The 115343-nt window shown below is 35.0% G+C and carries 73 protein-coding genes (1 of these 73 running past the window's edge); 21 read left to right on the top strand and 52 right to left on the bottom strand.

Features of this window, described 5'->3' with window-relative positions:
* Positions 1-2704 carry the 5' portion of a SusC/RagA family TonB-linked outer membrane protein gene (locus ICJ83_RS05420; protein WP_188229360.1) on the bottom strand. 266 nt of this gene lie to the left of the window's left edge, so 2704 of the gene's 2970 nt are visible here — the first part of the coding sequence; the start codon lies at positions 2702-2704; its stop codon lies beyond the left edge, outside the window.
* Positions 2705-3064: 360 nt separating this feature from the next.
* Here ICJ83_RS05420 and ICJ83_RS05415 point away from each other — a divergent pair, with 360 nt between their 5' ends.
* The 8 genes from ICJ83_RS05415 to ICJ83_RS05380 all read left to right on the top strand — a co-directional run bounded on the left by ICJ83_RS05415 (position 3065) and on the right by ICJ83_RS05380 (position 18894).
* Positions 3065-4366, top strand: coding sequence for a glycoside hydrolase family 28 protein (locus tag ICJ83_RS05415; protein ID WP_317173262.1), 1302 nt, complete (start codon positions 3065-3067; stop codon positions 4364-4366).
* Positions 4367-4486: 120 nt separating this feature from the next.
* Entirely contained in the window at positions 4487-5641 is a 1155-nt protein-coding gene (locus tag ICJ83_RS05410; RefSeq protein ID WP_223154607.1) for an oligogalacturonate lyase family protein, read from the top strand.
* A 21-nt stretch (positions 5642-5662) separates the two neighbouring features.
* A complete protein-coding gene (locus ICJ83_RS05405; RefSeq protein ID WP_188229357.1) occupies positions 5663-8395 on the top strand; it encodes a glycosyl hydrolase in 2733 nt (910 codons plus the stop codon).
* Between the two features lie 104 nt (positions 8396-8499).
* Positions 8500-9624: a glycoside hydrolase family 88/105 protein gene (locus tag ICJ83_RS05400; protein WP_188229356.1), complete on the top strand. Its 1125-nt coding sequence runs from the start codon at positions 8500-8502 to the stop codon at positions 9622-9624.
* Between the two features lie 13 nt (positions 9625-9637).
* On the top strand, positions 9638-11236 hold the full coding sequence (locus ICJ83_RS05395) for a family 43 glycosylhydrolase (RefSeq protein ID WP_188229355.1): 1599 nt from the start codon (positions 9638-9640) through the stop codon (positions 11234-11236).
* Between the two features lie 3 nt (positions 11237-11239).
* Positions 11240-14149, top strand: coding sequence for a glycosyl hydrolase 115 family protein (locus tag ICJ83_RS05390; protein ID WP_188229354.1), 2910 nt, complete (start codon positions 11240-11242; stop codon positions 14147-14149).
* Positions 14139-17108 (top strand): glycoside hydrolase family 2 protein, encoded by a 2970-nt coding sequence (locus tag ICJ83_RS05385; RefSeq protein WP_188229353.1) that lies wholly within the window; start codon positions 14139-14141, stop codon positions 17106-17108. The genes ICJ83_RS05390 and ICJ83_RS05385 overlap by 11 nt, the downstream gene beginning before the upstream one ends.
* On the top strand, positions 17089-18894 hold the full coding sequence (locus ICJ83_RS05380; protein ID WP_188229352.1) for a prolyl oligopeptidase family serine peptidase: 1806 nt from the start codon (positions 17089-17091) through the stop codon (positions 18892-18894). Before ICJ83_RS05385 ends, ICJ83_RS05380 begins: the two co-directional genes overlap by 20 nt.
* A gap of 357 nt (positions 18895-19251) precedes the next feature.
* Here ICJ83_RS05380 and ICJ83_RS05375 read toward each other — a convergent pair whose 3' ends face one another.
* The 26 genes from ICJ83_RS05375 to ICJ83_RS05240 form a co-directional block, all read right to left on the bottom strand.
* Positions 19252-23310, bottom strand: coding sequence for an FG-GAP-like repeat-containing protein (locus ICJ83_RS05375; RefSeq protein WP_223154606.1), 4059 nt, complete (start codon positions 23308-23310; stop codon positions 19252-19254).
* Positions 23270-25288: a DUF2264 domain-containing protein gene (locus ICJ83_RS05370; RefSeq protein ID WP_188229350.1), complete on the bottom strand. Its 2019-nt coding sequence runs from the start codon at positions 25286-25288 to the stop codon at positions 23270-23272. The genes ICJ83_RS05375 and ICJ83_RS05370 overlap by 41 nt, the downstream gene beginning before the upstream one ends.
* Positions 25289-25327: 39 nt before the next feature.
* The gene (locus ICJ83_RS05365; protein ID WP_188229349.1) at positions 25328-26338 is read right to left on the bottom strand and encodes a glycoside hydrolase family 43 protein; all 1011 of its coding nucleotides are present in this window, start codon (positions 26336-26338) and stop codon (positions 25328-25330) included.
* Positions 26339-26341: 3 nt separating this feature from the next.
* Positions 26342-28189 carry an NPCBM/NEW2 domain-containing protein gene (locus ICJ83_RS16915; RefSeq protein WP_223154605.1) on the bottom strand — a complete coding sequence of 616 codons (1848 nt, stop codon included), beginning with the start codon at positions 28187-28189 and terminating at the stop codon, positions 26342-26344.
* Positions 28190-28215: 26 nt separating this feature from the next.
* The gene (locus ICJ83_RS05345; RefSeq protein ID WP_188229348.1) at positions 28216-30114 is read right to left on the bottom strand and encodes a family 43 glycosylhydrolase; all 1899 of its coding nucleotides are present in this window, start codon (positions 30112-30114) and stop codon (positions 28216-28218) included.
* Between the two features lie 10 nt (positions 30115-30124).
* A complete protein-coding gene (locus ICJ83_RS05340; RefSeq protein ID WP_223154604.1) occupies positions 30125-31150 on the bottom strand; it encodes a glycoside hydrolase family 43 protein in 1026 nt (341 codons plus the stop codon).
* Between the two features lie 50 nt (positions 31151-31200).
* A complete protein-coding gene (locus ICJ83_RS05335; RefSeq protein WP_188229346.1) occupies positions 31201-33336 on the bottom strand; it encodes a family 43 glycosylhydrolase in 2136 nt (711 codons plus the stop codon).
* 136 nt (positions 33337-33472) lie between these two features.
* Positions 33473-36181, bottom strand: a complete 2709-nt coding sequence (locus tag ICJ83_RS05330; RefSeq protein WP_188229345.1) for a glycosyl hydrolase — start codon at positions 36179-36181, stop codon at positions 33473-33475.
* Positions 36182-36289: 108 nt separating this feature from the next.
* Positions 36290-39559 (bottom strand): BNR-4 repeat-containing protein, encoded by a 3270-nt coding sequence (locus ICJ83_RS05325; protein ID WP_188229344.1) that lies wholly within the window; start codon positions 39557-39559, stop codon positions 36290-36292.
* Between the two features lie 106 nt (positions 39560-39665).
* Positions 39666-40538, bottom strand: a complete 873-nt coding sequence (locus ICJ83_RS05320; RefSeq protein WP_188229343.1) for a T9SS type A sorting domain-containing protein — start codon at positions 40536-40538, stop codon at positions 39666-39668.
* 87 nt (positions 40539-40625) lie between these two features.
* The gene (locus ICJ83_RS05315; RefSeq protein WP_188229342.1) at positions 40626-41870 is read right to left on the bottom strand and encodes a hypothetical protein; all 1245 of its coding nucleotides are present in this window, start codon (positions 41868-41870) and stop codon (positions 40626-40628) included.
* Between the two features lie 602 nt (positions 41871-42472).
* Complete coding sequence (locus tag ICJ83_RS05310) at positions 42473-43198, bottom strand: LamG domain-containing protein (protein ID WP_188229341.1); 726 nt, start codon at positions 43196-43198, stop codon at positions 42473-42475.
* A 62-nt stretch (positions 43199-43260) separates the two neighbouring features.
* The gene (locus tag ICJ83_RS05305; RefSeq protein ID WP_223154603.1) at positions 43261-44478 is read right to left on the bottom strand and encodes a DUF4998 domain-containing protein; all 1218 of its coding nucleotides are present in this window, start codon (positions 44476-44478) and stop codon (positions 43261-43263) included.
* Positions 44479-44508: 30 nt separating this feature from the next.
* Positions 44509-45708, bottom strand: a complete 1200-nt coding sequence (locus tag ICJ83_RS05300; RefSeq protein WP_188229340.1) for a DUF4959 domain-containing protein — start codon at positions 45706-45708, stop codon at positions 44509-44511.
* Between the two features lie 18 nt (positions 45709-45726).
* Positions 45727-47694, bottom strand: coding sequence for a RagB/SusD family nutrient uptake outer membrane protein (locus ICJ83_RS05295; protein WP_188229339.1), 1968 nt, complete (start codon positions 47692-47694; stop codon positions 45727-45729).
* A 24-nt stretch (positions 47695-47718) separates the two neighbouring features.
* Positions 47719-50946 (bottom strand): SusC/RagA family TonB-linked outer membrane protein, encoded by a 3228-nt coding sequence (locus ICJ83_RS05290; protein ID WP_188229338.1) that lies wholly within the window; start codon positions 50944-50946, stop codon positions 47719-47721.
* Between the two features lie 140 nt (positions 50947-51086).
* Positions 51087-54191 (bottom strand): glycoside hydrolase family 2 TIM barrel-domain containing protein, encoded by a 3105-nt coding sequence (locus ICJ83_RS05285; RefSeq protein WP_188229337.1) that lies wholly within the window; start codon positions 54189-54191, stop codon positions 51087-51089.
* Between the two features lie 207 nt (positions 54192-54398).
* The gene (locus ICJ83_RS05280) at positions 54399-55571 is read right to left on the bottom strand and encodes a glycoside hydrolase family protein (protein ID WP_188229336.1); all 1173 of its coding nucleotides are present in this window, start codon (positions 55569-55571) and stop codon (positions 54399-54401) included.
* Positions 55572-55597: 26 nt separating this feature from the next.
* Positions 55598-56920, bottom strand: a complete 1323-nt coding sequence (locus tag ICJ83_RS05275; protein WP_317173261.1) for a BNR repeat-containing protein — start codon at positions 56918-56920, stop codon at positions 55598-55600.
* Between the two features lie 273 nt (positions 56921-57193).
* Positions 57194-61291 (bottom strand): hybrid sensor histidine kinase/response regulator transcription factor, encoded by a 4098-nt coding sequence (locus tag ICJ83_RS05270; RefSeq protein ID WP_188229335.1) that lies wholly within the window; start codon positions 61289-61291, stop codon positions 57194-57196.
* Between the two features lie 63 nt (positions 61292-61354).
* On the bottom strand, positions 61355-62899 hold the full coding sequence (locus ICJ83_RS05265) for a glycoside hydrolase (protein ID WP_188229334.1): 1545 nt from the start codon (positions 62897-62899) through the stop codon (positions 61355-61357).
* A gap of 82 nt (positions 62900-62981) precedes the next feature.
* Positions 62982-64964, bottom strand: a complete 1983-nt coding sequence (locus ICJ83_RS05260; RefSeq protein ID WP_188229333.1) for an alpha-L-arabinofuranosidase C-terminal domain-containing protein — start codon at positions 64962-64964, stop codon at positions 62982-62984.
* Between the two features lie 151 nt (positions 64965-65115).
* On the bottom strand, positions 65116-67467 hold the full coding sequence (locus ICJ83_RS05255; protein WP_188229332.1) for a glycoside hydrolase family 127 protein: 2352 nt from the start codon (positions 67465-67467) through the stop codon (positions 65116-65118).
* A 2-nt stretch (positions 67468-67469) separates the two neighbouring features.
* On the bottom strand, positions 67470-68456 hold the full coding sequence (locus ICJ83_RS05250) for an arabinan endo-1,5-alpha-L-arabinosidase (RefSeq protein ID WP_188229331.1): 987 nt from the start codon (positions 68454-68456) through the stop codon (positions 67470-67472).
* A 9-nt stretch (positions 68457-68465) separates the two neighbouring features.
* Positions 68466-69449: a glycoside hydrolase family 43 protein gene (locus tag ICJ83_RS05245; protein ID WP_188229330.1), complete on the bottom strand. Its 984-nt coding sequence runs from the start codon at positions 69447-69449 to the stop codon at positions 68466-68468.
* A gap of 43 nt (positions 69450-69492) precedes the next feature.
* Positions 69493-71046, bottom strand: coding sequence for an alpha-N-arabinofuranosidase (locus ICJ83_RS05240; protein WP_188229329.1), 1554 nt, complete (start codon positions 71044-71046; stop codon positions 69493-69495).
* 340 nt (positions 71047-71386) lie between these two features.
* Here ICJ83_RS05240 and ICJ83_RS05235 point away from each other — a divergent pair, with 340 nt between their 5' ends.
* The 5 genes from ICJ83_RS05235 to ICJ83_RS05215 all read left to right on the top strand — a co-directional run bounded on the left by ICJ83_RS05235 (position 71387) and on the right by ICJ83_RS05215 (position 76120).
* On the top strand, positions 71387-72571 hold the full coding sequence (locus ICJ83_RS05235) for an exo-alpha-sialidase (protein WP_188229328.1): 1185 nt from the start codon (positions 71387-71389) through the stop codon (positions 72569-72571).
* Positions 72572-73050: 479 nt separating this feature from the next.
* Positions 73051-73824 carry a COG1470 family protein gene (locus tag ICJ83_RS05230; protein ID WP_223154602.1) on the top strand — a complete coding sequence of 258 codons (774 nt, stop codon included), beginning with the start codon at positions 73051-73053 and terminating at the stop codon, positions 73822-73824.
* A gap of 6 nt (positions 73825-73830) precedes the next feature.
* Positions 73831-74787 carry an ABC transporter ATP-binding protein gene (locus ICJ83_RS05225; RefSeq protein WP_188229326.1) on the top strand — a complete coding sequence of 319 codons (957 nt, stop codon included), beginning with the start codon at positions 73831-73833 and terminating at the stop codon, positions 74785-74787.
* Between the two features lie 8 nt (positions 74788-74795).
* Positions 74796-75779, top strand: coding sequence for an ABC transporter permease (locus ICJ83_RS05220; protein ID WP_223154601.1), 984 nt, complete (start codon positions 74796-74798; stop codon positions 75777-75779).
* A gap of 152 nt (positions 75780-75931) precedes the next feature.
* Positions 75932-76120, top strand: a complete 189-nt coding sequence (locus tag ICJ83_RS05215) for a hypothetical protein (RefSeq protein WP_188229325.1) — start codon at positions 75932-75934, stop codon at positions 76118-76120.
* Between the two features lie 280 nt (positions 76121-76400).
* On the opposite strand, the gene ICJ83_RS05210 is transcribed toward ICJ83_RS05215, so the two are convergent.
* The 11 genes from ICJ83_RS05210 to ICJ83_RS05160 all read right to left on the bottom strand — a co-directional run bounded on the left by ICJ83_RS05210 (position 76401) and on the right by ICJ83_RS05160 (position 88642).
* The gene (locus tag ICJ83_RS05210) at positions 76401-77201 is read right to left on the bottom strand and encodes a Rossmann-fold NAD(P)-binding domain-containing protein (RefSeq protein WP_188229324.1); all 801 of its coding nucleotides are present in this window, start codon (positions 77199-77201) and stop codon (positions 76401-76403) included.
* 271 nt (positions 77202-77472) lie between these two features.
* A complete protein-coding gene (locus ICJ83_RS05205; RefSeq protein WP_188229323.1) occupies positions 77473-77646 on the bottom strand; it encodes an adenylosuccinate synthetase in 174 nt (57 codons plus the stop codon).
* Between the two features lie 533 nt (positions 77647-78179).
* Positions 78180-81473 carry a hypothetical protein gene (locus ICJ83_RS05200; RefSeq protein ID WP_188229322.1) on the bottom strand — a complete coding sequence of 1098 codons (3294 nt, stop codon included), beginning with the start codon at positions 81471-81473 and terminating at the stop codon, positions 78180-78182.
* Positions 81474-81844: 371 nt separating this feature from the next.
* Positions 81845-82531, bottom strand: coding sequence for a DUF4138 domain-containing protein (locus ICJ83_RS05195; RefSeq protein WP_317173260.1), 687 nt, complete (start codon positions 82529-82531; stop codon positions 81845-81847).
* Between the two features lie 120 nt (positions 82532-82651).
* Positions 82652-83581: a conjugative transposon protein TraM gene (gene traM / locus ICJ83_RS05190; RefSeq protein WP_188229321.1), complete on the bottom strand. Its 930-nt coding sequence runs from the start codon at positions 83579-83581 to the stop codon at positions 82652-82654.
* Between the two features lie 12 nt (positions 83582-83593).
* The gene (locus tag ICJ83_RS05185) at positions 83594-84205 is read right to left on the bottom strand and encodes a conjugal transfer protein TraK (RefSeq protein WP_188229320.1); all 612 of its coding nucleotides are present in this window, start codon (positions 84203-84205) and stop codon (positions 83594-83596) included.
* An 11-nt stretch (positions 84206-84216) separates the two neighbouring features.
* Positions 84217-85053, bottom strand: a complete 837-nt coding sequence (locus tag ICJ83_RS05180; protein ID WP_188229319.1) for a hypothetical protein — start codon at positions 85051-85053, stop codon at positions 84217-84219.
* A gap of 1 nt (position 85054) precedes the next feature.
* Positions 85055-85636 carry an SPFH domain-containing protein gene (locus tag ICJ83_RS05175; RefSeq protein WP_188229318.1) on the bottom strand — a complete coding sequence of 194 codons (582 nt, stop codon included), beginning with the start codon at positions 85634-85636 and terminating at the stop codon, positions 85055-85057.
* Between the two features lie 30 nt (positions 85637-85666).
* Positions 85667-88072, bottom strand: a complete 2406-nt coding sequence (locus ICJ83_RS05170) for a TraG family conjugative transposon ATPase (protein ID WP_188229317.1) — start codon at positions 88070-88072, stop codon at positions 85667-85669.
* Positions 88065-88343, bottom strand: a complete 279-nt coding sequence (locus tag ICJ83_RS05165; protein WP_188229316.1) for a hypothetical protein — start codon at positions 88341-88343, stop codon at positions 88065-88067. The genes ICJ83_RS05170 and ICJ83_RS05165 overlap by 8 nt, the downstream gene beginning before the upstream one ends.
* A gap of 11 nt (positions 88344-88354) precedes the next feature.
* A complete protein-coding gene (locus ICJ83_RS05160) occupies positions 88355-88642 on the bottom strand; it encodes a hypothetical protein (RefSeq protein ID WP_188229315.1) in 288 nt (95 codons plus the stop codon).
* Between the two features lie 176 nt (positions 88643-88818).
* Between ICJ83_RS05160 and ICJ83_RS05155 the strand changes: the two genes are divergently transcribed.
* On the top strand, positions 88819-89475 hold the full coding sequence (locus ICJ83_RS05155; protein ID WP_188229314.1) for an N-acetylmuramoyl-L-alanine amidase family protein: 657 nt from the start codon (positions 88819-88821) through the stop codon (positions 89473-89475).
* Between the two features lie 95 nt (positions 89476-89570).
* Here ICJ83_RS05155 and ICJ83_RS05150 read toward each other — a convergent pair whose 3' ends face one another.
* The 5 genes from ICJ83_RS05150 to ICJ83_RS05130 form a co-directional block, all read right to left on the bottom strand.
* A complete protein-coding gene (locus tag ICJ83_RS05150) occupies positions 89571-90233 on the bottom strand; it encodes a P-loop NTPase family protein (RefSeq protein WP_188229313.1) in 663 nt (220 codons plus the stop codon).
* Entirely contained in the window at positions 90230-90808 is a 579-nt protein-coding gene (locus ICJ83_RS05145; RefSeq protein WP_188229312.1) for a hypothetical protein, read from the bottom strand. Before ICJ83_RS05145 ends, ICJ83_RS05150 begins: the two co-directional genes overlap by 4 nt.
* A complete protein-coding gene (locus ICJ83_RS05140; protein ID WP_188229311.1) occupies positions 90805-91098 on the bottom strand; it encodes a helix-turn-helix domain-containing protein in 294 nt (97 codons plus the stop codon). Before ICJ83_RS05140 ends, ICJ83_RS05145 begins: the two co-directional genes overlap by 4 nt.
* Positions 91099-91398: 300 nt before the next feature.
* The gene (locus ICJ83_RS05135; RefSeq protein ID WP_188229310.1) at positions 91399-92244 is read right to left on the bottom strand and encodes an RteC domain-containing protein; all 846 of its coding nucleotides are present in this window, start codon (positions 92242-92244) and stop codon (positions 91399-91401) included.
* A 67-nt stretch (positions 92245-92311) separates the two neighbouring features.
* A complete protein-coding gene (locus ICJ83_RS05130; protein WP_188229309.1) occupies positions 92312-94738 on the bottom strand; it encodes an aminotransferase class I/II-fold pyridoxal phosphate-dependent enzyme in 2427 nt (808 codons plus the stop codon).
* 240 nt (positions 94739-94978) lie between these two features.
* Between ICJ83_RS05130 and ICJ83_RS05125 the strand changes: the two genes are divergently transcribed.
* The 4 genes from ICJ83_RS05125 (at position 94979) to ICJ83_RS05115 (ending at position 97167) form a co-directional block, all read left to right on the top strand.
* Positions 94979-95350 (top strand): DUF7793 family protein, encoded by a 372-nt coding sequence (locus tag ICJ83_RS05125; RefSeq protein WP_188229308.1) that lies wholly within the window; start codon positions 94979-94981, stop codon positions 95348-95350.
* 25 nt (positions 95351-95375) lie between these two features.
* Entirely contained in the window at positions 95376-96323 is a 948-nt protein-coding gene (locus tag ICJ83_RS05120; RefSeq protein WP_188229307.1) for a helix-turn-helix transcriptional regulator, read from the top strand.
* Between the two features lie 84 nt (positions 96324-96407).
* Positions 96408-96869, top strand: coding sequence for a MauE/DoxX family redox-associated membrane protein (locus ICJ83_RS17120; protein WP_394354296.1), 462 nt, complete (start codon positions 96408-96410; stop codon positions 96867-96869).
* A 37-nt stretch (positions 96870-96906) separates the two neighbouring features.
* A complete protein-coding gene (locus ICJ83_RS05115) occupies positions 96907-97167 on the top strand; it encodes a DUF6520 family protein (protein WP_223154600.1) in 261 nt (86 codons plus the stop codon).
* Positions 97168-97246: 79 nt separating this feature from the next.
* Here ICJ83_RS05115 and ICJ83_RS05110 read toward each other — a convergent pair whose 3' ends face one another.
* Genes ICJ83_RS05110 through ICJ83_RS05100 form a run of 3 tightly spaced genes read right to left on the bottom strand, consistent with a single transcriptional unit; the run spans position 97247 to position 103069 of the window.
* Complete coding sequence (locus ICJ83_RS05110) at positions 97247-98581, bottom strand: TlpA family protein disulfide reductase (protein ID WP_188229305.1); 1335 nt, start codon at positions 98579-98581, stop codon at positions 97247-97249.
* A 28-nt stretch (positions 98582-98609) separates the two neighbouring features.
* Complete coding sequence (locus ICJ83_RS05105) at positions 98610-100028, bottom strand: RagB/SusD family nutrient uptake outer membrane protein (protein ID WP_188229304.1); 1419 nt, start codon at positions 100026-100028, stop codon at positions 98610-98612.
* Between the two features lie 11 nt (positions 100029-100039).
* Positions 100040-103069, bottom strand: a complete 3030-nt coding sequence (locus tag ICJ83_RS05100; RefSeq protein ID WP_188229303.1) for a SusC/RagA family TonB-linked outer membrane protein — start codon at positions 103067-103069, stop codon at positions 100040-100042.
* 959 nt (positions 103070-104028) lie between these two features.
* On the opposite strand from ICJ83_RS05100, the gene ICJ83_RS05095 reads away from it, so the two are divergent.
* Entirely contained in the window at positions 104029-104373 is a 345-nt protein-coding gene (locus ICJ83_RS05095) for a helix-turn-helix domain-containing protein (protein WP_188229302.1), read from the top strand.
* Between the two features lie 6 nt (positions 104374-104379).
* Here ICJ83_RS05095 and ICJ83_RS05090 read toward each other — a convergent pair whose 3' ends face one another.
* The 4 genes from ICJ83_RS05090 to ICJ83_RS05075 form a co-directional block, all read right to left on the bottom strand.
* Positions 104380-104586 (bottom strand): hypothetical protein, encoded by a 207-nt coding sequence (locus ICJ83_RS05090; RefSeq protein ID WP_188229301.1) that lies wholly within the window; start codon positions 104584-104586, stop codon positions 104380-104382.
* 196 nt (positions 104587-104782) lie between these two features.
* Positions 104783-105541 (bottom strand): SOS response-associated peptidase, encoded by a 759-nt coding sequence (locus tag ICJ83_RS05085; RefSeq protein ID WP_223154599.1) that lies wholly within the window; start codon positions 105539-105541, stop codon positions 104783-104785.
* Positions 105542-105557: 16 nt separating this feature from the next.
* Positions 105558-108515 (bottom strand): DNA polymerase III subunit alpha, encoded by a 2958-nt coding sequence (locus ICJ83_RS05080; protein ID WP_188229300.1) that lies wholly within the window; start codon positions 108513-108515, stop codon positions 105558-105560.
* Positions 108515-109729, bottom strand: coding sequence for a DNA polymerase Y family protein (locus ICJ83_RS05075; RefSeq protein WP_188229299.1), 1215 nt, complete (start codon positions 109727-109729; stop codon positions 108515-108517). Before ICJ83_RS05075 ends, ICJ83_RS05080 begins: the two co-directional genes overlap by 1 nt.
* A gap of 60 nt (positions 109730-109789) precedes the next feature.
* On the opposite strand from ICJ83_RS05075, the gene ICJ83_RS05070 reads away from it, so the two are divergent.
* Together ICJ83_RS05070 and ICJ83_RS05065 are read left to right on the top strand one after the other, a co-directional pair.
* Positions 109790-110557: an XRE family transcriptional regulator gene (locus tag ICJ83_RS05070; protein ID WP_188229298.1), complete on the top strand. Its 768-nt coding sequence runs from the start codon at positions 109790-109792 to the stop codon at positions 110555-110557.
* Entirely contained in the window at positions 110554-111885 is a 1332-nt protein-coding gene (locus tag ICJ83_RS05065; RefSeq protein ID WP_188229297.1) for an exonuclease domain-containing protein, read from the top strand. Before ICJ83_RS05070 ends, ICJ83_RS05065 begins: the two co-directional genes overlap by 4 nt.
* A gap of 51 nt (positions 111886-111936) precedes the next feature.
* Here ICJ83_RS05065 and ICJ83_RS05060 read toward each other — a convergent pair whose 3' ends face one another.
* Positions 111937-114135 carry a DUF4132 domain-containing protein gene (locus ICJ83_RS05060; protein ID WP_188229296.1) on the bottom strand — a complete coding sequence of 733 codons (2199 nt, stop codon included), beginning with the start codon at positions 114133-114135 and terminating at the stop codon, positions 111937-111939.
* 418 nt (positions 114136-114553) lie between these two features.
* Positions 114554-114946 (bottom strand): hypothetical protein, encoded by a 393-nt coding sequence (locus tag ICJ83_RS05055; protein ID WP_188229295.1) that lies wholly within the window; start codon positions 114944-114946, stop codon positions 114554-114556.
* Positions 114947-115343: the final 397 nt, after the last annotated feature.

The raw sequence follows: 115343 nt of genomic DNA, 5'->3' as shown, positions 1-115343 counted from the left end.
TACTAGCTCCAGTAGTTAAGGCCGATTTTAGAACATTAATACCAGGTGCCTGACTTACATATGAAAACTCTGCCGCAGTATTATTGTATATATCATTACCTACTACACCTCGAAAATTTAAGGTTACATCTATTCTTTTATAGTTAAAAGTATTATTAAAGCCGAAGGTCCAATCTGGATTTGCATCGCCAATAACTACTTCGTCTGCTCCATCCTCACCGTCTTCATCTAAATATGTTTCTAAACCATTTTCATCGTACCCTGTAAATTTCCATCCATAAAAAGTGTTTAAAGGTAATCCTGGCTTAATTATTTGTGTGGCTGCATTATTACCAACAACCCCCGAACCACTAGCGGTTCGAATCTCATCTCTTTGAAAGTTATCATTAGATAGACTTATAACTTCATTTTTATTTGTTGAAAAGTTTAAGTTAGCCGTCCATCTGAAATCACCTTTATTTAAAATATCTGCATTTAAGTTAACTTCGAAACCTTTATTTTCTACTTCTCCTACATTTGCCCATTGTGTTGAAACAACCGAAGGAGCTGCCGTTGAGAATTGTAAAAGTAAATCGTTTGTTTTTTTCACATAATAATCGATAGAACCCGAAAATCTTTGATTAAAAAAACCAAAATCTATACCTGTATTTAACTGGCTAGTTTCTTCCCATTTTAAATCTGGATTTGGAAAATTTGTTGGAAGAACACTGGGTATAGCTTGCCCTCCAAACAAATATACTGCAGAACCAGCAATAGAAAGCTGCTCTCGGTAAAGGTTATTAGGTATTTCCTGATTACCAGTTATACCATAACCTACTCTTAGTTTTAAATTACTTATTTTAGAATCCGTCATAAAATCTTCATCTGCTATATTCCAAGCTAAAGCACCAGAAGGAAAAGTACCCCACTTATTATTTGCTCCAAACCTACTAGACCCATCACGTCTTAATGTAAACGTTAACAAATACCTGTCTTTTAATTTATAATTTAAACGTCCGTAATAAGACGATAACCGATTCGCATCTTTAAATGAAGTATTAGATTGTATACTTCCAGATTGAATTAAATTCCATTCGGTAGCATCAGACACAAAATTATTTGCAGAAGTAAATGTATTTTGTGTTACAAATCTTTGATAGGAGTATCCTGCCAATAAAGAAATATGATTGTTTGCATTAAGTTGCTTTTCGAAAGTAAGGTTGGTTTCCGCTAAAATATTGGTGTTTTTATATTTTCCAATCGACGCGAACCCTCCCTGTCCTTCTCCTGCTGGATGCGTTGAAGGTATTTGATTAAACCGACTTACATTTTCATTAGAATGCCCAATGTTTGTTGATAACTTTAAACCATCAATAATTTCAAAAGAGGCGTCTAAATTACCTAGAAACAACGATGTCTCGCTTTGATCTGTAACATCAACCCAAGATACTGGGTTTATTCGTAAAGGTCCAATTTGGTAATAACTACCATCAGCATTGTAAACCGGTAATGTTGGCACCCATCTAATGGCATCTTTTAAAGCATTTCCTCCTTCATCTGCAATATTAGAGTTCACTGCTGCTCTTTGATCATCTATATTTGCATATGTTATATTTACCCCCAGTTTCAGTCTATTATCAATGGCTGAATGATTGGCATTTAATCTCGACGTATATTTCTTTAAGCGAGAATTTAAAATGGTTCCTTCCTGATTATTATATCCTAATGAACCGGTAACATTAGTTGTTTCTGATCCTCCTGCAAATGAAATGTTGTGGTTTTGCGTTATGGCTGTTCTAAATACTTCCTTTTGCCAGTTTGTATTAGCTCCTTGATCTGAAAATGGCAAGTTATTGCTTGTTGCATAATCCCGGTATTCTTCTGCTGATAAAACAGGTAAATACTCTCTAACATTTGAAACACCAAAATATGAATCGTAAGTTAAAAAACTTCCAAATTTACCTTTATTTTTCGTGGTTATTACTATCACACCATTCGCACCTCTTGAGCCATAAATAGCAGTGGCTGAAGCATCTTTCAAGACATCTATACTTTCTATATCTGCCGGGTTAATTAAAGTTAGAGGGTTTATGGCCTCTTCTGATAGAGGTGAAGATCCAGAAGTTGCTACACGAATGCTATTATTAGCACTTCCAAATTGTAATGGTACACCATCAACCACATAAAGCGGATCATTTCCTGCAGAAATAGAACTCGTTCCTCTAATTCTTACAGTAGAAGCAGCACCCGGCTGTCCACTACTTTGTACAATGTTTACACCTGCAATTTTTCCTTGTAATAGTTGTTCTGGTGCAACGGGTAGTGCATCAATAAAACTTTCCGATTTAATCGAAGCAACAGCTCCAGTTACATCCTTCCTTTTTTGTGTTCCGTAACCAATAACAACCACTTCATCTAATTGCGCATTATCTGTTTCTAATGAAATATTGTAAACATCCTTGCTTCCAATAGTAACTTCAGTAGTCTTAAAACCTACATAGGAAACAATTAAAGTTTCACCAAGTGAAACAGAAACACTATAGTTCCCATCAAAATCTGTTGTTGTTCCTCTACTTGCATTTTTAACAAGTACATTAACACCTGGCAGCGGAGTACTAGATTGATCTGTAACAACTCCTGTTACAGTTTTTTCCTGAGCAAAACTCAATGTACACATGTTTAAATACACGAGCAACCCCAATAATAGAGTAAATTTGTTTTTCATAAATTATTTAGTTTAGTTAAATTATTCGCTAAACATCAGATTTACACACACCTAACATCTAGCTGGTAATCAAATAAACTTGTATTTCATGTAAAACGCATCCTGTACATACCTGCTTTGAACAAAGAATAATCTTACATTATAACTAATAGTGTTCCTTTTTCAATTTCATTTTTCAAGTATAATCACATGTTTATTTTTTTCACGTGTGCGACAAAAACAGGATGCTACAGGATACTATTTTTAAACCTAAAAAATATCTTTACTACGCAACTAAACAAACATTTCAAATTAATGTCTAAACATTTTAAGGTCTTATTGCTTTTTGTTTTCGTGATATTTTATTCCTGCAGTAAACAGGTGAGTAAAATAAAATTTTCATCAATAAAAATAGAGGCTCCATTTAACATGCCTGCTATTAAAATTCCTGATTTTACCGCCTGTAAAAAATTCAATATCACGGTTTTTGGTGCTAAAGAAGGAAACATAAATTTAACTACAAAAGCTATTTCCGATGCCATTAATGAAGCTAACAAAAACAATGGAGGTATTGTGGTTATTCCTAAAGGCGAATGGTTAACCAAAGCCATTCATTTAAAAAGTAATGTCAACTTGCATCTAAATAAAGGCGCTATTTTACTATTTTCAGAAGCCCCTAAAGATTACCTACCTGCTGTTCATTCTACATGGGAAGGTATGGAATGTTATAATTATTCGCCTTTAGTTTATGCTTATAATTGCGAGAATATTGCCATTACTGGAGAGGGCCTTATGAAATCAAAAATGGATGTTTGGGAAACCTGGTTTCCTCGTCCAAAACCCCACATGAATAGTTTAAAACGGCTTTACAACCTCGCCTCATATAACAAACCTGTTGAAGAACGACAAATGGTAAATGATACTGCTCATTTTCGTCCGCAGTTTATACAGTTTAATCGCAGTAAACACATTTTATTAGAAGGTATTTCTATTGAAAATAGTCCGTTTTGGACCATTCACCCCTATTTATCAAAAGATGTAGTAATCAGGAATTTAAACGTTTATGCTCACGGACATAATAATGATGGCGTAGACCCTGAAATGAGTGAAAATGTATTAATTGAAAATTGTGTTTTCGATCAAGGTGATGATGCTATTGCCATAAAATCCGGTCGAAATCAAGATGCTTGGCGACTTAACACACCTTCAAAAAATATTGTAATGCGTAATTGCATAATGAAAAACGGGCATCAATTGGTTGCTATTGGGAGTGAACTTTCGGGTGGAATAGAAAATGTTTATGTAGAAAACTGTACTGTTGAAAACAGAGCTAAAATGTATCATTTAGTCTTTATTAAAACCAATGAGCGTCGGGGTGGATATGTAAAGAATATTTTTGTTGAAAATATTAAAGCTGGTAACATTGCCAACGGCGTATTAGGCATAGAAACCGATGTACTTTACCAATGGCGCGATTTAGTACCAACAATTGAACGTAAACTTACACCAATCGAAAACATACACCTTACAAATATCAAAACAACAAAAACACAATATATATCTAATATTGAAGGACAAAAAGAACTTCCTGTTAAAGATATTTTTTTAAAACAAGTAATTGTGGATACTCTAACAAAAGAAAAACATATTCATTCTAATGTTTTAAATTTTAAAGACTATTAAATATAATTTATGAAATGTTCATCCATCATATTAGTAAGTATACTTTTACTTCATTGTTCTTGCAAGACAAATTCTTCGGAGAAAGATTTGGTAGAACAAAGCTTAATTAATATTCCTATAATGAAAACAGGAAAAACCAGTTCTCTAACCAAAATATGGATAGATTCTATAACTGGTCATAAAGTTGAAAAAATTGTCAATAGGTCAGGTTCGAACAGAAGTTTCTATTTTCATAATAACCCTTTTTTAAAATCTGCAGATGGTCAAGACGATTTAATGGTTTTTTCGGGAGATACCCCAACAGGCAATCAATATTTTACAGTTAATCTGGCTACGAAAGAGGTTCAGCAAATCACAAATAAAAAAGGCAATAAACGAGGGGAAATTGTAGGATCTAAAACCAGAAAGATATTCTACATGATAAAAGACAGTGTATTTTCAACTCATATAGACACGCATAAAACAGAATTCATCTACAAATTCAATGATGATGTTATAGGCTCGGTTACCACCTTAAATGCTGATGAAACTCTATTAGCTGGTGCATTAATTACTAAAGAAGAGCAAGAGATTTTTAAAAAGAACCCAAAAAAATCAAGTTATTTCGATAAAATTTATGATGCTAAACTAAAACGTAGCTTAATTACCATCAATATAAAAACAAAAGAATTCTCTAGTATTTACTCTGAAAACGCTTGGCTTAATCATATACAGTTTTCCCCTGATCATACAGATTTACTTATGTATTGTCATGAAGGACCCTGGCATAAAGTAGATCGTATCTGGAATATTAACATAAAAACCAAAGACACTACTTTAATCCATAAAAGAACAGTACATCGTGAAATTGCGGGACATGAATTTTTTAGTCCTGACGGAAAAACCATTTGGTTCGATTTACAAATACCTCGTAGCGTAACTTTTTATTTGGCAGGAAAAAATTTAGATTCTGGTGAAGAAACACGCTACGCATTAAAACGCGACGAGTGGTCCATTCATTATAATATTTCACCCGACCAAAAATCTTTTGCCGGAGATGGTGGCGACCCTGGACAAGTGGCGCGCGCTAAAGACGGTATGTGGCTATATCATTTTACTCCCAAGGGAGATAGTTTGGTTTCTGAAAAGCTTGTTAATATGAAACATCATGATTACGATTTAGAGCCAAACGTACATTTTTCACCTAACGGGAAACAAATTATATTTAGAGCTAACTTTGAGGGAAATTCACAAATTTACGCTGTAGATATCGCCAAAGCATCAAAAATCAATTAATTCGATATTTTAATAATTTCAATGAAAATTCAACATACATATTCGCTTGTTATTGTCATTTGCCTAACGCTTTTTAACTGTAAGCAGCCAAATACAAATCCTTGGCCAGAACAAACCAAAACAACAAAACCATGGACACGCTGGTGGTGGATGGGAAGTGCTGTTGATAAACCTAACATTAAATCGCATTTAATAGCTTTTGAAAAAGCAGGATTAGGTGGTGTAGAAATCACGCCTATTTATGGTGTTAAAGGTGAAGAAGAAAATTTTATAGATTTCCTATCGCCAAAATACATGGATATCTTAGATTATACCATTCGTATCGCCGATAGTTTACAAATAGGTGTCGATATGGTTTTAGGAACAGGCTGGCCTTATGGCGGACCGCAAGTCACTCCCGAGTATGCTGCAACGCAATTACTTATTGAAAAATATCACGTAAAAAAAGGCGCAACGATAAACAAAACCATAGAACCGAAGGATAAAAAACAGCATGGTTTAGCTAAACTATTACATGTTATCGCCTTCGATAATACAGGAAATGCACTAGAAATTACCGATAAACTCGACAACAAAAACCTATTAAACTGGCAAGTTCAAGATTCCGATTACACTATTTATGCTGTATTCAGCGGAAAAACACGCCAGCAGGTTAAACGTGCTGCGCCGGGCGGTAAAGGATATACCTTAGACCACTACTCTACCGAGGCTTTAAACGAGTATGTTGCCCCTTTTAATGAAGCTTTAAAAGGTTTCGATGGAAAAATTCGTGCTATTTTTAACGACAGTTACGAGGTTTACGGTACCACATTTACACCTCAATTCTTTGATGAATTTAAAACGCGTCGTGGTTACGACTTATTACCACATTTACAACAATTGCTAGACACTACCGATAACGAAATTAGCACCCGTATTAAAAGTGATTACAGAGAAACCTTATCGGATTTATTGTTGAATAAATTCGATATTCCGTGGACATACTGGGCAAATTCTAAACAATTTAAAACCAAACTACAAGCGCACGGTTCTCCTGGAAACCTTATTGATTTATACGCTTCTGCCGATATTCCAGAGTGTGAAACATTTGGTTCGATGCCTTACGATATTCCAGGGTTTCGCAGAGAACTTGAAGATATTCGCGAAGGCGATGCCGATCCTGTAATGCTAAAATTTTCGTCGTCGGCAGCACATATTGCCGGGAAACCTTTAACATCCTCAGAAACCTTTACATGGCTTCGCGACCACTTTAAAACAGCTTTATCACAATGTAAACCAGAGGTTGAAGATTTAATGCTTAACGGCATTAACCACGTATTTTTACACGGTTCTACCTACTCCCCTCAAAGAGCGGGTTGGCCAGGATGGAAATTCTATGCTTCAGTTAACTTTAATCCGAATAACACCATTTGGGAAGATGTGCCATCGTTATTTTCATATATTTCCAATTGTCAATCCATGCTTCAATCGGGGCAACCAGATAACGAAACATTACTCTATTGGCCCATTTATGATACCTGGGGTAAAAACTTAAAAAACTCATTATTCTTTCAGTTTAAAATTCACTCTTTAGACGAATGGCTGCACGATACACCATTTTACAACACCTGCAAAACCTTAATGGATAAAGGCATTAACACCGATTTTATTTCAGATAAATTTATTGAAAAAGCTTCTGTTGAAAATGGTTTTATTGTTTTACCTGGCGGAACTTATAAATCGTTAGTGGTTCCAGATTCTGAATTTATGCCGCTTAAAACCTTGAAAAAATTACTTAAATTAAAACAAGCTGGAGGGCATATCATCTTTGAAGGATTACCAGAATCGGTTCCTGGCTTTAACGATTACGAAAGTCAAAATAAAGAATTAGCAGATTTAATTTCAAACAATGAAAACTTATTCGAAACAACATCAGATTTATTCGGCGATTTAAAAGCTGCCAATATAAATTCTGAAACTTTAGTTAAAACCGGTTTAAAATACATTAGAAGAGATGTAAATGGTGAAAAAATATACTATTTGGTAAATCATACATCGAACACGATTGATGGTTTTATTCCTATTACAGCAAAGAACAAAGAAGTGATTATTTTAGATCCGTTAACGCGCAAGGTTGGAAATGCTTTGGTTAAAAAAGAAGAAAATCAGACTTTGGTAAAACTTCAAATTGAACCTGGAAAATCGCTCTTTCTTAAAACCGAAAATAAAAAATCGCAAAAGGATTGGCTGTATTTTAACGCTTCCGCAGAAGCGATACCAATAACAGGAACCTGGACAATCAATTTTCAAAAAGGCGGCCCAAAACTTCCTGATTCTGCAAAAATTAACACTTTAAAATCATGGACTAATTTAAATACTGAAGCCGAAGCGTTTTCGGGGACAGCAACTTATACGATTCAATTTGAAGCTCCTGAAATAGAAGCCGACAATTGGAAACTCAACCTAGGCGATGTTCGTGAAAGTGCGAAGGTTTGGTTAAATGGCACGTATGTTGAAGATGTCTGGTCGGCACCTTTCAATATTCAATTAGGCAAATTGAAAAAAGGGACTAACGAATTAAAAATACAAGTCACCAATTTGCCTGCTAATAGAATACGTGCTAAAGAATTACGAGGCGAAGAATGGAAAATATTTTTCGAAATTAATATGGTGAATAAAGATTATCAAAAATTCGACGCCACACTATGGAACCCGATGCCTTCCGGATTATTAGGTCCTGTAACGTTAACACCACTAAAACAAACAATAAAATAATTCAATTTTAATATGAAATGAGCCATAACAATTAAGTTGGTACCAACCGAAAAGTTTAATGGCGAATTACATCTGACTAATTAAAAACAAATAAAAATAAACTGATGAAAAATAAAATATGGGCTTCCTTTTTCACGCTTTTTATCGCTAGTTTAAGCTTCGCCCAGCAACCATTTAACAGAGCGGAAATTTTACAAAACATGCAACTTGCTAACGGTTATTTTATGGAAAAATGGCCCGATGTTGGTAAAACCATCATCACTAATAAAGAACGTCCCAGTAACATCTGGACTCGTGGTGTGTATTACGAAGGTTTAATGGCTTTATACGACATTTATCCTGAAGAAAGCTATTATAAATACGCCTACGATTGGGCCGAATTTCATAACTGGGGTTTTAGAAACGGGAATGCCAACCGCAATGCCGACGATTATTGTGCGGCGCAAACCTATATTGATTTATACAATTTAGAACCCGATTCTAAAAAACTTAGAAACACAAAAGCTTGCATTAATATGTTGTTGAACACGCCTCAATTAGATGATTGGTCGTGGATTGACGCGATTCAAATGGGCATGCCTGTATTTGCTAAATTGGGCGTTTTAGAAAACGATACGCGCTATTTCGAAAAAATGTATGACATGTATATGTTTACCAGAGATAAACATGGCGATAACGGACTTTTTAATCCTAAAGATGGACTTTGGTGGCGCGATGCCGATTTTGATCCGCCGTACACCGAGCCTAATGGAGAAGATTGTTACTGGAGTCGGGGTAATGGTTGGGTTATTGGCGCATTAGCTAAAGTGTTATCTATCATTCCAGAAGATGCACCACACAGAGAACAATACATTAAAGATTTAAAAGCTATGGCCGAAGCGCTTGTCCCAATTCAGCGAAACGATGGGTTTTGGAATGCAAGTTTGCACGACCCTTCGCATTTTGGCGGCAAAGAAACGTCTGGTACTGCCCTATTTATCTACGGCATGGCTTATGGCGTGAACAACGGCATTTTAGACAAAGACAAATTTCTTCCTGTAATACAAAAAGGTTGGCATGCTATAACTACCGAAGCTTTAAACGATAACGGTTTTTTAGGTTATTTACAATCTACTGGAAAAGAGCCTAAAGACGGTATGCCTCTATCGTACACTAAAGTTCCCGATTTTGAAGATTATGGTTTAGGGTGTTTCCTTTTAGCTGGAGCCGAAATTTATAGAATAGAATAAAATTTCCTGTTAGATGATCTTGAAATTTGAATTTATAAAAAAACACATAAGTTTATCAATATTACTTTTAAACTTAATAGGTTTCGCACAATTCAACAAAATTAAAAATGACCAGTTCTGGAGTTCTATAGATGAAAAGCCAATTTATAGCCAAGGTGGGGGCATTTTTAAATTTCCAAACCCCAACACAGGTGAAGAAACCTACTATTGGTATGGTGTGCATTATAAAGAAGCCGAATTGTATAGAAACAATCCTGACGAAACATATGAAAGAAATAATTTTGTTTCAGTTACCTGCTACAGTTCCAAAGATTTAGTAAACTGGAACTTTGAAAACAATGTATTGGAAAGAAAGGAGATCGAACAAAATGGTCGTACAGGTTGGTTAGGGCGTATGGGCGTGGCTTATGTCCCAGAAAAAAAGCAATATGCCTTATTTATTCAACATAACAATAGTGTACTTATCGCTTTGTCTCATTCGCCTACTGGACAATTTAAAAAACATAATCGTCTTGATATGACTGAAATGATTGGCACGCCAAACACTGGCGACCAAACCATTTTCACCGATTACGATACAGGGAAATCTTATCTGGTATATTCCTACGGAAGAGGTCGTAATAAAATATACATTTCAGAAATTGGTGTAAAAAATGGCAAAGTAGATTTACTCGATTGCAATCAAATTTATAAGGGTAAAGGTCGCGAGGGAAATTGCATGTTTAAATACAACAACAAATATTACGTTTTTGCTTCAAATCTTTACGGCTGGGATTCGTCATATGCCTATTATTTAGTTTCCGATAACATAAAAGGACCTTATTTACCTCATAATGAAATGCTTATTACTCCTGGATGTATGGACGATTTTGCTCATATTACACAAACAGGTTTTTTTATTAATATAAAGGGTAATAAAAAAGAAACGGTTATGTATTGTGGCGATCGCTGGGCTGAATTCGCAGGAAATGGCCTCGGCTACAATCAATGGACACCTTTGTCTTTTGAAGGTGAAACACCAATTTTTAATTCTCTAAATTCTTGGCATCTTAATGAAACAACGGGCGAATGGCAAGTAGCAGAAGACAACAATTATGTAAAAAACCCAAGTTTCGAAGCCGACCGAAGAGCTATTCCTTCACCTGTCAAACCCATTCAGGAACATATTACAGGATGGGTAACTAAAGTCTATCAAGGAAATGTAATACTTGTTGGAGATTCTGATTCCCCACAACTAAATTATTTCAATAGTCAGGAGGATCGCAAATATGTTATTGGTGAAAAAAGTTTGAACATAGAAGATAAAATTCCTTTTAAAAGAAAGATTTATCAAATTATTGAATCTACACCTTATGTAAATTTACCTAATGCACTGTTTAATTTGAAAGCTAAAATAAAGCATAAAGGAAATTTTAATACGCTTAACATATATGCAGAAAGTGCAGGTATAAAAAAAGAACTTGCTGTTAATAGCTCATCCGAAAATTGGACTGAAATAGTCTTAAAAAATATCCCTGTAAAAAATGGTAAAATTGAAATCGGTTTTTATGCCGATGGTGAAGCAAATGCAAGTTGCCAGATAGATGATGTAACTTTAATAAAATCTGAATAATTAATGAATTTTTGTCTCCGAACAATTTTAACAATATGCTTTTGCCTGTTAATTCTAACAAAAGGTTTTTCTATTTCTGATAGAATAAACTCATTAATAACTTTTGAAGTTTATACCGCCAAACATAAGAGTACTATTGTTTACGACAAAGAGGGAACTCCATTAGATTCTATTTCGGCTCATTTATTAGCAGAAGATATTTTTAAAGTTACCAACTACAAACCTGAAATTATTACAAACCTGAAACAGGCAAAAGGAAACGTAATCATTATCGGGAATATTAATTCTAAACTTATAAATGCATTTATTAAGTCTTCTGAAATACCTTCAGATTTTAAAAATCAATGGGAAAGCTATCTATATAAAACCATTGCTAAACCCAGCAAAAGCATAAAAAAGGCATTTATTATTGCAGGAACAACCCCCAGAGGAACCGCTTATGGGGTTTTTAATATTTCAAAAGAAATTGGTGTAAACCCATGGTATTGGTGGGCCGATGTGCCTGTAAAATCTCGTAAAGAATTAATACTTGACCAATCCGATTCTATAAGCAAGGCTCCATCGGTAAAATTCAGGGGCATTTTTTTAAACGACGAAGATTGGGGCTTACAACCTTGGGCGTCTAAAACTTTAGAACCCGAAACGGGCGATATTGGTCCCAAAACATACGCCAAGATTTTCGAATTATTACTAAGACTCAACGCCAACACCATTTGGCCCGCCATGCACCCGAGCACTAAAGCTTTTTTTCATTATCCAGGAAATGCTAAAATGGCCGAAATGTACAATATTGTTATTGGCTCTTCGCATGCCGAACCTATGTTAAGAAATAATGTTGACGAATGGGATAAAAAGACACTCGGCGATTTCAATTATAAAACCAATAAAAATGCTGTTTTCAATTATTGGGAAAATCGTGTTAAAGAAGCTAAAAACATCGATGCCATCTATACCATGGGTATGCGTGGTGTTCACGATAGTGGTATGGAAGGCGTTAAAAGCAAAGATGAGGCTGTCGCTTTGTTAGACGGTATTTTAAAAGACCAAAGACAATTGCTAAAAACCTACATTAACGAAGACCCAACTAAAATACCACAAGCCTTCACAGTTTATAAAGAAGTTTTAGATTTATATAAAAACGGACTCGAAGTTCCTGATGATATTACGTTGGTTTGGACCGACGATAATTACGGCTATATTCGATCTTTAAGTAACCCTGAAGAGCAAAAACGCTCTGGTGGTGGCGGTGTTTATTATCATGCCTCCTATTGGGGGCGTCCGCACGATTATTTGTGGCTAAGCACCACAAGCCCATGTTTAGTTTGGGAAGAAATGATAAAAGCTTATACATTGAATAACAAAACTATCTGGATTTTAAATGTTGGCGATATTAAACCTGCCGAATATAACACGCAACTATTTTTAGATATGGCTTACAATGCTTCAAAATTTGAAACCATTGAAGCCGTAAATAAACATCAAGAGGACTTTTTTACTGATATTTTTGGTGAAAAATACGGAAAAACGATTGCTAACATAAAAGCAAAATATTACCAATTAGCATTCGAACGTAAACCCGAATTTATGGGTTGGAGTCAAACTGAGCCAACAACTCCCATTTATCAAACAGCTTATAATTCGCTTGGATATGGCGATGAAATTTCCAAACGAATTTCAGCGTATAAAACTATTGAAAATAAAACCCAGAAAATAGCTCAAAATTTACCCAAAAATTTAAAAAGCTCTTTTTTTCAATTGGTAGCATACCCTGTTGAAGCCGCCTCGAATATGAACAAAAAGTTTCTGTATCGCGATTTGGCTTTAACCTACGCCAAACAAAACAGAATAAGTGCCAAAAAACATAAAGACTCTTCAAATTTGGCTTATCAAAATATTATCACTTTAACAGAAAAATATAATGCGCTTTCTAACGGAAAATGGCAGGGTATCATGCACATGAAACCTAGAAATTTACCAGTATATCAAAATCCTGAAATTACACTTTCTGAAAATAGTTCAAAAGATATTTTAGGAATTGCTGTTGAAGATACTTTAAGGAATATTCAAGGTATTAGCAAACTGCCAACATTTTATGAAAACGATTTTAAGTCATATTTTATTGATGTATTTCTGAAATCGGAAAATGAAACTTCCTGGAAACTTACAAATCTTCCCAAATGGTTGAATTTTTCAAAAACCAACGGCATTTTAAATCCTAAAAACACTCCTGAAACACGCATTTATGTTTCAATCGATTGGAAATTATGGAATCAGTCTCGTAAACCACTTTCAGAAATCATCACTTTAGAATCAGGTGATTTCAAAGAAGACATTGAAATTCAAATTTCAGAAAACTATTCAAATTTACCTAAAAACAGCATCATCGAAAAAAACGGATTAGCAGTTTGGTATGCCCATAGTTTTAGTAAAAACGAAGAAAAAAATAAAGCATTTTGGCAAATTTTAAACGGTTTAGGGCATTCGCAACACCCATTACAAGCTTCACCTGTAGCTTCTGAATCATTTTCAGAATTTAAAAATACACCTGTTTTAGAATACGATATTTATGCCGAAACTATAAATCCTGAAGCGCATTTAAACATCGTAGCACTCCCAACGCACCCACTAACCACCAGCGGACAAGTGCGTATTGGCGTACAATGGAACGACTCCCCGATAAAAATTATAGATTTTAAAACCGAAGGTAGAAGCAGCACCTGGAAACAAAACGTTTTAAGTAATACAGCAAAAAAACAAATGCAAATAGCTATCGATAAAACAGGGAAACAAACCTTGAAAATCTATATGATTGATGCTGGAGTTGTATTAGATTACTTCATTTTGAATACCAAATCCCAACTGGAACCTTACAGTTTACCTGCTGAAACTAAAATTTATTCCCATGAAAATTAAACTCATATTTTCACTTATATTAGGCTGTTGTTCTTCTTTATTTTCGCAAGAATTTCAAAGAACGAAATATAATTTTAATTCCGATTGGAAATTGAAAACAGGTGATTTCGAGCAGGCTTTTCAAATAAATTATAACGACAAAAACTGGAAACAGGTTACATTACCTTATGCTTACAATCAACGGGAGGCTTTTTTAAAAGATATTGAAGATTTAACCACCGGTATTGTTTGGTACAGAAAACAGTTTAAACTCCCTAAAAACGCAAAAGATAAAAAGGTTTTTATTGAATTTGAAGGCATTCGCCAGGGTGGCACGATTTACGTGAACGGACAAAAGGTGGGTATGCATGAAAATGGTGTAATGGCTTTCGGGTTTGATATTTCAGACTACGTAAAACCTTATCCGAATAATAATGTAATTGCATTACACATCGATAACGATTGGCATTATCGCGAAACGGCAACCAATGCTACTTATCGATGGAATAACATAAATTTTAATGCCAATTACGGTGGCATTCCTAAAAATGTATATCTGCATATTTCAGATAAATTATTTCAAACACTTCCACTCTACTCCAACCTGAAAACCACAGGAGTATATGTGTATGCAAAAGACATCGACATTAAAAATAAATCGGCTAATATTTACGTAGAATCTCAAATTAAAAACGAATTTGAAACCGAAAAACAAGCCGAATTGTATGTTGAAATTTTTAATATTGAAAATGAAAAAGTAGCCCATTTTTCTTCGGAAGTATGCACTATAAAACCCAATGAAACCAAAACTTTAAAAACTCACAACATTCTAAACGATTTAAATTTCTGGAGTTGGGGTTATGGTTATTTATACACGGTAAAAAGTTATTTAAAAATAAACGGAAAACTTAACGATGAAGTGATTACCAAAACCGGATTTAGAAAAACGGCGTTTAAAAACGGAGAAGTTGTTTTAAACGACCGCGTCATTCAAATTAAAGGTTATGCGCAACGCACTAGTAACGAATGGCCTGCCATAGGTATGTCTGTTCCCGCATGGCTAAGCGATTTTAGCAACCGCATGATTGTTGAAGGCAACGGTAATTTAGTGCGCTGGATGCACGTTACCCCTTGGAAACAAGATATAGAATCCTGCGATCGTGTGGGACTTATGCAAGCCATGCCTGCCGGCGACGCCGAAAAAGATTCGCAAGGCGACCATTGGAAACAACGGGTAAACCTCATGCGAGATGCCATAATTTACAATAGAAACAACCCAAGTATTATTTTTTATGAATGTGGTAACGAAGTGATAAGTGAAGCCCATATGCACGAAATGAAAAGTCTGCGTAACACCTTCGATCCTTTTGGAGGTCGCGCCATAGGCTCTCGCGAAATGCTCGATAGCCGAGAAGCCGAATACGGTGGCGAAATGCTATATATAAACAAAAGTGCTGGCAAACCGCTTTGGGCTACCGAATACTCCAGAGACGAAGGCCTACGAAAATACTGGGATGAATATAGTCCGCCATACCATAAAGAAGGCGTCGGCCCTTTATATAGAGGCAAACCCGCCAACGATTATAACCATAACCAAGATGCGCACACCATTGAAAACGTAACCCGCTGGTACGATTATTATCGCGAACGTCCAGGTACAGGGCATCGTATAAGCTCTGGAGGGGTAAATATTGTATTTTCAGATACCAATACACATCATCGTGGTGAATCGAATTATAGAACTAGCGGCGAAGTAGATCCCATGCGTATTCCTAAAGATGGTTATTTCGCTCATCAGGTAATGTGGGATGGTTGGGTAGATATTGAAAACCCTCGAACGCATATTTTAGGGCATTGGAATTATAATGACACCATTACAAAACCAATTTACGTGGTGTCATCAGCCAAAAAAGTAGAACTTTTTATTAAAGGAAAATCTAAAGGATTTGGAAAACGAAGCAAGGCCTTTCTATTTACATTTGATAATATAAAATTTCACAAAGGCAGCATAAAAGCAATAGGTTATAATGCAAATAATAAAATTATTAGTTCAGATGAAAAAGCAACAGCAGGACAACCTCATGCCATTAAACTAACGGCTTTAACAAATCCCTCGGGTTTCAAAGCCAATGCTGCCGATGTGGCTTTAGTTAATGTTGAAGTTGTTGATAAAAACGGGCAACGTAGTCCCATAGATAACAGCTTAATAAACTTTAAAATAACTGGTGATGCTATTTGGTTAGGTGGTATTGCCCAAGGTCCAGATAATTATATTCTTTCAAAAAAGCTTCCTGTTGAAAATGGCGTAAACCGAGTGATGATTCGATCAGGTTTTAAACCCGACAAAATTAAAGTTGAGGCTACTTCTAACGGAATAAAATCTGCAAAAATAACTTTAGAAACCATTTCAGTTGAAACATTTAACGGGCTTTCAGAATTACTTCCTAATGCCTATTTAAAATCCTACTTAGAGCGTGGACCTACCCCCGAAACACCCTCATATACTATTAAAAGACATCCCATATTCATTAGGCATGCCGAAGCCGAATCGAATTCAGAACAAGTGTACTATAGTTATGACGATAATGAACTAACTGAGTGGCGTAACGACGGTAAAATAAGCACAGGAAAAATAACATATACCCTAGCCAAACCTTCCATAGTTAATGCATGTGTGGCCAAGTTTACAGGATGGCGTTCTAAAAGTTATCCAATTCGTATATTAGCCGATAACAAACTTGTTTTCGAAGGTAAAACAGAACAAAGCTTAGGGTATATAACCCTACCATTAAAGCCTGTTTTAGCCAAGCAAATAACTATAGAACTTATAGGAGTAAATACCGAAAACGATGCCTTTAATGAAATAGTTGAAGTAGACCCGAATAAAGAACTGGATTTATATAAAGATAAAGAAGCCGCTAATAGAAAAGGTGACTTACGAATAGTTGAAATTGAATTTTATGAAAAAATTAATGACTAAAATTAATCATTTACTCACGTTACTATTGATTACAGCAACTCTAAATAGCTTTGCTCAGCACGATGAAATTCCACTTTGGGACAACATACCAGGAGCCGTCAAAAATGAAAATTACAATGAAGAGTTCAGATTAGATTCCAAAGGAAATCCGAACGCTATTCGCCAAGTAAAAACTCCAACACTAAAACCTTTTTTAGTTAAAAATAGTAGTGATAATAACCCGGCTGTTGTGGTTTGTCCTGGTGGTGGTTATGCCGTTTTATCGCATATTAAAGAAGGGGATCAAATTGCCGAATGGTTAAACAGTTTAGGAATTTCGGCGTTTGTTTTAAAATATCGGTTGCCAAGTGATGCTATAATGGAAAATAAAACCATTGGGCCACTTCAAGATGCTCAAGAAGCCATTCGCACTTTAAGACGTCATGCCAAAGATTGGCATCTTGATCCTGAAAAAATAGGCATTATAGGGTTTTCTGCTGGTGGACATTTAGCTTCTACAGCCTCTACACATTATAATGACGATGTTTATAATACTGAAAACATAAGTGCCCGTCCAGATTTTTCCATGTTAATCTATCCTGTTATTTCTATGGAAAATGGCATTACGCACAACGGATCTAAAGTAAATCTTTTAGGAAAAAACCCTACGGAGGCATTAATTGAAAAATATTCCAACGAAAAGCAAGTTAATGAAAATACACCGCCTACAATTTTAATTCATTCCACCGACGACCATGCGGTGCCTGTTGAAAATAGCATTAATTACTACATGGCTCTAAAAGCAAATAAGGTACCTGCGGAAATGCATATTTATGAAGATGGTGGTCATGGCTTTGGGCTTGGACGAAGTGGAACGCATACACAATGGCCTGAAGCTTGCGAAAATTGGCTTCGAGCAAACAACATTATTTCTGAAAAACCTATTTATATGTTTTCTTATTTTAAAGGTAACGGTGAAGATGGTTTACACTTGGCTTACAGTATCGATGGATTCAAATGGATTGCTTTAAAAAACGACAAATCTTTTTTAACCCCTGAAGTTGGTAAAGATAAATTAATGCGAGATCCTTGTATTATTAAAGGTGGCGATGGGCGTTACCATATGGTTTGGACGGTTAGCTGGACCGATAAAGGTATAGGATATGCTTCTTCAAAAGATTTAATTCATTGGTCTGAACAACAATTTATTCCTGTTATGGAACACGAAAAAGGTACAAGAAACACATGGGCTCCTGAAATTACCTTTAACGAGAAAACAGGTGAATACATTATTTACTGGGCAAGTACCGTTATTGGTAAATTCCCAGAAACACAAACTAATGAAGATAAAGGGTACAACCACAGAATGTATTATACCAAAACTAAAGACTTTGAAACATTTACACCTACGAAACTGTTTTACGAACCTGGTTTTAACGTTATAGACGCTACTATTCAGAAAGTTAATAAAGATAACTATGTGATGTTTTTAAAAGATGAAACAAAAAAACCAGTCCAAAAAAATCTAAAAGTGGCTTTTAGCAATAATTTAGAAGGGCCTTATTCCGAAGCCAGCGAACCCATTACGGGAAACTATTGGGCTGAAGGACCTACAGCTATTAAAGTAAACGGAAAATGGATGGTGTATTTCGATAAATACACCGACCATAAATATGGTGCAGTTCAGTCATCAGACTTAAAAAGCTGGAAAGATATATCAGATAAAATTGAATTTCCGAAAGGTACAAGACACGGTACTATTTTTACAATCTCTCAAAAAGAATTTGAAAAATTAAAAGAACAATAACCCAAACCACAATGTTATAAGCAGGTATGCGCTGGGTGATGTTAAAGCATTAAGAGTTTACAACGAATTCATTAAATCCTATAGGACTTAATTAAAATTGATAAATATCATCTGAAAAATATAACCGTAGAGTCCAAAACAAGCATTGGAAACATTACCTGAAATGTACCCTGTAGCAACGGTAAACGACTTTGGAAAACTGGTATTACCTATGTAATCACTAGCGAATATAAATAGGGTGATTTTGAATAACTAATGGTATGTATTACTTAAAATTAAACCACTGTAAAAATTAATTGTAAATGTAAATTTTCAATTGTATCGAGTTAGTTGCCCCAATTCAAACAAGGTGTTTTATCATTTATTTATCACCACAATTCGTTTTGATATGCTATTGATTTTTAAAACGTAAACTCCAGTTGATAAGGATTTACTAAACTTCAATTCGGATACTTTAGTGTCTTCATTGTAGCTTTTACTCGGGTTTTGCAAGAACCTACCATTAATATCAAATAACTCGAACACATCGCTTGCCTGTGTTTGCGATACCAATATCCTGTTCGAAGATGTGGTGATTGGGTTTGGGTATACCATTAACTCCCCGTCCGTTGGATTTTCTACTAATGGCTCCTTAATATTAAAATATTGCTTACCATAGCTAAAGGCCTGCTGACCGATTTCTATACCCATTATCCGTCCTGGTATATCATCGACTGGCGGATGAATACCTCCCCAGATTCTGGATAAACTACACTGATCCGAAGCATCTCTGTAAGTTGCCCATTGCAAAGTAACATCTACCGATGGTCCTTCCTCGAAGACCAGAAACTCGTTCTTCTTTGCCAAAAACTCACCCATACCTCCTGGAAAATAAGCATCGCCTGTTAATAAAGTCATCACCTCGGCCGCTGCTCTAGAATAGGTTGAATGTCCCGATACAAACCCTGCAAAAGGAGGCGTTACAAATGTTGGGCGTTGGTAGGGCCACCAAGTCTCTGCAAGAATCCAACCTACGCCCGCTTCATCAATAGCTGGATCATTTATAAAATCATGACCTTTCCAGGCATATAATTTTATCTTCCCTACATGTTCATTGTTTTCTCCTGCCAAAGGGTCGCCTGCCTTTACCAACTCTATTAATCCATCCTGAAGATGGATCCCGTCGGGGTTATAATTTGGCTGAGACGTATCGGTACATTGTCCGATCTCGCACATATAACGAATCGCCGAAATAGGTCGAATATAATCATACCAGCCCTTTACACCCCATGCTGCTATAGCCGCATCGTGCATAGCACCCCCCATGAGAAAGTATGCCTTTACATCCCATTCTAAATCTGATAGCACATTACCTTCTCCTTCAAACTGTTTTACAAACAATTCATGGTCGTTCACGTAGTTCAAAATGGTAAACCAATGACCTGGTGGGGTTTCCGAATCTGGTCCATCGGCCCAAAATTCTGCCAATACTCTTGTGTAATCGCCTCTGGGTACTATTTGCTCCTGATAAGGCAACTGCGTCACTGGGTTTCTTGAGCGGCCAACACTTATATCTCCGCCTTCCAGTTCTTTATAAAAATCTTTATAATCTGAATACTGCTTTGGATAATGATCTGGGCTGATATTTCCTAAAGATTTTGGTGACACATCCCACAGCACACCATCATGGGGATCCAAATGGGAACTCCATTTGGATACTAATGAAAAACACCATTTATAATCTTCGGAAGTACTAAGCGGTGGGGCTCCTGGGTCATAATACACCTGATACTTATGACCATCTCTACTATAGGTGGTTTTTTCTGTTTCTTCTAGTGAAAATGGCTGAACATTGCCCCACTCCGGACTTAAAAATCCGGGGGTTACACCACCTATAACATTACCACTCTGATCGATAAAATTATTAAAGCTTAAAGGTTGCCATCTATCTGGGTTTATGTTTTCAATACCGCTTGGAAACGATAAGCTCAAAGGTTCGTTAACTGGCTCATAATATTTGTTTGCATATAAATTTGTTTCGTTAGAACCGTCCTGAAGTCCGTAGGCTATAATTTCTTTGGCTATATAATTCCCCAAGGCTATTGAACTACCAGTACTATAATCGGTGTCTGTAATCGTCATATCGTATCCCAGACTTGCCATAGTTTCATCTAAAATACTTTGTGATAAACCAGGATTAGGCGCATGGGCAAAACGTTCACTTAATAATCTGTAAGCCGCATAACTAATGCTTTTCTTTCTGGCCTCAATAAGGTTTTCGGTTGTTTGAAAGCCTTCAAAGTCACTAGTAAAACCATGAACTGTATTTCCGAGTAAATAAGGCGATGCGTGATCATCATACACTGCCCAGGCATCGTATAAGGCTACACTGGTATGAAACAGATTTCTGGCATGTACTGTTGGTCGCGCATAATCTTTACGAATTAACGATAATAAGGTCTCATTCCACAGTCGTGCTACGGATTGGTCGTTGAAATTTACTTCTTCATTTAAGAGGGTAACCGAAATTTCTACTGGCTCGCTCACGCAGCGGCTATTTGATACGGTTAAAATTACCTTTCCTGTACTTACTCTACCCCACTTTACAATAATACTGCCGCTGCTTTGTTCTTCTAATATATATCCGCCAATTACCTGCCAGTTCAGATTTAAATTTTCACTTGAAGGATAACTGTAAGACTCTATACTGTTTTTATGGGCTTTAACTGTCCCTGTAATATTATTAGTTTCCAAATAACTACAAAGACCAGTACTTATCGTTGCGTTGGGATTGTAATTACAGGAATTAGGATCGGTGCACCCATAGGCTTTTATACTGGGAGCAATATCTAAAATCTGATACCCTTGCCCTTCCTTAGCCAGTATGGTGTTATCGGCAGCAATGTTGGTGTGGGTCTCTTCAAGACCGGAAGGCCAGTTAATTTTAAGTTCTAAAATCTCTGTATCCGCTCCCAAACCAAAATGAACGGGCTTTAAATGCTGTGATAAAAAACCTTTACCTGTGTAATAGCGGTGTATATATCCACTAGATGTTTTAATACTTAAAGTTGTTCCAATTGCATCGCGATTGGAAGTCGTACCTTCTAATTTAACTTTAAACCAATGCAAATTCTCGGACGATTGATTGACATCGAGAAGTGTGTTTTCATAGAAAAATGAAGCCCCATCATTATTGGTCACAAAAATATCTAAATCGCCATCGTTGTCGTAATCGAAAACGGCTTCGGTAACGCTGATGGCTTCATCTTCAAGTTTTGTTTTGGCGGAACTATTTATAAATGCTTCAGTTCCTGTTTCTAACATATTTTCAAAATAGACATTATGCCAGTCACCAGAATTTGGATAATCAAAACCATTAAGAATAAACAAGTCTTCGTCTCGATCTAAATCAAAGTCTGAAAATGACACATCCCAGGCCCAGCCACCGTTATAAATGTTATAAGTTCTCGCCAAATCTTCATACGTACCATTTGATGTTTTTCGCATGAGTGCATTATCTCCAATAGTAGTTATATATAAATCATATTCGCCATCGTTGTTATAGTCTCCTATAGTAACACCCATATCTCCTCTGGAGGTATCTAAACCATATTGTGCGGCTTGTTCGGTAAAACCGTTACCATTATCATTTATTAAAAGATCATTTGGTCCTGGATTAAAATCGTTAGCAACGTACAAATCTAGCCAACCATCACCGTTAAAATCAAAAGGAATACTTTGATAAGAATGCTTACTGGTTACACCTTGAATAATACTACTTACATCTGTAAACGTTCCATTACCATTATTTTTATAAAGTCTGTTTCCTTCACAATCACTATCCCAATCGGCGATAAATATATCTAAAAATCCGTCTTTATTATAATCGAACCAAGTTGCTCCTGTATTGATGCAATCGTTATATTTTTTAAATCCGGCTTCGGTTGTAACCTCTTTAAATGTACCATTGGTTTCATTATGAAATAATTGCATCTTATTGGTATGTGTCATGAAAATATCAGGGAAACCATCGTTATCATAATCTCCCCAAAAAGCTCCAAACTTATAGCCGGTAAGTGCAATTGATACTTCTCCTGTTTCTCCCGTAGGAAACAGGTTTAACAAACCTGAATTTTGGGTCACATCAGTAAACGTTCCATCGTTATTATTTCGGAACAGCTTACTATACGTTGTTTCATCATTAATGATATCCTGAGCTTTAGCTACAATAAATATGTCTAAATCGCCATCGGCATCGTAATCTGCTAAAGCTGCTCCATTATTATCGCGAACATTTTCGAAACCAACATAATTCTCTACATGCTCAAATGATTGTGCGTAGGTTATGTTTGATAAAGGATATAAAAAACAACAAAGCGCTAAATAAAATTGATAATTAAAATTTAATTGTTTTGTATCCAGAACCTTTAATTTCAATGTTAACATCTCCATTTTCTAAAAGCTTGATATTTTTAATTGGTGTTAGCTGGTTTTTGGTCCAGTTTTCACCGGTTTTTTTCCAAAGCATCAAGGTAATATAAATTTCCGAATTAAGTGTATCTTGAACACTAACCTTTTTTAACACGTTTATCACTTTACTATGCTCACTTTCTGGGTGTAAGCCTTCCGAAGCCAGTACTTCTACATTATCCCACCCCATTATAGGAACCATGGCTAACTGGTACTTCCCATTGTCCATTATTGTAGCTTCAATACTTCCAATTTTCTTTTTAGTGACTTTAATCTCCTGATCTAATTGAGGTAAAGCATAGTGTCCCAACCGAAAAGTAATCGGTTTATCACTGTCATTTCTGTCTACTCTTAAAATACCATTGGCAAGCGGTATATCGGCTAGACTGAATTTTACGTTTTCATCAGTTTCCAATTCGACATCCCGATAGTAAACTCCGTCTTCAAATTTTTTAAAATCATATAATCGGAAAGCCTCCCATTGGCTATTACTGTTTCTAACAACATAATTCATAGCGACTTCACCATTAGGGCCATCGGCCTGCCAAGGAAAAGCGCTATTGTAAGACAATCGATTATAATTTTCGGTAGAACGGAATTTCTGCCAGTCATCTTTAACCTTTTCATGACACCAGGCACGTATTTCTGAAGCCCCGATATTTGGATAATCAGTGATTAGAATTTCTGAAGCTTTCTGAAAATTATTGTAAACTTCATCTTTTTTGAAGGTCTCATCCCAAGCGCCATTATTTTCAGTGGCTGTCCAAAACGGATTATCATCTGGGACTAACAATCCTAAAAAGGCTTTCCCCATCCAATAAACACTTCCGCGACAGCTGTAAACCTGAACCGCTGGTTCAAAGGCACCATAAAATCCAAGGGTTGGCACATTATCTTTCATGAAATCAGGATGCGTAAAAAATTGTTTGATTACGCCAGATGAAATGCGACGCATCCAACCGAAATTTATTTCAGAATCATGTTCCTCAAAACCCATTAGCGGAAAAGGGATAATGGATCCAATACGGTAACTAATGCTACGTCCGTACATAATCATTTCTCCGTTTTCGCTAAACAAATACGGGTAATTATATTTTAAATCTTTAAAGTTTGAAATGAATTTATTAGCTATTTCAGGGTAGTATTGTTTCCCAAAATATTCAGACCAAATCATACCATACATCTGGAACGCCCACATACTGTAATAATCGTACGCTGGACTATCGTTATACCAACCTTGCCCTCGGTAATGGGTTAAAGATTTTTCCAGATATTCTACCAATAAATCTTCATTAACTGTATAACCTTGTTCCTTAAAAAAACTTAAAACAAAAATGTTGAAGAATTTCCAGTTAGAATCTACTGTAGGGCCATCGCCATAGCTTAACATTGTTTTAGCTAACTCATCCTTTTTTTGTTGCGACAAAGGTTCCCATAGCACATCTGGACTGATAAGCATAGACAATGCCAAGGCACCAAATTCTACTAAATTCTGACTTGGCCCACCATTTTTTGGTCGGGGTACAATATAAGATTCGCTTTCGGGATCTGTGAGATTCGCAATTTGATGGCGGTAATACTCTGCAACTTTTATGTTATTTATAGCCAAACCCGGATTATTTCTTAAAAGCGGCGCTGCGACAAACAAAGTTCGGCATAAGCCCTCCAACTTTTCGGTTGGTACGCGGCGTTCATCGTGCGGATAACTTTTGCCTGGTTGCTTTGGAAATTTCATGGGGTCGTCTAAACCTTGTATATAACTAAAGGCACCTTCAAGTAAATATAAAGCGGCATCTTTCCAGTGCTGCTTCGTCATACCTGTATACGGACTTAATTTATAATCAGGATTGTTAATTTTAAAAACATCGGTAGTACCTTGTGAAAACATGCTTAAATGTGTTAATAATACAAGTAGCACTCCAACTGTAATTGACTTCAATTTCATATTCTTTTACAAATAAATTTTTATGGTTATTAATTTATTTTAAGGTTTATAAGGTTTAACAACTTTCAATTTATCACCTATCCAATCCACTTCATAAAAATGCGGAATTCTAATCGTTCTGCCATTCACTTTTTTATGGCTATGGACGGACATTATTGTTATTCCTTCGAAAGTTTTAAATAGCATTCCATGACCGAAATTTGGCGGTGTAATCGGGTCACTCTCATGAATCCAAGGACCAGATAAAGTGCCGCTTTCAGAATAAGCAACACCCTGTGTATAAACATCGTAAATCCAGCTTGTCCAGATCATACCTATGCGATTGGTTTCAGTTTTAAATAAATAGGGACCGTCTGTAACTTTATTAGGTTTGTCATTTCCGTTTTCATCCTTTTCTCTACTCCAAGGTGAATCGCTAGCTTTAAACAACAATTCACTTTCCCCAATAGAACCACTTAAATCGGGTTTTAATTCAATTTTTTCCATAGTACCATTACCATTTTGCAACCATTCATAACAATACACCATGTATGGTTTTCCGTTGGTATCTACCCAAAACGTACCATCTAACGTGGGTTTATCGGCTGGCAAATAGGTTTCATCTTCCATAGGAATATAAGGACCCTCAGCCTTATTAGAAACCAAAATATGACTTGCCCGACGTTCTATAATATTTCCTGCGACGGTATCGATTTTTACATCTCTATTGGTGAAAGTTGCGAAATAATAGTATTTGTTTTTATAATGATGAAGCTCGGCAGCCCAAATCATCGGGTTTGGTCCCATCCACGAATTGGGGTCGGTTTTAGCTACATGATATGGCCCTTCCCATAATTTTAAATCTTTGCTTTTCCAAAGTAAGCCTCCTGTTCCTGTCATGTAATAAGTTTGCGTTTCTTTATCGGTAAGTATAGCGGGATCACTCAAGCGGATTTCATTTAGGGGTACTCTATGCCTAACCTCGCGTTGCGCACAACAGCTAAAAGCCATGACAAAAACAACCGCAATGGTAAAACTTGGTATGTTTAATGTTACTTTTCGGAACTTCATACATTATTTATCTTTTGAAATTCGGTATAATCCTGCGCCGTGAAAATTAATAGTTGGTGAAAATTCAGCTTTTGAAAATGTTCCTAAATCTTTGTGACTCCATAAATCACGAATCGTACATTCACCTGTAAAACCTAAAGCCTCTAAATCTACAGGAATGGCTGTTGGTGCTTCATTTTTTGGTATTGGGTCTTCTGTAGAAATCATAAATTCTACCGTTGAACCCGCTTTATCGTTAGTACCCACAATATCCAATCCGCCAAACGCTGTAAAACGCTTACTGTTTTCTGGTAACTTGTATTTTATAATGGATTGTGAATGGGTGCCGATACCATTATTATAAGCCGTTCCTTTTATATTTAACGCACCACCAGAAATACTTTTATTAATTCCGATTGTGCCCCAACCTGCTGATGCCGATTCCCATGCTACATCGGTAAGGTTTATTATTTTGCCATTTTCTAAATGAATGATTGGGTTTATCCAGTTGGCATGATCCCAGGAAATACCATCACCGCCATCGTTCACAATTAAATATATTTCTTTACTTCCTTCAGGTAATTCAACATTTATTTCTTTTCCGAAACCATCTGTTAAATGGGACACTGTGCCGCTGCGATATACTATATTTTTAGTTGAAACAAAACCATCTCCAGCACTATTGAACAGCGCAACAAACTTATCGTCACTGTCAGGGTCGTCGGCTACCCATGCAATTAAATCCTTTTCATTAAACCATTGCTTATTGTTTATCGACTTACTGTGAACCTCTAAAACTTCTTTATTGGTTAACAAACTGTTGGTGAAATCATTGTTATCTGGCAGGTTTCCACCGAACATTAAAGGTGATTTAAACATGGTCCAAAGCGTCATTAAGGTGTATTGTTCATCCTTGGTAAATTTCGTGTATCGGTTGGTAGCGCGTTCTCCTCTAATAAATTTTCCCAAGGGTAACATATCGGCATCTGGCCAAGCTCCTTGAGATATATAAGGTGCCCATTCGGCACATTTTTCGAATGAATAATTAAGTTGTGCCCAATTATCCCAAAAATCATCAATGGTACGCCACATATTCGCGTTCGCCGTGGCATGCGCGTGGTCTTTGATTGGTGTAGCTCCTGGTGACATACTAAATACAATGGGACGCCCCGTTTGATCGATAGCCTTACGAAGCATTTCAATTTCATCGGTATGATACGGACGAGAAAGATTATCTACTTTAATAAAATCGACACCCCATTCGGCATATAAATCGAGAATGGAATTATAATATTCCTGAGCTCCAGGTTTATCATTTACAATGGTGTAATTGTCTTTTAACCATGTACACTCATATTCGGTTGAATAAATTTGATCTGCAGTAATATCGGTTCCTTTAATAGGCATTTTGTTAAAAACCGCTTCCTTTGGAACGCCTCGCATGATGTGAATTCCGAATTTCAATCCTAAACTATGCACATAATCTGCCAAAGGTTTAAATCCTGCTCCATTCACCGACGACGGAAAACGCTTTGGAGAGGGTATATATCTTCCGAATTCATCAATAATAAAATCTGATTTATCGTAGGCATTATAATGCCCCGTAGTTTGATTATCGATGTACCAACGAATATCGACAACCACATATTCCCAACCAAAATCTCTAAGATGTTTTGCCATATAATCGGCATTGGCTTTAACTTCACTTTCAATCACCGAAGGCCCAAAACAATCCCAACTGTTCCAGCCCTTAGGCGGGGATTTTGCCCAATTTTTAAATTCACCTGGTTTTGATGGTTTCTTTTTTACTTCATCACATCCTACAAAAATTGCTGTTATTACTACGAGTTTTATAATGTGAATTAATTTCATGTATCGTTAGTTAGTTAGTTAGTTAGTTAGTTTTTTATAATACCTGAAGTGGTCATAATAATAGGTTTTATTGTGCCGTCTTCATTGTACTCCAATTTATCGATACATACAGAGCGACTGTAACTTCCGCCATCGGTTTGAATACCGCCATTGTGATAAATAAAATAGGATTTTCCCTTATAGTCTACGATTGCCTGATGGTTGGTATTGCTATTCCCAGCAATTTCATTTAAAATACCTTTATATTCGTAGGGTCCTTCAATAGTATCTGCCATTGCATAAGCTATTTTTTCGGGAAATCCTGTAGCATATGTTAAATAATATTTTCCTTTATATTTATGAATCCAAGGTGCTTCGGTAAACTCAAAGCCTTCAAAATTCATTTGCTTAATTTCACCATCAATTTCAATCATGCTATCCTTTAATTTGGCGTAATAACATTGCCCATTGCCCCAAAATATCCAAGGTTGATTATCGTCATCAATAAAAATAGCAGGATCGATACATGCCCATGAATGTGAAGAGGCAAAACAATCGTTGTTTGTTAAAAGCGGTTTTCCTAAGGCGTCTTTGAAAGGACCTTCCGGTGTATCGGCAACCGCAACACCAATTCCTGTCCAGTTTGTACTTATGTACCAATAGTATTTTCCGTTTCTTTCGGCCACATGGCCAGCATAAGCATCGCCACTTTTTGCCCAGGAAAAATCTGTAATTTTCATTGGCACCGGATATTCGGTCCAATGCTCTAAATCGGTGGTTGAAAATACTAGCCAATCTTTCATTTTATAGCCTTTTTGTCCACCTTCAAAATCGTGACCTGTATACAACCACAAAGTATCATTTAAAACAATTGCAGCAGGATCGGCGGTATATTTATGAGTGAAAATGGGGTTTCCTTCAGTTCTAATTATTTTAGGATATTCTGAAGAATGAAACCATTGATTTTTTAACCTCTCTAATTCGTCCTGCGTAATACCAATTACACTACCATGACGGGGGTGAAAATCTTTTGTAAAAGATTCTGGTTTTTGAGTAAAATTAAATAAATCTTTACTACGCTGAAATTCATAACGACCACTGGAATACAAGTCGTACATCAATATATAATCATCAGAATTATTTAATTTGAAGACTGAAGAACCTTCAACCGTAGTTTTTTTATCGGCATAAAAATCAATATAATCGAAACTTTCCTTCCAAGGCCCTTGAAGGGATTTGCTTGTGGCTTGTTTAATACCGTTTTCGAATTCTTTTCCGTTTTCATCCTTTGTATTTCCTTTATAAAACAGATGATATAGCCCATCTTTATAAACAATATCGCTATCGATTGCTCCATCTTTGGCTGAAAACATTAACCTTGGTTCGGTTTCAAATCCTGTAAAATCTGTATTGGCATAACCCGAATAAAAATCAAGTTTAGAGTCGTCTTTCCGCTTTAGCGTAAAATAAATTAAATACTTTTTAACTTCAGGGTCGAAAATAGTTTGTGGTGCCCAAACCCAATAAGCATCACCAAAAGCTTCGGGATAATCTTTCGATAAATTTATGGTACTATGCGTCCAATCGATTAAATTATCCGACTTAAGCAAAACAATACCGGGGTTTTCTTTCCAGCCATTTGCAGCGGTAGACATATCGGTGGCAACCATGAAGAAATCGTTATTTTCTCCACGTAAAATGTGCGGATCGCGAATACCGCCCGATTGCGAAATGTCGTCGGAATTTAAAATAGGCTGATTATTATTTAATGCTTTCCAATTTATGGCATCTTCACTAATGGCAAACCGCAACTGCTCTTCGCTTTTTCGGTTTTCGGCCGCTCCTTCAAAATAAGCAAACAAATAACCATCGAAATTATGAGTTTGAGCACCTACAGAAAGTACGCAAAACATAAAAAACCATTGTATTTTCAATAATTTCCTCATACAATTATAGTTAAAGATTATAGTTCCATTGCTTTGCCAAACGCAAAGTTTCCTGTTTTGTTAATGGAATTACTGCGCCGTGTTTTGGAGATGTGAAATTGGTGGTTTTCATATCACTTTCGTTAAAATGCCCTATATCCGAAAAGGTTTTAAAATCGGAGGTTTCTACAAATCCGAAATTATGCGGATTGATACTATAAATATCGTACATTAAAATGTACTTATCGCTATCTAAGCGTTTCCATACGTTAGGCGCTTCACAAGATCCAGGCTCTTTATCTATCCAATCTGGGTTATATTGATAACCGCTATTAATTTCATTTGAAAATGCCATTTTTATTCCTATCGGGTTTTCCTGAGCAACATACATCATACAATAGCGACCATCTGGAATTTGGGTAATATCAGCATCTAAAATCTGTACTTTTTCATCGGGATATTCAAATAATAATTCAGGTCTGGTGGCTAGTTTAGTAAATTCTTTATTAGCATAAGCGTAGTATAGTCTGGTTTTACCATGCCCCAAACGCATGGTAAAATACACCATCATCTTTTTTTCTTTAGGGTCGTAAATACTTTGTGGCGCCCAGGCGCAACCTATATTTTCAAAATCTTCAAAACCTTCATCGAACAAAAAATTACTATGTGTCCAATGAATTAAATCATAAGATTTCATAAGCACAAAACCACGATTATTGCCCCAGTCGTAAAGGTCTCCCGGACGTTCCCATTGGGTTGTTCTGTATCCTTTTTGTTTACCGAAGATGTGTAAATCGGTCATTACTAAATAAAAAGCACCGTCAGGACCTCGAGAAATATGTGGATCGCGAATGCCTTTTTGGCTGGCAATTGTATCACCGGATATAATGGCTTCTCCTTGATTTATATCGGTAAAACTTTTGCCATCCGCACTTAAGGCCATATGCAGACTGTGGTCGTTATCTTTAAAATACACCATGAGGTAAGCGCTAAAATCTTCGTCTTTTTTATTTTTCTCTACGGAAGATTTGCAGCTGCAAAAGCTTACTAAAAGCATAAAAAAAATGAAAATATGTTTACCCATGATAGTATTAATATTTACTTCAGTTATGTAACTCCAGATAGTGTTGGTTCTACAGGTTTTATACTTCCATCGTCATTAAACTCTATTTTATCAATACAAACCTCGCGATTAAACCCTGCGGCTCTTCCCATTGTGATGCCTTTCGGTCGATTAAAACGATGATAAATGACATACCATTGGTCAGTATCTGGTACGTTAATCACACTATTGTGCCCTGTTCCATAAATGCCTTTTTCAGGTCTTTTTTCTAAAATTAAATTATTTTCAGGAATATTTAGTGGTCCTAATGGCGAATTGGCGGTTGCGTAACGGACACGATAATTTGGACTTCTAGTATCGTTTTCACTCCATAAAAAATAATAGGTGCCGTTTCTATAAAACACTTCTGTTCCTTCTCTAAAAGTAACTCCAGGATTTAAAAGTTTAAAGCTATTCGGTTTAACGGAAACCATATCATTATTTAGTTCTACGACACCCATATAACCATTACCCCAGTATAGATAACTTTTACCAGAAACAGGATCGGTAAAAATATCGGGGTCTATTTCCTGACCTCTATTAATGCCTTCAGGTTTTTTGCCTATAATTGGTTGTCCTGAATCGACAAAAGGCCCTGTAGGGCTATCGGCCACAGCAACACCTATTTTTTGTGCGGCAGTAAAATAATAGTAGTATTTATATTTTCCATCCACTTTTTTCTCAATAGCACATGGAGCCCAGGCATTACGGTCTGCCCAGCTTACATCTTTTTTTAAATCGAGAATAATACCTTCATCTGTCCAATTCACTAAATCTGGCGACGAAAAGGTTTTAAAATATGTACCCGACCAGCCATTAAACCCATCGCTTGTTGGATAGATATAATACTTTTTATCCTTTTGGGAATAGATGATTTCAGGGTCGGCATAAAACCCGCTTAACACTGGGTTATTATCTTCGTGAACTGCTACTTTGTACGTTTTTTGTTTTCCGACGGTTTCAATGGTATAATTAACAGCTCCATTTGAAAAATCTTGTACTCCAGTAGTTAAAATATTGACCCACGGAATGGTTTCAATATTTAAATCTAAGTTAGAAATATCTGTACCAAGTGACACCGGAATATATATAGTTTCTGATTCATCATTTATATCGATATTATTTTCTCGAACAGCTTTGTTACCAAAATTTAAAAAAACACTTTTATCGAGTGTTCCCCATTTATTTAAAAGGACATTTTTTTCACTTTCCGTGATTCGGATTACTGTTCCGTGACGCGGATGGAAGTTCATAGAAATTGCATCATCAACCACTTTGAAATGCTCTAAGTCACTTGATTTTGTAAACTGATACGTTCCAGACATGTACATATCATACATGAGAATATAATCTTCAGAATTTATTAATTTAAAAATTCCCGAACCTTCAACAGCTTCATCGGTTTGATCGTAAAAGCCATCTTGCTGTACATAGCCTTCTGTTAATTTATCTGATACTGCTTTACGAATGCCACCACCGTGACTTTCATTCTTAAAAAATAAGTTGTATTTACCATCTTTGTAAATGATATCGCCATCGATACAAGCACTGTTTGTTGGACTAAAAAATAACTGCTTAGGTACAGTTGCCAGACCAGTAAAATCTTTGTTAGCATAGGCGTAATAAATAATATCCGGGCCTTTTTCACCAAGCATAGACCAGTAAATCATGTATTGATTCGTTTTATCGTCGTAAATAGTTTGAGGTGCCCATACACGCACCACGTCGCCAAATTCCTTCGGATAGGTTTTTGGAATATTTATTACAGAGGATGTCCAGTTAATTAAATCTTTAGATTTCATGAGTACCATGGCTCTGTTAGAACTCCAGCCATTGGCCGAAACCATATCCGTTACTACCATATAAAAGGTTTTTCCGTCGGCACCTCTTAAAATATGCGGATCACGAACGCCTCCAGTTGAGCTAATAACTTTTGAATCAATAATAGGTTGATTGCCATTAAGCGCATAATAATTGTAGCCATCACTACTTAAAGCATAGCGTATAGCTTCTTCATCTCCGCTATTTCCTGTAAAATATGTGAATAAATACGTGGTATATTTTTCCTCTGCCTCACATGACAGTAGCGTTAGAAATAAAACCGCAAAAAAAAGATTCACAAATAATTTTAATTTTATCATACTATTTTTTAACTCAGAAGTATTATTAACATTATATTTTTAAGCAACAGTTTAAGGTTTTAGTTAAGGTAAAATAATTTGCATATAAATTGTAAAAACAAATAATAGACTAATAAGGCTATTACTTTTTATTCATCTATAATTTTATTATTTTCTTAACACTAAACGATTGATTTTGATTTTTAATTTTAACTACATACATACCAGAAGAAAGATGACTTAAATCAATCTTATTCTCATCTTTTATTAAATTAGTCTTTAAAACAATTTTCCCCGTTAAATCGAAAAGTATTACATTGGTATCATCGTAATTTCCTTTTAAAACAATATTTATAAAATTGTTTGCAGGGTTGGGGTATATACCTATATTATTTTCAACTTGATCCGTACTTAAAGTTCCTCCGTTTATTTTATAAACCACAGTGCTTTTTGCGCCACAAATGCTGGTGTTTGTTGCTGTTACTGTGCATGGGTCGGTTGGGTAAATAACTTGTTCTCTAGATGAACCTGAGATACCACATCCACTCCAACTCCAAGTGCCCCCGAATGGTTGTGGTCCGAACCTTACTTGATCACCTGGATTTACAGTTAGATCTGTATTAGTTGTCCATTCTCCGTTGTTAACCTGAACATAAGGTGTAATTACTGGTTGCTCACAATCGTTATAAAAGTCTTCCCCAAAAGCCATAGTAGATTCAAGATCACGATAAATTATTCCCGCTGGTTTCAAAGATCCGTCGTAATTGGTCATTCTCAAAGATTCATTACAACCATCCCAAACGTAATACCTTTCTACAAAAGGTGCATCTTCCAACATATTAATAAAATCTTGAATAACCTGAGCGTTTTCTTCCTGAGTTGGTTCGTTACCATTATAAGTCCAGTTACATCCGTTATTAAATTCGGTTATCCAAATAGGGCGTCCTGTTCTGTTATGTATGGCTAATAATTGGTCGTAAAGCTGTTGTGCCGTATTATTTGCACGATAAAAATGCCAAGCTACAAAATCTACACGATAACCTAATTCATCACATTGATCCATAAAACTGTATAACCAATTTAGACCACCATCAGTTGGTGCTGGTGAACCCAAGCGTAACCCAGATGCCATCATGTTCGGCCACGCATTAATAGCATCAGCTACCGAGCTAAAACCATCATCGACAGAGTTATCTGGTTCATTATAACCAAGTGCATGTGTACTTCCAAATTTATCCATAAAATTACTGTAAGCATTCCAGTTTGGATTGTGTCTCATTGGTACATACTCCACATCTAATGTCCCGTAATTTGAATTATTATAATCATAACTTGAGCCTGCATTGAACTGATCTGCTCCAGATGCGCTTCCTCTCCAACCTTTTTTTGTTGTCCATCTCCATTGCCGCACTACTACCATAGACACGGTATTGGAAAGTCCCTCGGGCATAACATCTACAATGACATCGTCATCATCTGCTATGTACACTCTACTTGTTCCTGTTCCGTTTTCGTTACTGGCAAATGTTGCCATATATCCACGTTTAAGTATAAATGACTCAATATTATCAGCCATTGCTCCTAATTCTGCGGTTTTGTAATGCTGATTAATTGAAAGGTTCCTTGATGTTCCTCCCTGGGCGGCTCCATCAAACACGGTTAAAGCGTTATAGTTATTAGAATGAGCTATAACCATTGCCCCATTCAAATAATTGGTAATTCTTATATTATTTCCTACAGCTGCGTCCTGCCCATTAACTTTAAAATAGTTTAAATATGAGGTTGCAACCTGAGATGGTTTTAAGTTTTCAAAATAAACCCAAGCATCAGGTGAGGCTAAATCGATAGCACTATTAACTATGGGGTCTGACGACGAAGTTAAAGTAACTTGCCCCTTACCCGTTAACTTCATATTAATATCTGTAAGCGAGGTATAAGTAGCTGTATAATTATCAAAAATTGTTTGTGAGGCCTCGAAAATTGCAGCCTCTACATCATCAATTGCCTTATTCATATCATCTTCCGCTTTCAAAATAGCACTTGTTGTAGCAGCACCATTATCTAGAACTTCTTGCGCATTAGATACAGCTGATTGAAGATCTTGGTATACTGTAGACCCAGCAGGGACTTCTTCAGGATTAGCTAACATACTATTTGCGGTATTAACTAATGCTTGTAATGCATCTTTATTAACAGGCTGACTAATAATTTTCACATAGTCAATAAAAACTCTCGCGTTTGATGTGGAGCCTGACTGATGTGGTTTCATTCCTACTTGTATCTTACCAGTTGTTTGAGATACTATGCGAATTGATAATTGAAGGGTATACCAATATCCTAACGCTTGCACTGAATTGGCGTTAGATAAAACAACATATCCATCATCACCCAACCAACCCGTCAAGTTTTCTGCAATATTATTTTGTCCTAAAAAGGCTGTAGCAAATTCGAAGGTATACAAACCAGGATCTAAAGTAACCTGCTGACTATAAATAAGACTTCCACTCCATCCTGCTGTTAATCCTATTGCTCCCTGCCCTGTTCCAAAAGCTCCATCTGCTCCTGAAGTAGGAGTTGTAACACCATTAAAGGAGCCGTTCCAACCATGTTCGAAAGTAGCTGCTGCACTCCAGGCTTGAGCTGAAGTAAGTGTCCAACCTTCAATGGTACTTGTATTCGCCGGATCTGCCGTTGCAACTGTCCCCGATGTTCCCGTAGTATAATTACAATTTGTATTAAAGTCTGCATTTGTTAAATAAATACTAGTAACATCTGTTTGAGAAAAGGACTCCAAAGCAAAAGCACTAAATAACATTATTAGAAAAAGTTGCATACTTCTTGGCTCTTTATATATAAATAAATTCATACTCTGGAGACATGAATTTATATTTGTTTTATTCATTATGCTTTTCATAATCTTTATATTAAAAAATAGTTATTTATGTTATTATTCGATTGTGTTAATTTCCTAAAATCATTTCTTGACTATACATTTTGTATATACCTGCTCATTATCTGAATAAACTCTGAAAAAATAAAGTCCGTTACTAAAATTAGAAACATCGATACGGTGCGAATCTTTAATTTCTAGCAATTTCTTACCAAGTACATTGAATATTTCTATTTTTTGAATTTGATTTTTATAAGATGTTATATTTAAAATATTGTCAACTGGATTCGGATATAATTTAAACCCGTTTTCTGCATATGACTCGTCCTCAATACCTAAACTACCCGTTTTAACTATTTCAAGAGTATTCCATACCCAGTTTACATCACTCCCTCCCTGGTCTCCAATAATAATTTCTAATTTTCGATTTGTAATGTTAATATCGAACTCGTTGATTATATAATCTCCAGATACACACGAAAAATTATTCACCACATTTTCTCCATTTGCTTGTAAAAACATATTATCATGTGCATATTGATTATCCCCATGAGTTGTTTTAATATGATAAATACCATTATCTAAATACACTCTAAATTCTTTATCTATCGATGACAAAGCAAAATCGCGTTCTGGGTAAGCATCTGAACTCCCACGATCCCGTGTTAATATTCCATTGGTAGTTAACCAACCATATGAAGCATTTAACATACTGGTTTCATCAACTCTTTCAGCTCCAGATAATAATGGCGAAGTAGTGGTACCAAAATCAAAAGTTACCGCATCTGGCATTGTTACTATTGGGTTAACTGTTAATAAACAAGAATCTTGAATAGTGCCTTGATTAATACTGGCAGATATGGTAGCTGTTCCTGGTGAGACAGCGGTTACCAATCCATTGGCGTCAACTGTAACTATATTTTCATTACTTGATGTCCATGAAATGTCTTCTGGATTAACATTTACTGGGAATGTGGTATAATGTAATTGAGCTTCATCAACTTCATAAAGTTCTATATTCTCTTCATTTATATTTAAGCCATTAGCATCTAATTCTTTGGTTTCTATCAACAAACTATTAATAACCCACAAATTATTATTTTCATTAGAACCACTTATTTCTAGCTCTAACGTACCGTTAGTTACATCAACATCAAAAGTATAAGATTTCCACTCCCCTATGCTAGATGATCCGTTATTAATAACTGTTACTCCGTTAGCTTTAACATATTGTCCGCTGAGTGCTTTTGTGTTTGTTCCTTGTACAAGAGTTATAGTATACGTTCCGTTAAATGCATTAACTTTAAATGTATATGGACTCGTTCCTTCAACATAATCTGTTTGAGATTTATTATTTTGCGATTCATCGACTGCCAATAAACCTGTAACATCAACAAAACCATAGTCACCATTATATTGTGAGTTATTAGTAACTTGAATAGCGTCTGTGTCCAATTCTGAGTTATTGGTGCCAAAGTCGAAGTATTTTATATCGTCATTTGGACTTAAATACATGATCGATGTATAATAGTTTTGGTAAGTCACGTATGTGCCCCTCATCCACATAACATCAAAATATCCTGATTTATGATGACGTGGTACAACAGGCCTCACATTAATCATGTTAGACGGTGTATTTTGTGTTATAGCTTCTGAAGTCCATGTTATACCAGCGTCTGGTGTTTGATACTTATAAATTTCAAATACACCATCCACTTGCTTAGATAAATAAACTGTTGACACATCGTTCGGATCTACACTCAACCCACCTGAGTAATTAGGTTCAGGTTCTGTTTGTCCACTTGGAGTTTGAGGAAACCATCGACCACTGTTTACAATATGTCTATTATTCCATTGTGTGCCATCCCATGTCGCATAATAATAATGGTGATTATAATCGTCTGGAAAAGCTGCATATAATATTACAGGGTCTTCATTTTCATCAAGAGCAATATCCCAGGTCCAGCCTTTTCCTTGTGAAGCATCGTAAACAACTTCTGGTTCTCCGGCATCAATATCTAAAGCAGAAGCTGTTCCTGTATAGTCCTTAATAAAAGTCCCATCGGCTTTATAAAATTTATTATCTTTAAAATACACATAGTAGATTTTATTTGCCGCTTCCTGCCTAGGATGCCCAGTTGTAAAAGTGATGTGAATTCCTTCCTGGCTATCTTGGGTGTATTTTACGTAGGGTCTTTTTTGATTAGCATCTCTTTTTATAAGTGTTTGTGGCGCTCCCCATGTTACGCCTCCATCATTTGAAATCGCAATACTCGGGTGCCATGTGCTTCCATCTCGGTAAAACATATATATACTACTACCAATTTGATAGGGGTTAGCATAGGTTACTGATGTTCCGAAAGTTGATTCTGGACCAAATGAGGTTATATCTTCAGGGGCTTCTGATATTAGCACACGCATAGGCCCAAAAAAATGTCCAGAATAACACACCATGATGCGTCCATCATTTCTAATTAAAAAAGTTGGGTTGTTATGATCATCTACCTGAAAATCTTCTTTAATTGTGGTTTCTATAATCTCTCCTGTTTCATGGTTGTAACTTGCTACTTGTATTTTACCGTCGTGAGTAATCCAACCTGAATATGTTTGTTCCTTCTGTCCTTTGTGGTATATAGCTCTGGGGTCCTGAAACCAGCACCAAGTTCCATCTTCAGTTAAAATTTTAGTTCCAGTTTTTAAATAAGGGGGTGAAGGTGTTACAACTGCTGTTTCTTTTAAATCTAAATTAGCCAAACCAATAAGTCCTCCTTGTGTTCCACTTAGACCTGCAATTTGCTCTACCCGAATATAATACTCGCCACTCGAGGGTACTTCAAAATAAATCTCGAAAGGTTTATACAATTCTCTTGTAGATGTATTATAAGTCTTACTAACGATAACATTTCCTCCTATTGGAGCATCTGAAACTGTAAACTCGTAAGTTGGAGCATTTGCATTATTTATCCATTGAAATAAACCTGAAAAGTTATAAGCTTTTCCTTCTTCTAAATTTATTCCACGTCTATCGGTGTTTACACCTTGGTTTAATGGTGTACCTAAAGACATCATTGACCCAATATAACTTCCTTCCCAACGGTATAAAAATTCTCGTCCTGTAAAAGTTGAGCCTCCTTCGACAGATACTGTTGTAACATCTCGATATCTTACACCTAATTGATTAGCCTGTTGCCAGTCTGTACCTCCTGTTGAAGCTGCGAAACCCCATTTATTGGCTTCACTCCCTTCTCCTGTTAACCCATTGGCGTCCCAGTATGAAATTAAATTTTGAGCATTAACATTGCTTATTGTTAATACAATTAAAAAAAGGAATAAAATTAATGCTCGTATTTTCATTTTTATAAAAATTAATTTTAACATTAATAAAAATTAGGTCGAAACAATTACGTCTCGGCCTAATTTTATTTAAATAAATTCATTCAAAATTTTGAAAAACTAAAGTTTATTTCACTAAAAGTTTTACCGATTTTTGTCCTTCAGAGGTTTTTAAGGTCGCAATCCAAAGGCCTGATCTGAAATTAAAATCCATATCATTAGATGTATTTATAGTCTTTATTAAAGAACCATCTATACTGTAAATTTTTATTTCTGTAGCAGTTTTTACATCAGATACAAAAACTCTGTTTCCAATACCTTTAATATTTGAAGAGACTGGTGATGTAGCATTATTTATACTTAAAGTATTCTGTTCAATACTTAGGTTAGCCAACAATATGATACCTCCATTTCCTGTTGTACCACTAGTTCTTCCGTCTATTTGTCTTACTTGAAAAAAGTAGTCTCCACTCACAGTTGGGGTAAAGTTGAGTGTAAAAGGGTGATAAATTTCTCTCACTGGTGCTTCAAAAGATGCTGAGGTTATTGGTGTTCCTGTTGGAGTTTGACCAAACCCAAATTCATAAGTAGGAGCATTTGCATTATTTAACCAAGCATAATATCCGGTAATAGTATAATTCAAATTCCCTGTCATTGGTATGCCTGCTTGTTCAGTTGTTACCCCTTTATTCACAGGCACACCTAATGACATTACTGAATTTGCATTTGCTGTATCACCATCCCATCTGTAAAGAAAATGTCTTCCTCCGTAAGTTCCTCCGCCTTCTATATTATAAGTAATTCCATCTCGATATCTACAGCTGCCTCCATTGGCTTCACCCCATACAGCACCATCTGATCCAAACCCCCATTTGTTGGCTTCTGTACCTGCTCCTGTTAAACCATTTGCATCCCAATCTGGAATCAAGTTTTGAGCTATTACTCCATTAGTGGCAACCATTATAATTGCCGTCAAAATAAAATTTGTAATTTTTTTCATGTTCTTTAAATTTAGTTATTGATTATTTTTATTTCTCTCCTCTTTTATAAAAAGAGTAACGCGTCGGTTTAATTGAATGAATTTATTTTAATTACTTGGTAATCCATCTGTCTTCATACCTTGTATGATAAGGGCATGTATCATATACAACTCATCGGATCCACTATCTTCATGAGCACCATTAATTCCATATGGCCAAAAATGCGTACCATCACCTTTTATTACCGCATTACTATCTCTAGTAAGTAGTTTTAAAATTGTATTTGCACGAGAACCTTGCCATGTTCCTTGCATTAACTCTGCATATTTCCAGTGCGTTCCCACTCCCACAGTATGAGCCATTTCATGCATTGCGGTACCTGCTTTTTGATAACTAACTTTTGCCCCCATATTTATCCAACCATCAAAGTTGGCATCAGCTGTAGGTGTTCCTGGAGAATAATTTACATTAACATGTTTTACAATAGATGTGAAATTATTATAGTAAGTCGTAGCAATATTAAAAGCTTCAGTTATACGATCATAAGCGGCTTGTGTTTCTGCATCTGGGTTAGAGGCTGGATTCCATAAATCCCATGTGAAATTCCCTTTTTTTATAGTGCTCACCGAAACCTGGTCGCTGTAAATAACCCCTTTAGTAGTTTTAGCATATGGTCTAAAAAAATAAGGTGTTTCAGGGTCCAATCCTGTTACTCTTTGCAAGTAATTATTTTGAACTTCACTACTCACAATTTTACTATCTTCATCTATTGTAGCTCCTCCTGAAGTATTATAAACAATCCCTACTTCTTCTATATCTAAATCTCCTGAATCCTCTAAAATAATCTCTAAAAAGATATCATGAGCTCCCGAGACCTTTTCGCCAATTGCCAAAACCGGGTCTTGCACATTTTGAGTTACAAAGCTAATTTGATTACCATACCCTACTCCTTTGCTATTTATAGCATAAGCTCGCGCATAATATGTTTTATTGCTTTCTAGGTCTGTAAGGTTTGTTTTGAACTCTCCAGATCCATTATAAGAATTCGCTTTTGTTTTAAAATCCTTACTGTAAGTAGGGTTTTCGTTAAACCCATAACAAATTCCTCTTTCTGTAATACTTGCACCTCCATCATTTACAATTTTCGCCCAAAACGTGGCACTAATAGCCGTCAAATCTTCTGGCTCATTTGTACTTACCTCTGGTAGTTCTACTACTTCTTCTACTTCTTCCTCTTGAACAACATCATCATCTGATGCACCATTTGAAGAGCAAGAAAAAGCTATTATAAACAGCAACATTATTGATCCTAATGTGAACTTACTTACTGGTTGATTGAAATACTCTTTCATAACTAATTAATTTTTGTTCGTACTTATTTTTTACGCCGTAGTAATTTCTTGTTTTAAGGTGTACTAAATTATACTCAAGTACCAGCTCTCACTGTTATTATCAAGTATACTACTTAACATCCTTAATGTTTTAAAATAAAACCCTAGTTCTTTAGTTCTTTAGTTCTTTAGTTCTTTAGTTCTTTAAATAATTAAAATTTATATCGTTTCCCCCTTTATCGAATGAAATACATTATCGGGACTAAACCTTGTAGAGTCTTTGCTTTATTATTAAACTACTATCAATATTTTAGATTCTATTATTTGACTTTAGCTAGTTAATCTTTTGTTTTTACAACTTATTCTAAGCGTTAACATATTGTGTATCTTATGAAAACTCCTCATTCTTTATTGTCTTCTTCTACTAAAAGAAATATGAGTAAACGCATGTTACCTTTATTAGCGGTATATCAAGTTTTTGCATAATTTATTTAATGCCCTCCCTATTTAGGAGTTGCAGCTACATAAATATTTCTTGCCTTAAATACTGGATTTTCATTGCGTACTTTAGAATCTTTATTGGTCATTCCACTAGCACCTTCCATTTGCATATTAATTATTAGTCAAAATGGATGATTTGTAAAATCTTTAATTTCATCCGACTTTAAAATGTTGTCTATGTACAATTTAACGTGGGTGTTTACTTCATCTACATATTCTAATGTTACTTTGTAATGATGCCAAATTTTTGCTGCATCAATTAATTCTGTTTTTTCGGTCGTCCAAATCGTACTTCTCCAATCTTTTCCTGTAACTGTATTTTGCCAGCAAATGGGGCTCCCTTTAAACTCTAGTATGTCTACCTCCGGAGGCCAAGATGTTGCACCTGTAATCCAAAATGCAGGCCAGCTCCCATGTTCTATCGGAGCCTGAAAATCCCCACTAATCTCCCAGTAAGGTAATATTTCTGTAACCCTTATTTTCTTTTTTAAATGAACTGCTCCCGAATGAAATGCGATCGGTAAATGAGGATCGGCTGAGCTTTTCCCTTCATCTCTTCCTTTATTCCAATAGGCCTTAATTTCAAGAATACCTCCTTTTTTGAGACTAACATTTTCCGTAAACATCCTTGCCGTACCATTATGATCAGTTCCCCAAGGGTAAAACATACTCCAATTGGCTTCGAACACTTTTTTATTATTGAAACTTGTTGAGTCTAAATAAACAATAGGTTTAATAGAATCCTTTACTGTACTATTTTTTAAATCATTATTATTACCAGATTTAGCAAATAACGAAGTATAAATAATTGAGGCACAAAAAACCATTGAATACTTAAAACATGTCATAACCCAAAAAAATTAAACAGTAAAAAAAGAGGGGTAAGCCCCTCATTTTTTACTCTAATAACTTAATTAACCACTATTATTTCCCAAGATCTAATATTACAGTAACGGTTAAACCCTTCTGGTTGTGTAGTAACCTGACCCACAGAGATATTTGTTGGTGCATCTACCGTAAAAGTTATCAAATATTCTAAAGAAGATGTCGATAGTATTCTTTTATAACCTAAAACCTCTGGAGCTGTTTCAACATTAACAAAATCTGGTAATCCATCTCCTTGTGCTATCATAAAGTAAGCACCTCTATCTGCTGTTGCATCGTGGTTTGTATCACGAATAACAACTTTTAATTGATAAGTTGCTGGTTCTGCTGCAACTACCTGATAAATTTTACCATTAATTACTGGAGCCGCTCCCCAACCAGACTCAATATTGAAAATATTTCCATTCCATTCATCCCAGCCACCATAGCCATTATGGTTTTTAACCGCATCATTGGAAATCCAAGGCGCTGCTAATACGCCCCATCTTCCTGACGTTGATTCAGCTTTAAACGGTATTGCGGCGTTACCCAATACAGGAGTAGGGACAGGTTTATATTCAATAGGCGTTGTATAAAATGTGTCTATTGAAGTCTCATCTGGCAAAAATAATGTACTGAAACTGTAAATAGATCCAGCTTTAAAATCTGGAATTTTTTGTGTAAAAGAATCTATTGGAACAAAGATTTTACTTTCTTCATCGGATTGATTCGTGTAAACAATTTCACTACCAATAACCCCTGAACTTAAATCCATATCCCCTAATTTAACCTCTAACTCATTTCCTACCAAAACATTAGAATAAACAGGTCTACTATATAAACTATTTTGATAGCGTTCACCATAAACTGAACCAATACCAGAAACACTTACAGATTCATTACCCAACGCATCATATGTTCTAACATCAAAACTATATATATTCTCTTCAAGGTTGTCTATAATTACTTCTAAGGTATCTACACCATTGGTTCTATTGACTGGTACAGAAACAAAATCCTCTCCATTATTCCAAAAAACACGACACTCTGTTATCTTTGGATCTGACATAAAAAGACCTTCAACTTTAACCCTGTTTTTACCAGAATATACTTTAAGAGAATCTATTTTACCTGTATAAGAAATTTCTCCTCCTTCTAAAAATTCTTTATACCCATCATCCATCTTTGTACAAGCCGATATGGCTATAACAATTGCCAACATAACAAATGCCTGCCAAAAATATTTTTTAATTATATTACTCATAATTATTCTTTTTATTTATTAAACATAGGTCTAATTAGGGTTTCCATAAACTTGGATTTCTCCAATAGCCATAGTACCAATACCTGCCCAGTTTTTAAGTGACTTTATTCTTAAATAACGTACTTTAGGTGCAGCAACATCGAACTCCCAACTAAAACCTGCATTTGCTGTTTGGTAATCTTCATCTGTTTGTTCTCCAAAGGGTAAGCCTGATGGCTTAACAGCATTATAAGATCCTAATTTCACCCATGATTCATCTAAACTTCCATCAGGATTTGGATTAGCAGAACCCCAAATTTCAAATTCCTTTAAATTACCAATGTAATAGTATGTTCTTCCATTGTAATATTCTGGATAATCCCAAATTACAATTCTACTCATTTTAGCTAATACGCCTGTATCAATTGTAACAATATGTTGTCCAGATACGGCTCCTTGTGTTAAAAAAACTCTTGGCCAATCCATTATATTTCCATCCCACATACCACTTGGAACAGCTGTAGTATGCGAAGGTGTGTCTCCCGGTAAAGGGTAATGCTTGTAATTAGCCTTCGGTAACGCTTCTTCAACAAAAGGTGTTACATTAGCAAATAAGGTATCTGTGGTATTTAACCACCTGTCTCTTACGGTAACAGCAAATTCATGCTCTTTAATTGAAAAACCTCTTATCGTCTTGTTTATAGAATCTGTAGAAGTATAAACACTGTTAGGGTGAATTTCCCAGTCTCCTTGCTGATTTTTTTCCATCAATAAAATTGCAAGGTCATGTCTTAAAGGGTTTTTTGCAGTTAAACGAACACCTCCAAAAGCGGCATCTGCAGATAAACTTCGAAATACGTCCCAAATTGGAGACTCTAAAGGATGAATGTTTACCGTTACAGGTTCTGAAGCTATTTCACTTCTGTTATACGCGTATAGCTTAACCTCTTGCTCCTCCTCATTAGCAAATCCTTCAACGGTTAGCGAGTTGTTGTAATAGGAAGATTTCACTTCCATCATCCTTCCGCTATTCAATTTATATTCTGCCTTAACATATAACAAATCTTGATCATCCGGAAGTGTATAAGTTAACTTAGACTCGCCTGGTAGATTTTCTACAAGAACATTGGATACGATGCCTGGCGGAGTCATATTGTTTTCTAAAGGTTCCAATTTATTTTCATCGCAAGCATAAACTACTACAAGTAATACTGCAGAAACCCATTTTATATTATTAATTATGTTTTTCATGATTATTTTCTTTTAAAATTACCATCCTAAATTTTGAACTAAATTCAAATTTCTTAACATTTGACTTTCAGGAATTGGCCAAAAGTAATCTCGAGGCGAAACAAAACTTTGTTGATAAACGGTTCTTATTTGATAATAAGACACATTATCTTCTCCTTTTATATTCCAACCTGTAATTGGTGCATTTAATTCTTGTGCAGCCTTTTTCCATCGTCTTAAATCCCAAAAACGATGTCCTTCAAAAGCTAACTCAATTAATCGTTCTCTATGAATAATTTCGCGTAAACCATTTTTCGTTGTAGGTTTAGTTGGATTTACTGAAAAATTGGCCCATGACTCTACAACACCATCTAAACCTGCTCTTTCCCTTACAAGATCTAAATACTCATAAACTTCTGCTGATGGTCCATCTGCTTCGTTTAAGGCTTCGGCATACATTAAATATAAATCGGCTAAGCGCATTTCGGGCCATGCGTAATCTTGATATGTGGCGCCTCCTGTAGTAAAAGTAACTTGATTCCAATCGACCAACTTTTTAACAAAATATCCCGTAACGTTAGTATGGAAAGCATGGCTTGCCCCTGCTGGATCTCCAAATTTTCCCTGTACATACCAAACATCACCTTCATCTGATTGTGATTCACTGTCATATTTATACCAAATACCACCATCAAAACCTAAGTCGGCATAAAAGCGTGGTTCTCTATCGTAATTAAGTCGAGCAGTTAAATAGCCCTCTTTAATATTAAACCTTTCCTCAGAAGTAGCTTCTCGTAATTCTTTTTCATCAAAAAACTCTAACGAATTATCTTCATTGATAGGAACTCCATTTTTCGTATAGAACATTCTAGCTATTTTTAATGGCGGAGAAATAATCTTTCTAGCATCGTTATGGTTATGACTTGCAATTAACGGTGGCATACACAATCTTTGCAGGTCCCATGTTCTACTATTCGGGTTTGCCCAGATTATTTCTTCATTCCATCTTTCACAAACTGCTTGACGTATACTCATTTGAGTCATTGTAGTTTCAGAAAGCGAAAAAGGTGTTTCTGGAAAAACATAAAGTGATTTCCCATTACTGTGAGCCGATTGTATCGCCTCTAAAGCGGCATCTGCAGCTAATTTCCATTTATTCTCATCGTATTCAGGGTTAAATAAAGCTGTTCCATCCCTATTAACTAGGCTAGCAAAATCTGAATTACCATTGAATAAAGGACTGGCTGCCATTAACAATACTTTTGCTTTTATACTTAAGGCAATAGTTTTTGTTAATCTTCCTGCTTCCGTTGTTACTATAAGTTCATTATCATTTGGTAGTTTTTCTGTAGCACTATCTAATAAATCTACTATATACGCCACACACTCATCTACAGGGTCTCTACTCACATTTATCTCTGATTCGGGAGCATCAATTGGTACATTTTTATCGATGATTGGAATTGGACCATACATTCTTAAAAGATAATAATGGTAATAAGCTTTTAGAAACTCAGCTTCTCCAATCCAACGTTTTCTTTCTGAAGACTCAATATCTGGCACCTTACTTAAATCATTCATATTTTCAATGAAAGTGTTACAATTTCTAAGTACTTCGAATAGATTGTAATTGTCTCCTGGCCCGCCTCCTGTCCAGGTACCTTCCCAAACATTCATGTACGGATTTGATATTCTTTGGTTACCTCTGGCGATTTCAAAGGCATCACTAGTAATTGAAGTTTGATAAGGGATCCACATCTCATCTCCTGATAGCATACCTATATTAAAAATGACATCTCCATCTTTTGGTAAATATGAATACAAAGAGAAAAGATATTTTTCTGCTTCATTTCTTAACTTAAAGGCATTATCTATTGTTGCAACGTTATCTGGAACAACATCTAAATAATCTTCACAAGATTGCATAAACAATAATGCCAAACTAAGCGTACTCAAAGCTAAAGATGCTTTAAGTTTATTGATTATTATTTTGTTATAATATTTCATATTTTTTTAATTTTTGTATCTAAATTATAATTCCAATAATATTCCAAAATTGTAAGTGGTCTGTATTGGATATCCTAAACCATTTCCGCCCATTTCCGGATCCCACATTTTAAATTGACTAAACACCACTGGATTCAATGAATTTGCATAAAATCTCAAGCTATTTATCTTCATTTTATCTAAGAAATTCTGTGGCATATTGAAACCTAATTCTATACTTTTAAGTCTTAAAAATGCGCCATTTCTCATCCACCAAGTAGATGTTCTATTATTGTTATCTACAAAATATTCACTTAACCTAGGCCAGAATGCATAAGAGTTTCGATTATCTTCAGACCAATGATCTTCTGCTACTACTTTTAACAATCCATTTTGTGCCCCGCCATTAATAACGAATGGCGATATATTTTGAGGGTTTATGAAAAATGATGTACGCGCAGCTCCTTGAAAAAACACACTAAAATCAAATTTTTTGTAACCTACACTACCTCCAAAACCATAAATGATTTCTGGCACGGTAGGATACCCCATTGGTACAAGGTCTAACTCTGTAATTACCCCGTCTCCATTTACATCCTTGTACTTTATATCTCCTCCGCCATACTCTCCAAATTGAGTAGGTGAGTTAGCTGCTTCTTGATCATCAATAAACAAGCGCTCTGCTATGTATCCGTAGGTCTGAGCAACAGAATTTCCTACGACACTTCTATAGCTTAATTCTTCAGGATAATTTATTTCATCTTGTCTAATTATCTCGCTTGTAGAGTACGTAAAGTTTCCTCGTAAGTTTGTCCACCATCCGTTATAAAAATCTTTATTATAACTAATAGAGCCATCAAAACCTTTACTTTCGGCTTTTCCAAAGTTAGTTGCAGGAGTGGTAGCTAAACCTAAAGTAGAACCAATTGCTGTTCTGCGCTGATATATATCTGACCTATTCTGTTTAAATACATCTGCAACAATGCTTAGAGAATTATTAAAAAGACTTAAGTCGATACCTAAATTAATTTGCTTAGATTTTTCCCAACTTATTTGTTCATTAGGGTATTGTATTATAGAAATACCTGGACGATAATAATTATTTAACTCTCCAAAACTGGCTCCATAAGTAGGATTATCGAGATTCACTTCTGGTAAATAGAAAAACCTTTCATTTGGAGCACCAATTTGATCATTTCCTACCCATCCGTAACTTGCTCTTAGTTTTAGGTTACTAACCACTGGTTTTAAAGATTCAAAGAATTTTTCATTTGAAATTATATAACCTAGTGCAAACGATGGAAAAAACCCAAAACGATTATTTTTAGCAAAACGTTCAGATCCATTATACCCAAAATTCATCTCTACCAAATACCTATCATCGTAACCATAAGTAAACCTACCTGATAAACCTAAATTCTTGTAAGGCAAAGATAGTTGCAGTGACCCTGCGTTCGCCGTTTCATAATTAGACATAATACCAATTAACATACCTGAAACATCGTGCTTCTCACCAAAAGTGTGATTATAGTTAATTGCCGTTTCTAACCAAGCTCTTGAATTAAGATCTTTTGCTCCTTCACCATAATTTAAATACTCACGTCCTGGTGTACCAATAGACCCCTGAAGACCATTATTGATAAGGGATAAATTAATTTCATTAGTATCAGGGTTTACATTAGCTTGATAATAAAAAGGGTTGTATGATCTATTTATTTCATACGATGAAATCCTCCTAATATATCCCATCGCTCTTAAACTTAACCCTGTTAATAAATCACTTAAATTTTGTCTTAATTGTATTTGCGCTTGAACATTAGCCGCTTTTCTTACGGAATACCCTCTAACCATTTCGGCATAAGGGTTTGTTAATAGTGTAGTACTTCCCTGTCCAGTAACAGCACCACCAAAAAGTGGGTGTTCTACATAAGGTCTTAATTCTTGCGGATATACTGCTGGAAATTTCACAGGATTAGACCAAATTGCTCGATTAAAAATGTTAGTTCCTCCTCCTATAGGGCCGGTATAGTCATCAAATTGAGCGTATAAATTTACCGCCAAATCTGTTGTCTCCGTAAGATTCATATCCACATTACTTCTAAAGGAATAATTCTGTAATTTGATATTATTATTAAAATTATTAATCTTATCAACTTTTAATACTCCATTATCAATGTTATAGGTACTTGCTACATAATATCTTGCCTTTTCACCACCACCACTTAAACTAATGTTGTATGAATTATTTATCGTTACGTCTTGAATTAATTGATCAATCCAATCGTTATTTGGATACAAAATAGGATCATAACCTGCGGCTGTTCTGTCTATTTTAGTTTTTGAATAAGGTAATACAGCTTGCGGATCTCTTGTCAAGGCTGCTTCGTTTGCCAAATTCATATAGGTTATGTTGTCGGCAAACTTAAAGTTTTTAGAGTTTGTAGACACCTTTTGTTCCGTGCGAAATCGAACACTCATTTTACCTACAATACCTCTTTTAGTATTAATTAATACAACGCCATTTGCTCCCCTAGCGCCATAAATTGAAGCTGCAGAAGCATCCTTTAAAACTGAGAATTTATCAATATCATCTGGTTGTAGGCGTGCCATATCGGTTGGGGTAGACTCCACACCATCAATTAATATTAAAGGGTCGCGCTTACCAGTACCAAAATTTCCCAATCCGCGTATAAAAAACTCTGCATTGTCTTGTCCTGGCTCTCCACTTTGCTGAAAAGCAATCATACCTGCCACTCTACCAGCCATCATGGTCGTTAAGTTACTTGTTGGACCTTTTATTTCTTCTGGTTCAATAGTCGTAATTGCACTAACTAAACTTGTCTTTTTCTGAGTACCGAATCCAACAACCACCACTTCGTTTAAGGCTGCTGCATCTTCATTTAACAAAATGTTAAATACAGATTTAGTTCCAATTTCAATTTCTACGGATTCATATCCCAAATAAGATACGACCAAAATTTCTGCACTACTATTAATATCTAATGTAAATTCTCCATCAAAATTTGTAGTTACCCCTGTTGTTGTTCCTTTTATTATAACATTAGCTCCTGGTAAAGGCACCCCCGAAGCATCTTTTACTACTCCTGTAATGGTTCGCTTCTGGGTTTCATTCTTGAAATCTACTATTTTTCCTTCAGTGGCTTGAACTTGATAAGCAGTCGTCAAACACAAAAATAGAGCGACCAGTTTAAGTTTGAAATCAAATTCAGGACAAGAAAAAAAGACTTTCCTCTTTTTAATTAGTTTTATCATATTAATTAATTTTTTGTTTTAAGTTTTTGCTATTCTGTGTTTCTGTTAAAAAACTTGAAATAAGAAAAATGTTGGTTTGGTTTGGTTTGATTTTCATGTCATAATTATATAGATTCTTGTGATTGAGTTATTTATTTTTATCACTTCTTAAACAGTTTTATCTGGTAACTATAGGTGTAATGCTTATCATGTAAACGATATTGTCTGTGAGGGTATGCTCCCCAGCTATTATCTCCCCCAACACCACGCTGTTTTAAATCAATATGTAGATATACCTTATTGTTTTCTACAACAATATCCGTTGGGTGTCTCTGCGATTTATGCAAACCGCCATCTAATGTCTCTGTTGCCATATTTAGGGCGCTAAAACCAAGCGGCTGAAGCCCTTTAATTTCTAAACCTTCATTTACAGAGTTTGTTAATGTTAACCAACGAACGCCGGTTTTATAACCTGCTTCCTGCGGACGTATATATTCCCAAGTAAACTGGTTTTCAACATCACCATTATATAATCCTATAAATGAGGAAGTATTTCGGTCACTATAATTTTCCCATGGCCCTCTTCCGTAGTAGGATAAGTTGTCGTAATTGCCATCAAGTATCATACGCATCCCGAATCTTGGTAATTCTGGCAATTCTTTCCCTTGCATATCGATACTGGCAGTAACAAGTATAGAACCATCATTTTGAATTAAATAATTTACGGTATACGGAATATCGAATTTGCTAATCGTAAATTGAACAGTAACAGGTAAACCATGTTCAGTTTTATCGCCTACTTCTATACTTTCAAACTTTAAATCCTTTTGTGCTAATTTCCAGTCGCCTAAACGCTCGGGCATTTTATTACCATAATCGTTATCTGTTGGTGCGCGCCAGAAATAAGGTTCTGGAAAACCGATAATTGTATTTTCATAAGTATCAGCAAAAGTATATTGAATTAATTTCCCCGATTTTAAATCAAGTCCTCCTTTAATATTTCCACTTGTAAACCATAAAACACTTTTATCTTCTTTAAAATCTAAAATACCTGAAGCAATTTCATTACTTTTAAAATAAGATTGATTTCCTAATTTGAATTGTTCTCTAGCCACTTCATGATTAGCTGGAATTAAAGGCGCATCATTTTTGGTATAAGCGTAAACATCTAGATAATATTCTTTATCTGAATCTAAATCTGGAAGGTTTAAAGTCTCAATTTTTGTTTGATTTGGTTCTGCCAGAGCATTAAAAGTTCCTTCATTTACAACAATACCATTAGCTTTTAACTGCCATTTAAATTTGTATTGATCTAAATTGGTAAAGTTGTATTTATTCACAACTTCTAATTGATTACCATTTAGTTTGAACGCTATATTTTGAAATACTTTTTTAACTTCTTGCAATGCTGGATGCGGTGTTCTGTCCGCAGAAACTAAACCGTTAGCGCAGAAATTTTCATCATGTTGAAGGTTTTCTCCTCCTAAATCTCCTCCATATGCCCAAAACATTCTACCATCGTCTGTTTCGGTTTTTAAACCTTGATCGACCCAATCCCAAATAAATCCACCTTGCATTTTAGGACTAATATTCATTATATCACGATACTCCTGAAAGTTACCGTTACTATTCCCCATGGCATGCGAGTATTCACACATAATAAAAGGTCTTTGCTTTTCGGAATTAGCATAATCTTTCATGTAACCTATACCTGGATACATGGGTGCTACAATATCTGTATTGTCATTTTCGTCTGCTTGTTCAAAGGTTACAAATCGGGTTTTATCGCGCTCTTTAATCCAATCATAAGCCTCATAAAATACAGGCCCATTTCCACATTCATTACCCATAGACCATAAAATGATTGAGGTTGCATTTTTATCTTGCTCTAACATTCGCTTTATGCGATCTAAATGTGCAGGTGCCCACTCAGGTAAATACGCTGGATGTTTTGCTTTATCGAACCACCCTTGTTTTTCAGCACCCATGGCATGGGTTTCTATATTAGCTTCATCTACAATATAAAATCCATACTCATCGGCAAGCTCATATAGATAAGGATCGTGCGGATAATGACTCATTCTAATTGAATTAATATTATTCTGCTTCATTACTTTCATATCCAGTAGCATGGTTTCTCGATTTGGTGTATGGCCCTTTATACCATCATGCTCATGTAGATTCACACCATTTACCATAAGTGGCGCTCCATTTATCATTAACTGAGCATTTTTTATTTCCACTTTTCTAAACCCTATACGTTTTGTAACGATTTGTGTATTCTTTTTATCCTTAAGCGAAATGATGTATCGGTATAAATATGGATTTTCGGCACTCCATTTTTTAACATTAGCAATTGTGGATGAAAACTTAACTGTTTCGGCTCCATTAACTTTTTTGCTTTCGGAATACACTGTATTTCCATCGGCATCAAGCAAACGAACGGAAACTGCTTGCTTTTTAGCTGTTTTGTTTCCAAATTGTCTTAAGTCAATATCAACACTAAAAAGTCCGTTTGTATACGAATCATCTAAATTTGCCTGAGCAAAGAAATCCCATATAGTAGTTTTAGGCATGGCTTGTAAATAAACGTCACGCTCAATACCACTTAAGCGCCAAAAATCCTGATCTTCTAAATAACTACCATCATGCCAACGAAACACTTGAACCGCCAAGAGGTTTACTCCGGTTGTTAAATAATTGGTTATATCGAATTCGGCAGCCGTTTTAGATGCTTTTGTCATGCCAACTTCACTACCATTTAAAAAGATCCTGGCATAACCCGAAATTGATCCAAAATTTAAAATCACTTGTTTATCATTCCAATCGTTAGGCACTGAGAATTTCGTTCTGTAGGTTCCAACAGGATTATAATTCTCATCTATAAACGGTGGATTTTTAGGAAATGGATAATTAACATTGGTATATATGGGTGTATCGAAACCCTCTAGTTCCCAATTTGAAGGTACTGCTATAGCTTTCCAATCAGCATCATTAAAATTTACTTCATAGAATTTTAACGGCCTGTCGGCTGGTTTTTTAACAATGTTAAATTTCCAGTTACCATTTAAACTTTTAAAATATTTAGAATTATTGGAAACGTTTGTTAAGGCTGAAATCTCATTATCATACAAAACAAAAGATGTACGACCTTGCTCCTTATTTCTGTCTAAAATAGTAGGGTTTTCCCATTCTCTTTTATCATTTTGAGCAAGCCCAAAATTAAAAAGCATAAGACATAATGGAACTATAATTAGTTTGTGCATTGTATAATTAGTTTGTCTATTTGTGGTTGGTTTTCTAAAAGGGTGGTTGCGACACTTATTAGTGTATTACAAATTTCTTTATTGTTAAATAAAAAAACAGGGGATAAAGTGACATTTTATAGGGTACTAATTGTCCAAAACTTATTTACCCTTCAATTGAACACCCTGATTAACCAACACATTTACAGTTATTTACCTTTTAAATTATTATATTCTATTGTGTTTATATCGCATCATTGCCTCAACTAAATAATAATCGCCATATGATAACGGTACATCGATCTCTGTTTTTTGAGGCATATGCCCTAAGCCATGTTTTAAAAGAAATCCACCGTTTGAATTATTATTTGCCATATAGACGTCAGACGTTAATGTGTTAAGAATTGTTATTGCCGCATTATTATATTTTTCCGTTAATTCGCCATCTACATAATGCTTTAGTTCTAACAAAGCAGAGGCGATAATAGCACCAGCCGATGAATCTCTTAACGCTTCCGGAATATTTGGAGCATCAAAATCCCAGTAAGGCACCATGTCCTTCGGTAAATTAGGATGATTTAGTATAAAATTGGCAATACCATTAGCTTGCGCCAAATACCTTTTGTCTTTCGTTTCTCTATACATAACTGTGTAACCGTATAATCCCCATGCTTGACCACGTGCCCAAGCAGAATCATCGGAATAACCTTGTGCGGTACGCTTTTGCTTTACAGCTCCCGTATTCTTGTTATAATTTATTACATGGTAAGAACTGAAATCGTGCCTAAAATGATTATCCATGGTAGTATTGGCATGGGTTACTGCTATATTATAATATTTAGGATCGTTACTATATTTAGATGCCCAAAACAGCAACTCTAAATTCATCATATTATCAATGATTACTAAATAATCATCATTTGATGAATCCCAGGATTTTATACAGCCCACCGTATCATTAAACCTTGAAGCAAGAGATTTAGCACTGTTCATTAAAATATTTTTATACGACTCTGATGGGGTTAGGCGTTCGGCATTTCCAAAACTGCAATACATCATAAAACCTAAATCATGGGTAGTCGTGTTAAATTGTTCTCGCTTTAAATCATTCAAAATGCGATCTATTTCCTTTTGAAATTCTGGATTAGTGTTGTTTTCATTTAAATACAGAAGTGTTCCTGGATAAAAACCACTACACCACCATCCTGAGCGACTTGTTTCAAGTTTGTCTTGCTTAGCATGGTATGTTTTCGGATATCTTCCTTCAGGTAAAATAGTCTTTAAATACAGGTATTGTGAGGTCGCGGTATCAAAAATGACATCAATTTTATCATCTAATGGAGTTACCCGATTGCAAGAATGTAAAGTGCATAAAATCATTAATATTAAAGCCTGTTTCATCTTTTAGTAGGTATTTATTGGTTGGTTTAACTTTTTAATAGTTTATTCAAATTTCTCACTTCTAATATTTTTACTTCAGATGCGTCTGAGTCTGCAATACCTTCGCTATCAATTTGAGTAACATTCTGAAGGAATATGTGGAGTTGTTTTTTGGAATGCCACAATGCTAGATCAAAATTAGGTTCCCATTGTCCGACAGAGTCATTAGTTAAATGAATCACTGACCAAGGCCTTTTGTTTTCAATATTTTTGGTATAGGCCATAGATACTTTATTATCTAGCGAAGCATCTCTAAACAAAATCGCTACAAATTCATTACCAATTAAAATATCTGGACGAGATATTGGAATATGCTTAGTTCCTCCTCCTCCTAAAACAAATGATTCGCTTCTAAAACCTGTATTTACATTTTGCCAGATACTATCCTTTAAATAGGCCAATTGGTATTGTGGTACATTATTTTTATTCCAATAGGAAACTATAAATGGATTACCATTTTCATCTGTCGTTATTGAAGTTTGATTTATTAAATTACTGTTTTGCGAAATTTTTAATGCATATTCCGCTGTTGATTTGGTAATAGGTAACTCGTAGATATCGGCATTAGACTTCTCCCAAGTTTTACCACCATCCCTAGAACGCGCATAACATAAATCATGATTCGTTTCTACATTCCAGGTTTCGCGCCATACCCAAGATAAATGAATAATCCCTTTAGCATCAACATGAGCTTGCCAGTAAGCACTACGCTTATTTTCGCCATCAATAAGATTGCTTTGGATTTGTTCCCATGTCTGGTTTGCTAAATTATAGCTATTAATAACAAGGTTTCCACGGCCAGATTCCCCAGAACGGTAGAAGAACATCAGATTCCCATTTGAAAGATTATAAAATTCTGGATATGTCACCTTTTCTTCCTGCTTCCCTGTCATTTCCTGTTCATTCCCCAAAACAAGCCCATACGGCTCTTTGCTCACGGCATACCGCAATTTAGTATTATGATGATCCCAGCTCACATGTAAGAATCCATTACCATCTATTGCTATACTTATGCTATTATGGGCATCCTTGGCAAGACCTCTATAAGGCGTTTTATTAATTAACCATTTTGAAGATTTTAAGCGACGTTTGGCTAAAACTAAATAGCTTTCGGGGTCGTAGAAAGCTGTAAACTGATAGCCATTGTGCGTAGTAATTGCATTTTTTCTAAACTTAACTGTATTTACTGAATTTTTACTCCATCCCTCTCCTACGTATGTTGATGTGACATTTTGTGCTCCTAACTCAAACAAGACGAGGTTAAGGCATACAAGTATAATACCATGAATATGTAACGCAGAGTGTTTCACTACAATTAGTTTGATTTAATTCGTTTGTTTTGGTTTTAATAAACAAGTGTTGTTTTATCACTTGTAAAACCATTTAAGCAAAAATGTTAAAAGCCAACTAATTGTAACGGATAATAAATGACAAAATTAGGGTTACAAAATGTCCAAACCCTTAATAGAATGGTTAGCAACAACAAAACGGCTTCAATTGAAGTATTTTATATTTTTTGCAAATAAAGACCTAAAGATAAGCGACTTGAGGTGAAAGGCTAAATGTTAAATATAATGTTTTGATTACTTTTTACTAAACTCGGAAGGTAATTGCTCAAATTGTTCTTTAAATAATTTCCTAAAGTATTTTACATTACTAAAACCAACTTCGTAAGCTGCTTGTGCAATAGTATAATTACCACTTTGCAAGTATTCTGCCGCTTTATCTAATTTTACCTTTCGAATAAATTGATTAATATTTAAACCTGTAATGGCTTTTAATTTTCTAAATAAAGATGTCCTACTCATACCCATATTTTGAGCCACCTCCCATACATCCAATTTTTCTTTATCTAAATTTTCATGAATTACTTCTGTTAATTTATTTAAAAAATCTTTTTCTTGATTTAGTAGAGAATTACTTTCATCAATTTCAGCTATAACTGCTCTATCTTTATTTAAAAAGTATTGTCGTAATTGTTTCCTTATATCTAATAAGTTTCTAATCCTAGTTTGCAATACCTGACTACTAAAAGGCTTTACTATGTAATCGTCTGCGCCATATTTATAACCTTCTTCTATGCTTTCGGTATTTCCCTTTGCGGTTAAAAGTATTATAGGAATATGCGTTGTTTCTGTAGTTTCTTTTAAAACGTTACAGAGTTCTATACCGTTCATTTTAGGCATCATAATATCAGAAACAATTAAATCGGGAATGTAACGTTTGGCTTTATCGACACCTTCTTCACCATTATTCGCATATATTAAATCATACTTTCCATCTAATAATCCATCTAAATATTTTAAAATATCGGGGTTATCGTCTATCAATAAAACAAGCTCTTTACTTTCGTCTAGATTAAAATTCGTTTTTCTATCAGTCAATTGATTTAATTCTACATCTGTCACCCAGTCACTAATTTCATTAGTTTCTTCCTTATCAGTTGTATTTTGAGTATCTAAAACAGCATTAATAAACAGTGATTTATCACGAGGAATAACTACAGTAAAGGTACTTCCTTTTTTAATTTCACTTTCTATGTATATAGTCCCTGAATGTAACTCTACAAAGCTTTTTGAAAGAGCCAATCCTATACCTAAACCTTGCTTACTTTTTACAGAATTTGATTGATAATACCTTTCGAAAACGTGTACTAATTCTTCTTTACTAATGCCATAACCGGTATCTCTAACTTTTATTTCAAAACTTTCGTTATCGTAAACTAAAGACACATTTATTTCACCGTTATCCTTAGTATATTTGAAAGCATTAGATAATAAATTATTGAAAATAATATGCATTTTTTCCAAGTCGAACCATGCGAACAGGTTTTCATCAGGAAAATCATAACTTAAGGAAATCCCACGCTTTTTTGCAAGGGGATAATAATTATGCACCCATTGCTCCAAACATTCTGTTACATTATGTTCTTCTATTCTTAATTTACTTAATCCAAGATTAGATTTCCTAAATTCAAGTAACTTATTAATAGTTTGAAGTAATTGCTTCGCATTTTTCTGAATTAAGGTTAGACTGTTTTTGTGCTTTATCGATTTCACCTCATTAATCATATCCTCCAAAGGCGCTAAAATTAGGGTAAGTGGTGTTTTCAATTCATGTGAAAAACTTGTAAAGAAACGCATGCGTTCTTCATTAAAATTATACTCTAACTGACGTTCCTTTTTCTCGACAGACAATGAATTTATAAGTTTAACACGTTCAGTGTAATATTTCATAAACCAATAAATGCCTAAAACTAACAATACTAAATAACCAATATATGCCCAAGAGGTTCTCCAAAATGGAGGCAAAATTGATATATTTAATTGTTTTACAGTCTCATCACCCGAACCAAATTTAGCTTTCACATTGAGCGTATATTCGCCATAGGGTAAATTAACAAGGTTGACTTTACCTAATTGGTTGGTACTAATCCGCTGATTATGATAACCAGAGACGTAATATGAATAATTAACCTTTTTAGCAAAAGGGTATTTTAATGCCGCATAATCTAAAGTTAAAAAGGTTTGATCAGGCTTTAGATAAATATGATCTTCAAAATATATGGATTCGTCTAAAATAGCGTCTTTAGCAGTAGAAACTTTAGCTTTTTTATCTAGTACCTGCAACGATTTAAAAACAATAGGGTAAGCTTCTCTCATACTATGCAGGTTATCTGGGTTAAAGATATTCAACCCTTTATCACCTCCAAGATAAATCATACCTGAACCAGAAATTAAACTAGTTCCCGTATTAAAAACACCTTGTTGTACGTTGGTATATGTGTTTAAATTATGTATGTCGTCGGTTAATGCGTTATAATTACTAATTCCTTTGAAAGTACCTAACCAGATATTCTTTTGATTTTCCATAACCATACTACTTACAGTATTGTTACTCAATCCGTTTTTTTCTGTAAATATTATAATATCAAGCGTTGTAGGATCAAGTCGCATTAATCCTTCATTTTGTGACCCTGCCAAAATATCACCACTTGGTAAAGGCAAAACACACAAAAAAAGATTGGTTTTAATTCCCTTTACATTGTTGGAATTATAAAACGATGAAATGTTTTTTTCTGGATTGTATTTTAAAATACCGTCACCAAAAGTAGCCATCCATAAATTGCCTTTTAAGTCTTCCTTAATGCCTCTAATATCAATTTTACCCAATAGGTCAATATATGAAAATGTATCTTCTGCTTCATTGTAACGGTAAAGTCCACCACGATTGGTTCCTACCCAAATTTGATTTTTCCTATCCTCATAAACAACACGAACATCGCTACCTCTATTTATGCTTTCTGTTAAATAATGTTTACAAATTCCAGTTTCAGTATTCATTTTATTCAAACCACCCTGATAAGTTCCAATCCAGAGTCGATGCTTTGAATCTTCAAGCAAGGCCAAAATAAAATTGTTGCTTAGCGAACTAACATCATTTGGATTATGCTTATAGTTTTTAAATGATTTTGTGTTTGGGTCAAACACGTCTAGACCTGCCCCGTCTGTACCAATATAAATCTTTCTATTGGTACTTTCGGCCAATGCGCCTATCCTATCGTGACTTAATCCGCTCCCTGTTATTCGTTTCCTCAGAAGTTTTATGGGCTCACCACGCGGGTTAACATAATTTAAACCAGTACTTGTTCCAATCCACATGTTTCCTTCCTTATCCTTCTTCAAGGCGGAAACAGTACGGTTGTATATACTTGAGCCATCATCAGCTTTTAAATACCATTTTACATGGAAATTTTTATCGTTTTTTATAAAATCTTTTGTGTTAATAATGTTCAGCCCTCCATTTCGAGTTCCAATCCACAAATGCCCTAAATTATCCTCTTCTAAGGCCAAAATATCATCATCGCTTAAACCTTTTCCTTTTACAAAAGATTTTTCTAGATGTAATGTATCATGACTGTTAGTAATAACCTGTAAGCCATTGCTCGAACCTATCCAAAGATTTCCTTCTTTATCAGCATGAAGTGCCTTCACGAACAAATTTCTTCCTCTATTGTCCCCCTTCAAGTTTACCCTAGTTACCGTATTGGTTTTCAAATTAATTTTATTGAGTCCGTTACCAGCTGTTCCGACCCATAGTAATGTATCGGATTGACGCAATAAGCTATTGATATAATTTGACGACAACGAAGCTGGGTCGTTGGGTTTATGGCTAAACACTTTTGAATTATTATACTTATCTAATATTTGAACACCTCCATTTAAAATAGATAAGATCATCTCATTATTAGCCCCAAATTCAAAATTTGAAACATTTCTGTTTAACAATCCATTTTCTTCATTTAAAATCTCGAATGTGTCCTTTTTTTCATCATAAATAATAAGCCCTTCTGGAGTTGCAATAAGAAGCTGATGATTGTTAATTGCTTTAACCTGATTAATATAATCATCACTTAACAAAGCATTTCCATCCTTGTCCTCTTTTTTAAAACTGGTAAATTCAGTGCCGTCATAACGATTTAGACCATCTGGAGTACCTATCCAGATAAATCCTAAAGAGTCCTGCTCAATACTATGTATAATATTATTTGATAACCCAACTTCTACATCGAGCAAATAAAAATTAAGCTCATGCTCAATAGAATTAAATTCTACTGCAGAATTTTGAGCAATTCCAGAGCTGAAAAACAATAAAATAATATATGGAACAAATACTCTCATTAATTTTTTTAGATGAATTAGTATAACTACTAAATTAGAATTAAAGATACTAAAAGCAAATTTTTAGTCAACCTGATTTTCAAATACACAAGTCAATAACGAACGTTTTGGAAGTAGAACATTCGCTTCTTTACAGGTTTGAAAACGTTTTTTTAAATTTACAAAAGCTTCTCCTGTTGTTTCGTAACATGCTTCTAATTTATAACTTTTGGGCACTCCAGAAACCATTATTTTTTTATCGGTTTCATCTATATTAACCATAACAAGAACAATTTCGTCTTTTGAAGCATATGCCGAAACCAAAACATTAGTTTCAACCTTTTTATTAACGTCTATTCGTCTCATTCTTGGTTTAATAAAGCGCGAATAATGCCCTAAAACCCAAAGCATTTTTGAATCGGAAAACTGACCACCTTCCTTGTTTTTATCAATATAAATTAAACCATCTTTATAATTATAGGGGCTTATAGCCAGCCACCAATGCCATGCCGAAGCATTCGAATAAACCAAATCGGCGTGAATTACTTTTGCAACGTACAGAGCCGCATCGATACCTAAATCCCGACCAGCTCCGCGAATCTCTTTATTATCTTCCAGCACACAATATTCGGTCATCCAATATTCTAAATCAGGGTCAATTTCTTGTCGCTTTTGGTTCAAAGCATTTCTGGTATTTATTAGTGTATTATTATTCCAGGTTGTAAAATAACTATGCCCCGCTACTTTTTTGGCTACCGAAGGTAAATATCCCAAATAGCCTTCACTTTTTTTGTTGAAAAAATAATCTATTTGGTTGCCTCGATTTGGCTTATCGGCTGCGGTATATAAATAATCGATTTTAGCGGCTTCGGTAATTTCAATTTTGCTTGAAATCTTGTTTTTTATAAACGACTTATGAATCTCATGAGTTACTAAAAACAGTTCTTCATTCGTCCACGGCGACCCTTCCTGTTTACAACATTCCCAGGCCCATTGCGGTTCGTTAAACGGACTCACATAATCGAAAGTTATTCCTGTTTTTTGTTTTACGCCTTTAAGCACTTCCGAAAGGAAATTCGCATAATTTTTATAATATTCTTGCTTAAGATTAGCCCTTGATCCATCTGATGACCAAGCTTTTCCGTTTTTAGTATAAAATACTGGTGGACTGTTTACAAAACCAATAAAGGTCTCGACGCCATACTGTTTTGCTGCTTTTATAAACCAAAGTTGCCCCTGCTGTTTGTCCCAATTATAGGTTCCATCTTGATTTAAAAAACATTCCGATCGACGCCACTCATCCAAAATTTCACTTTCGCTACCTTGTTCTGCACTCCCTGCACCAATATTAAATCGCCAAGCCGATAAACCAATGCCTTCTGGACTTCCGTCTGATTTTATAGCTTTACTAAACAACAATTTTGCTATAGCTTGTTTTGCATCCTCAGGCCAGTATTTGCCAACAAACTGTGTAGACCAAGCATCAGAAGCCCCAAAATTTCGAATGGTTTGATGGGTTATTTCAGGATTGATTTCAATTTCAAGAATATCGGTATTCTTCAAATTACTTTGAGCAGCAACCTGAAAAACGAAACTGATTAGAATTAAAATAAACCTGATTTTTTTCAAACTTAATTATTAAAATTATGAGTTATTTTCTCTATAAGATACTGAAATAAGATCAGCATGTCGTATCCTTATCAATTAGATTTTATCTCATTTTAAACTTAACCACCGATAGCGAGTACGGTTGCAACATGACATCTAATTTTCGCGATTTATTTTGAATTGTAGTCGTTTCAGGAATAATTTTATTTGGATTATCAAATGAATTTTGGTCTTCTAAATTTTCACTTTTTAAAACGATAAATTCTCCCTTTTTATTTATTTTTTTCCCTTTAAGTTGTAAGTTAATATCCTGTACTTTAGAAGATGTATTTACAATTTTTACAATAACCTGACTTGCTTCTGAATCAATTACTGCCGAAGCATACAAATCATTTTGTCCAGTTAAATATTTGCCATTGTTGGTTACCGAAATTAAATCGGTTCCTGCATGGGTTGAAAACAATTTTTGAACCTGATAATTTGCTGTTCCATAAGATTGTAGGTTATTAAACCAAATCATATCTGGCGCCCATTGAAATGCATCTATATGAGCCATTAACGGCGCATAAGAAGTCATGGTTACTACCTCTGCATTGCGCTCTAATCCAGTCATAAAAGCAGCTTCAGAAATTGCTGCTTCCAAATTATTTTCCTTGGGACCATCAAAAATCCCTTTTGGATGAGCCGCATATTCACCAGCAAAAATTTTAGGTCCATTTCGGTCGTAACTATCGTATCGGGTAGCGTTTTCACGAAACCATTCAGGACTTCGATAATAATGCTCATCAATTATTTCGGCATTTAACTTCTTTAATTCTTGCATACCATATTCAAAATAATCGCCATCCGGAAAAGGACCACTTCCTGAAACAATAATCATATCAGGATATTTTGCTTTAATAGCTTCAGCAAATACTTTGTATCTATCGATATAATCTTTCCCCCACTGTTCATTACCAACACCTATATATTTTAAGCTGAAAGGTGCCGGATGTCCCATATCGTTTCTTAATTTCCCCCAATGTGAATCAATATCTCCATTAGCAAATTCAATTAAATCGAGTGCATCTTGCACATAAGGGTCGAGTTCGTCCATGCGCACCAATTCGCCCGAATTAAACTGACAAGCCATGCCGCAGCTTAAAATAGGAAGCGGCTCGGCACCTAAATCTTCAGACAATTGAAAATATTCGAAAAAACCCAAACCAAAACTCTGGTAGTAATCGGGTGTTAATTTATGTGCAAACTCAGTATTCCATCGGTTTACCAAAACTTCTCTATCCTCAACTGGACCAACCGTTTTTTTCCATTGGTAACGTCTTTCCAAAGTACGACCTTCAACAATACAACCACCTGGAAATCTTAAAAACCCAGGGTTTAAATCGTATAGTAACTGGACTAAATCTTTACGAAGTCCTTTTTCGCGACCTTTCCAGGTATCGACAGGAAATAAAGAAATCATATCTAAATCGATTTCTCCAGTGCCCTCAAAAGTTAATTTAAGTTTCGCTTTTGCGAGTGTTTTATTAGCGGTTATTTGCGCTGTATAGTCTTTCCATTGCCCAGCCGAAATAGCGATAACTGTCTCACCTAAAATGGCATTATTTTCATCTATAAACTGAAATTTAATCTTACTAATATTTCCGTTTTGTTTTGCTGCTGTAACGTAAATATTATAAGTTTCTCCTGCCTTGATGCCCATACCTCGGAAACCTTCGTTTACCAATTCGTAACCTTTATCATCATTAATTTTGACACGGATGAAATTGGAATTCCCTGCATCTTTTGAATATTTCACCAACGTAGCGATACCTGAATCATTATTAAACGAATGCCTGTCGCTATTGGGTTGTTTCCAGCCTAAAAACGGATCGACCGTAAACTCAAACGAACGGTTTTTAACCATTTCGGCGTACAAACCACCATCGGCAGCAAAATTTATATCTTCGAAAAACACCCCATACATAGTAGGTTGAATTTTAGCGATTTTGTTGTTTAAATCAACCTCTAATTTTGTTTGTGCTAGTACTAAAATGCTGTTTAGCATAAAAGATAAAAGCATCATTTTTGTGAAACATTTTTTCATCGTATTTCGTTTAGTTGTTATTTTAATGAATATAAATACATGGTTGCCCGTCATTCCGAACGTGGCACGAGGAGGAATCGCATTATTCGTCGTTCGTTCCCCTCTCTGCCGAATTGACAATCAACTCAATATCAATTAAGATATTTTCTAACTACCGTATTAATCGAATACCATAAATACCACCAGCAACCGAGTTTTCTTCAGCTTCAAAACGCAGGTTTAAAATGGCTTCATTTTGAGTTAATTCGTCTGGAATCTGGTAATCGACTTCGTAAAACGTATTGTCTTTTTCGCCATTGAGTTCCACATTGGCAATAGTTACACCGTTAATTAATATTTTGAATTTTCTCCTGCTATCCTTTCCAAAATACGTGATGCGTAAAGTTTTTGCATCGTGGTTTTTATTTCTTAACTGATAACTAAACCAGCCAGTAGCATCACGCCAATGGCGATTTTGATTTACACCATTATTTGAATTTTCCGATTGAATACCATGATCACTCTCTGGTTGCTGTTCTCCAGGTGCAATATAATCGACTGTAATGGCTCTTAAATGGGCTTCGGCTTCCTGTTTTTCCTTTAAATCTTGTTGCATTTTAGCCAAGCCTTCAGGTGTTTCGGTTTTAAAATAAATGGCGTATCGTTTCTCATGTATTTTATAAAACGGCTGAAGCTCTAAACCTTTAAAATTTTCAGGATGCACCAAATTACCTGTTGAAAACGTTAGTGGTTTCCCTGAAATGGGTTTTATATTTTTAAGAATATCATCAAAATTATCAGCAATAAACATAGGTGCTTCGGTTAATGGCAAAAACGAGCCATTGGCCACATGCCCGCCACGACTATCGTCGGCAAACAAACCATCCTGGTTCTCGCTTCCTGTTACCGCCGCCAAAACAACAGGTCCATATTTCACTGAAACATACCCCGATGCGTCCGGAATTTGTTCCAAACTTAAATGCATGGGTAATTGCAGCTCTATTTTATCACCTTTTTTCCATTTCCGAGACATCGAAATATAATGCCCAGGCTCAGCATCGGTATAGATTAATTTTTTATTAATGAATAACTTCAACTCGCCGGGATTTACCCATTTTGGATAACGTAATTTAATGGTAGCATAGGTGCGTTTTTTACTTTTCCAAATTAACTGTGTTTTTGCTTCTTCGGGAAAATTGGTGTTTTGAGTAATTTCAGCTTCTTTATCCTTCCAGTTTACTTTTGAAGGCACAAACAAATTCACATACAGTGTATCTTTATTTTTGGCGTAAATCAATTCGTTATACTTAGTATGGTTTTCTAAACCAGAGCCCACACAACACCAAAAACTGGTTTCTGGTTGCGAATACACGCGGTAATGTCCTGGCCGCATGGGCGTAAAATACACAAAGCCGCCATTCGGGTTTTGCGACGATAAAATGTGATTGTACATGGCACGCTCGTAAAACTCGATATAGCTATCGTTTCCTGTATCTTCAAACAATAACTTACTCAATTTAAGCATATTGTACGTGTTACAGGTTTCTGGTCCCTGTTCGCCTTCCAACACCGAACTAAAATCGTCTGTGGGATTAAAATGTTCACGAACACTATTACCGCCAATACTTAGCGAGCGATGTTGTGTCACATTATTATAAAAATGTAATGCCGAATTATGATATATTGAATCGTGATTTAACTGACTGATACGCTCAAAACCGATAAACTTTGGGATTTGCGTATTAGCATGCATGCCTGTTAGAATATCTTCTTTCTTAGCTAACGGATTTAAAAGAGCTTTTTCTGAAAATCGCTTCGCCAAATCCAGATACTTTTTATCCCCCGTAATATTATAAACCTCAGCAAAAACTTCGTTAAGTCCACCATGTTCAGAGCGTAACATATCCTGAACTTGAACATCCTTCAGATCTTTAGTCACATCAATAAACCAATCGGTTAAATCGATGAGCATGTTTTTGGCATCTACTTTTTCGGCATGAACCCACGCATCTTTAAGTCCGGCAAAGGTTTTATGAATGTTATAAAGCGGCACCCATTTACCATTAAGGCTAAAACTTCCCGCTTTAATATTACCATTTTTAATGTCTTCCCAAAGTTTATTACTTCCTGGAATTCCGCCTATATAACCATTGCCATTGGCTTGTTGAACACGTTTTAATTCCGAAAGGATATCATCGATTTTTTGCTCGGCCAAAGTATCTTTTGTGGATGCGTAATACATCGATAACGCCGACAAATAATGCCCTAGAATATGTCCGTCCAACCCTGTATTTTCCCAGTTGGTGTAAGATTCGGCTTTAGGTTTTAAGCCTGCTTCACGTAAAAATGGCGCTAATAACCTATCGGTATCTAAGGCCTGCATGTACTCCCAGTCGGTTTGCTGGGCCCGTTTAAAAATCCCAGAAGTTACAGATACCTGATTTAGAGGAAATAATTCGATGCTTTGCTGTGCATGAACCCATAAATTTAACAGAAAAAATAAAGCACCAATTATTTTTTGCATAGCTATTCTAATTTTGTTTTTAAACTTGGCCAGCCATTTTCATCCCACTGCAATTCTGATATTCTAAGTCTCGGTGTTCCATTATCATTAGCATCGTAAGCATGATAAAACATATAATCTTTTCCGTTGAATGTATAGGTACTATTATGCCCCGCACCGTACCAGTTTTTATTACCTTCAACCAACAAACTGCCTCCGCCTTCAAAAAGCGATTTTCCTGTTTTATCGAGATAAGGCCCTGTTGCTTTTTTAGAACGGCCAACCACCACTTTATAAGTACTTTTTTCGCCCCGGCAACATAAATCCCAGGACAAGAACAAATAGTAAAATCCGTTCTTTTTAAAGATGAAAGGCGCTTCAAGAGCGGCATCGCCAGGATTGGTGTCGGCCAAATCGAAAGAACGTTCACGTCTGGCTATAGTAAACCATTCCTGAGGTTCGGCAACCGATAATAAATCGGGGTTAAGTTTTACCATTTTTAAACCATTCCAAAACGAACCAAACGACAACCAAGGTGTATTTTCATCATCGAAAATAAGGTTTGGATCTATGGCATTCCATAAATCGCGATTAGGCACCGACTGAATTACAATACCATGATCTTTCCATTTATAATTAGCGTCGGAAGGATTTAAAGTTTTATTGGTAGCCACACCTATGGCCGACGTATTTTTAGCGAAAGCCGATACCGAATAATACAAATAATAGGTGCCGTTATGAAACGACACATCGGGCGCCCAGATGTGATTTTTAAAATCAGGAACCACCTCATCTGTCCATGTGGGTTTTTCGGGAAACACAGAAAGTTGTCTTTCCCAGTTCTTTAAATCTTTTGAACTAAAACAACTTATACCACGTCCTGTGCAGAATAAATAAAAGGTATCATCTTGTTGTATAACAACAGGATCATGCACACGAATATCCTGAGCAAAGGCCACGGTGCTAATAAACATTAATAACAAACCATATTTTGATACAAGTTGATTCATAATTTTCTTTTATTTCTGAATACCTTCTGAAGTCATAATAACCCGTTTCATCGTGCCATCTTCGTTATAATACAAACGATCGACACAAACCGAACGCCTGAAACTTCCACCATGTGTTGGAATACTGCCGTTGTGGTAAATAAAATAATCTTTGCCTTTAAACTCTATTATCGCCTGATGGTTGGTATTACTATTTCCGGCTACTTCGTTTAAAATGCCTTTAAATTCCCAAGGCCCGGTAATAGTTTTACTCATGGCATAAGCTATTTTTTCAGGAAACTGATACGCATACGATAAATAATACCAGTCGCCTTTTTTATGAATCCAAGGTGCTTCGGTAAAATTCGGTAAATCGACAGTCATAATCGGCCCATCGAGCTCAATCATATTTGGTTTAAGTTTAGCATACTTACAAACTGTATTTCCCCAAAATAAATATGCCTGCCCATCATCATCAATCCAAACTGTAGGGTCGATATCATCCCAACTAATTTTAGTTTGCGTGGTCATGTCATTTGTAATCAAAGCTTTTCCAATGGCATCTTTAAAAGGGCCAGTTGGACTATCGGAAACCGCTACACCAATAGCTTTTCCATGAATACTGCCATGCTCCACCGTAACATACCAGTAAAATTTTCCGTTATGCTCTATTACCTGTGACGCCCAAGCGCTCCCTGATGCCCATTTAAAATCGGTTGGTTTTAAAGGTGATGGATGTTCCTGCCAGTGCACCATATCGGACGACGAATATACCAACCACTCATGCATTCTGTAAGCATTAACATCGTTTGGAGCCTGATCGTGCCCTGCATATAAATACACTTTATCATTATGTACTATCGCTGCGGCATCAGCGGTATATTTATCTGTAATTATAGGGTTATTAAACTTTTCGGTTGCTTTTAAAGCTTCATTATTATGAGTCGTTTTACCAGATTTACAAGCGGAAACAGCCAAAATAAAAAAAGCTAAGCTTAAATATTTTAATTTCATTTTTAATGGATTATGAATTACTTAAAAGATGACATTATTGATACTATTTCGCCTCTAGCATTAAAACAGAAAATGGAGGAATAGTTAGCGTAAGTTTATTCTTTTTAAACTTAAAATCGTTATAACCTTGAACTTTCACTTTGTTTGGGTTGTCGAACGTATTGTGATCCTGTAAATTATCTGAAGTCACTATTGTTGCTGTAAAATCACTTACTCCTAATGCTTCACAATCAACTTCTACAGTATTTTCTTTATTAGCATCTATATTTACCAACGAAATATGCACGACACCATCCTTTTTTGAAGCTGAAGCCGAAATTGCCGGTAACGATTTCCCTTCGAATGTATATTTTGGAGATTTAAAATTTAAAGGTAATAACTGGGCATCCTGATGCACCGCATACATTTTCATAACATGATATGTAGGTGTAAGTAATATGTTTTCGCCTTCGGTTAATATAGCTGCTTGTAAAACATTCACAGCTTGCGCCAAATTGGCCATTTTTATTCGATCAACTCTTGTATTAAAAATATTTAATGTCACCCCGGCAATCATGGCGTCCCTCATAGAATTTTGTTGATAGGCAAACCCCGGGTTAGTTCCTTTTTCAACGGCATACCAGCTTCCCCATTCGTCTACCACCAGAGCCACTCGTTTTTTTGGATCATATTTATCCATGATAGCCATGTGTTTATCCAAAATTTCATTCATTTTTAAACAATGGTCCATAAATAAAAAGTAATCGGCTTCATCGAAATTAGTCGCCGAACCTCTTGGCGGCCATCCTGTACGGGTGTAGTAATGCACAGAAAGTCCCCACATCATGTGGTGTGGTACATCGCGCATCATTACCTCTGTCCAATGGTAATTATCGGCATCGGCTCCCGAGGCCACACGTTTAATCGATGCTCCTGGATAATTTCTTGCATAAGTAGCATGTTGCCTGTATAGATTTGCAAAATATTCGGGGGTCATATTACCTCCACAACCCCAACTTTCATTACCGATCCCCCAGTACTTTACATGCCATGGTTTATCTTGTCCGTTTTCTTTCCTTAAGTTGGCCATATCGGTATTACCATCGTAATTACAGTATTCTACCCAATCGTTTAATTCTTCTACTGTTCCACTTCCCACATTACCTGCTAAATATGGTTCTGTTCCCAATAAATTACATAAATCTAAAAACTCATGTGTTCCAAAACCATTATTCTCCTCTACCATTCCCCAATGCGTATTCAAAATATTAGGTCTTCCTGCTTTAGGTCCGATGCCATCTTTCCAATGGTACTCGTCTGCAAAACAACCACCAGGCCAACGTAAATTGGGAATTTGCAATTCTTTTAAGGCCTTTACAATATCGTTACGAACACCATTTGTATTTGGTATGCTACTATTCTCACCTACATATATACCGTCATAAATACAGCGACCTAAATGCTCGGTAAAATGTCCATATATATGTTTACTAATTATAGGGGCTTGCTCATCAATTTGTATTGAAATAGAAGTCGGTTCACTTTGAGAAAACAGTAAAGAAGTCGAAACAAAGAATAAGGCTAAAGATTTGAATAATTTTTCTTTAAAAGTCGTCATTAGATGTTGGAATGAAATTGATACTAGTTTTGTAGAATCATAAATAAGTGTTTATGATACACTTACAAATAAATTAAAAAAAAACAATATTTGCAACATTATTAATTAAATGAATGAAACATTAACATAATTACTTTAAGGTTAATTAACTCATCGGAAATGATATTATTAATTACGTAACTGAAAAAACCTTGATTAAAAAATGGAAATTATTCTATTCCCACTAATCCCATAAACGAAACAAGTACAATTAAATTCAGGCTAATTAATCTATTTAATATATTTCTTAATTTCACATTTTAAAATCCATAATAATATCTCGCATTCTAAATAAATACCTATGCAGAATAATAAAACAGCTTTTTTTAATAAACTTTGCATATCTTTTCTGCTTTGTTCAACTATTCCTATTTTCGGTCAAACTAAGGAAATTCCATTCAAAGTGGATTCCCTTTATAATTTTAAACAACCATCAACATTAGGCCTTAACTACCCTGATAAAGTTGAAACATTCACTATTTTCTCTCCAAAAGAGACAGATAACAAATATAATCATGGTGTTGTACTATACCCTTTTAAAGGTATGCTTTATGCTCAATGGCAAAGTTCGTGGCAAGATGAAGATGGGCCAGATACCCAGGTATTTTACAGCCGCAGTTTAGATGGTAAAACCTGGAGTAAACCAAAAGCTCTAACCAAAAAATGGAAAAATGGAATTAAAACAAGTGGAGGCTGGTGGAGTAATCGAGACACGTTAGTCGCGTATATTTGCGTTTGGCCTAAAAACAAGCTTGTAAAGCAAGGGCATACAACCTACAAAGCAACTACCGATGGCCTGAATTGGACAGCTGAAAAACCGGTTAAAAATAGTAATTCAAACCCTATTCTAGGTATTATAGAACAAGATGTTCATGCCACCCGAAATGGTCGATTAATAACAGCTTTTCATATGCAACCTGGACTAATTGCCACACCATTCTATACCGATGACCCTTCTGGGATTAGGGGGTGGAATTCTGGTAAAATGAAAAATTTACCTGCAAAGGAAAAAAACATGAGTCGAGAAATTGAACCGAGCTGGTTTTATCGAAAAGATGGCGCCTTAGTAATGATTTTTAGAGATCAAAATAGCACATTTAAAAAATTAGCTTCAATTAGCCTTGACCATGGCAAAACCTGGTCGACGCCAATTATTATAAACACTCCCGATTCCAGAGCAAAACAAAGCGCTGGAAACTTACCTAATGGTGTGGCGTATATGATAAATAATCCCTCCGGAAATAAATCTCGATTTCCACTTGTTATAACTTTGAGTAAAGATGGCTTTAATTTTAACAAGGCATTTTTGCTGAGAGATGGTAATAATGACTTGCAAACATTAAAATACCCTGGAAAATACAAGCGCAAAGGTTACAGCTATCCTAAAAGTGTTGTCTGGAAAGAACATCTATATGTGTCCTACGCTACAAATAAAGAGGAGGTTGAATTAACAAGAATACCCATTTCCAGTTTACTTTTAGATTAAGGTAAATTGAAAACATCAAGCTTACATAGCGAACTGGAGTACATCATAATTCTGAGCCTAAAATAACTTCATTAAAAACTAGACTCGACCTCCTTTATTAAACTGGAATTAAATTATGATAGAATAAGTTACTAGCCCTTAGCCTAGAAATTATGAAAAAACACCAAAAGTAACCCTTGTAATATCTGCCAAATAAGACTCTATTCTGCCAAACTATCATGGATAGGATTGTTAAAATTTTCACAAACTTATTTCTTGACTTTTTATATTTTTTTCTCAAATATTAAATTCATGCTCTAAATAAAAATAGCCTGTATATAAAGCATTTTATAATTAATAAATTAATCAATTTCATTTTTTAATAATAATTATTTTGTTTTGTTATGTTATTCAATTATTTATCAAAACCAAACACTTTTAAGTGTTTCTACGCATCAATTAATCTTATTTTTTTTGTTATTTTAGGATTTCACCCAACCTTGAACGCTCAAAATCAAGATTCTAAGGAGAAAGATTTAAAATCTACTTTTTCATCCGATTTAATTAATATTGAAACTTCAATTGGGCAGGTGTTTCGTTATACTACGACACTTCAAAATAACACCTCTGAAGATCAGGTCTACCAGCTAACCACAAAAGTTCCGGAAGGTTGGAGAGGCATTTTTAAAACCAAAGGAAAGCAAGTTACTTCCATCAAGGTGGACCATGGTAAAAGGGAAATAATTAACTTAGAACTCTTTCCCTCATACGAAGCCAAACCAGATAAATATAAAGTTTCAGTAATTGCAAAATCATTAAAAGAATCTCTTACTTTAAATTTAGAGGCCGTTGTAAGTGGCTCGTATGAATTAAAAATAAGCACTCCATCAGGCAGACTTAGTGAAAAGATTACAGAAGGAGATCAAGAGGAAATTCTGTTAACTATTAAAAATACAGGTTCTTTAAATTTAAATGATATTGAACTAAATAGTAAAACACCGCCAAAATGGAGCGCTGTTTTTAAACCCTCAAAAATTGATAGGCTATCTCCTGGTGAAACAAAAAATATTACGGCTATTCTAACCGTACCAGACAAAACTATTGCGGGTGATTACATGAGCACCTTTACCGCAAAAAATGCGAACTCAAAAGATGAAGCTACCTTCAGAATATCGGTAGTTACTTCGCTGGCCTCAGGAGTTTTAGGAGCACTAATTATATTAACAGCTATTATTGTAGTTTATATTTTGATTCGCAAATTTGGTAGAAGATAATTAGCCATGAAAACATCAATTATAGAACTTAAAGGGCTCACCAAACGCTATGGTTCTATTCATGTAGTAAATCATTTAAACCTTAACATACATAAAGGGGAAATTTTTGGTTTACTAGGACCTAATGGAGCCGGAAAAACAACTACAATTCTTATGATGTTAGGTTTAATAGAACCTACTTCCGGAATTGCAAAAGTTTGTGGACACAACTCAATATCTAACCCTATTGCTGTTAAAAGTAAAGTTGGTTATATGCCGGATAATGTTGGTTTTTATGACCATATGACTGGACTAGAAAATTTAATTTATATTGGTGAATTAAATGGACTTTCGAGTAAAGAATCTGAAAAGGAAGCGCTTAAATTAATGCAAGTTGTAGGTTTAGACAAATACCTTAATTCTAAAACTGCTACTTACTCCAGAGGGATGAAGCAACGCTTGGGGCTAGCAGATGTTTTAATTAAACAGCCTGAGGTTATCATTATGGATGAACCTACGCTTGGAATTGACCCAAGCGGAGTAAAAGACTTCTTAAAACTAATTAAAACACTAAGCCGCAAACATGGACTTACTGTTTTACTCTCATCGCACCATTTAAATCAGGTTCAAAAAATATGTGATCGCGTTGGAATTTTTGTAAAAGGAAAATTATTGGCTCAAGGAAATATTGAGCAATTATCAGAACAACTTTTTTCGCAAACATCTCATCAAATAAGCATTACCCTTGACGAGCCAGTTAAACTAACGCAAGAAGAAGAGTTGAAACTATTACAACTAGCCAAAGTAGAACATATCCACAAAGAAGGAAATCAAATACTTATAAGTTGTAATAAGATCTTAACTCCTAACATTGTAAGGTTTATGGTTGAACAAAACTATAACATTACTAGTGTTCATCAAAAAACCTATGGATTAGAAGATATTTATCAAAAATATTTTGAAAACCAACACTTAAACGTATAACAACAATTATGGCAATATCTTATACTGATTTCTCTTTTAGTAAATCAATAAACAAGAGCGTTCCCATTTGGGTTATGGTTAGAAAAGAGATTTCCGACCACATTAGAAGTTGGCAGTTTATTATTCTATCCTTAATTATTGCTTTTACCTTTTTTGAATCTCTGTATGTAGCAATAAATAATTTAAGTTCAGCAGTTTCTAATACTAAAGATCCCGACCATTTATTGGTCTATCTTAAACTATTAACTACTACCGATGGAACCCTCCCCCCCTTTCATGTATTTATCAGTTTTTTAGGCCCCTTATTAGGCATAAGCCTTGGGTTTAATGCTATTAATTCTGAGCAGCAAAACGGCACACTTATAAGAGTAATGGCACAACCCGTTTATAGAGATAATCTTCTATTATCTAAATTCATTAGTGTCACCATTCTAATAAGTACAATGTTTCTATCCTTAACTTTGTTCATGATTGGTGGAGGTTTACTTATAACAGGCGTACCAATTGAAATAGAGGAAGTCATTAGAATACTTAGTTACATTATTATTTGTGTGTTTTACGTTGAATTCTGGTTTAGTTTATCTATAATATTTTCAATTAAATTTAAACAGGCAGCAACGGCAGCCATAGCATCGATAGGACTTTGGTTATTTTTTACTATTTTCTATAATATTATAATTAATATCGTTTCCAAAGTCATAACGCCAAAATCAAGCCTATTTTCTCCTGGCCGATATTCCTGGATTGAGACTTTATTTCATATGTCGCCTAATCAATTGTATACCGATGCCACCACAACGCTATTAATGCCTAAAGTTAGAAGTCTTGGGCCTATGAGTATGGAGGAATTGGCAGGAGCAATTCCCAATTCATTACCTATTAGGGATAGTCTTTTAATTGTATGGCCTCAAGTTAGCGGTTTAATATCCGCAACAATTGTTTGTTTTGCACTGGCTTATTATTTCTTCATGCGAAAGGAGATAAAATGCTAGCTATTTCTATTTTAAATGACATTTTTTCATGAAATTAAAAGTGCATCACATTAATTTTAACCTATTTCAGCGCAAATTTATCTTGGAATAAAATTTGTTCAGATTAAGATACTTTGAATTTTCGATTTAACCTTTTTAAAAGATTTTTAATTATGGAAACAAAACCTTTAAAAATTAAATTGATAGGAAAAAAAGGGAAGTCATATCAAATAAAATTCCCTTATCTAAAAATTCCAGTAACAGTTAATGAAAACCTTTTTAATAAAATGCTATTAAGCACTGATTTTGAACTCTACAACGATTCATCATCTATTAAAAAAGCTTACCCAATACATAGCTAAATGTATATTTACAAAAACAGGGAAAGTATTTATTTTCACTTTCCCTGTTTCATTCATATTAACAAAACGTATAAATATACTTTTTTCAAAAACCTATATCGAATCCACTATTAGAGTTAAAAAAAGTTTATTTATACCTTCTAAAATTCTTAATAAAAAAAGCTTTTTCTATTACCTGTTGGGCATAATTAATTCAATTTTTTATACCCTATCTGCCATTAACAAAATGCTCTTTTTGTTTTTTGAAAATCTATGAGTTTTAAAAGATATTTGATATAGCCTATATTAAATGAAAACTACTGGGATTAGGATAAATAAACTTATAATTTAAATCTCTTTCTATTTTTTTTGAAGACACCATTTTAGCTGAAATTCCATCAAAATCCTGAGCATTAAAGATCTGTCCTTTTTGAATTGAAATTACCTCTCTTTTAGTGGGATGCAAGGGTGCTACGACGTTAAATAATTTCGAAGAAGATTTAACTGCCATCATTTTTTCTATTACACCAATAACATCTGAAAAATGAATGTGGTTTACAGGAGCTTCTAAATTTGAAACATTATATTTGGATAATTGCCTGTCATCCCCCATTAACCCGCCTAATCGTAATATATTTATCTGAGGATACCGCTGTCTTAATTCATTTTCAACAAATACCTTGTCAATAGGCATTTCTTCTTCAATAAATTCTTTAGGTTGATTAGGATAAACACTTGTGGAACTCAAATAAAAAACTTGCCCCTTAAAATCACCTAAAAAAGCAAATAAATTTTTAAGCTTATTTTCTATACTGTCAATATTTCTATCTTTCCGAGAGTTAATAGGTACAGTAATCACCACAACATCTAATAACTTCATAGCTTGCCAATCATCGCAATTATCTTTCCTATCCCCATTTTTAAAATCAACTAAAACAGGATGTACCGTTTCCTCTTCTAATTTTGAAATCTTTTCTTTTGTTGTAGTTGTTGTATAAATAAAATTATCTGATTTCCATATTTTTACCATACGAATACCTAACCATCCACAGCCAAGTATTCCAATTTTTAATTTTTTAGGTTTAGATGTTTTTAAAGTCATTAAAATTAAATTCCATTTTTAAACTCAAATATAGTTAATTACAACAGTAAGAGTGAAAATCATACAACTGAAGCCTCTCTTAGGAAAATAAGCATATTAAAACCATTAAGAACAATGTATTTAAATAAAACAAAGCGCGACTATTTCTGTGAAGCTTTCCTTAATCGCTCAGGTTCTCTTATAGCTATACTTAGCTGAAAACAAAAGTTTTTGATATTAGAAAACATAATTTATGGAATTTCTCATGGTTAAATTATTTTATCATTTCTCGTTATTTTTTCTTCTGTTTCCGCCAGACAAAATATAAAACCACTGCAACAATTGGTAAAACAATAAATATGATTACATTAAATGGATCTGTAAAGTCTAATGGTGCATTATCGTCTGGGTTTTGCGTACCTGGTGGTAATTGGAGATAAAAATTTAATAAACTAAGTATTTTCATAGTATCCTATTGATTTTTACTTAAGATAAGGAATAAATTATACAATACAAACATACTTCGTGCCTGGTTTTTTTTAATATTTAGAATAGCCGCAAGTTATATGGTACGGAAATTAAACAACATAAATAGCAGATACCATAATCTAATTCTTAATATGAAGTATTATTAATCCAGGGCTTATTTAAAATTCAGTCATGCTTAATTTTTTTTGCTGTAAGCAGTTCTCTATTTTCGTTTTTTACAACCATATTGAACCCAGAGAAAATTATTAAAAAGGCATAAAAACAAAAAAGCTCCACTATTTCTAGTGAAGCTTTCAGTGATCGCGACAGGATTCGAACTGAATCTCTCCCACCCTATATTTACAACATTCTTAACTTTCAAAACATCTACTGTTGACCGAATTGTTGACCGAATCGGAATATTTATTGATTTTCAGTAAATTACAAATATACCAAAAACAAATATTTATTTATTAGCAAATAAATTAAATTACAATTACACATATAGTACATTTTACATAAAGCCCATTATTAATTATGATTTTCATAAAGCTCTCTTAAAAAATACTGTCCATTTTCTGCAAATTGATTGCATATTTTATCAGCATATTCCTTTAATTTAGAAGAATTTTGCTGATAAAAATATGCAACAAATTCAACTATTTCATTTTGCATAATTGACGCATAATAATAATCATTAAAAACAGCCTCAACAAATATATTGCAGGCATAAATACCGCTTTTTTCAGTATCGCCTTGTACTTTTAGCCTATTCAAATTTTTTATTAGCTCATCAAAATCTCTTCCTTGTCTACCGAAATTTGATGTTCTTTTTATTAAATTATAATTTTCATCATTCAATTCATCTATGTACTTCATAAGATAAAAAAGAGTTGGCATTTCCTTAGCTCCAACATCTGTACTTTCTTCTAAAACAGCTAAAGTTCTTTCCCATACTTTGAATACTTTTTTTCTAAATAAAACCTTATCTTCCGGACTTAATTCTTTAAAATATTGATCAAACTTAAAAGACAAAGAATGAATTATTTTTCTTATTCTTTTTATCTTCTTTTGATCAAATATTAATGTTATAATTTCATCTTTATTTAAATCTTCAAAATTAAAAATGTAAAAAACTGCCGAGTGTAATTCTATTGAATTATCTCCCATTGTTGAATCTTCAATTTGCCAATTTTCATTTATAGCTTTGATATAAATATCCTTGAAAATTTTATAATCCAACTCCGAAGTATTATAATCCAATAGGTGACATCCAAAATAAGATTTTATTGTTTGAGTATCCTTTTTAGGTATTTGTTTTATTAGATTGTTAGTCCATTCATAATCTAAGAAATAGAAATTTCTTCTGCGCCACCCAAAATACATGTAGAGTTCTTGAACTCCTTTTTCCACTAAAACATCAAATTTTTCCTTTTCCTTTATAGACCACCTAGCCTCTTTCTTATTAATATCTGATTTTATTAAACGTGCTTTCCGAAGAGAATATTCAAGTAAACAACCTATTATTACTCCTGTTGTATTATTAATAGCATGCATAGCAGAACCCAATTTACCTATACCTTCATATTCAGTCGATATAAAACTAAATATAATACCCTCGACACTTGGTAATAAATCATCCGAAAAACCCTTATTATCTTCTCTCAAACCAAATGAAATAAATCTACAGAAACTAGATATAACTAATAAATGATCATATTTAAAGGATGCATTTTTTAACTTTAGCCTATTAGTTCCAAACTCCTCCTGATTAATATACTCTCTAATAAATAAAATAGCATTCTCCTTATTAAGGTTATTTCCATTCTTAAATGTTTCAGTAATACCATAAAAAATACTTGAAATATGCCTATATGGAACACCTAAAAAATATTTATAATTATCACAAAACAAATTTGGATTTTCCCTAACAACAGTTTCTAAATTACCTGTTAACCCTTCTACGCAAGGACTTTTAAAACTTCTAACTGGATCAAAGGATTTTAATAACTCGGTAAAATCAACAATCTCCATTGAATTAATCTCATCAACACTAATTGGCGATCTGCTTCCTATAGTAATTGATACATTAGGCTCAGGCCTAAACTCTTCCCTAGATTTTAATAAATTTTGATTCAAAAAATCAAACTTCTCCTTAAAATAAAAATTAGAACTTAAAGCAGAATACCACCTTAATTTATAATCTAACAAATAAACTTCTTTGTTATAATAATCTTTATTTTGTGAACCATTTTCAATTATTTGTTCTAATATTAACTCTTCGTGATGCTCCAACTCTACAGAAATTTCCTCTAAAAAAAAGTAAAGATCATCTCCCCAAAACGAATTAGAAAATAATTTCTTCCTATCCTTTTCTTTAATTAATTCAAAAAATATATATTTGGTTTGACTCCATGTTTTGGAAATTATGAATAAACAGATTTTTATAAAATGACTATGCTTATAATTTTTTAAAAATTTCCAAATAATTTCATTAATCCTTTCAGTTGAAGAACTAGCAATCTCTAAGCAACAATTTTTAAGGAAGGTAGTATAAATTGTTTGAATAGAATAAGAGTGCCTATCTTCCTCATCCAAATAATAAATACTTCGAATTTGAAAACTACTTATATATTCAGATTCCAAGTAGACTAATAAATTATCAGCAACAAAAAAAATCACTTCATTCGAACAAAAATTAGCAATAGGTTTATAAAATTCCTCTTTCTTACAAGTCTCCTTTAATTTATAAGACCTTACTATAGGATGATATTTACCTGTTTCATATGTTGAGCGATCAATAAATTTCTCTTTATCCGAAATCGCAAAAACTAATTTGACAATTTTCTCAATTCTTGCTTTATAATTGACAGCTTCTTGTTTGTCAAAAAAATATGAATTCAACAGTTTAAAAATAGCTTCACTTTCAAGAACATTCTCATGTCTTGTATCAAAAAAGATATTTAAATATCCAATAATTTCATCACTTATAAACTCCTTAGGAATATTACTTAGTATGGTAATAAAGGTATACCAGATTCTATAATTATTTATCTCTTTCTTCTGAACAGAATACTCACAAACTTCGTTAATTATTTGTACTAAAATTTCAGAATTCTCCTTTTCAATGTCCCCATCTTTAATTTGCTTGGATAAGAATTCTAAATATGAAGATTGATTCCAAAAGAATCTATCCTTTAAAGTTTCAGGTGAAAAAAAACCATGATTATATAATGGTTTAATCCAATTAACACTCTTTAAATTTGAAAAAAAATAATGTTCTTTCTGCCTATTCTTAAATAAATTTTTTATTGTGTGAAGTATTTCCTCCGTAGGTTTGTCAAACTTTAATATTCGTTCTATCTGCTTTAATTGATTAATAAAATTGCCTAATAGTTTAAGCAGTATTGATTCATATCTTTCCCATAAGAATATTATATCTGTTGAATCTCTTGAAGATTTAAATGCACCACTTCTATGAGTATATTTAACAAACTTTGTTGCTACATCAATATATTCCAACGCAAAAGGGTCATCAATAGGTAAATCTATCGCTACCAAAATAGAAGCAACATGCCCCTTAGTATCTTTTAATTCACCCTCTAATGATAATTCTTTCTGCTTTTTTGACTTCTCCTCCTTAGGGGCTAAAATATCTCTAATTCCACCATCAATCTCCCTTGCTGAATGTGCTATTAAATATGTTCTCGAAGGCAATCCTTCATCGGCTATCATTGATAAGCCACTTAAATAAAAATCAGATATTTCCTCTCCGATACTTTTTAAACCATTATGAATTAGTTTCTGATTCTCATTTAGTGTCATAATAGGATGTTTATTGTCTTAGTTAAAATGATTCCATTATAAAATCTAACTAATAAAATTACATTTTTTTACAACAATAAGATACTTCCTACCTTTGAATAAATTAATAATATTATTTATGAATGAAAAAAAGAAGAAAGTCAATATAGATGATACCCTTAAACAAGAACTCCTTCAAAATAAACAATGGGAATTACAAATGGAGTTTTTAAGATTTTTGACCAGATTAAAGAGTTGGAGTTAATCTTACCTGAGTTGGTTATTTAAACTATTATTCTGAATGGACAGATGAAACACTTTATTAAAATAGAAAAGCTCCAGTAAATATATACTGAAGCATACTTTCTTCCCGGCTGCTTCATTGAATCTATTTAAAATTTAATTTTTCTATTGCCATTCTGTTCAACTAAACTTAATCCAATAAATTCATTTTCACCTAACGAAAATTTAGGTAAGACATAAACAAACCTTTTTGAATTTCCATTTGCAACCTTTTCAGGAAAATCACATTTATAATTAATGTCCAATTCTAATTGCTGGTACGAAGCTTTTCTTTTCTTATTTGTTGAAACCCTAAACACTTTCAAATAATCTATTTCAAAATCAATCTCGGATTTATTCTTAATCTCAAATACCATGTACACTTCATCTATATGATATCTCGTTTCCAATAATTTTAATACAATACCGTCTTTTCGTTTAGATCGATCTGTTAGAAAGTCCAAACCTAACAGATACTTACTAAATTTTTCATAGTAGTCATAATCCTTATGTTTTGGTTTAGGTCTTTCTATATTTATTGGCTTAGAATTAGGCTTTTCATTACCTATACTTTCTGATTTTGGAACAAAATAGTTGAGTTTTGAAATCGAATCCTGATACCGAATGATATACGAATACACCTGTCCATCATCAGTAATAGCCAAAAGGTTACTATCATTTCCAGGGCGTGCCTGAAGCAATCCAAAATACTGTTTCTTTTCTCTATTATAGGTAAACACAAAGTCTTCAGATCCAGTTATCCCCTGCCTGATATAATCCGGAAAAAATAGCACCACATTAATCTTGTCATTGCATATATAGTATCTAGAGCTACTCTTTGAGCAAACGTAGAAGTTGTTATTACCAATGATATTGTAATTATTAAATAGGCTTTCATTTGTAATTGATTTTAAAGGTTAGTTATCTACTTTCAAATAGAGTTTGTAGTTATCCAGGACGGTCACTTTGATGCTTCTATTTTTTCTTTGGAAAATGCTTTTTACACCACCTACCTGAGGCAAACCGGCTATATTGATATCCTGTACCACATCTCCAATAACTTGGGTGGTCGCTTCGCCTCTGAAGCTATTCTTCACATATATGCCTTCATTACCATCTGACCAGTCATAGGCTTTGAGTTTAACAGGATAGTGATTGAGATTATTAATATCAATGATGGTTCTATTGGGTTTAAAATCGACAAAACCATAAATTGGCATATTTCTGGGAAATACTCGCCCTTGTATTTCAGTATCCTTTAGAAGCCGCATTTTAATTCTATAATCCGTCTTAACGGTTTGAGTACCGTCAACAATAACAGGAATAAGCCTATCTCTTCCGCTTGACACCACTCCTATTGGATTCGAGGCAAAAAATAGCTGATGTTCCAAACCAAGTTCTTTTGTATCGGTCTGCTCTTCTTCAGTATCTTCTAAGGTTTTGGCTTTAATCTTTAGTGCTGAATAACTGCTGTTTTGTGGAGTTTCATTTGATGTAGTTTCAGTAGCATCTGTATAATAGATTCTACTGTTTTTATAGATGCTATCTACGATCTTCTGCTTTTGTTTATCTACATAACTAGTATCATAAACTCCTAAAGAGTCCAGATAACGCTCATCATAAATACTAGGAGCATTGGTCTGTTTAACTTCTTTGAGATCATTAATGGCCTCCAGCTTGGATCCATATGCCTTTTTATCATCAGCCAGATCAGGAACTGGTATTCTATTAGTATCCAGTACGAGTTCTTTCTCATCTCCCATCACTATGATGCCATAGCCTCCAATAAACAGAAGCACACATAGAATCAGGGATGCAAAGACTATTTTATTTTTATCTACTTTCATGTTAATTTGGATTTATTCAGTTTGTATTTTTCTCAAGGCTTTTTCAAAAAAAGTTGTAATCAGTAGCCCATGGGTATTATTAGGAAAATTGCGATCCACATGAATCAAACTACCGGTAGTTACAAGCTCATAGGTATCTATCACAGACCCTCTGTTGATTTCAAAAACGGTAGTCGTTTCAAACATGTAAGGTTCCTTTTGAATATTCACTTGTGAGCTTATTTGGGTTACCTTTTGCACTAGGGAATACTGCAAAAGCCGGTTATACACCCCATCAGCTTTCTTTTGTCTGTACAAGGCATCTACAGAGCTATTACCTAACCACAGGGCCTTTTCTAGTTGAGATTCATAATTGCCAGCATCAATATTGTAGAAATACTTATGGAACAGTTCTAAGTGGGCTAAAGCTTCTACTTCGAGATTCTCATATTGTGATACGAGTTTCAGTGGAATCACACTACCTTCAGTACTGACAGCAAAAGCACTCTCTATCATCTGTTTATGCTGTTTTATTACCAGAAGTATTGAAACGATACTGACTACAGCTGCAGCAATCACAACGGCATAAACAATGAACCGATTAAGCTTCAGAACGCTGTATATATCTTTAAAAGGTGTTTTCATAAGCTTTGTTTTTAAGAAGTGAATAGTTTTATGGTAAACGAAGTCGCTCTTCTATAGAGTTTAAACTTCAGAAAGACGATAAATCCGATGGATCCTAATTCCAATACTGGAGCAAAAAGATGGCTTCCCCAATCTGTCCCAAAGAGTTCAGACCAGAAATTCGTATTGATCTCTGTATAGAGATTATTAACAAAGACATTGACCAAGAAAAAAGCCGGCACCAGCATATAGACTCCCGCATAGAGCTTAAAAAAATGATACCCCATGCTTCTAAACTTTTCAAAAACAGAAAGACTTATCACCAGTGGAAAAAAGGCCTGCATAATCCCCAGCAAAAAATAACGCTCTGCTAAAAACAGTGGATAGATAAATAAATCCAAAAGCCATAGAAACAGAGCTATTATAAAGGATATCACCTTTAATCCAAATAGTGGACTCATCAGCGCTTCATAGAGTAATATCATGGCTTTTTTGGCGGCTTCCATAACACTCACATCCTGCTCAATATCCAGATCCTGCATTTGAAGCGGGAGGAGTGCCGGAGCCGTATCTCTGTATTGTGTTTCAATAGCTACCAGAATACTATCAAATACCCCCAGAATCTGAGTGGAGAAAATAACCAAAATAACCACCGCAAAATTCTTGGCCAGTTCTCCAGGGCTCAGACCCCAGGTGTAGCCCTCATTAGTAGCTACGCCCTCATTGTATTTCTTAAGGATGTTGATTAGGAAAAACAACACCGCCAGAGATTTCATACCGGTAATGGTATACTCTGCAAAGTCACTGCTTTTAATGGTGGTAAACACCGCATCTACATATTCCAGTCCTATGCCAAGAAAAAAGCCCATCTTAATAACTAGTTGCTCTGGTATTAATGCGGTCCTGCAAATCTCTAAAGGCTATAATCTCTTTGTATCGCTTGGTTTTCAAGGTAATCTCAGCCACCATCTCTTTAGACTCATCTTCCTTCTCCTTTAAAAACACCGCGCGTTCAGCATCTGTCATTTTAAGGGTATTACTGGATAAGATCTGTGATACAAAATCCAGATCCTCCAGTGATTGTTCAATAATCGCATCAAAAGATGCTGAGATTCGGGAAACCTCTTCGGGTCTAATATGTGGTGAGTTCAGGATTTTTCTTAAATCATCCTGAATAAGGTTATAGAGCTGCTGATTGTTTTTATAGAGTTCCTTGACCGCATTCAGTTGTTTAATGACATTACTGACCTGCTCAATACGGTCCTTTTGTTCTTTTAAAAAACTAACAGTTTTTAGTAGTTGTGAGGTCTGCTTGGCAGATTCAATCAGGGATTTAGCCAGACTGATAAAATTAGTATTATCATACACCGGCAGCCCTTGGCAGGCCGCGCCTGCTGGCACTAAAATAGTTAGGCTTAATGCTAACACTATGGTTCTAATTCTCCTTTTCATGATCATGGTTTTTAATGGTTAAACATTGATTTACATATCTTTTACGTAGGCCTTAATAGCCTTTTCCATATTCCCTGTCTTATTATAGAGTGCCATGATAGCTTCATTCTCCTGACCATCGGTGAGGTAGGCCGCAAAAACTTCTTTCGGCACCTCTAACCTGAAAATATTACTGGTCTTCCCTATTTTGATAAACATTTCGGTATACTTGCGCTTTCCTGAGAGGTTGTTCCGGATTGAACGAAGTTGATTCAAATCATGAGAGGAAAGATTCAGTCGTTTTTTAAGCTCATCATACCCCTTTTCATTGTGCAGACTATAAACCACCTGTGTATTTTCTAGAATACTGGCCGAAGTTGAATTATCAGGGAGCTGATTTATGGATTGAAGAATAATACCTATAGCTCCGTTTTGCTTTCTGATGGCTTGATAGTAAAACTCAACACTCTCCAGAACATTTTTAAACTTCAGTTGTTTGGCAAACTCATCGAACAGGATGATTCCCTTCTCAGCTCTGTTTCTCCAAATGGTACGCTGAATGGCTGATTTAATAAGCTTAAGCATAACAGATAGAATCTCCTTATTGTCTCGAACTTCATCCAGTTCAAAAACAATAAGCCTTTTATCTTCAATTTTATAGGTCTGATCTGCATCTGTATTGAAAAGAAAACTATAAAGGCCATCGCCGACATACTCCGATAACACATGCAGAAAATCATAGAGGTTAAAATACCTCTCCTGAATCCCCAGATCTTTTAGCAACTGATCCTTTCGATTATCTACAAACTGATACAGTCCAGAAAGAGAATATGTTTTATCCCTGGCTTGTAAATAATAGTGCCTAAGCACTTTTTTAATAGCCACTTCCTGAGCTTTAGTAGCCTCTTGTCCTGTAGCCAGTAACTCTAAAATAAAAATGGATAAATCCTCTAAACGCTCCGGGGTAATATCCGCCTTACTTTCAATATAAAAGGGGTTAATCCCAAGGTTCTTACCTTGTTCATATCTTAAAATGATATGATCCTCTGGGTAGAGTTTGGCAAACTTGGAATAGGAGCCTCCCAGGTCAATAATCACCAGACGTACTTTACTTTCAAAGTACTGCCTAAGTATATTGTTGGCCAGGAAGGACTTCCCTTCTCCAGTCGGGGCAAAAATGGCAAAGTTGCGTGCCTTGATGCGTCTCTTCCCTTCATCCCATACATCCTTTAGCACAGGAATATTGAATTGTCTATCATTAAAGATAACACCGGTAGCATCCGATTTATAATTGGTATTATTAATTAGTAAACACAAGGCGTGCTTTAAATCGGTAACATACAGATCTTCATTTGAGAAGTTTGAAGCATGGCAAAAAAAGGAATTTAAAATATAATGTTTGCGCTCCTCCCCTTTTGGGTAATACGGCAGCATATCGAGTTCCTTAAACTCAGCCTTGATTTTGGAGGCAATATCTTTTAATTTGTCTTTATCCTTTGCCCAAAACATGACGTTAAGATGTCCTCTGATGATTTTAGAAGTTTCATCCTCGTTAATCTGGGCAACCACATCTTCTATTTTTTTTAAAATGACTTTGTTTTGAGTGCCGAAATTAGAGCTCTTCTTCAGTTCTTCTATTTTCTTCTCTAGTAGCTTACGCCATTTATGCTTATCATCTAAATAAATGATTTGATTAATGATATGATTCTCATCTAAACTGAGTCCTATACCATCAATAAACCCCTGATGAAAACTAAAATCATCTGAAGTGAACCGATCATTAACTTTACTGGACCCGACTAGTTCTCCAAAGCAGCCCTCATTATTAATAGCCAGGACATCAAACTGATGGTCTCCAGCCGATATTTCTTTAGCATTCAGATTCATATCCGTTAGAAACCCCTGATTAAAACCATTAAAATACTGCCAGGTCAAGTTCTCAACCCTTTCTATATCTATAGGCTGTAATTGTAGTTTACGGCTATTATTCACATAGGACACCGCATCTCCTACAGCGGTCATGAACTGCTCAACCTGGCGATCTACCGTTTTACAAATCCCTTTGTCGTATTTTATAAAGGGATTTATATATTTTGCAGTGCTCATCCCCTTATTCATTGGCATGGTAAAAAACAGATAGGATTCATGTTTTAGATAATCCCGACCTTTAAAATGATTCGCCGTAGCCTGTTCTAAAAAGGAAGTATTCGGCAAATCTTCTGAGGTATAACTGCTTTTATGATAGATATCCTGTTTATGAATGACAGTACCCACGGGTAGTGATTTAAAAGCCTGAAACCATATCCCATGAATGACCTCGAAATCAGCTTCGGACAAGGAGTAGATCTCGGGAAGATCACAGGTATATCCAAGAATCACATTACCATTGGAGGCAAAAATCACATGATCCTGCACATCTAAAATCGGATAATATTCTAAGAAGTTTAATTTATTCATAATGTATAGGGCTTAGTTTTTTTGAACTGATAGTTTTGGGAAAACTCGTTTTAAGCTGCCATTTCAAATGCCCTTTGGCTAGGTGCGTTAAGGTGATATACAGTCCAAGGTTAAAGGCAACAATCAAAACAATAATAAGCACACTAAAAGAAAAGATGATCACCAGTAAAGAGACCAGCACACTGGTCATCAAAAGCGCAAACAATGCTAGAGGCAGCCCCATAATCATGGCTTGCTTTCTGATATCTTTATACACCTTGGACTGTTTCATACCACCACAGATTAGACAACAATACCAATCAGGTAAGTAAAAATGCCCACCACAGCACCTGCTATTAATACAAAAACCAACACTCGGGTAATACCTTTCTTTAAATCTGAATTCTCACCAAAGAAGTGACCGGCATTAAACAAGAAACCGACTAAGAATATCACCCCTAGAATGATGGGAAAGACACTTCGGATGGTATCCGACACATCATTAACCGATTGTTCGATACCTCCAATCTGAGCAAAACTGCTTCCTGAGATCAAAAAACTTAAGATTGTAAAATAGATTGCTTTTTTCATCTGACTTGTATTTTGATTAACAACTTTTTCGTTGTTATAAAATTACAATATATTTGCATTCAACTATCTGATTTTCAATATTTTACATAAATAATATTCATTGAATTAGTTTGAATTGATTTCGCATCAATCCGCATCAAATCATATGAAAATCAACTGCTTAAAACTTTAAAATCATGACTCAAAATCTAAAATTGAAGAGGCAAAACGTCATTTTTCTTCTAGTTTTCCTAAAAATCGCTTTAGTATTTGCTCAAGGTGATTCCCTTAAGAAAATCGTAATTATTGATCCCGGTCATGGAGGTATTGATTCTGGAGCTATAGGCTTTGGAATTCAGGAAAAAAACATCACCCTGGCCATAGCAAAAGAGGTTTTAAAATTAAACCGAGACCTTTGGAATGACCATTTGGAGTTGTATCTGACCAGATACTCAGATACTCTAGTGTCCTTACCTGATCGCAGCAGGCTAGCTAAAACGCTTCACGCTAATGCTTTTACATCCATCCATTGCAATGCTTCTAGTTCAGCCGCCAAGGGTATTGAAGTGTTTACCTCAAATAAATCAGGTGGCTATGATGAATCCTCATGTCATCTGGCCAGTCATATTTTGAAAACCTATCATGAGCGGCTGGGATTTCACTCCAGAGGTGTAAAAAGAGCCAATTTAGCTGTCCTTAGACAAGCTTCAGATGCTTTTCCAGCTGTTTTGATTGAAGTGGGGTTTATCACCAGAAAAGAAGAAGCTACCTATTTTTCTAATCCAAAACACATTACGGCTATTGCCCTGGCTTTACTTGAAGGGCTTTATAACTATCTAAATCCAAAATTATGAAAACCATTTACATCGAACTGCTTACCAATCTAAAGACCATCATCATGGCTTGCTACAAAACCTTCCGGGAGTATATTAAAACAAGCGGGAAATAATTATTTACGTTTATCCCTGGCGGTCATATCAAAGGCGATCAAATTGAACAGCTCTCGCATTCGAGAGCGTACCCGACTACCATAGCGCTCTTCAAGCTCCTGGGCATTAAGATTGGTGGTGATATGGGTTTTGATCTTGTGTTGTAAAAACAGCTCATATCGAGACAGGATAACTTCTCCCATCACATTGCAGTCCTTACCGTAGTGTCTGCCCAGTGGCTCTATACCTAGATCATCAAAACACAGGTAGTGGCTATCGCCATAATCCTCAATGGTTTTATAGCCCAGGTGATTAAACCCAAATACAACATTTCTGGATGGGATAATTTTATAAGGCTTCTGATGAGGAACGATGGTTCTAAGTAATTTCATGAGCGTGGTTTTGCCACACCCCACTGGACCACTAAGCAAAATACCCTTGGCCGTATCAATCCCCAGACGTTTGCAGTTTTCTTCGTCTTTGATGAAGTAATTACAAAGTCTGAAGAGAATATCCCGATCTTCTTTGTCCAGTTTAAAGGCGGTTCCAAACTCCCCTTGTCCCTTGTTTTGCAAGTAACTGAGAATGCTTTCAAAATTGTAGGTCACTTTATTGCCCTGCAATTCCCCGATCTCAAACTTCTTATCCCCATCGATGATGATATGTGGCTGAATCTGTTTCATAACGGCTCATCATATTTTTTCTTTGATTCCGTTTTTAAGTTGTCCTGATATGGGACACTGCCATTTCGTTTGTTTTTTTCTGAAAAACCTTCAAAATTTAAATGTCCAGGTTTATTATTGTTTTTATTGTTTATTCCCGTTTGTATATGTTTTATTTTACGTCCCACTACTTGTCCACTGCTTGTCCCTGAAATGGGATGGTGTTGGTACACAGCTTGTCCAGCACTTGTACCACTGGCTGTACCTGTGGTCGTACCAGTGGTTGTACCACTACTTGTCTCAAATTGATACATCATAATTTGGCTTCCTTTGAATGGATTATGAGAGGGCGAATATTCTAAATACCTCCATTGATGTAACTCCTTTAAGCACCTATGATAAGTTGATTTTGACCCCAATTTTGCCATTTTCATAACATCTTCTCTACTGATAAAAAATGATTCTGGAAAATGATAATAATTCCAAAGCTGAAATAAGGCAAAATAAAGGCTTACATGGGTTGCATTTAAACGTTCATCAAGAGAAAACTGCATTAAAACAGCGTTCATATGCTTAATATAATTCACATCTTTCATGATCCTTTTCTTTTAAATTTATTATGAATCTTGTTCTCTTCTATCACCTTAATGATATCCTGATAATCATAAAACAACACCCCGCCCACTTTAGAGTATGGAATGGTGCCGTTAATTCTTAGATTTTGAAGGGTACCATGTGAGATTCCCAAAAGTTCTCTCACCTCTGGAGATTTTAACCATTTTTTGGACCGACTCTCAGTTTCATTACTTAAAAGTGTTTTTAGATCTTCCAGTAATTCAATTTTAAATTCATAAAGATCATCTGTGGTAATAATTGTTGCTGCCATAAGATTTGATTTTAAAAAACAAAGCCGCCCGAGAAATCCCTTAAATAACCTTTGGGCGACTTTGCATTGATTTGACTTTCTAATGGCAAAGCTGAATCCTTTTGATGTATTTATTACGTAAGACGTTCGTAGTTACGTCAAACTTTAACATTTTGATTTTTGACACGTTTTGGGGTGTTTTGGAGTCCTTTTTTGAGTTTTTGGGGTATCAAACAGTTCAAATTTTATGAAAATGAGATTTTTTTGGGATACGTAACCTACACGTAACTCCGAATACTATTCTTACAAAAAATTATAGGTTTAAATGGCATCATCCTGATCCATTTTATGATTGAATCGCTCGGTGAGTTCTTCCAAAAATCGGGCTCTGTTGCCCTTCCTGGCCTTGATCTCTGAATAGGTTTTATAGATGTTTCCCAGTTGTACTCCAAAGAGTTGCTCAAACAAATGTGCCATGGTTTTTAAATCATCTGTTCCGTTATTAATGACCTGAGTTTCATGAATAGCATACAGAAGTTCGGTAAGAGCAATTTTTGAAGCTGTCCACTTAATTGGCTTTAATCTGGTTTGATTAGAGTGGTTAGCTTTATTTTTCTGCTTAATTTCTTTTATAAGGCTTCGGATATAAAGGGTAAAATGGTTCATACCTTTAATTCGCGCCCAAAGCATGTCATGAGACGTAAAAAATTTAGGGTCTAGATATGAGGATTCAGGAAGAGCGTAAAGCGGAAAGACTTGATGAGATCTTGTAAAATATTGTTTATCCAGATAACAAAGATCCTGATCCATATAATGCACAAAGTCTGAATAGCGATGGAAAAACTTATTGACACGCCTCATTTTCTTGTTTAAAAATGCCAATTTATTGCGGGAACCCAATCTGGGCATATGAAGCTGACAAGACCGTACTTCATTAAAATAAACCAGTAAACTTAAGGGCTCAACCTTAATCCTCTTGAAAAAGCGAATTTCATCCTCTGTGTTTTTAAACCCCTTCTTTTCAACGATAGTCTTCAGGTGGTAAAGAGCATCATTACATAAAAGAATACCTTTGTTGATATTTTTGAGGCTTATTAAAGTTCCATTATTTATCTCTGAAAGTTTAGCATTAAACTCTGCTACGACATGATCATAAGTTCCATCCATTCAGACAAGTGTTTAAAATACCTTGAGAGAAGAGGCATTATGATGACGATTTACATATGCATTATAATTATTTAGTACCTCCCATCATTTCCATTAGTTCTAATGAAAAATTATCCTTCGCTTGCATATAGGCTACTTTTTTGGTAACCTCTGCACCTAACTTTTTCTTTTCAAAACCAGCGGTAAGTCCAAAATCAATACTGGATTTCTCCAATTCCCCTGCCCGCTTTATGGTTTGAAATAGCAATTGCCTGTAGACCTGATAGGTCTGCACATAGGCATAATCCATTCCGATAAAGGCAGGCACATAGGTGTTTCCTGCATTACTATAACAAAACATCACTCCTACAGGAATTGCCTTTTGATCATGGGTATACTCTGCTTTTAAATGCAATATGATAAACTCCCAATGAGGGTTTAAGGACATCTCATCCATTAACCCTACAGGATAATCAAACATATTAAGCCCTAGATTATGAGCACTTACTTGCTGAAATAGTTTATAAAACACTAATTTCTCTGCTTTTGAAATCTGGCCCTTGATTACCAAGTCAAAACAGGATTCAAAAGGTTGTATATCCTTTCTGAAATGACGGCGTGATTTTGCCGATAGCTTCTCCATATAGGACTGGGCATCCACCCATTTGAGTTTGTGGATTTGAGCGGCTTCAGGCATGATTACTTTAAAATAGCCATGGTTATGAAAAAATTCGTTAAGTACATCATCCTGTTTAAAATCTCTGAAGACAATCATTGAAGGATTTAAAGTTTTATCCAGTTTATCCACCTGATCAAGCATCAATTGCATGGCCTTAAGCCACATCGGATGGGACTGATCCAAATACAAATGATCGCCCTCGGTAAAAAGTGATCCCATACTAAGTACATAAGAACACATATAATTGGGGTCTGCTTTTCTCTTGACCTCAATGGCTTTAGATACAGACTCCGGTGCCAGCATATCTTCCTTCCAAAGCGCATAAGTAAAATAGGTCGCCAAGACAGGTTTATTCAACTGATCTTTAATAATCAAATAATAAAACTGCCAGTTAAATGTTTCATCATTATGGTTTAAAAAGGTCTTTTCTAAAAATTGAAGTCCGTTGTAATCAAACACGCCCCTGGATCCATATAAGCTATTCCAGAGCTTGGTATCAATATTTGATATACACGTCTCGAACTGTACACTAAGCCCTTGAACGGCTTCATATTTAGAAGTCTCCTTTGATATGCTTTTCAAATTAAATGCTGTAAACACCTTATCACTTGTGGTATGCGTTGCTTCCAAAGCTTTTGGATAATGGTATACCATAGCCTCAGTCAACGCTTTAATTTCCTCTGGCTGGTTATGTCTGGATATAGTAATTCTTACTCCCGTATTTTTAACGGGCACCGCAGGAAATAACCCCAGATTAACAAAAAAGCCTTCTTTAAGTAGGCGGTTTACAAAATTATACCCTGTTATGGGCATGCCTGTTCCTACGTAAAATACAGGGGACTCATTGTACTCCACTATGGGCAAATCCGTTTCTTTTAATAAGGCATTAAAATAATGGATACGCTCGCCTAATTCTCTTTGAAGGATATAGATTTCATCCGACAGATGAATATCTGCAGATGCAATGGCCGCTGCGACAGAGGCTGGTTCCAACTGTGCTGAAAATGTAAGCGGCCCACCGAAGGTTTTGATTTTGCTATGCAATTTTTTATTAGAACAGGTCATCACCGCCCCACTGGCACCGAAGGTTTTACTTAAAGTGCTAAAAACCAAAACATGCTCTGGGAGTTCACCTAGTTCCTGCATCACATAACCGGTACCATGCTTCCCTGCCCAGCTCATACCGTGTACATCATCAAAATACAAATGAAGTTGCGAGTATTTATTTGAAAGTTCCAATAGCTCCTTAACTGGCGCTGCATCGCCATACATGGAATACAAGCCATCAGCCATATACCATACCTTCTTATGTTTTGATGATAAAGACTTCATTTTATCCTCCAACATATTAAGATTGTTATGCCGAATCATTTCTATTGGGACGCTTCGGGACTTTAAAGGTTTGGCGGCATTCTGAACACTCCAATGCACCTGATGATCTAATACAATAGCATCCTGATCAGACACTACACTTGGGATGACTCCTATATGTCCAAGTGTACTGTTCTTGGTAATAATCACGGGGTTTCCATACATCTGAGTTACCCTCTCCTCAAGGGTTTGATATAGTGGATGTGATACATAAGTTTTAGAGAGCGGAAACTGTGTGCCGTATCTTAATATAGCATCTACAGCGGCCTGTTTTAGGCGTTTATCCTGTTCCAGCCCCAGATAACCAGTGGTTCCAAAATGAAAGAGGGATTTACCATCAATGCCAATGGTTCTTCCTGATAAGATATCACCATCGGCGTATAAATGAAGCACCCCTTGCTTGGTCGCATCAGTGAATACTTCATCTACAATGTCTAAAAAATTGTTAGGTTTAATTTTAGCCATATTTGTCTAAATTTTATGGGTTTAGGGTTAGAATAATTAGAGAAACTCCCAATTAAAATCATTTTAAACTAATAAAAATCAACCTGTTAAACTCCGTTTTGAAGATTTCCAACATAAAATAATCCCTTTTAGATACACATATTTTCCATATAGATCCTTTTTTGTTAAAAAAGTAAGATTAAACCTATATAACGTAAGACAAAAAATATTAATTTGTAGCCCCATTTAATAAAAAGTACCATGGAACGTTATACCGAAAACAATTATGCCTCCTTTTGGTTGCAAAATGGCATTATTCATTTTGTCTACAAAAACCAAGTAAGTATCAAATATCCAATGGCCATAAAAATTGTGGCTGACCGTTTAAAAATACAACAAGGGGTATCCTACCCTGTTCTTTGTAATATCAAAGGATTAAAAGAAATAGATAAAGATTCCAGACGATTTTTATCCAATGAAGGTTCATCGCTTATTACGGCGGTGGCCTTTGTAAGCCATACACCCTTATCGAGTATTCTCACCAAACTATACACCAGAAATAAACCTATTATTCCGACAGAAGTGTTTCAAACGGAACAAGAAGCTTTGGAATATCTATCACAATATGTCTAACCACATAAATTAAAAAGGATGAGCTATGACGGATTTAGAAAATAGAAAACGACTGGAAAATATATTTAACCATCTCATAAAAATGTCTTCTGGCAATTTCTCATATCGCTTAGAACGAACCAATAAGACAGATGAATTGGAAGCTTTAACAGCATTAGTTAACGGAACCAGTGAAGAAATACAAGATGCTTTTTTTCATCAAAGCTATATTAATCTGCATGACTCCTACCGGTTTGCATCGCAAATGTTTTTTCTCTTAGATGAACAATTCAATATCATGGAGCTAAATTCGAGCCCAAGTAAGTTTCTAGAATACCATACTGAAGACCTTCTTAATAATCCTTTTGAATCATTTTTATCTGACAATTCTAAGAAAACATGGGGGAAAACGTTAAAACTAAAATCTTCAAAAAAACATGAAAAAAATATTCTTTTAGAATTTAAAACTAAAACTAACCTACTATTACCCAGCTACTGTAAAGTTATATTCTTTTCAAATGCATCATTTTTAAAAGGAAAAACCATCATAACCTCATTTGATTTTATTCAGGCAAGAAAAATAATTGAAGAAAAACTGGAACGAAAAATTAATCAATCAAATGACACAACTAAAGCTAACAAATCTAATAAAAAAGCTCTGTCTTTCACTGATGTAGCTATTATCCGCGCCATTGGCGAACATCTTAATACCCGTCTGCAACTCCCCTTACCCAACCTAAAAGATCTTGCTCACGAATTTGGAACCAATGAGTTCAAACTCAAAAAGGGATTCAAGGAACTTTATGGAATGACCGCCTCAAAGTACTTAAAAAACCAAAGACTACGTAAAGCGCATGTTCTTATCGCCGACACCAATAAATCGATAAAAACGATTGCTAAAATGGTGGGCCTCAAAAGAGGCAACCATTTATCAAGAGAATTTAAAGAACGGTTCGGATATAGTCCTACAAAATTAAGATCCAAGACAAAATAATCCTTTCCAGATACGCCTCATCTATTTTAGATACTTTTACCTTATTAATTTTATACCATTCAATATCAATCAAATACAAATGATATGAAATGGTTACAAAAACATGCAAATCTTATTATTGAGATAACTTGCAACCTATTGGTAGTACTGTTTCTATATGCTGCCATCTCAAAACTTCTAGACTACCAGCATTTTAAATGGCAATTAAACCAATCGCCATTTATCTCCACATACTCGGACTCACTATCATGGATAATCCCGATTACAGAAATAGGAATATCTATTGCTTTAATTTCTAAGGAGTTTAAGTTGGAAGGTTTAATTTCTAGTTTAATTTTACTTGGATGCTTTACGACTTATATCATTATTATTCTTTCCTACAGTAACCATATTCCGTGTTCTTGCGGAGGAGTCCTTTCTAGTTTAGGGTGGAAAAAACATATACTTTTTAATCTAAGTTTCATGTTTCTTAATACTATTGGCATCTTATTAACTAAGCATAAAAAATCAATTGCGCGATTGCAGGGCAAGACCGAAAACCTGTAAAAAAGAGTAGGTCATTAATTTTTAAACTTTTAATACTATGAAAAATTCATTTTTAAAAATCGTTTTGCCTGCTTTAGCTATCATGCTAGCAGTAGGCTTATCTTTTGCCACTGAAACACTAAACTCTAGTGTGACTGGTTATTACGACGATCCAGCTATCCCTGGGGTGCAGTCTACCACTACAGATTGTATGCAGCAACCCTCTGGAGTACAATGTGAAACGCCAGAAGGTTTCCCTCTTTACGCTACGCCAGATTTGGATAATATTCCTAACAATGAACTACGTAAGGATGAATAACTCTTTTGTAATAACTACGAAAAGGTGCTTTTTGAGCACCTTTTCCATTAATATAATTTATAAAGAAGAAAATATTCTATTATTTCAAATATTGCTTAATTAAGGAATCCAGCTCAAAAGCTTCAACATCATTATTAACAAGCGTCCCATTTTTATCAATGAGCCACTTAGTTGGTAAAGCTCTGATGTCAAACAAACTATGATAGCTAACAGGATTTATACTACCTTTATCTAAATGTTGCAACCAATCTGCTTTTGCTTTATTTATAATTTCTAATACTCGCTCTCTGGACTCATCTCCATTTCCAACAATGCCAACAATTTCAAAACCTTGAGCTTTGTATTTATCATATAATGTTTTTAAATATGGCATTTCCTTTATACAAGGCGGACAATAAATGGACCAAAAATCTACTAAAACAACTTTCCCTTTAAGATCTGATAATTTCAAACTATTACCGTCTAACCCACTAAATTTCATATCTAACATACTATGATCTCCTTTTATTTTTTGTTGTGCAATAGCCTGCTTATAAGCTTTAATTGTAGAGTTTAATTTTAAATATCCTTTTGTAGAATCCTCCTTCGAAAAAGCATAAGCTTCATCCATAAAAAGCTCTGGTAATCCAGTCGAAAAATCCCTCATATAATCTATAAAGTTTATGATATAATTAGCGATATCTTCTGACTCAGGATACTTTTTTAAAAGCCCTAACAATCGACCCCAAGAGTCTCGCCAATAGTCAACCTCAATAGAGCTCCAAAAATCAGTTTCAATTGCAACATTAGGCAGTTGAAAAAACTCAATTACTTGAATGCCTACATCTCTATTGAACAAAGCTTTTTCAAATCGTGCTTTTATTTCAATAGATGCATCGGAACTGAGTATATTATTCACATATTTATCGCCTTTATTTTTCCATTGCGCTCTGGCCTTAAAATCAATTGGCAGTAATCGATATGCAATTTTCCAGGCTTCTTTCATTCCACTGCGTGGAAGCTTAGAAATAGAGTCAATAATTTTTGGTTCAACGTCATCAGGAATAAATCTTGGTCTAAAGGGAGAACCTAAAAACATACTCAATGCTGTGTAATAATTTGAACTATTGGGATAGGTGTTTAAAAAGTCTTCTACAACTTTTGATTTTTCAATCCTCAAATCGTTTTCATATTTTAAATATTCCCAAAGGTTAGATTCATCGAGCCATTTACAGTTTTTAGATGGAATGCATGATGTTTTATAAATTTTATTAACATATTTCCAGTCTTCCACCTCATTAATATGAGGTAATTCCATGCTTACTTTTGAAGGGTCATCACCTACTATTTGAGCTGACATCACGGTTACTCGAAACAGTAACAAACCAAAAGTCAACACCTTTAAAGCGCTATTGTTTATTATTATATTTATCATATCAAATGTGTTTAAATTTCTAATTATTTTAATACCCGGGGTTTTGAGGTTTTAGATTTGGGTTTAATTCTATTTCTGATTCAGGTATGGGTAAAAGCACATCAGTATCACGCCATCCTTGTTTGATATCTGATAATAAATCCGAGGCTTTCCCAAACCTTTTCAAATCAAACCAACGTTGTGCATGTTCGGTAAATAATTCAATGCGTCTTTCTTTGAAAATCGCTTCCATCAAATCCGCCTTGGAGTTCAGGTCGACTGACATTAAACCTGCTCTATTCCTAATTGTATTTAAGTCCTGGTTAGCTTGCTCAAGATTATTCAATTGTGCTAAAGCTTCTGCTCTGATTAAATATTGTTCCGACAATCTAAAAATGATGGAATACTCTAATTCCGTTGTTGAATTCGTAAAGGTTTCCTTGTACTTATTGGCAAAGTATAATGTGGTTAATCCATCGTCACTGGTTATACTTCCGATCCAATTTACTGCGCGTAAATCATTACTTTCAAAGGCATTTAATAAATCACTTGACAAGGCATATCCTCTTGTTGGAATGGTATTTATTATAAAACTAATGCCTTCATATGTATTTTTTATCTTTCCAGATTTTAGCTGCCATATGGTTTCTACCGATTCTTTTAAGAATACTTTTGACAAGTCCGATTCTAATTCAAAATCATCGATCAAAAGACTGGAAGTCTTCACAGCCATTTCCCAACTCCCTGTATACAAATACAGTCTAGCTAATAGTGCTCGCGAAGCTGACTTTGTGGGGTAAATATTTCCAAGAGACAGGCTTGAATTTTCAAATAACTCTAATGACGTCTCTAAATCCTCAATTGCCATTTCATAAACTTCAGCTTCAGGGCTTCTTTCTTTTCTGTTATTTTGAACATAGTCTATCGTTTTTATATAAGGGGTAGCTCCAAAAACCCCACTGAGCAAACTATGTAAATAACCGCGTAAAAAAAGAGCTTGAGCCTTATAAAAGTTTTGATCTTCTTCTGTTAGTATATCAGAATGATCCAAACCATATATAATGTCATTTGCCGCATAAATTAAATTGTAAGCCTGATTCCACCAGTCTAATAAAATACTTTCACTGGCTAAGATATTGTGGTTGTAAAAATTTAATTGACCTGTATTATAGCCATGATAATTCAATTCATCTGAATAGGCTCCCAGATTTACTGCTATGCCATTGACCCCAGAAACCATACCCCCTTCTCTCATATTATAATAAATATTAGCTAGTGCTGATTCTACGGTTGAGACATCTTCAAAAACCGTTTCCGTAATTAACGTGTCTTTCGGTGGATCAATATCCAATATAGATTCACAAGAAAACAGGATTAATCCCATAAGACATATGCCCCAATACCTCTTTTTGATACAATTAAAAACCAACTGTACTATGGCATTATTGATGTTATTTTTAGTTTTCATTATAGTTTTTTTTAAAAGTTTAACTGAGCTCCCAATGTTATTTGACGCAGTGGCGGTAGTTTACTGTTAGAGGTTTGCTCTGGATCAGCGCCCATATAATTGGTTATAGTCACTAAATTTTGACCTTGTAAAAACAAATTCAAATCCACTCCTTTAATTACAGATGTTGGCAACTTATAATTAAGTAAAACATTCCTTAAACGAATAAAAGAGGCATCTGTAAACGCAGCGTTACTTTGACTTTGGCTTTGTCCTGCAATACTTAAAGCTGGCATACCTCCCATAGTTGCCTTTTGAACTAAACTATTATCTCCTTGCTCTAGCCATCTCTGATAGAGCTCTACCGGCCCATTTCTCTTAAAGCCTGCCAGAGCATCAATTGCCAGACTATTGTACCCCTTCTGTTTCTTAAATTGACATAAAAAATCAAGTGTGAAGTTCTTATAAGAAATAGCATTACTGAATCCTCCATAAAAATCAGGAGCACTATCTTCTATCCACTGTTTATCATCTGTAGAAGTTATCTTTCCATCCGCATTATAATCCTCAAATTGATAAATGCCTGTACTTGGATCAACTCCAAACGCGTGATAAAGACGAATCATTGTTAGTGGCTCTCCCACAATGTATTTATTTGCAAAGGTTGAACTTTCTAAATCTGGAAAAGCAACTAATCGATTTTTGGGTATGGTCAGATTTAATGAGGACTTCCACTGGAAAGACGATGTTTTAATGTTTAGAGAATTAATATCAAACTCCAACCCCTTATTTTCGACAGTTGCATTAAAATTGCCAGTTAAACTGCTGAAGCCCGTGGTAGCTGCCAGAGGTATCCCTATTAATTGGTTAGAGGATCTATTTTGATAATGGGCTAATTGTACATTTAACCGATTATCAAACATTCCAAGCTCTAATCCTACCTCTAACTTTTTATTGACTTCCCATCCAAAATTTGGATTGTACACACCTGAAGGCTCTATAACTAAGGTATCATCATAATAATTACCTGTAATATCATAAGTCCCTAAATACTTATAGTCTCCAATATTATCACTACCTGTTGTTCCGTAGCTACCTCTTAATTTGCCAAATGATAACCATGAACTATTTTTCAACATACCTTCTTCAGAAAAAATCCAAGCGCCTCCAAGGGCTCCAAAATTCCCAAATTGTTTTCCAGGACCAAATCGCGAAGAACCATCTCGTCTACCGGTAACATTTAAAATATACTTGGATTTAAAATTTAAATTAAACCTCCCGAAATACGCCGCATAATTATATTCACTATTGGTGTCAGTTACAATTAAGAGGTTATTAGCCGCCGATAATGTTAGTATCAAATTATTGTTTGGGAAATCACTACCTCTTATTACAAATTGCTTTTCCTTTTGCTGCTGATAAGTTGCTCCTAAAAGGACAGATAATTTAAGATTTCCTAATTCCTGACTCCAATTAATTTGAGGTTCAATAATCCATGAATCTCTGGAACTTTGGTTTGTGCTCGTAGTTGAATATTCTGCACCATACCCTAAATTTGGGTCTAGTGATGAACTTGGATAGGTCGCATAAGAGGTTAAATCATATTTACTATAACCTAGACTTGTTTTTACTTCCAAATTTTCTAATACCTCATATGATACCAAGGCACTGCTTAAAATAGTATTAGACTTCATATTATATTGACGATCCAAGGCTGCTAAAGGATTTTTCCAGGTACTGTTTTCCCAGTTTAGCTCTCCTTTATCGGTGAATAGCGAAGGCGCATTAGGTTCTAATGTATTTGCAAGCAATGTAAAATCAGCATACGGCAGGTCGTTATCTTCTAACGAAAGACTTGTTGTGAAATTCAAATTAAACTTACCATCTATTGAACCGTGATTCAGCGCACTATACACAGTGGTTTTATTATAATTTGCATCTCCAGGGAAAACCGTTGTTTCCTTCAAATGCGAGCCGCTGATATTAAATTGAGTTTGTTCACTCCCCCCTGAAACAGCAAATTGTAAGTTATTCCTAGTGGAAGTTTTTCCCAAAAGTACCTGTTGCCAATCGGTATAACGTGTTTGATCCCAAATCTTCAAATCTGGCCAGAAATAATCCAATGAAGGATTGTTATAATAACTTTCAAAATTGTCGTTTATAACAGCCTCTTTTCTTACCTCCAGATATTGTTCTGTGTTCATCAAGGCTCTAAAGCGAGTCACTTTGCCAAATGAAGTATTAAATCCTATATCGAATTTTGTTTTACCTATTTTACCCCTTTTAGTGGTAATCAAAACAACACCATTGGCACCACGAGAACCATAAATAGCAGTGGCATCTGCGTCTTTTAAAACTTCTATACTTTCTATATCTTGAGGGTTTATAAAATTTAAAGGACTTACATTACCTTGATTTATATTAGCCGATAAATATGCGGATTCTAAAGATTGACCCGAATACGGTATACCGTCAACAATAAACAGAGGATTTGTTGTTCCGTTAATAAAGTTTTTACCTCGAATTTCAATATCATATCCTGCTCCTGGTACGCCTGTTGTTTGGGTTATATTAACTCCCGACATTTGACCTTGCATGGCCGCTAAGGGATTTGTAACTGGCTGCGTTTCTATATCTTTTGAAGTGATTCTTGATATATTTCCAGTACGTTCTCGCTCTGAAACATTATAATACCCCGCATTAATCATTACAGTCCCGAGTTCTGTGATGTCCTCGATTAATGCAACATTTATTATTTCTTGATTATTCACAGCTTTAGTTTGTGATTTATATCCAATGGCTGTAAATACCAAACTATCTACTGGACTAACACCAATTTGATAGGCTCCATCAAAATCAGTTACAACTCCTTTTTTTGTGTAAACAGACTTCACATGAACTCCTGCAAGTGGCATCCCTGTATTATCGGTTATTCTTCCTGTAACTGTAAGATTCTGAATCTGAGGCGCAACAGACAAAAGCAATGTAAATAAAGGAATACAAAGCGTTAAGTAGGTAAAGAATATGCGCCATTTCCTTATACCTAATGGTAAATTTTTCATAATTTTGAATTTGAGTTAAACAATTAATTGTTTGATTAAGCTTACCTCCTATTGACCCTGCAAAAGTTATTTAGGAGGTTTTTTTACTGCCATGCAGTATTGATTCCAAGCTGTTCCTGTAGAATTATTTCATAGGCAATTCCTTTAAAGTTTTATTTAATTTTCAAAAATAACCGAGCAGTACACCTTATTTGTGCTAACTATTAAATCATTAAGGAATTACAACCACCCGGATACACAGTAACTAATTCAAATGTTTATATCATAGGCGTTAATTTTTAAATTAATAAATAGATCAGTCCATACCCTTGGTATGGCTTAAATGTTTAATGCTTAGGGAATATCGTCACATGGTCGGATACCATGGCTATGTGAAATTGTAAATTACAAGAGAAAGAAATTTTCGTTTTCCGAAATTGACTTAAGTACTTAAATTAGATAACTAAAAGTCAAATCAATTCGCATAACGTCACTCCTGTAATAAAAGTGAATACATCCTATATTGGACATTTTGGCTTTTTAGGGTAAAGTAAAAAATACACAGTCAGTTCAATATTGAACTGTGCTTTTTTAATTTTTAACCCTGTATTGTCTTTAAATCTTTTCAAATGGTATCCTCTGTTAAAACCAATAATTTTAAAACTTTACAAACTTCTAGTCGAAATGAAATCCAAAATTTAGATTGCTTAAAAAAATAGCAATCAACGTAATGTTTCAGAAAGTTACAAGCAATACCTCAGACATTAATAAGTGAGCTCACATCCAAAGATGTGAGCATCTTACTTATTATCTCGTGTATTAAAAAGTACCAGTTTTTGAAACGAGAATCTAAGCAATTACATCCAATATTATATATATTAATAATTGCAGATTTTTATAATAAAATCAAATATAACAAAATTTATTTAACGACACAAATGTCGTTGATATGTTTTTAGATTTTGTATTCATTTGGTTATATGATAAAGGATTCAGATTATTTAAATTTTGTTACATCTATTGAAATTGTTCTCAAAGATTTGAGAAAAGAAAAGGGCCTGTCTCAAGGAAAAGAGAAAGGACTTTCTCAATCGGATGTTAATATTGAATTTGCGCAGAAATATGACATAACATTAAATATGGGGCGTATGGAATCACATCCTAACTTCACAATGACTAAACTGTATTTGCTGTGCAAATATTTTGAAATATCCTTAGAAGATTTTTTCAAAAGAGTTTCTAATAAAAATCAAACTGAAATAGATATTTTTTTAAATGAAAAGGAAAACAGATTAATTAAAAAAAAACATAAAAAGTCTAATTGAGGATAACTATAACCTTCTCTTAGAATACTTATCCAATAACTCCCCTGTCTTAAAACTTCTCAATCCTACGACTTTATTATCCATTCTGTTGTATTCTATTTCAACAAAAAACATATCTACTGCATACAGGGCATATCTAATGACAGCCTCAATTTTATAATCTATAAATGTGCCTTCATTAAATATCACATCATATTTGTCATGTTCGGACAAACTATTAAACTCATATAAAGTCATTCTATAACTCCAAGTTTAGTCAATATTACAATTATAACAGCCGTCACAACCAATGTTAACATGAGAATCCTTCCAAACTTTGTATAAAATATCCAAAATCTAGGATCATTCTTTTTATAATTTTCAAACATAATAATAGTAGATTTTAAATTAGGTTCTTTTAAGATGTTAGCTAGATAATGGTGTCTAATTCCTCATACACGAAGGGATTCAAAATAGTTTTTACATCACTATCTATCTTAGGGCTAAACAAATCTTTACTTACGGTATAGGCATCTAATCGTTCTTCAGGAAAATTGAGATTAACTAATTCCTTTACATCCTCTTCATTAAGGCTTTCAGAAAGCCAATGATCAATATTTTCAGAACTTAGAATAACAGGTTGCCGTTTTTTAAGATTATGTATCTTTTCAAATAGCGGGGAGGCTTTTTTAGTTAAAATACTAAAGGTGATATAAGGGCCAATAACAGTATATATACCGGCTAAAGCCAAGCCTTTATCCTCCTTTTCTTTAATGTAGAAAGGGTACTTTTTCTTGTTGTGTTCGTGAGGTTCAAAAAAGCCATCTACAGGGATAATACACCGTCTGGTCATGACGGATTCCCGGTACATGAAATGACTAAACAGCTTTTCGGATTGCGCATTTAGTCCTGAACCATATTTTACAGCTTCCTTATAATAAGGTTTAATGTCCTCTGGGCTTTTATAATTGGGAACTATACCCCATACTCCAGGAGCTAATACCTCAGGTTTCTCTTGTGGTATAACAAGCACATTAGGATGAGAAAACCCATTGAGATGGTAATGCGGTTTACTCATAACAGGTCTTATACGCTCGTCACTGATTTTAACCTTAAACTCCTTTTCCCAATATTCAGGTTCATGCCAATTTGAAATATGAAAACACATATCTAAACTTTTAACTGTCATGAATTTACAAAAAATATTAATTCAGTCTGGGATCGGGTTTTAGTGCCAACTTTCTCGTTTTAATGATTTCAATACTACAAAAGCCAAATTCTTCTATGACCTTACCGTAGCATTCATAAACTCCCATACCATGAATGGGATACCTTTCAACTGTATCATGAAAATGTACGGTATCAAAATAGTCTCCTTGTTGGTCCACAAAGGTGCAAAAGCGCATGAGTTTTTCATTAGATGCCTCATGAAATCGTGTGTTAACCAGTTTACCGTATAATAAAACGCTCTGCCCTATATGATTACACATATCTTTCGCTTTGATACTATTTTTAAATGGTTCATCAATCAATCTAAAGTAATCGTAGAGTGTAAACCCCAATAATTCCATTTGATCGTAAGCATCTTCTATCCAACTGGATGGTAACTTAGGCAACACAAAAGTCTTATGATCGGGTTTAAACAATTGCTTTTGTACTGTTTGCTGTTTACTGGCATTGAGTTTAAAAATGGCCTGCCATAGCAATTCTGCTTTTGCAATACCTGTAAATCTAAAAGCTCCAATTCTGATTAAAATGGTAAGCTGCTCAATACTTATCAGAACCCGATCAATAAAATCATCTAGAGACGTGTAAGCCCCATTAAAGTTGCGTTCGGTTAGTAACCGTTTTACAGTGTAATGTTCCAGATTCTTTAAATACCCCAAGCCTAAATAAATGGTGTCTCCGATAATAATATTGGGGTGGTCACTATGATTTATGCAAGGCGCCTCAACCTGACCACCACACTGCATCGCTTCATGTACATAATGCTCTGTACTGTAAAAACCACCACCATTATTAAGTACAGCTACCATAAACTCAAGCGGATAATAACATTTTAAATACAAACTTTGATAGCTTTCCACGGCATAAGATGCGGAATGCCCTTTAGCAAAAGCATAACCTGCAAAACTCTTAATCTGATTCCAGACTTCAAATGTGAGATGATCATCATAACCTCTGGCTCTACAATTCGCAATAAACTTTTCTTCAACGGCTGTAAATTCAGCACGCGATCTGAACTTTCCACTCATCCCTCTTCTTAACACATCGGCTTCCCCAAGAGTCAGCCCTGCAAACTGATTGGCCACTTTAAGAACATCTTCCTGATACACCATAATACCGTAGGTCTCCGGCATAATCTCTAAGAGTATGGGGTGACCTTCCTTTCGGCGCTCTGGATGACGTTGACGCTTAATAAACTCCTGTTTCATCCCTGAACTGGATACCCCTGGTCTGATAATGGAACTAGCGGCCACGAGTCCTAAATAATCCTGCGTTTGCAATTTCTGCATTAAACCGCGCATGGCTGGTGACTCTACATAATAAGCCCCTGTAGCTTTACCGCCTTTAAGCAGAGCATTAACCTTGGGATCTCGTTTAAACTTTTCAACTTCGGTGATATCAATTGGAGGCGCTTCAGGTCTGTTGTATTTGATAATTTCCAGAGTGTCTTTAATTTTTGCCAGTCCACGCTGTCCCAGAATGTCGAATTTAAAGATACCTACATCTTCAGCAATAATCATATCAAACTGCACCGTTGGAAATCCCTTTGGCGGCATATCGGTGGCTGAAAAATAATGAATGGGTTTATCTAAGATTAAAATACCACAAGAATGCACACTAACGTAATTCGGGAATCCCTGAATTAGCTTTCCATATTTAATGACTAAGGCTCCAAACTCGTCCAGTTCCGGTTTTTGATACCGACCAACACTAATCTTGTCAATCTCCTCTTTAGGCAAACCAAACACTTTACCCAGTTCTCTAACCACAGCACGGTATTTGAAAGTATTATAAACAGCCAAGAGAGCAACATTTTTAAACCGACTAAAGATGTACTCTGTAATTTCTTCACGCTCTTTCCAGGAAAAGTCAATATCAAAATCAGGAGGTGATGTTCTGTAAGGATTAATAAAACGCTCAAAATACAGATCCAGCTCGATAGGATCTACATCTGTAATTCCTATAAGGTAAGCGACAATACTATTGGCGCCACTACCACGACCCACGTGCACGAATCCTTTTTGTTTGGAATAGTTTACAATGTCCCAGTTAATTAAAAAATAGGACACGAAACTCATTTCTCTGATGGTTTTTAACTCAATCTCCAGCCGATCCTTTACCTTCTGTGACGGATTAGCATAACGTTTTGGCAAGCCTTTATCACAAAGCTCCTTTAATAGCTTAAAATCCGCTTCTTCACTTTCCAAATACAAGCTCTGGTTTTGAGATATGCGATCATTACCAAACTCAAAATGCATAGTACATTGTTCAAGTAATTGTTCTGTATTATCTAAGATAAAATCAAACTGTTGAAAATGTTCTTTAAGCTCATCCAGAGCGTACATTTTATCGGTTTCCCGGCATTCTTCAGACTTCGAGAGCTTACTCAGTAAAATATTATTATCAATAGCACGCAGCAAACGGTGGGCGTTAAAATCTCGTTTACTTCTGATAGTGACTTGTTGTTGTACTACTAACTTATCGGTATAGCTTTTATAGATAGTAAAAGGCAATCGTTTTAAATCTTCAATGCTGATGCCTATATACTCATAGGTTTTAAAGGTCGTTTTCTCTAGTTGCATGACCTGTTCCAAAGGATAAACGATAAATGTATTTTCAAATTCTGGCGCAGTATCCGGTATAGATTGTTTATCATGTGAATATTTAGATAAAAACCGATTCAATTCATAGAATCCTTCATTATTCCTTGCCAAGCCGATAAACTGCTGTTTTGTGCCATTTCTAAAATCAATACCGACTACTGGTTTAATGCCAAAATCTTTAGATTTACGAATGAAATTAAGGCAGGCAGAGGTATTATTAATGTCTGTTAAAGCCAATGATTTTAGGCCATAGCTAGCTGCCATCTCCAAAAGATCTACCTCTGAAAATGTTCCGAACCTTAAAGAATAATATGAATGGCAATTTAAATACATTACTGATTACGATGTGCCAATAATATGGGTGGTTCGCCATTAAACGGGTTACTGAATCTCCCTATGGTTTTAGCGCCCATAGCAGCGGCCTTTTGAATACTTAATTCGCCATAGCGGTTTCTGATAGTATCCATAGCATTATAGAGACTTAACATCTCTTCGGTATCATCAAACATATTGATTTGATAGTTCCCGGTTACCAGATCACTGAGTTTAACCCCGACCAAACGAATGAGTAAACGTCGCTCATAGAGTTTATCGAACAGTTCCATGACTTTAGGAATAATCACATGGTCTGCACTGGTATAAGGGATTTTTACTTGCTTGGTATAGGTGTTAAAATCGGAATATCTGATTTTTATACTGATACAACCTGCCAGGCGATCACCACTTCTAAGGCTATAAGCCAGACTCTCTGCCATGGCAAAAATGGTGGTTTTTAGCCTTAGCATATCGATAGTATCCTTCCCAAAGGTGCGTTCTGTAGACAGGGATTTACGATCATAAAATGGAATGAGAGGTGGATTATCCAATCCATTAGCTCGCATCCAAATGGTTTTTCCATTTTGCCCCAAGACACTTATCATCATTTCCAGGGGCATTTGTTGCACCACACTGACTTTATCTATGCCAAGATTACGCAATATCTGATAGGTTTTATCGCCAACAGATGGAATCTTCTTAATGGACAAAGGAGCTAAAAAGGATTTTTCAAAACCTTCATCTATTCGTAATTGGTTATTAGGTTTAGCCTCTCCTGTAGCCACTTTAGATACAATTTTATTAGCTGACAAACCAAATGATATTGGTAAGCCGGTCTCTCTAATTATGGTAGATCTTAACTCTGAGGCATACTTATAGGTTCCGAAAAACTTATCCATACCGGTAAGGTCTGCATAGAACTCATCTACACTGGCCTTTTCAAAGACAGGTACTTTTTCCTTTATAATATCTGTAACCTGACTTGAGTACTTGGTGTAAATAGAGGCATTTCCCCGAATCACCACTGCTTCTGGACACAAGCGTCTGGCCAGTTTCATGGCCATTCCGGAATGCACACCAAAGCGTCTGGTTTCATAACTACATGCGGCTACAACACCTCGATCACCGGTGCCTCCAACTAGCAAAGGTCGCTTCTGCAAACGACTATCTATGAGTCGTTCACAGGATACAAAGAAGGTATCTAAATCCAGATGTAAAATTTGTTGTTTCATATTGCAAAATTAACTACAATTTGTAGCAATGATTGCTTATATTTGTAGCAAAGTAAAAAAATGATAGCTAAAAACATTAAATACTTAAGGGAGCTAAAAGGCCAAACTCAGGAAACTTTTGCTGATAATATGAATGTTACACGTTCTCGCATTGGATCTTACGAAGAAGGGCGCTCAGCTCCTACGATAGAGTTTTTAATAAGTCTATCTGATTATTTTAAGATTCCAATAGATATTTTATTACGCAATGATCTGACAAAGGCTGAAAACACTTCTTTTATTGAAGTTGGAAACAAACGCGTATTATTTCCAATAATGGTCGATGAGGATAACGAAAATCTAATCGAAGTGGTTCCCATTAAAGCTACAGCCGGGTATCTCGCAGGGTATGATGATCCAGAATACATAGAACACTTACAAAAAATCAAACTTCCTTTTTTACCAACAGGAAAACACAGAGCCTTTCCTATAAAAGGAGATTCTATGCTTCCTATGAAAGACGGTTCTTATGTGGTTGGTCGTTTTATAGAAGATCGACGTGATATAACCAGCGGTAAAACGTATGTGCTTATTACGCTTAATGATGGTATGGTATATAAGCGTGTTTATAATCAAATTGAAGAGAACGGAACACTTCGTCTGGTTTCTGATAATGCGACTTATGAACCTTATGAGGTCCCTATTGATGAAGTTCTGGAACTTTGGGAGTTTACCTGTAGTATCAATACTCAGGAATACGATGAGCAAGATCTTAAAATATCAAGTATCATCACCATGTTTAATAGTCTTGGCGTAGAACTCAAAGCTCTGGAAAAAATGATGAGATGATGTACACGATTATAGATATTGAGACCACCGGGCAAGGCAACAAAATAACTGAGATTTCCATTTTTAAATATGATGGAGATAGCGTTATTGATGAGTTCACATCACTGGTTAACCCTGAATCCTATATCCCGGATTATATCACTGCGCTTACTGGTATTGACAACTATATGGTGGCTGATGCTCCGACATTCAAAGATGTGGCTAACAATATTCTATCCATCACTGAAGACTGCGTATTTGTGGCTCATAATGTAAACTTCGATTATAATATTATTCGAAGCGAGTTTAAAGCTATTGGTGTTGATTTTAATCGAAGAAAGCTTTGTACCATCAGACTGGCCAGAAAATTAATTCCAGGACACCCTTCCTACAGTTTAGGTAAACTTTGTACCTCTTTAGATATTATCATAGAAGATCGACATCGCGCACGTGGAGATGCTCAGGCTACTGTTATTCTTTTTAAACAGATACTTGATTGTGAAAACTCAGAACAGGTAGTTTTAGAGTTTTTAAAGAAGAGTTCCAAGGAAGCTACCTTACCTCCGCATTTACCCAGTACTGTTTTTAATAGCATTCCAAACGATCCAGGCATTTACTATTTTAAAAACAAAAAAGGTAAAATCATTTATGTGGGCAAAGCCAAAGATTTAAAGAAACGCGTTCTAGGACACTTTTATGATAAGTCCGACAAAGAACTTGCTTTATGTAGGGAAACGGCAGATATTGATTATGAGCTATCAGGAAGCGAGCTTATAGCATTACTTATGGAAGACGCTGCGATTAAACAACACTACCCGGAGTATAATGTCGCATCAAAGCGAAATCCTAAAGTGTATGGCATCTTTACCTATGAGGATCGCGATGGGGTGATCCATCTGGCTTATAATACCCTACAAAACACAGTTGCTCCATTTATAACATTTTACAATATTACAGATTGCAGAACCTTTTTAGAAAAGCTATGTATGCAATTTGAGCTCTGTCCTAAATACTGTCATTTACAAGAAGGTGTTTCATATTGTAATCATTACAAAATTCATACTTGTCATGGTATTTGTAAAAATGAGGAATCCGTTGACACCTATAATCAACGTGTTCATAAAGCCCTTGAATACACCCAAACTAACACCTTAAACAAAGTGATTAAACAACCTGGGAGACATGCTGAAGAGCAGGCATTTATTCAAATTCAAAATGGTGTTTACCTGGGCTATGGTTTTATTGAAACCAGTCATCAGATTACAAACTCTGAATCTTTAGAAAATTATCTTATTCCTCAAAAGGACAATGTTGATATAAAAAAGATTCTTAGAAAACATTTGATGTAATAAAAAAAGGCTACAAAACTTTGTAACCTTTTAGATATAAATATATAATCATTACCTATTTATCTGACTCAAAATGGTAGGATCCGTGATCTTATCATCAGCTGCCAATAAGAAGGCTTTACTTAAAACTAAGGACAATCCTCTATCTCCTTCAAAAGGTAAGAATACCTTATCCGTAACAGCATCTTTACCTCTTGCAGGGACAATACACAGATACTGATCATTCGGCTCCATTAATATATTGGAACTTCCCATATGAATCTTATAGGTTCGTTTGGTTCCTTTAACTTTCAAAAACTTACCGTCAATGGTTGCTACTTTACTGATTTTTAATCTCGGTAAGAGTTTTTCCAGAATATCCTTTCTTGTTTTAGCTACTTCATTTAGGTCTCCGAAGGAATAACTTGTCCAGTAATCTCTATACTGAGGTAAGCCTCCATTATCGCGCCATTCCGGATCATTCCCTACACTACAAACTCCGACGTATAGATCGACATCTCTCATAATTTCAGATAATACCAGATTAGGCACATCAATCAAATCCATCACCTCTCCTTCTTTTAGAAATCTCACCTGATCCGTAGCGACATAATTCCATATCCCTGAATCATTATAGGCATCTTCATCATTTATTTCATTAATCCAAAATTCTGCTATAATGCCATGTGCTTTTATATCAATTGAAGCCGTACCAGAATCCATTCCATTATCAAAAGCCCCCATCAGGGTGTAACGCCAACCACGAATGGCGGCGAGAGCATTAAACTGATGTTGTTTTATAATGTGTGCCGCCATGCGGTTACTATATGACTTTGTGTTAACTTCTGCTTCAGTGAGCAAATACACTTCCCGATAAGCCTGTTTTAATGGCTGTTTTAATTCGTGAGTTTCCAATTTAATTCTCCATGCAATAATTTCATCAATAGAGGCATAGATTGGATGCCACAAACGAACTTTTGCATCCTTATCTATCCCATTAACAACTTTACCTTCAAAGTCTTCCCATTGGTCATTTAAATAAACTGCAGAAACAAAAGATTCGCCGTTATCAATCTGCCAGATCAATCGACGTGCAATGAAGCTCACCAAACCATGATTCAGATACAACTTTTCAAAGGTTTCATAAGTCCAGATTCGGTTTTCAAGATAAGAACGGTCTATACGATCTCTTTGAGCTGTTAGGTATTTTTTTATCTGAGCAACATCTCCCTTTGCTTTCTTCAGTTTTTCCTTAAGTTTTACTGACTCTTTAATAAAGGAAGGTGCAGTCTTCTGAACTGAACCATCTGGCTTGATCCATTGCATATTAACCTTACCAAGCTCTTCAATAACCACCCTTAACTGATAATCATCAAAGACATATGATTTGTCACCTAAGATCAGACCAAAATCAGGAATGGACAATTCTTCAATTTCCGCTGATGATATTCCTAGCTTTTGTGAAGCCTCATCCAGATATTTAATGATAAGATTTTTAGTGTTGTTCTGTTTAATTTTAAGCTTTAATCTCGACAGGTGACTAACGCCTTCAAGCCCTCGGGTATGTCCTAAAACATAAATACAGGCATTTCCAACAGCAGCCGCGGCTGGCCCAACCCCTGGTATCTTTTTGAAGGAGCGCTCTGCAAGTTTACCAACGATATTCAGTGTTTTACTATCATGAAATTTACATAAACTCCAAACCAACCCTTTAAGGAATATAGAGTTTTTCTCATGTATAAATTCATGAGTTGTGTGGGTATAAGTATGTCCACGATACGTTTCCTCATGAATTGTTGGAATTTCCTTTAAATCACAAATAAACTCCAGCCATGGATGAATGATATCCTTGTATTTTGAAATACCGATCTGATCAATAATATCACTGGTTTCCTTCAGATATTTTTTTGAAGGTTTTGATGTACTGGCTTTCATATACAAATGAAACAGCTGATAAAATAAATCCTTCTGTTCCTCTACAAATGCTTCCACTTCTGGATTTACAACTCCTGCAAACCGATCATCAGGGAGCACATAAGGTGCTGTTTTTCCTTTAGTATCATTACTTTCAAAAAGAAGCTTTTCTATTCTAGCCCGAACCTTTTCCAGGTCAGCCCCCCAGTAATGCTTCTTTTGGTCCATCTGTTTCCATTTAAGGAACTTTGTTAAAAAAGCTTTCTGGTCCTCCTTTAATGCTTCTTTTTTATCAATACGTTCAATTTGTTGCACTGTAAAACCGATGGGCCAATCTCCAAATGTCCGTGTTCCCATCAGATCAGATTTTCTATATCTGTCTAACAAATACATGATATTTTCAAAAGAGAAGTCTAGGTTGCTCCTAATCAGGCTACTCAAAACATTGGAAAATACAGCTTCTTTAAAGCGTTCCTTATCCCTACTTGTCCAGGATTTTTTCCTATTATTAATAGATTTCAGGTTATGAATCTCACTAACCAGATAAAAAACCAGTTCTCGCTTGGTTTTATTATTCCATTTCTTAATGGCTTGATAAGATTTCAGCTCACTATAAGCAATGACATGATACCATCCCACATTACCATGAACTTCATGGATTTCAGTAATTACATCATTAAGAGCTGTTTCAAATTTTTCATTCTCTTGTAAAACCTCCTGTGTCTTACTCCCGAAAAAAGATAAAATACTTTCTTTGATACCCATGCTTACTCTATTAACCGCCTACAAGAGGCGTTAGCTTAATAAAACTGATTGAAGTCTCTGAATTAACCAGTACTTCCTGTTCAAGATCATCAGCCTGCTGATCATCAATAATAACGAAGTAGCCATTCTTCTGAAAAGCATCATAGGCAATAAAAACTTGTTTTTCGACATCAATTTTACTGTCACGTTTTTTCATTCTGAATCCGTTAATGGTTTTCTCAGCGTCTGAAGGCTGAATGAGCCCTTTGAAATATTCAGGAAGTCTCTTATTATAAGCGTTTACCTCATATTCAACTCGGGCAGCTATAATGTCCTTAACAGAGATTCTTTCATTTTCCACTGCCAGTTCAATCCTATTCAGGATATCTCCCGTGAGCGTTTCATCAGTAATAGTAATAGTCATGAATATTTATTTTCAATAAACTTAATGTTTTTTTCTTACATTAAAAGTATTCCTGTATTTCTATGACCTAAAACAATTTCTTCATAAAAACTAAAAGACCTTGTTCTATTTGAGCAAGCTCATCTAGACGCAAGGTCATTTCTTAAAATGATTAATAGCGTATACAATATAATCAATTTTACTACTTTCTATGCTATTTTTATATTAATTTAATTTTAAGCGGATTTCACAAAAAGGAAAAGTTTAATTTACCGCCATTATATCACTAAAGAGACTCCTCTTTAGAATCCAAAATACACATGGAATTTTCTTTTTAACATGAATAAAAAAAGGCTACAAAACCATGTAACCTTTTAAACTAAAATTTATGTTTAACCCTAAGTCAAATCCTCCACTT

This window comes from Aestuariibaculum sediminum (genome assembly GCF_014596945.1).
Classification (GTDB): domain Bacteria; phylum Bacteroidota; class Bacteroidia; order Flavobacteriales; family Flavobacteriaceae; genus Aestuariibaculum; species Aestuariibaculum sediminum.
Note: the sequence above shows the minus strand (reverse complement) of the source record. Positions and strands in the feature narration are given on the sequence as shown.

Coding starts and splice junctions, on each gene's coding strand:
- ICJ83_RS05160 (WP_188229315.1), bottom strand. CDS start 88,642: ATGAAAAAAGCAATCTATTTTACAATCTTAAGTTTTTTGATCTCAGGA.
- ICJ83_RS05070 (WP_188229298.1), top strand. CDS start 109,790: ATGATAGCTAAAAACATTAAATACTTAAGGGAGCTAAAAGGCCAAACT.
- ICJ83_RS05270 (WP_188229335.1), bottom strand. CDS start 61,291: ATGAGAGTATTTGTTCCATATATTATTTTATTGTTTTTCAGCTCTGGA.
- ICJ83_RS05340 (WP_223154604.1), bottom strand. CDS start 31,150: ATGCTTTTAGTAAGCTTTTGCAGCTGCAAATCTTCCGTAGAGAAAAAT.
- ICJ83_RS05305 (WP_223154603.1), bottom strand. CDS start 44,478: ATGAGTAATATAATTAAAAAATATTTTTGGCAGGCATTTGTTATGTTG.
- ICJ83_RS05110 (WP_188229305.1), bottom strand. CDS start 98,581: ATGATAAATATAATAATAAACAATAGCGCTTTAAAGGTGTTGACTTTT.
- ICJ83_RS05395 (WP_188229355.1), top strand. CDS start 9,638: ATGATCTTGAAATTTGAATTTATAAAAAAACACATAAGTTTATCAATA.
- ICJ83_RS05320 (WP_188229343.1), bottom strand. CDS start 40,538: ATGAAAAAAATTACAAATTTTATTTTGACGGCAATTATAATGGTTGCC.
- ICJ83_RS05145 (WP_188229312.1), bottom strand. CDS start 90,808: ATGAAAGATGTGAATTATATTAAGCATATGAACGCTGTTTTAATGCAG.
- ICJ83_RS05380 (WP_188229352.1), top strand. CDS start 17,089: ATGAAAAAATTAATGACTAAAATTAATCATTTACTCACGTTACTATTG.
- ICJ83_RS05060 (WP_188229296.1), bottom strand. CDS start 114,135: ATGGGAACACGGACATTTGGAGATTGGCCCATCGGTTTTACAGTGCAA.
- traM (WP_188229321.1), bottom strand. CDS start 83,581: ATGAAAGTAGATAAAAATAAAATAGTCTTTGCATCCCTGATTCTATGT.
- ICJ83_RS05210 (WP_188229324.1), bottom strand. CDS start 77,201: ATGACTTTAAAAACATCTAAACCTAAAAAATTAAAAATTGGAATACTT.
- ICJ83_RS05390 (WP_188229354.1), top strand. CDS start 11,240: ATGAATTTTTGTCTCCGAACAATTTTAACAATATGCTTTTGCCTGTTA.
- ICJ83_RS05370 (WP_188229350.1), bottom strand. CDS start 25,288: ATGAAATTGAAGTCAATTACAGTTGGAGTGCTACTTGTATTATTAACA.
- ICJ83_RS05260 (WP_188229333.1), bottom strand. CDS start 64,964: ATGAAAAAATGTTTCACAAAAATGATGCTTTTATCTTTTATGCTAAAC.
- ICJ83_RS05410 (WP_223154607.1), top strand. CDS start 4,487: ATGAAAACAGGAAAAACCAGTTCTCTAACCAAAATATGGATAGATTCT.
- ICJ83_RS05105 (WP_188229304.1), bottom strand. CDS start 100,028: ATGAAAACTAAAAATAACATCAATAATGCCATAGTACAGTTGGTTTTT.
- ICJ83_RS05220 (WP_223154601.1), top strand. CDS start 74,796: ATGGCAATATCTTATACTGATTTCTCTTTTAGTAAATCAATAAACAAG.
- ICJ83_RS05170 (WP_188229317.1), bottom strand. CDS start 88,072: ATGAATAAATTAAACTTCTTAGAATATTATCCGATTTTAGATGTGCAG.
- ICJ83_RS05400 (WP_188229356.1), top strand. CDS start 8,500: ATGAAAAATAAAATATGGGCTTCCTTTTTCACGCTTTTTATCGCTAGT.
- ICJ83_RS05140 (WP_188229311.1), bottom strand. CDS start 91,098: ATGGCAGCAACAATTATTACCACAGATGATCTTTATGAATTTAAAATT.
- ICJ83_RS05365 (WP_188229349.1), bottom strand. CDS start 26,338: ATGAAGTTCCGAAAAGTAACATTAAACATACCAAGTTTTACCATTGCG.
- ICJ83_RS05200 (WP_188229322.1), bottom strand. CDS start 81,473: ATGACACTAAATGAGAATCAGAAACTAATTCATAATGGTTTAAAAAGT.
- ICJ83_RS05165 (WP_188229316.1), bottom strand. CDS start 88,343: ATGAAACAGTCCAAGGTGTATAAAGATATCAGAAAGCAAGCCATGATT.
- ICJ83_RS05235 (WP_188229328.1), top strand. CDS start 71,387: ATGCAGAATAATAAAACAGCTTTTTTTAATAAACTTTGCATATCTTTT.
- ICJ83_RS05280 (WP_188229336.1), bottom strand. CDS start 55,571: ATGAAACAGGCTTTAATATTAATGATTTTATGCACTTTACATTCTTGC.
- ICJ83_RS05135 (WP_188229310.1), bottom strand. CDS start 92,244: ATGGATGGAACTTATGATCATGTCGTAGCAGAGTTTAATGCTAAACTT.
- ICJ83_RS05345 (WP_188229348.1), bottom strand. CDS start 30,114: ATGAGGAAATTATTGAAAATACAATGGTTTTTTATGTTTTGCGTACTT.
- ICJ83_RS05130 (WP_188229309.1), bottom strand. CDS start 94,738: ATGGCTAAAATTAAACCTAACAATTTTTTAGACATTGTAGATGAAGTA.
- ICJ83_RS05310 (WP_188229341.1), bottom strand. CDS start 43,198: ATGACATGTTTTAAGTATTCAATGGTTTTTTGTGCCTCAATTATTTAT.
- ICJ83_RS05180 (WP_188229319.1), bottom strand. CDS start 85,053: ATGGGCTTTTTTCTTGGCATAGGACTGGAATATGTAGATGCGGTGTTT.
- ICJ83_RS05325 (WP_188229344.1), bottom strand. CDS start 39,559: ATGAAAATACGAGCATTAATTTTATTCCTTTTTTTAATTGTATTAACA.
- ICJ83_RS05215 (WP_188229325.1), top strand. CDS start 75,932: ATGGAAACAAAACCTTTAAAAATTAAATTGATAGGAAAAAAAGGGAAG.
- ICJ83_RS05100 (WP_188229303.1), bottom strand. CDS start 103,069: ATGAAAAATTTACCATTAGGTATAAGGAAATGGCGCATATTCTTTACC.
- ICJ83_RS05115 (WP_223154600.1), top strand. CDS start 96,907: ATGAAAAATTCATTTTTAAAAATCGTTTTGCCTGCTTTAGCTATCATG.
- ICJ83_RS05095 (WP_188229302.1), top strand. CDS start 104,029: ATGATAAAGGATTCAGATTATTTAAATTTTGTTACATCTATTGAAATT.
- ICJ83_RS05290 (WP_188229338.1), bottom strand. CDS start 50,946: ATGATAAAACTAATTAAAAAGAGGAAAGTCTTTTTTTCTTGTCCTGAA.
- ICJ83_RS05155 (WP_188229314.1), top strand. CDS start 88,819: ATGACTCAAAATCTAAAATTGAAGAGGCAAAACGTCATTTTTCTTCTA.
- ICJ83_RS05405 (WP_188229357.1), top strand. CDS start 5,663: ATGAAAATTCAACATACATATTCGCTTGTTATTGTCATTTGCCTAACG.
- ICJ83_RS05240 (WP_188229329.1), bottom strand. CDS start 71,046: ATGACGACTTTTAAAGAAAAATTATTCAAATCTTTAGCCTTATTCTTT.
- ICJ83_RS05250 (WP_188229331.1), bottom strand. CDS start 68,456: ATGAATCAACTTGTATCAAAATATGGTTTGTTATTAATGTTTATTAGC.
- ICJ83_RS05150 (WP_188229313.1), bottom strand. CDS start 90,233: ATGAAACAGATTCAGCCACATATCATCATCGATGGGGATAAGAAGTTT.
- ICJ83_RS05245 (WP_188229330.1), bottom strand. CDS start 69,449: ATGAAATTAAAATATTTAAGCTTAGCTTTTTTTATTTTGGCTGTTTCC.
- ICJ83_RS05335 (WP_188229346.1), bottom strand. CDS start 33,336: ATGATAAAATTAAAATTATTTGTGAATCTTTTTTTTGCGGTTTTATTT.
- ICJ83_RS05300 (WP_188229340.1), bottom strand. CDS start 45,708: ATGAAAAACATAATTAATAATATAAAATGGGTTTCTGCAGTATTACTT.
- ICJ83_RS05065 (WP_188229297.1), top strand. CDS start 110,554: ATGATGTACACGATTATAGATATTGAGACCACCGGGCAAGGCAACAAA.
- ICJ83_RS16915 (WP_223154605.1), bottom strand. CDS start 28,189: ATGAAATTAATTCACATTATAAAACTCGTAGTAATAACAGCAATTTTT.
- ICJ83_RS05055 (WP_188229295.1), bottom strand. CDS start 114,946: ATGACTATTACTATTACTGATGAAACGCTCACGGGAGATATCCTGAAT.
- ICJ83_RS05205 (WP_188229323.1), bottom strand. CDS start 77,646: ATGAAAATACTTAGTTTATTAAATTTTTATCTCCAATTACCACCAGGT.
- ICJ83_RS05085 (WP_223154599.1), bottom strand. CDS start 105,541: ATGACAGTTAAAAGTTTAGATATGTGTTTTCATATTTCAAATTGGCAT.
- ICJ83_RS05075 (WP_188229299.1), bottom strand. CDS start 109,729: ATGAAACAACAAATTTTACATCTGGATTTAGATACCTTCTTTGTATCC.
- ICJ83_RS17120 (WP_394354296.1), top strand. CDS start 96,408: ATGAAATGGTTACAAAAACATGCAAATCTTATTATTGAGATAACTTGC.
- ICJ83_RS05185 (WP_188229320.1), bottom strand. CDS start 84,205: ATGAAAACACCTTTTAAAGATATATACAGCGTTCTGAAGCTTAATCGG.
- ICJ83_RS05255 (WP_188229332.1), bottom strand. CDS start 67,467: ATGCAAAAAATAATTGGTGCTTTATTTTTTCTGTTAAATTTATGGGTT.
- ICJ83_RS05385 (WP_188229353.1), top strand. CDS start 14,139: ATGAAAATTAAACTCATATTTTCACTTATATTAGGCTGTTGTTCTTCT.
- ICJ83_RS05315 (WP_188229342.1), bottom strand. CDS start 41,870: ATGAAAGAGTATTTCAATCAACCAGTAAGTAAGTTCACATTAGGATCA.
- ICJ83_RS05225 (WP_188229326.1), top strand. CDS start 73,831: ATGAAAACATCAATTATAGAACTTAAAGGGCTCACCAAACGCTATGGT.
- ICJ83_RS05295 (WP_188229339.1), bottom strand. CDS start 47,694: ATGAAATATTATAACAAAATAATAATCAATAAACTTAAAGCATCTTTA.
- ICJ83_RS05175 (WP_188229318.1), bottom strand. CDS start 85,636: ATGAAAAGGAGAATTAGAACCATAGTGTTAGCATTAAGCCTAACTATT.
- ICJ83_RS05125 (WP_188229308.1), top strand. CDS start 94,979: ATGGAACGTTATACCGAAAACAATTATGCCTCCTTTTGGTTGCAAAAT.
- ICJ83_RS05285 (WP_188229337.1), bottom strand. CDS start 54,191: ATGCACAAACTAATTATAGTTCCATTATGTCTTATGCTTTTTAATTTT.
- ICJ83_RS05120 (WP_188229307.1), top strand. CDS start 95,376: ATGACGGATTTAGAAAATAGAAAACGACTGGAAAATATATTTAACCAT.
- ICJ83_RS05330 (WP_188229345.1), bottom strand. CDS start 36,181: ATGAATTTATTTATATATAAAGAGCCAAGAAGTATGCAACTTTTTCTA.
- ICJ83_RS05080 (WP_188229300.1), bottom strand. CDS start 108,515: ATGTATTTAAATTGCCATTCATATTATTCTTTAAGGTTCGGAACATTT.